We start from the raw sequence: 115,343 nt of genomic DNA, 5'->3' as shown, positions 1-115,343 counted from the left end.
CGCCCCCGCCGGAACCGAGGCGTCGCAGGTCATGCCAGTGGTTTCGACCAATATTGGTGGGCGCGGCACAGGCCGAAGTGCTGGCAGGAGCCGCCTTCCACCGTCCATAGTGGGGAGCCGCCGCTTCCGGACGAACGGGGGGTCTCCCACCCATGACCAGAGCTTCAGAGCCGTCCCGCAGAGCCCTGCTGGCCGTGGCGGTCGCCGCGGCGGCGATCGGTACCGCGGGCACCGCGGCCGCGGCCACGTCGGCCGGCGCGGCGCACGGGTACGCGGGTCCGGGCCTTGTGGACAACCGGGCCTGGACCTCGTACGCCGACTGGCGGACCGGCACCGCGAAGGGCACGCGGGCCCTCGACGCCGCCCGTCCGGGCCTGGTGATCGCGACCCCGGCCGGCACCGCGGACTACACCGACCCGCACACCGGAAAGACCGCGACCTGGGAGTACGCGACCTGGACCTCCCCGGTCCACCGGCTCGCCGTCCCCGCCACCGAGGTCATCGCCTCCTGGAACGCGCACACCCCGGCGGGCACCTGGCTCCAGGTCGAGCTCACGGGCACGTACTCCGACGGCAAGGCCACCCCCTGGTATGTGATGGGCCGCTGGGCGGCCGGCGACCAGGACATCAAGCGGACCTCCGTGGACAACCAGAAGGACGGCAAGAGCAGTATCTCGACGGACACCTTCGCGATCGACGACGCGGCCTCGGGCCCGCGCCTCGTCTCGTACCGGCTCCGTCTGACCCTGTACCGCACCCCGGGCTCAGGGCTCACGCCCACCGTGTGGCGGCTCGGCGCGATGGGCTCCGACATCCCCGACCGCTTCACCGTCCCGGCCTCCACCCCCGGGCTCGCGAAGGAGTTGACGGTCCCGCGCTACTCCCAGGAGATCCACGCGGGCCAGTACCCCGAGTACGACAACGGCGGCGAGGCCTGGTGCAGCCCCACCTCCTCGCAGATGATCATCGAGTACTGGGGGCGCAGGCCCACGGCCGAGCAACTCGCCTGGGTCGACCCGGCCTTCGCCGACCCGCAGGTCTGCCACGCGGCCCGCTTCACCTACGACTACCAGTACGGCGGCTGCGGCAACTGGCCCTTCAACGCGGCGTACGCGGCGACGTACAAGGACCTCCAGGGGGTGGTCACCCGCCTCCGCTCGCTCACCGACCTGGAGACGCTGATCGCCGCCGGCATCCCGGCCATAACGTCCCAGTCGTTCCTGAAGTCCGAGCTGACGGGGGCGGGGTACGGGACCTCGGGCCACCTCATGACCGTCATCGGATTCACCGCGGGCGGCGATGTGATCGCCAACGACCCCGCCTCGCCGGGCGACGACACGGTGCGCCGGGTCTACAAGCGGCGCGAGTGGGAAAATATCTGGCTCCGTACCAAGAGGTACAACGCCTCCGGGAACGTCGTCTCCGGTACGGGCGGGGTCTGCTACCTGTACTTCCCGGCGAATCCGTCGGCGGGGCAGCGCGAGGCGCTCAAGGCGGTCGGAGTCCGTTGAGCGAGGGGGCGACCCCCGTGGTGCCGCCCCTCACTCGGTCTTGGGCTCTCAGCCTTGGGCCCCTCAACCCTGAGGTCCTCAGCCTCGGGCCCTCAGCCCTGGACCGGGTTGACCACCCAGTCCGGGTGATGGGGCATCGGCGGGGTCTTGGCGCCGTAGAGCCACGGGTGCAGGAAACCGTCGAGGTCCTGGCCCGCGACCTTGGACGCCAGGTCGACGTAGTCCTGGGTACTGGCGATCTTTCCGCGGTACTCGGTGACCCAGGCCCGCTCGATCCTCCCGAACGTCTCCTGGCCGACCTTCTCGCGCAACGCGTACAGGACGAGCGTCGAGCCGTCGTACCGCATCCGCTTGAAGAGGTTCGGTTCGGTCGGTTCGGCGGGGGCGCCGTAGTCGTGGCGCCACTGGTCGTGGCTCGCGTACGCCGTCTTCATCGTGGCCTCGAAGCTGTCGCCGCCGTGCGCCTGCGAGTACAGCCGCTCGTAGAAGCGGGCGTGGCCCTCGCTCAGCCACAGGTCGGACCAGCTCTTGATGCCGACGCTGTCGCCGGTCCACTGGTGGGTGAGCTCGTGCACCAGGTTGCGCTCGGCGCCGACCCGGTCGCCGAGCAGGTCGGCCTTCGGGATCAGGGAGAGCGTCTGTGTCTCCAGGGCCACGCCCAGGTCGGTGTCGCCGACGAGGAGGCCGTAGCGGTTGAAGGGGTAGGGTCCGAGCCGCTCCTCCAGCCACGCGATGTGGTCGGCCGTGAGCTTGCGGTACTGCTCGGTCGAGGCGACCAGGTCGTCCGGGACCACATCGCGGATCGGCAGCCCGTGCGGACCGGTGCTGTCGACGAAGGTGAACCTGCCGATCGCCAGCTGGGCGAGCTGGGTGGCGACGGGCTGTTCGGAGTCGTACGTCCACTTCACGCGCCCGTCCGCCTGCTCGGCGCGGCCGGTGAGTGCGCCGCCCGCGACGGCCGTGAGGCCCGGCGGAGTGGTGATGCGGAAGGTGATCGGGGCGCGCTGACTCGGGTGGTCGTTGGACGGGAAGATCATCTTGGCACCGTTGGGCTGCGGGTACAGCACCGTGCCGTCGGGCGTGGGGATCCAGCCGTAGTCCTCGATGGCGTCGTCGCGGTGCCGTGTCTGGGTCGGGTCGGCGGTGTAGGTGACCTTGACCGTGAAGGGCTTGCCCTTGGCGAGCGGCTTCGCCGGGGTGATCACCAGCTCGTCGCCGTCGCGCACGGCCGTGGCGGTCGTCCCGTCCACGGTCACCGTGTGCAGGGTGTTGCCCGCGAAGTCCAGGTCGAAGCGGGACAGGGCCTGGGTGGCGGTCGCCTTGACCGTCGTGGCGGCCTCGAAGGGCGTCCTGGGTGCCTGCCAGTCGAAGTCGAGGAGGTAGCGGTTCACCTGGTAGCCGCCGTTGCCGTCGAGCGGGAAGATCGGGTCGCCGAGGCCCGGCGCGCCCGGGGAGGGCGCGGCGGACGGGGACGTGGGGGCGGACGGGGAGCCGGCGGCTTGCGAGACCGGCCCCGTCAAGGCGGCTGCCACCGTGATCGCCGCCGCCAGAGCGAGGCGGGCTCTGCGGCGAGGCGTCCGGAACGTGCTCATCGAGGACCTTTCGGTTGGCTGACCACTGTCCTGTGAGGAGACCCACACCCCCGACGCATCGTTGCCGAAAGGCGAGGTATTCGAAGGTGGTCGAAGTGTCCGGCGTGTCCTGTCGAGGTCTTCGAGGTGTCCGGGGTGACCCAGGTCTCTACCGCTGAAACCCGTTCCGGTGGCAAGGTGGTCGGGTCGGTGGGGAGCCGGCGTGAGGCGGGGGATGTCACCGCACCACTACGTCAGCGAGAGACCATGACCGCGAGCTCCGCCACCGCCACCCGACTCCGCGCCCGCACCGGCGGTCCCAAGGACGACGGCCCCAAGATCCTCGAACACGTCGCGGGCTGGACCTTCGTCGTGGTCCTCGCGATGCTCGTCACCCAGCTCGGCCTGCTGTGAACCGGACCGGCGGCCCCGCTGTGAACTGAACCGGCGGACGCCACGGCACGCTGAGCCCGCACGACAGTTTCCCCCAAGACCGCGCCCGGTCGATCAGAGTCGAACGAGTGGGTGGTACCGGTCTGCCATACTGCCAACGTCCCGCTGGCAGTCGGAGACTAGGGCTGGAATTGAATCATAGTCAACAGCGCGCCGTCGACCGCCCCCGGGCGCGCGGCACCGATCGCTCACTCGCGCGCCGCGCCGAACTCATCGCCATCGGGCGGAAGTTGTTCGCCGACACGTCCTACGACGCGCTGTCGATGGATGACATCGCACGCCAGGCACATGTCGCCAAAGGGCTGATCTACTACTACTTCAAGTCCAAGCGCGGCTATTACCTCGCGATCGTCGAGGACTCGGTCGCGGACCTGATCTCCCGGGCGGCGAGCGGCCTCGAACTGCCCCCGGTCGAGCGGGTGCACCGCACCATCGACGGCTATCTGCGCTACGCCGAGCACAACCAGGCCGCGTACCGCACGATCATCACCGGCGGAGTCGGCTTCGACACCGACGTGCAGAGCATTCGCGAGGGCGTGCGCGAGGTCATCGTCGAGACCATCGCCGAAGGGGCTTACGGCAGCCGCAAGATAGCGCCGCTGCCCCGTATGGCGCTGCTCGGCTGGCTCTACAGCGTCGAGGGCGCGACCCTCGACTGGATCGGCAACCCGGCCCTGCCGCGCGACACGGTCCGCGAGCTGCTGGTGAAGATGCTGGGCGGCGCGATGCGCGCGGTCGAGGAACTCGACCCCACCTACCGGGCCCCGCGGCCCGCCCGCCGGGAGACCTGAGCGAGGGGCGGGGGCAACCGAACCCCCGCCCCGACTCAGGTACGACACCGGCTAGTTGATCGCCTTGATCAGCTCCCCGTTCGAGGTGTCACCGCTGAGTTCCCAGAAGAAGGTGCCGCCCAGGCCCTGCTGGTTCTTGTAGGCCATCTTCCCCGCGATGGTCGACGGGGTGTCGTAACTCCACCAGTTCGTACCGCACTTGGCGTACGCCGTGCCGCCGACCGTGCCCGTCGCCGGGCACTTCGTCTTCAGTACCTTGTAGTCGTCGATGCCCTGCTCGTACGTTCCCGCCGCCGGTCCGGTGGCCGTGCCGCCGGGGGTCGCCTGAGTGACGCCGGTCCAGCCGCGCCCGTAGAACCCGATGCCCAGCAGCAGCTTCGAGGCCGGGATGCCCAGGCCCTTGAGCTTCGCGATCGTGGCGGAGGTGTGGTATTCCGCCTTGGGGATACCGCTGTACGAGTTCAGTGGGGAGTGCGGAGCCGTGGGGCCGGCCGCGTCCCAGGCACCGAAGAAGTCGTACGTCATCGGGTTGTACCAGTCGACGTACTGCGCCGCGCCCGCGTAGTCCGCCGCGTCGATCTTGCCGCCCGCGGTGGCGTCCGCCGTGATCGCCGCGGTGACCAGGTTGCCGGAGCCGAACTTCGCGCGCAGCGCCGCCATCACGTTCTTGAAGGCCGCCCTGCCGCTGGTGTCGCAGGTGTTGCCGCAGGCGTTCGGGTACTCCCAGTCGATGTCGATGCCGTCGAAGACGTCCGCCCACTTGGAGTTCTCGACCAGGTCGTAGCAGGACTGCGCGAACGCGGCCGGGTTCCTGGCGGCCTCACCGAAACCGCTCGACCAGGTCCAACCGCCGAAGGACCAGAGGACCTTGAGGTTCGGGTGCTTCTTCTTCAGCTTGCGCAACTGGTTGAAGTTGCCGCGCAGGGGCTGGTCCCAGGTGTCGGCGACCCCGTCCACCGACTGGTCGGCGGTGTACGCCTTGTCGGTCGCCGCGTAGGCGTCGCCCATGGCGCACTTGCCGCCGGTGACATTGCCGAAGGCGTAGTTGATGTGGGTGAGCTTGGCGGCCGAGCCGGACGTCTCGACGTTCTTGACGTGGTAGTTCCGGTCGTAGACGCCCCATTCGGTGAAGTAGCCGACGACCTTGGAACCGGCGGCCTGCTGGGCCGAGGGGGTCGCGGTGGTCGCGGTGGCCGTGCCCGCGCCGGCGAGCAGCGTGGTGCCGAGGGCGGCGCAACAGGCGGCGGACAGGAGCGCTCGGAAGCGGGAGCGGGGGCGGTGCGGTCGGAGCATCGGTTCTCCTCGTGGGGGAGGGGAGTGTGGGGGAGGCATGCTGGGACCTGCGTGTGTTGTTTGGCATGAACGCGGTGAGGCGTTGACGGAACAGTAGGAGGACTAGACCAGTGCGTCAATGGTTCGGACCAATTGGGCGGAGTGGTCGGATCGGTTCCCCTTACTTTTGGTCAGCGGTCGTCAACCGGTGACTCGATGCCCCGGAACGGGCATACTCACAGCGCCACAGCCGCTGATCAGGCCGTTCTCCACCCAGGAACGACAGCATCGGCTGGGCAGTGAGACCCGGCGACGCCGCCCCACCCCTGGCGCGCGTGCGCCGATGCGCCCGACAGGGAGGAGAGCGTCGCCATGCCCGACCGCGCCCCGAAGCCGGTGGACCGTCAACTGCCCACGGACGAGGCCCGGGATCTGATCTCGCTCGTCCGTGACATCGCGCAGCGCGAGATAGCCCCGAAGGCGGCCGAGGAGGAGGACGCCGGACGCTTCCCGCGCGAGATCTTCGGCCTGCTCTCCGATTCCGGACTGCTCGGACTGCCGTACGACTCCGAGTACGGCGGCGGCGACCAGCCGTACGAGGTCTACCTCCAGGTCCTCGAAGAGCTCGCCCTGGCCCGTCTCACCGTCGGCCTCGGCGTCAGCGTGCACACCCTCTCCTGCCATGCCCTGGCGAACTACGGCACCAAGGAACAGCGGGCCGAGTACCTGCCCGCGATGCTCGGCGGCGGCCTCCTGGGCGCCTACTGCCTCTCGGAGCCGTCCTCCGGCTCGGACGCCGCGTCCCTGCGGACGAAGGCCGTCCGGGAGGGCGGGGGAGAAGCCGGGAGCGGGGGAGAGTGGTCGATCACGGGCACCAAGGCCTGGATCACCCACGGCGGCGTCGCCGACTTCTACACCGTGCTCGCCCGCAGCGGCGGCGCGGGCCCGCGCGGCATCACCGCGTTCCTGGTGCCCGGCCACGCCGAGGGGCTGAGCGCGGCCCCGCCCGAGAGGAAGATGGGCATGAAGGGCTCGCCCACCGCGCAGATCCACTTCGACGGTGTACGGGTGTCCGACGGCCGGCGCATCGGCGACGAGGGGCAGGGCTTCGCGATCGCCCTCGCCGCGCTCGACTCCGGCCGGCTCGGCATCGCGGCCTGCGCCATCGGCGTCGCCCAGGCGGCTCTGGACGAGGCCGTCGCGTACGCGACCGGGCGCGAGCAGTTCGGCCGGCCGATCTCCGACTTCCAGGGCCTGCGCTTCATGCTCGCGGACATGGCGACGCAGATCGAGGCGGGCCGGGCGCTCTACCTGGCCGCGGCACGGCTGCGCGACGCGGGGCGGCCCTTCGCCAAACAGGCCGCCATGGCGAAGCTGCTGTGCACGGACACGGCGATGAAGGTCACCACGGACGCCGTCCAGGTGCTCGGCGGGTACGGCTACACCGCGGACTTCCCGGTCGAGCGCTATCTGCGCGAGGCCAAGGTCCTCCAGATCGTCGAGGGCACCAATCAGATCCAGCGGATGGTCATCGCCCGTCACCTCGCGGGGCCGGAGTCACACTGAACTGCCCGTAGCCGTACAGGACCGGCGGCGCCACCAGCCGGACCCACTCCGGGTCGTGGCGCCCCGGCAGCGTACGGCCGCGCTCGGCCCAGGCGCGGATCAGCGCGCGGTAGATGGGGGGATCCTGGGGCGGCGGCGCGGCGGCCGCCGGCCGAACCGATTCTGCCGGAGCCGGGACGAAGATCCGGCGAGGCCGCTCGGTCGCCGCATAGGTGGGGGTCATACCGGGGCAACGCGCGGGCGAGTGCGCAGGTCACCCGCCCGCGTAATCGAGCGTGGGTTCGCGGCCGGCCCTTACGGGGGGCGCCCCGACGCGCAGGCGTCTGGCCCCGGGCCGCCATCTGACGTACCGTCAACTGGCGCCGCCGGGGGCCGCACCCCTCCGGGGGACGTCAACAGCCGTGCCCCCAGGGAGGCTTGCCGTGCCCGACGACCGCCCCGTTGCCCTCGACGAGTACCCCGTGCACCAGGTGCCCCTGTCCATGAAGCACCTCGCGACCGGGGACCGGAACGCGTACGACCGCTGCATCTTCCACGTTTTCGACCACCAGGGCCGGGCGCTGCTGATCCTGGGTCTCGGCGTCTATCCGAACGTCGGGGTCGTCGACGCCTACGCCACCCTGCGACTCGGCGACCGCCTGCACGCCGTGCGCGCCTCGGACGCGCTCGGGGACGACCGGATGCGCCTCGCCGTCGGCCCGCTGCGCATCCTCGTCGAGCGCCCCCTGAGAACGTTCGTGCTGAGCTGCGCGGCCGATCCCGCCGACCCGGAGGGACTGTCGTACGAGATCACCTGGACGGCGGACTTCCCGGCCCTGTGGGAGCCGCACCACCTCCAGCGGCGCGGCGGCCGGCTCACGCTGGAGGGCAAACGCTTCGTGCAGGCGGGGCACTGCGAGGGCTGGATCCGGATCGGCGGCGAGGAGATACGTCTGGAGCGCGGCCGCTGGACCGGCACCCGCGACCGCAGCTGGGGCGTGCGCCCGATCCCGGGGGAGGAGGGCGGCCGGCTCGCGCAGGAGAACCCGACGGAGGGCTTCCACTGGCTGTGGTGCCCTGTCCGGTTCGAGGACCGGTTCCTGATGGTCGTCGTCCAGGAGGACGCCGACGGCTACCGGACGCTGAACGACGCGACCCTCGTACGCAACGCGGAGCGCGACCTGCAACTCGGCTGGCCCCAGACCGACATCACCTACCGCCCCGGCAGCCGCCACCCCACGTCCGCCGTCATCCACCTCACCCGCCCGGGCGACCGCAAGCCCATGGAGCTGGACGTGGAGGTGCTCACCTCCTCCCCGCTCGCCGTCGGCGCCGGCTATCCGCCCGCCGACGACTGGCAGCACGGCACCTGGGTCGGGCGCGACTGGACCGACCGCCGCGCCTACGACCTCTCCGACCCGTCCGCGCACCCCCGTGCCGCGTACGGGGTGATCGACCACGCGGCCCGTTGCACGCTGGACGGGCAGGTCGGCCACGGGATCTTCGAACACGGCTCGTTCGGCCGCCACGATCCGAGCGGGTTCGCCGGCTTCGACTCGGTCGCGCCCTGAGGGGGGACGAGATGGCCACGGCACCGCGCCCGCGCACGACCACCCGCGACCCGGAGGAACTGGGCCGCCGGCTGACCACCTGGCTCACCGCCCGCCTCCCGGGCGCCAAGGCGGCCAACGTCACCGTCCCCGAGTCCAACGGCATGTCCAGCGAGACCCTGCTCTTCGACATCGAGCACCCTGAACCGCCGCTGACCGCCTGCGCGTTGAGGCTGGCGGCGGACCCGGCGGCGTACACCGTCTTCCCCGTCTACGACATGCCCCGCCAGTACCGCACGATGAGACTGGTCGCCGAGCGCACCGACATCCCCGTGCCGCGGGTGCTGTGGCTGGAGGAGGACCCCGCCCCGCTGGGCGCGCCGTTCTTCGTCATGGAACGGGTCGAGGGCCGCGTGCCACCGGACGTCATGCCCTACACGTACGAGGGGAACTGGCTGCACGCGGCGAGCGACCAGGAACGCGAACGGCTGGAGGCGGCCTCGGTGGGTCTCCTCGCCCGGCTGCACGACCAAGTCCCGCTGCCGGAAGCCGACTTCCTGACCCTCCCGGGTGAAGGCAGCCCCCTCCGTCGTCACGTCGAGGCCCAACGCTCCTACTACGCGTGGGTGATTGACGGGCTGTCACGCTCACCGTTGATAGAGAGCGCGTTCGACCGGCTCGACGAGCTGTGGCCGAGTGACGAGGGCGAGGCGGTGCTCAGCTGGGGCGACGCGCGCATCGGGAACGTCGTCTACGACGGGTTCGCCCCCGCGGCCGTCCTCGACTGGGAGATGGCGGCCCTCGCCCCACGCGAGGTCGACCTCGGCTGGACCGTCTACCTGCACCGCTTCTTCCAGGACCTGACGGCGAGCTTCGGCCAGCGTGGACTGCCCGACTTCTTGCGCCGTGACCGCGTCGAGCGGCGCTATGCCGAACTCACCGGCCACACACCCCGGGACATGGACTTCCACACACTCTACGCGGCACTGCGGCACGCGATCGTCATGCTGCGCGTCGCCTACCGTCAGGTGCACTTCGGCGAGGTCGCCGTACCGCCGGACCCGGACACACTGATCCTGCACCACGGCAGCCTGCGAGCCATGGTGCAGGGCAGTTACTGGGAGGGACCGGCTGCCGGTCGCTGAACGCGAGGGCCGGTCAGGCGGCCTGGCCGCCCATCTCGGGGACCCGCATCGGGCGCGAGGCCGGGCCGCCGACGTGCGAGAACGGCTGCGTCCGCCAGTCGAGCCCCTGAGGGAGCGTCAACAGGAGGGCGGTGTCCTGCTCCTGAGGCTCCACCGACTCGTCGGCGGGCCGGGCGTCGCCCGCCGCACGGCCCGTGCCGGCGCAGACCGTCAGCCCGAACGGGTTCCACGGCGAGGCGCACAGCGCGTGCTCGGGCAGGCTCTCCTCGTCCGCCAGGAGCGCGATGGGCTGGGCGCAGTCCGGGCAGATCACCCGGTACATCTCGAAGGTGTCGTAGGCGTCGAACTCCTCACCGTCGACGGCGTCGGGTTCGACGCCCTCCGGCTCGGGTTCGACGACCAGCTTGGGCCGCCTGGATGCGGGACGACCAGGGCGCTTAAGACTCTGCATGGGATTCTCCCCCTCGGGTGGGCCGACAAGGCGCTGCGGCCTCGACCACAGCAAGCATTTCCCGTCCCGTCTCTGCGGTAATCACGAGAACATCACGGACCCGGTTGCGGCGCTGTGTCGTTCGTCACATGCCGCCCGCAGGTGCCCGGCGCGGTGGCTTTGTCCACCAGGCGGTTCACAGCCAGCACTCTGCCACATCACAAAGCGGGTATGACCTGCGCCGCTGAGGTATCCGACGAGATCAAGGGCCCTGTAGGTTCTTGCGTCATGGAGGAGCTGGACCGACAGATCGTGCAGCTGCTCGTCGCAGACGGGCGGATGAGTTACACCGACCTGGGCAAGGCCACGGGCCTGTCCACGTCCGCCGTGCACCAGCGGGTGCGCCGGCTCGAACAACGCGGTGTCATCCGCGGCTATGCCGCGGTCGTGGACCCCGAGGCCGTCGGGCTGCCCATGACCGCCTTCATCTCGGTGAAACCGTTCGACCCGAGCGCCCCCGACGACATCGCGGAACGCCTGGCCGACGTGCCCGAGATCGAGGCCTGCCACAGCGTCGCGGGCGACGAGAACTACATCCTGAAGGTGCGGGTCTCGACCCCGCACGAACTGGAGGAGCTCCTCGCCCGCCTGCGCACCCTGGCAGGCGTGTCGACCCGCACGACCGTGGTGCTGTCGACGCCGTACGAGGCGCGCCCGCCCCGCATCTGACCCACCCGGGGACCGACCGGACACCGCCAGGCGCGAGACTGTTCCCCATGAGTGAGAGCACCGCCACGTCGGACACCGTGCTGTTGCGCGGTGGAGAAGTCCACAGTCCCGCCGATCCCTTCGCCACCGCGATGGTCGTCGAACGCGGACAGATCGCCTGGGTCGGTTCGGAGGGCGCGGCCGACGCCTTCGCCGACGGGGTCGCCGAGGTCGTGGACCTGGAAGGCGCACTGGTCACCCCGGCGTTCACCGACGCCCACGTCCACACCACCTCCACCGGGCTCGCGCTCACCGGCCTCGACCTGTCCGACGCGCCCTCCCTGGACGCCGCCCTCGCCCTCGTACGCGAGTTCGCCGCCGCCCGCCCCGCCGACCGGGTGCTGCTCGGCCACGGCTGGGACGCGGCCCGCTGGCCCGGCGGCCGCCCCCCGACGCGCGCCGAACTCGACGAGGCGGCCGGCGGACGCCCGCTCTACCTCTCCCGCATCGACGTGCACTCCGCCGTGGTCACCACCGCGCTCCTGGACCTGGTCCCGGGGGTCACCGCGCGAGCGGGGTACGCCGCCGACGGCCCCCTGACCCGGGACGCCCACCACGCCGTGCGCGCCGCCGCGCTCGGCGCCGTCACCCCGGCCCAGCGCACCGAGGCCCAGCGCGCCGCGCTCGCCCACGCCGCCTCGCTCGGCATCGGATCCGTCCACGAGTGCGCGGGCCCGGAGATCTCCTCCGAGGACGACTTCACCGGACTGCTGCGCCTCGCCGCCGAGGAAGCCGGCCCCCGGGTCGTCGGCTACTGGGCCGAACAGGATGTCGACAAGGCCCGGGCGCTGGGGGCGATCGGCGCCGCGGGCGACCTCTTCGTCGACGGGTCCCTGGGTTCGTACACCGCCTGCCTGCACCAGCCCTACGCCGACGCCGACCACACCGGCACCGCCTACCTGGACGCCGCCGCCGTCGGCGCGCACGTGGTCGCCTGCACCGAGGCGGGCCTCCAGGCGGGCTTCCACGCCATCGGGGACGCCGCCGTGACCGCCGTGGTCGAGGGAGTCCGGGCAGCCGCCGAGAAGCTCGGCCTGGCCCGTGTGCGCGCCGCCCGGCACCGCGTCGAGCACGCCGAGATGCTCACCCCGGAGACCATCGCCGGCTTCGCCGAGCTCGGCCTCACCGCCTCCGTGCAGCCCGCCTTCGACGCGCTGTGGGGCGGAGAGGACGGCATGTACGCCCAGCGCCTGGGCTCCGAGCGGGCCCGCGCCCTCAACCCGTTCGCGGCCCTGCTGCGCACCGGCGTGCCGCTGGCCTTCGGTTCCGACAGCCCTGTCACCCCCCTCGACCCGTGGGGCACCGTGCGTGCCGCCGCGTTCCACCGCACGCCGGAGCACCGGGTCTCCGTGCGCGCGGCGTTCACGGCGCATACGCGCGGCGGGTGGCGGGCCGTAGGACGGGACGACGCGGGAGTCCTGGTGCCGGGCGCGCCCGCCGACTACGCCGTGTGGCGCACCGAGGAACTGGTCGTGCAGGCCCCCGACGACCGCGTCTCACGCTGGTCGACCGACCCTCGTTCGGGTACTCCTGGACTGCCCGATCTGAGCCCCGGCGGCGACCTGCCGGTGTGCCTGCGGACGGTCGTCGGCGGGCGGACGGTCTTTGTACGGCCGGGCGAGTGATCTCCGGGGGTGGCGCCGCGCCGATCGTCCGCCGCCGCCCCGTCGCGCGACCTGCGCATCCTCCGCATTGACCAGGCAATTGAGGGAAAACCAGCAGGTCAGACGAGTGTTGACAGCTGGCCTCGGGGGGCCGATAGGTTCGGCCGGGTCCACCACCGGACGTCCGACCGGAGAACTTCCACGCAGTCGCCGGAGCGCCGCTGGGTCAGGGGTGGTGTGCCGCACCGGCGCACCACCACTGGGAGCCAGGCTCAGCGCCAGTGCGACGGCGAGGGAACGTTCATGCCTGTCGGAAGGGTGTGACCCGGGTGGGGCCCGGACGTCCAGTAGACAACGGCTTTCGGTCGACCCGCAGCCAGCGGGTCCCAGGTCGGCCCGAAGGGCGCCGGGCCCCGATCCGCAGTACGGTGCTCCGGCGCGGCGGGCTCTCTCTTACCCGGCTCTTGCCGAATCGACACCCCCGTACTAACGCGCCGACGCGTCAGTGCAGGCTGCGGCCACTATGGTGGACCCCTGCGTACGGACTTGAAGGGGCAGTAGTGAACGACGGCGACGGGACCCTCGCGGCAGGAGCCAAGGGGAGGCAGTTCGGCCCGCTCGGCACGGCCTTGGTGATCATCCCGACCTATAACGAGGCGGAGAACATCAAGAAGATCGTCGGCCGGGTACGAGCCTCGGTGCCCGATGCACACGTTCTCGTGGCTGACGACAACAGCCCGGACGGCACGGGCAAGCTCGCCGACGAGCTGGCCGCCGAGGACGACCATGTCCAGGTGCTGCACCGCAAGGGCAAGGAAGGCCTGGGCGCGGCGTATCTCGCGGGCTTCGCCTGGGGCCTGGAGCACGGCTACGGCGTCCTCGTGGAGATGGACGCGGACGGCTCGCACCAGCCCGAGGAACTGCCCCGGCTGCTGACCGCGCTCAAGGGCGCCGACCTCGTGCTGGGGTCGCGCTGGGTGCCGGGCGGGCGGGTCGTGAACTGGCCCAAGTCCCGCGAGTTCATCTCGCGCGGCGGCAGCATGTACTCCCGCCTCATGCTCGACGTGCCGATCCGGGACGTCACCGGAGGCTTCCGTGCCTTCCGCCGCGAGACCCTCGAAGGTCTCGGACTCGGTGAAGTCGCGTCCCAGGGGTACTGCTTTCAGGTGGATCTGGCCCGGCGTGCGGTCAAGTCCGGTTTCCACGTCGTCGAGGTGCCCATCACCTTCGTCGAGCGCGAGCTCGGTGACTCCAAGATGAGCCGCGACATTCTCGTGGAGGCGCTGTGGCGGGTCACCACGTGGGGCGTGCGGGAGCGGGTCGGCCGGATCACCGGCCGGAAGCACAGGTCGTAGGAGCGCTTGCGAAGTGGGGGGCGGGCCCGGGTGGGGCCGCCCCCCCACTCCCGCTTCGCCCTCACTTCACTCCACAGCTACGGCTGATCATCCGCTTATCCCATACTGAGCTGTGCCCAGGCACACTGGGTGCATGACGACTGGCGCACCGACCCCTGCATACCCCGCGCGGCCGCGCCGATCCCGGCTGCGCACCTACCTGCCGCTCGGCATCGCCGTCTGGCTGGTGCTGGAGATCTGGCTCCTGACCGTGGTCGCGGGCGCGGCGAGCGGGTTCGCGGTCTTCCTGCTGCTGGTCGCCGGTTTCGTCCTCGGTTCCGTGGTCATCAAGCGGGCCGGCCGCCGTGCCTTCCGCAACCTGACCGAGACGCTGCAACAGCAGCAGAGCGGGGTGCCCCCCACGAGCGGGGGTGGCGAAGGCAACGGGCTGATGATGCTCGGCGGTCTGCTCCTGATGATCCCCGGGCTCATCTCCGACGCGCTGGGCCTGCTCCTGCTGATCCCGCCCGTCCAGAAGGCCCTGAGCCGTTACGCCGAGCGCGCCATCGACCGCAAGATCCGCGAGGCCGCGCCGGGCAGCGTCGGCGACGCCTTCCAGCAGGCCCGTATCCATCGCCCCGACGGCAAGGTCGTCCAGGGCGAGGTCATCAGGGAAGAGAACCCGACGACGGACCCGGGCCCGCGTCCGCCACTGAACCGCTGACCGAGGCTTTCCCGACGGAGGCCCGTGGGTTTTCACCTGCGGGCCGGTGGGGGCCGGTCGCGCGGTTCCCCGCGCCCCTGAGGGGCGCGCACAACGCACAGAGCCGCGGGCCCCGTACGACTTGCGTACGGCGCCCGCGGCTGCGTGCGTGGTATGCCGCCCAACCCCCGGAGGGGTTACGCGGACTTGCGGCTGTCCCGCGGATGCACCGCGATGTTCATCGCGCCGGAGCGCAGAACGGCCAGGCGCTCCTCGAGGACCTCTTCGAGCTCCTCTCGGGTGCGCCGCTCCATCAGCATGTCCCAATGCGTACGCGCGGGCTTGGCCTTCTTTTCCTCAGGGCCGTCGCCGTCCACCAGGAGTGCCTGGGCCCCGCAGACCTTGCACTCCCACTCCGGCGGAATCTCCGCCTCGACCGAGAAGGGCATCTCAAACCGGTGCCCCTTCTCGCATGCGTACTCCACGGCCTGGCGCGGGGCCAGGTCGATGCCGCGGTCCGTCTCGTAGCTGGTCACCACGAGGCGCGTGCCGCGAAGAGCTCGCTCACTCATGAATCGTGCCTCCCGGGCTTGTCGCCCACAGGACAGGTGTCGCTGTCGTCGTCATCCGGTCAACGTCCGGTCGGCGGTAAAGATTCCCGTTCCGGGTCATGCGTCGCCGTCGTAGCCGCCCCTTGTTGTACCCACCGGCGCCCGGTTTGTCACATCTGGCAGCAGATGTCACCCAACGCTTCAGTATCTTTGACGCGCAGTAACGGTACGCCTGGCAGGCCAAACGCGTACACTACCGGCCTTTGGCCTCAGGTGCTAAATCCTGTCCGGTACGGGATTACCCGCGTCGCGCACGGCCTGCCGCACCGGAACCCTCGCGAGCAGCACGAATCCGATGACGAAGAAGGCCACGAGCGAGATGATCGCGTCCCGATAACTTCCCGTCAGCTGGTAGGTCAAACCGAACAGAAGCGGGCCGAGCCAGCTCATCCCCCGGTCGCTCATCTCGTACGCGGAGAAGTACTCGGCCTCCTTCCCGCTCGGCACCAGGTGGGAGAACAGTGAGCGAGAGAGCGCCTGGCTGCCGCCCAGGACCAGGCCGATCCCGGCGGCCAGGACGAAGAACCAGACGGGGGCGCCCGCCGGCAGGAAGTACCCGGCGCCGAGCGTCACGGTCCAGGCGACGAGCGAGCCGAGGATCGTGCGCTTCGCGCCGTACGTCCGTGCGAGCCGTCCCATCCCCAGGGCGCCCCCGACCGCGAGCACCTGTACCAGCAGCACGGCGACGATCAGGGTCGACTGGCTCAGCCCCAGCTCCTCCGATCCGTACACCGACGCCTGCGAGATGACCGTCTGGATTCCGTCGTTGTAGACGAGGTAGGCGAACAGGAAGGCGAGGGTGAGCGGTGTGCCCCGCATGTCCCGCACGGTGGCCGCCAGCTGCCGCCATCCGTGCCCCGGCGCCTGCCCCGCGGACGCCGTGGGCCGGTCCCGCAGCCGCTTCAGCGGTACGAGGGTGAAGGCGCCCCACCAGATGCCCGCCGAGGCCAGACAGATACGGACGGCCGTCGACTCGGAGAGCCCGAAGGAGTCGTGGGCCGAGTACAGGACCAGGTTCACGACCAGCATCAGCGAACCCGCCGCGTAGCCGAAGGCCCAGCCGCGGGACGAGACCGCGTCACGCTCCTCGGGCGGGGCGATCTGCGGCAGGTAGGAGTTGTACAGGACCATCGACACGGCCACCGAGGCGTTGGCGACGATCAGCAGCAGACCGCCGAGCAGATAGCGGTCGCCGTCCAGGAAGAACATGCCCGTGGTGGCCGTGGCGCCGAGATAGGCGCAGAGCGCGAGCAGGGGCTTCTTGCGGCCGGTGCGGTCGGCGGCGGCGCCCGCCATCGGCATCACGAAGATCGACACAATGACGGACGCCGAGACGGTGTAGGCGAAGAAGGAGCCGGCGCGGACCGGGATGCCCAGCGGATGGACGAAGCCGTCCGCGTCCGCCGCGTGCTTGGCGACGGAGGTGAGATAGGGGCCCAGGAACACGGTGAGCACGCTCGTCGAGTAGACGGAGCACGCCCAGTCGTAGAAGTACCAGCCGCGCTGCTCGCGCCGCCGTTCGGTGACCTCGTCGGTCGCCTGTGCCCGCACGGTCTCGGTGCCCACCCGTGCCCCTCGCTTCCCGCTGAACGGACCGCGCGAGAGGGCTCAGACCCAGGTGCCCCGGTCCTCCAGGACCCTGCGCAGCGTGTCGATGTGATCGGTCATGATGCCATCGACGCCCAGGTCCAGGAGCCGGTGCATCCGATCGGGTTCGTTGACCGTCCACACGTGGACCTGCAGGCCGCGCGCGTGGGCGGCGCGCACGAAGCGCCGGTCGACCACCGGCACGCCCGACTGGGACTCGGGCACCTGGGCGGCGATCGCCGAGTCGCGCAGCGCGGCCGGGATGCCGTACGAGCGCAGCCGCAGCCCCACGACACCCTTGGTGCCGTACGAGGTCGCCAGCCGAGGTCCGGCCAGACGCTGGGCGCGGAAGACCCGCGCCTCGGAGAACGAGCCGACGCAGACGCGGTCCCAGGCGTCGAGGCTGCCGATGAGGTTCAGCAGGGGGTGGAGGGCGGGTTCGGCCTTGACGTCGACGTTCCAGCGGACGTCGGGGAAGGTTTCGAGGAGCTCCTCGAAGAGGGGGACCGGTTCCTTGCCCGCCACGCGCGCGTGGCGCACGTCCTCCCAGGGCAGGTCCGCGATCCGCCCCGCGCCGTCCGTCACCCGGTCCAGGGTCGCGTCGTGGAAGGCCACGAGCCTGCCGTCCGACGTCGCGTGCACATCCGTCTCGATGTAGCGGTAGCCCGCTTCCACCGCGCGGCGGAACTGGGCGACGGTGTTCTCCAGACCGTCCGCCGCGCCGCCCCGGTGGGCGAAGGGGATCGGGCCGGGGTGGTCGAGGTACGGGTGGCGTATGCGCGGGCTCACCCTGGAAGTATCGCTCGCTCCGGTTGACCGGCGGCAACGACGGTGCTGCCGCCCGGTGCCGGGCGGACGGCGAACACGCGCAGGAAGAGCTGGGCGAGCGGTCCGATCGCGACGGCGTACAGCACCGTGCCGACGCCGACCGTGCCACCGAGCGCGAATCCGGTCGCGACGACCGCCACCTCCAGGACCGTGCGCACCAGGCGGACCGAGCGTCCCGTACGCCGGTGCAGGCCCGTCATCAGACCGTCCCGGGGACCCGGACCGAAGCTGGCCGAGATGTAGAGGCCCGTCGCCACGCCGTTCAGCACGATGCCCGCCACGAGCAGCGGAATCCGTACGGCCAAGGAGTGGGTGTCCGGCACCAGGGCGAGGGTGCCGTCCATGGCGATACCGACCACGAACACGTTGGAGACCGTGCCGAGGCCCGGGCGCTGGCGCAGCGGGATCCACAGGAGCAGCACCGCCGCGCCCACGAAGATCGACACCACGCCGATCGTCAGACCGGTCAGTTCGGCGAGCCCCTGGTGCAGCACGTTCCAGGGCTCCAGACCGAGGCCCGACTCCACGAGCAGGGCCGAACTCGCGCCGTACAGAGCGAGGCCCGCGTACAGCTGGACGAGGCGACGAGGAAGCCGTCGCCCGGATCCCCTGCGTTCCCGGTGCGGGGAGTCGGCGCGCGTGGACAAGAGGTACCCCCTGTGGTGATGACCCGTGATGGTCCGTGATGAACCGCGGTGGTGATGGTGGCCTGGCTCGTGACATTCTGTGGCCTGAAGGAAGGCGCCATCCAAGGCCAATCCGAGGAAGGTGGACTGGGAATCATGACGCAGTGGACTTCGGCGATGGGGGCCGCGCAGCTCGCCCGGCTGCTCAACTCCCAGCAGGAGCGCCCCGCGGGGCCCGGCACGCGCCGCCCGCCCGCCTATCGCGCGCTCGCCGACGGCATCCGGCTGCTCGTCCTCGAAGGCCGGGTTCCGGTCGCCGCGCGGCTGCCCGCCGAGCGGGAGCTCGCGCTGTCCCTCTCCGTCAGCCGTACGACGGTCGCGGCGGCCTACGAGGCGCTGCGCGGCGAAGGATTCCTGGAGTCCCGCAGGGGAGCGGGCAGTTGGACCGCCGTCCCCGCCGGGAACCCGCTGCCCGCGCGCGGCCTCGAACCGCTGCCGCCCGAGGCCCTCGGTTCCATGATCGACCTCGGCTGCGCGTCGCTCCCCGCGCCGGAGCCCTGGCTCACCCGTGCCGTGCAGGGTGCCCTGGAGGAGCTGCCACCGTACGCGCACACGCACGGCGACTATCCGGCGGGGCTGCCCGCGCTGCGCGCGATGATCGCCGAGGGGTACACCGCGCGCGGTATTCCGACCATGCCCGAGCAGATCATGGTGACGACCGGCGCGATGGGCGCGATCGACGCCATCTGTCATCTCTTCGCCGGGCGCGGTGAACGCATCGCCGTCGAGTCCCCCTCCTACGCCAACATCCTCCAGCTGATGAGGGTGGCGGGCGCCCGGCTCGTCCCCGTCGCCATGGCCGAGGGGCTCGCCGGCTGGGACGTGGAGCGTTGGCGCCAGGTCCTGCGCGACGCCGCGCCCCGGCTCGCGTACGTCGTCGCCGACTTCCACAATCCGACGGGAGCCCTCGCGGACGAGGACCAGCGGCGCCGCCTGGTGGACGCGGCGCGGTCGGCGGGGACCGTACTGGTGGTCGACGAAACGATGAGCGAGCTGTATTTGGAGGAGGGGCTGTCGATGCCCCGGCCCGTGTGCGGCTTCGACCCCTCCGGGTCCACGGTCATCACCGTGGGGTCGGCCAGCAAGGCGTTCTGGGCGGGGATGCGGATCGGCTGGGTCCGTGCGGCTCCCGATGTCATCCGCAGTCTCGTCTCCGCGCGCGCGTACGCCGACCTCGGAACGCCCGTGCTGGAGCAACTGGCCGTGAACTGGCTCTTCAGCACCGGGGGATGGGAGCGGGCCGTGGAGATCCGGCGTGCGCAGGCCCGGGAGAACCGGGACGCGCTCGTCGTCGCCGTGCGCCGTGCGCTGCCCGACTGGGAGTTCACTGTGCCGCGGGGCGGGCTGACGCTGTGGGTGCGCACCGGCGGGCTGTCCGGCTCGCGGATCGCCGAGGCGGGCGAACGGGTGGGGGTACGGGTGCCCTCCGGGCCGCGGTTCGGGGTCGACGGCGCCTTCGAAGGGTATGTGCGGCTGCCGTTCACCGTGGGGGGTGCGGTGGCCGAGGAGGCGGCGGTCCGGTTGGCCGCGGCGGCGCACCTGGTGAGAACGGGCGCGACCGGGGGCAACGAAGCGCCCCGCACGTTCGTGGCCTAGCAGCCGACCGGCCCCGGGTGGGTTCGGCGGCCGAGGGGCGGTGGGGGCCGGGGGCGGGCCCCGCCCAGGGGCGCGGGGAACTGCGCGACCAGCCCCCACTCACCCACGGCCGAACTCCACGACCGGGGAGTCCGCTCAGCCCTCCGCCACCGCGGCCTCCGCGGGGATCGGCTCCGCCTCTGCCGGAGTCGTGCGCTCCGGCAGCAGGTCGAGGACGGCGCGACGATGGGTCTCGCTGGTGGCGTCGTCGTAGGGGTCCGGCGTGGCCGGAACCTGCAGGCGCAGGACGGGACCCGCGCCCAGCCGGGCGTACCCGCGGCCGGGCGGCACCTCCCGCGTAGGAGTGGTGTGCGGCGGCGCGCCGAGGACGGCTTCCAGCTGGACCGGAGAGGCCGGACCGAGGACCACGCGCGCGCGGGTGTGCTGCTGCACGGCCTCACTGAGCGCCTCGAGGTCCTCGAACTGCTCGGCGATGACGACCGTGACGCCCGCCGCGCGCCCGTGCCGGAGCGGGACCTGAAGGAGTGCCTGGGGATCGTTGCGGCCGTCGGCGGCGGCGAAGTGTCCGAGCGCGCTCGGCCGGTCGAGGAGGATCCACAGAGGGTTCTTGGTGTCGTCGGGGGCGGGGTGCCCCGCCTGCCGCGCACGGTTGGCGGAGATCAGCCGCCGCTCCGTCTCGTTCGCGGCCCACTCCAGACTCGCGAGCGCCCCGGCGAGGCCGGACTCGACGGCGAGGACGCCGGCCCGGCCGGTCAGGCACGCGTACTCGCCGGTGCCGCCGCCCTCGACGATGACGACATCGCCGTACTGAAGGGCCTGGAGCGCGATGGAGCGCACGAGTGTGGTCGTGCCGCTGCCGGGATGACCGGCGATCAGCAGATGCGGTTCGGTGGAGCGGATCCCGGTGCGCCAGACGACCGGGGGGACGTCTCGCTGTTCCTCCCCGTAGGTGAGGGGGAGGGTGCGCTGGACGTCGGCCGGGTCGGTGAAGCCGAGGACCGTCTCGCCGGGTGAGGTGACGAATCGCTGGGCGGCGATGTCGGTGGGAAGCGGCGGGAGGACGGTGACGGTGAGCTCGTTGCCCTCCTCGTCCCAGTCGAAGTGGTACTCGCGACCGCGGCCCGACTTGGCGTGCAGAAGCTGCTCGATCCGGGCCCGGGACTCCGCCTCGCCGTCCGTGAAGTACGCCGGGTAGCGGATGAGCAGCCGGGACACGCGCCCGTCGTCGTCGAAGTCGTGCGTGGGGAAGGCCTTCTCCCAGTCGCCGCCGTGGGCGTACAGAGGGGCCGGATCCTCGGCCACGGAGAAGTACGGGACCAGGGCGTCGTACAACGACCGGAGTCGTTGGATCTGCGCCTCGTCGGGGCCCGTGGGCTCCGAGGAGGCCTGCTGACGGCCCGTCCATGCTGCCGCCGCCATCAGGGTGATGGCGGCGAGCAGCGGTCCGTACGGCACCAGCGCCACGACCAGGATCACCGAGGCCACCAGGAACAGCAGCGGCCCGCGCCGGTCCTTGGGGGTGGCGGCCCACTTGCGCCCGCCGGCGGCTGCCAGCCGACGCAGTCCACGGGTGACCGTGATCAGTGGATGGAGGACGTCGGTGGCGCTGTCGGCCGCCGTTCGGGCCAGCTCCCGGCTTCGGGCGATCTGTGCGCTGCCGTTGCTGAGGATGCGGGGGAGAGGGCGCCGGGCCACTGCTGTCTCCTGAAGGTGCGTGCGATGGGCAGGGACGTCAGAACTTGATCCCGCCGAGGAGGCTCGCCAGGCTCTCCCCGCCTGCCTTGATGCTCGGCGCGATGGCCGTGCTGGCGAGGTAGAAACCGAAGAGCGAGGACACCATGGCATGCGACGCCTTGAGCCCGTCCTTGCGGAAGAAGAGAAAGACGATGATGCCGAGCAGGACGACGCCTGAGATGGACAGAATCATTTGTGCTCTCCTGGTTCGTGGGGACAGTCACCATGAGTACTTCCAGGATCACAGGATGTATCCATACGATAAAAGGTGCAACTGAGTGAAATTCGGCTGATTTCATCCAGTCGGAGGAGTCGTTCCGGGCCCCCTGTACAGGTCTGTTGCCGCCTGTCGGCTCTTGGGTGGCTTGTGGTGATCTTTGCCTCGGTGGGCGCCGGTCATGTGCCGCCGGAGCCAGTACGCTGGCGAATCACCCGTACGGCCGCACACTTCGCTGTCGTACGGACCTGCGCATGACAGTCCACCGCTGTCGTACGCTCCCGCAGTCCCCCATGACGTAGCTGTCGTTGTCCTTGTGAGAGGTGGTCCGGCCGATGAGTGAAGCCCCCGACCCCGAGGTCGTGGAGCTGGCGACCAAGATCTTCGATCTGGCGCGCCGAGGGGAGACCGAGGCGCTCGTGGCGTACGTCGACGCGGGTGTTCCGGCCAACCTCACCAACGACCGTGGTGACTCGCTGGTGATGCTCGCCGCCTACCACGGCCACGCCGAGGCGGTGCGCGCCCTGCTGGAGCGCGGCGCCGAGGCCGACCGCATCAACGACCGCGGCCAGACCCCCCTCGCGGGGGCCGTCTTCAAGGGCGAGGCGGCGGTCATCCGCGTGCTTCTGGACGGCGGCGCCGACCCGGCCGCGGGCACCCCCTCGGCCGTCGACATCGCCCGGATGTTCGGCAAGACGGAACTGCTCGAATTGTTCGGCGTGCGCTGATCCGTCCGCGCTGACCAGGTACAACACCGAAAACGGGGGAGGCGGTACGGGGCCGCCGGAAATACGGTCGCGGCAAGAAGAACTGCCGAGTCATCATGACGTCGTGATTCACGGACGCGATGGCTGGGCAGGTGTTGCCGCACCGCGCGGGCCGTGACGCGGCCCGTATGGGCCACCGACGAGAGGCAGAGGAAGATGGTCTACAGCAAGCAAGAAACGGCGGGCGCTCCGACGTGTTGTCACGCGGCCAGGTAATGCAGGATCCCGGTTGCGTCGACGCTTGATGTGAGGCTGTTTCCCATGTTCGATCCGGTCATAGCGCCCAGCGGTACGCTGCTCGGCCTGCTTCAGAGGGGCCGCGGCGACGGCACGCTGCACGCGCTCACCGCACCGCGAGCCGAAGCGCTCGCGGCACTGAACCACTGTGTGCTGCGCGATCCCCGCCACGACTGGCAGGTGGAGAACCGCTCCCTGTACTACGCCCGTCTCTACCTCGATCTGAGCGGTGAGCTCGACGAGATCGAGCGGCACCTCTTCGACGCCGAGGACATCCTCGACGACTGCGAGTCACGCACGGGGCTCGCCCTCGCGGTCCTCGGCCACCTCGCCTCGTACGGCAGGCGGGACGCCCTGGAACTGCTCCGCAGGTACGCCGCCTCGGGCACCAACTGGGCCTGGGCCCTGGACGAGCTGGCCCTGCGCGACGACGACGCGGGACTGCGCGCCCTCGCCGTGCCCGTCCTCGCCCGCTTCCCGGCCGATCCGGAGGGCGAGGCCGCACTCGTCGCCCAGGTGCGCGACGCCTTCGAGCCCCGGCCCTGGCGGCTGTGGGCGGACGACTCCCGCGAATCCATCGCCACGCGTGTGCGGGCCGCCCAGGAACAGGGCTCCTTCGACCGATGGCAGCGGCAACTGCGCCCCACCGGACCACGTCCGGGGTGGAGCGTGCGGGCCGTGTTCGAGTGGGCCCAGCAGGGTCTCGACCGCGGAGCCGCACTCCATGTGCCGGCCGCGCGCTGCCTCACGGCCGTCGCGGGACCCGAGGACCGGCCCGAGATCCTCCAGGCCGCCCGGGACGGCGGCGACGGAGCGCGCTGTACCGCCCTGCGCTACCTCGCCGACAGCAACGATCCGGACGCTCTCGACCTGATCGAGGCCGCCGCGACCGGTGGCACGGCGACCGTCGGGGAGGCCGCCGTCGACGCGTTCGAACGTATGCGCAGTGTCGCCGCCGTCGAGCGGGCCCGACGGTGGGCCGAGCGGCCCGACGCCCTCGGCGCCGCCGCGGGACGGATGCTCGCCTGCCGGGGCGGCACCAAGGACAGCGAACTGGTGCTGGGCGCCCTGCGCGAGGCCGTACGCGGCGAAGGCCCCGACGCACCCACACTCTGGACCCTCGTCGACGGAGCCGGACGCCTCGGCATCGTCTGCGCCGCACCCGTACTGCGCCATGTCTACCGGGAGACGGCGTCGTCCCATCTGCGCGGGCGAGCCGCCCGCGCCCTCGCCGCCACCGACCCCTCCTTCCCCGCCGGCTTCGCCGTCGAGTGCCTGTGGGACTGCGAGGAGTCGACCCGCGAGGTGGCCGCTCGACACGCCGAAACCGGTGACGCGCGCGTCGTCGATCAGTTGCGGCGGCTGGCGTCGGATCCGGCCGAGGAAGCGGAAGTACAGACAGCCGTACGCAGCCGGATCGGGCCCGACGCACCCGCCGTATGAACACGAAGTGACTCGCGGGTCAGGAGGGCGTGGCCGCGGGCTGACCTGGAAAAGCGTGCAGTACAACGCTCACGGGGCGTTCCCCGGCAGGAAAGATCGACGTTGACGCGGCCACGTCCAGCACGGCGACAACACGGGTATGCGTGTCGTCATCGTGACCGAATCCTTTCCCCCCGATGTGAACGGCGTGGCCCACTGCGCGCTCCAGACCGCCCGGCACCTCGTCGATCGCGGTCACGCTCCCCTCGTCGTCGCCCCGGCCACCGCGGCCGGGCACGGGCCCGACGCCCTCGCGCCGTGCCCCGTCGTCCGTGTCCCCTCCCTACCGCTCCCCGGCTACCCCCAGGTCCGCGTCGCTCTCCCCAGCCGACGCGTCGCCGCCGCGATCACCGAACACCGCGCCGACATCGTCCACCTGGCCAGTCCCTTCATCCTCGGCGTCCGCGGCATGGCGGCCGCCGCCCGGCTCGGCGTCCCCGCCGTCGCCGTCTACCAGACCGACCTCGCCGGTTACGCCCGTACGTACGTGGGCGCGGGCGAAGCCACCGCCTGGCGGCGCATCCGCTCCGTCCACGCCGCCGCCGACCGGACGCTCGCCCCGTCCAGCGCGGCCCTGCACGACCTGGAGGCACACGGTGTGCCCCGGGTGCGGCTGTGGCCGCGCGGTGTGGACACCGTCCGCTTCCGCCCCGAGCACCGGGACGAGGCACTCAGGCGCGAACTGGCGCCGAACGGTGAGCTGATCGTCGGCTACGTCGGCCGGCTCGCCCCCGAGAAGCAGGTCGAACTGCTCGCCGGAGCCTGCGGTCTGGAAGGCGTACGCGTCGTGATCGTGGGCGACGGGCCCAGCGAGACGAGCCTGCGCGAGGCGCTTCCCGGCGCGGTCTTCCTCGGGCGTCGCACCGGCGACGAACTCGCCCGGATCTTCGCCTCCCTGGACGTCTTCGCGCACACCGGCCCCTTCGAGACCTTCTGTCAGACCGTCCAGGAGGCCATGGCCAGCGGCGTGCCGGTCGTCGCACCCGCCGCGGGCGGACCGCTCGACCTGGTCGCACACGGCCGTACGGGGCTGCTGGTGCCGCCCCGCGACGAGGCCGCCGTGCGCGACGCGGTGGGGGCGCTGGCCGCCGATCCGGCGCTGCGAGCGGCCTACGGCGCCGCCGGGCGGGCCACCGTCGAGGGCCGCACCTGGGCGGCCGTCGGCGACCAGCTCATCGACCACTACGCCGACGTGCTCACCGCGCGGACGGTGGTGGCGGCATGAGCCTGCGCATCGTACGGCTGGCCAACTTCGTCGCCCCCGCGTCGGGCGGTCTGCGCACCGCCCTGCGGGAGCTCGGCAGTGGCTACCTGGCCGCCGGACACGAGCCCGTGCTCGTCGTCCCCGGCGAGCGTGCCACCGACCGCGAGACCGAGCAGGGGCGGGTCATCACGCTGCCCGGTCCGCTGCTGCCCGGAACCGGCGGCTATCGCGTCCTCACGGACAAGCGGCGGGTCGCCCGCCTCCTGGAGTCGCTCGCGCCCGACCGCCTCGAAGTCTCCGACCGGACCACCCTGCGCTGGACCGGGGTCTGGGCGCGGCGCGCCCGGGTGCCCGCGGTCATGGTCTCCCACGAGACCGCCGACGGCGTGCTGCGGACCTGGGGGCTCTCCGAGGGAATGGCCCGCAGGGCCGCCGACGCCCTCAACATCCGTACGGCCCACACCTACGCGCGGGTCGTGTGCACGACGGAGTTCGCGGAGCGCGAGTTCGTCCGCATCGGGGCCCGCAATGTCGTACGGGCCCCGCTGGGCGTCGACCTGGTCGGCCGGCACCCCGGGCTGCGCGATCGCGAGGTGCGCGAGCGGTACGCGCGCGCGGACGAGGTGCTGCTCGTGATGTGCTCCCGGCTGTCCGTCGAGAAGCGGCCCGGTACGGCGCTCGACGCGCTGGAGGCGCTGCTGCGGCGCGGCGAGCGTGCCGTTCTCGTCGTCGCCGGGGACGGGCCGCTGCGGGCCCGGCTCGAACAGCGGGCCCGGGAGCGGCGGCTGCCCGTCACCTTCCTCGGGCATGTCGCCGACCGCGCGCTGCTCGGCGCGTTGCAGGCCTCCGCCGACGTGTGCATGGCTCCGGGGCCCGCCGAGACGTTCGGGCTGGCCGCCCTGGAGGCGATGGCCTGCGGTACGCCCGTGGTGGCCAGCGCGGTGTCGGCGCTGCCGGAGGTGGTCGGGTCCGCCGGAGCCACCGCCGCGGACAGCGGGGACTCCTTCGCGGACGCGATACGCCTGCTCCTGGGGCGTCCCGAGGCCGCGCGCAGGGAAGCCGCACGCGCGCGTGCGGAGTGTTTCGGCTGGGACACCGCCGTGGAGGCGTTCCTCGCCGCGCACGACGCGGTGGTCGAGTCCCGGCCCCGCCTCCAGGAGGGCGTCGGATGAGACCCCTTCGGTTCGTCGCCCTCGGGGACTCGCTGACCGAGGGCGTGGGCGACCCCGTCGGCGAGGGCTGGCGGGGCTGGGCCGCGCTGCTCGTCGACGGGCTGTCCGACGGCCCGGACACGTCCGTGGAGTTCACCAACCTCGCGGTGAGCGGGGCCCAGACGCGCGACGTCCTGGAACGGCAGACCCCGGCGGCGCTGGCCCTGGGTCCGGACGTGGTGTCCGTCGTGATCGGTGTGAACGACACCCTTCGCTGCACCTTCGACATCCACGCCGTGGCCGCGCGGCTCGACCAGGTGTACGCGGCGTTCCGGGCCCAGGGCGCCGTCCTGCTGACCGCCTGCCTGCCGGATCCCGGCGCGATGCTCGGGCTGCCGGGGGTGCTGGCCAGGCCCCTCGCCCGGCGGCAGCGGGCCGTCAACACGGTCGTGCACGCCCTGTCCGAGCGCCATGGAGCCGTGCATCTGCACGCGGCGGAGGGCGCCTGGCTCATGGACCGCGCGATGTGGAGCGCGGACCGGCTGCACCCGGGGGAGCGGGGGCACCGGCAACTCGCCCTGCGCTTCCACGCGCTGCTCGAACAGGAGGGCGTCGCCACCGGGGCCACCCCCTCGGCCGAGCCCGAGTTCCCCGCGCCCACCCGGTCGGCCAGCCTGTGGTGGCTGGCCACCGCGGGGACGGGGTGGGTGGCCCGGCGGTGCACCGACCTGCTGCCGCAACTGCTCACCCTGGCCGCCGCCGAGGTGCGACACCGGGCGCGCGGCACCAGCGCCCGGCTCGACCTCAGCGCCTCGCACGCCGTGGCGTCCGCGCTGGCCGCCCTGTCGGTGGCGGAACAGCCGGACGCGGCATGACGGTTCGAGGCGGTGGGCGGGAGTTCGTCAGCGGCGGCGTACGACCATGAAGCGCACCGGCGTGCCCGGGACCGCCTGAGCGGCCGCGGGGAGGTCGGCGCCACGGACCACCGCGATCACCGGGTACCCCCCGGTGGTCGGATGGTCGGCGAGGAAGACGACCGGTCTGCCGTCGGGCGGCACCTGCACGGCGCCCAGCACCATGCCCTCACTGGGGAGTTCGCCGGAAACGGCCCTCTCCAGTGAGGGCCCTTCCGTACGCAGCCCTATGCGGTTGCTCGCGGAGGACACCCGGTAGGTGCCCGTCACCAGGGTCCGCAGGGCCGAGGCCGTGAACCAGTCGTCGCGCGGGCCCGGTGTCACCCGCAGGACCAGCTCCGAGGGCGGCCCCGGATGCGGAACCACGTCCACACGCGTGTGCATGCCGTCGGGGCGCCCGAGAGGCAGCACCGTGCCGTCCGTGAGCGGCGGCGGACCGAGTCCCGAAAGGAGGTCCGTGGAGCGGCTGCCGAGGACCGGATCCACGGCCACTCCGCCGGCGACGGCCACGTAACTGCGTACCCCCGCGCGGGCCGGGCCGATGTCCAGCAGCGTTCCGGCGGGGACGCGCACGGGCGCTCCCCAGGGCGCCGGACTGCCGCCCACCGTGACCGGGCAGGGCGCGCCGGTGACGGCCACGGTGACCACCGAACGCGGACGCAGGGCGCATCCGTTGAGCGTCGTCTCCAGTACGGCCGCCTCGACGGGGTTGCCGACGAGCCGGTTGGCCAGCGCCGCGGCGGGCGCGTCCAGCGCGCCGGAGCGGGGTACGCCGAGGTGGGCGTGGCCGGGGCGGCCCCGGTCCTGGACGGTGGTCAGGGCCCCGGCGCGCACGACGGCGAGGGCCCGGTCGGTCATGAGCACCCCACCGGTACGAACCGGACGCGCGTCCCAGGGGCGAGCAGCGCGGCCGGCACGCGCGCGTGGTCCCACAGCACCGCGTCCGTCGTGCCGATCAGCTGCCAGCCGCCGGGCGAGGAGCGTGGGTAGACGCCCGTGTACGGGCCCGCGAGCGCCACGGAGCCCGCCGGAACCGCCGTCCGCGGAGTCGCCCGGCGCGGCACGTCGTACCGGGCCGGCAGCCCCGTGAGATAGCCGAAGCCGGGCGCGAACCCGCAGAAGGCGACACGGAACGCCGCCGCCGCGTGGATCGCGGGCACCTCGTGCTCGGGCACCCCCCACAGAGCCGCGACATCCGCCAGATCGGGACCGTCGTACCGTACGGGGATCTCGATCGCCTCCTCCGCGCGCGCGGTGTGCGGTGGGATCTCCCACCCGGGGAGTTGCTCCGCCAGCCGCCGGGGGTCCTGCAGACCGTCCAGGAGGACCGTGCGGGCGGCGGGGACGATCTCCGTGGCCGAGAGCGAGCCCTCGGCGCGGCGGCGCAGCAGTTCGGCGTGCAGGGCCTGGGCGGCCGCGACCGAGGAGACCTCGACGAGCAGCGCGTGGTCACCGACCGGCAGCGCCCTTGTGCGGTCGGCGGCCGGTGACGACTGCGTGCCGTCCACGGCCGGTGACGACTGCGTGCCGCCGGCGGTCGGAACGGCCTTCATACGAAGGCCTTCACGGCGACGCCCGAGGACTCCAGACGCGCGCGGACCCGACGTGCCAGGTCCACCGCGCCCGGGGTGTCGCCGTGCAGGCACAACGAGCGGGCCCGGACCGGGATGCGCGTCCCGGAGTGCGACGTGACCATGCCGAAGCGGGCCAGGCCCAGCGAGCGCTCGACGACCGCCTCGGCGTCCGTGATCACCGCGTCGGCCTGGGTGCGGGGCACCAGCGTGCCCTGCTCGGTGTAGGCGCGGTCCGCGAACGCCTCCGTGGCGGTGGGCAGTCCGGCCCGCTCGGCCAGCTTCAGGAACCGGGAGGACGGGAGACCGAGGACGGGCAGCGCGGCGTCCGCGAGCAGCACGCCCTCGACGACCGCCGCCGCCTGCTCCTCGTCGTGCACGACGCGGTTGTAGAGCGCGCCGTGCGGTTTCACGTACGACACGCACGCCCCGGCCGCGCGTGCGAAGACCTCCAAGGCGCCGATCTGGTAGGCCACTTCGGCCGCCAGCTCGTCGGGCGGCACGTCCATCGCGCGCCGCCCGAAGCCCGCCAGGTCGCGGTAGGAGACCTGGGCGCCGATCCGTACACCCCGCTCGGCCGCCAGTTCGCACACCCGCCGCATGGTGGCCGCGTCCCCGGCGTGGAAGCCGCAGGCCACATTGGCGCTGGTGACGACGGACAGCAGTTGTTCGTCGTCGGTCAGCCGCCAGCGGCCGAAGCCCTCGCCGAGGTCGGCGTTGAGGTCGATCGGGGTCATGAGGTGCGGTTTCTCCTTTGTAGGTCGTTTCAGGTCCGTAGGTCGTTTCAGGCCACGCGGTACTGCTCGTCGCGGGCGTCGGTGAGGAACATCTGGCCCGGTGCGTGAGTGATGGCGAAGGGCGGGCGGGACGCCATCACGGCCGCCTGGGGTGTCACCCCGCAGGCCCAGAACACCGGGATGTCGTCCGGCTCGGCGTCCACCGCGTCGCCGAAGTCGGGGCGTGAGAGATCCTCGATGCCCAGCCCCGACGGCTCGCCGCAGTGCACCGGGCTGCCGTGCACGGCGGGCAGCAGGCTGCTCTCCCTGATCGCCGCGGCCACATGCTCGGGAGGGACCGGGCGCATCGACACCACCATCGGTCCGTGCAGCCGCCCGGCGGGGCGGCACTCGCGCTCCGTCACATACATGGAGACGTTGCGGCCCTGCTCGATGTGGCGCATCGGGACGCCCGCCTCGGTCAGCGCCCACTCGAAGGTGAAGCTGCATCCGATGAGGAACGACACCAGGTCGTCGCGCCAGCGGTCGACCACGTCCGTGGGCTCGTCGGCCAACTCGCCGTGCTCCCACACCCGGTAGCGCGGCAGGTCCGTGCGCAGATCCGCGTCCTGGGCGAGCGGGGTGGTCCAGGAGCCGGCGTCCGTGACGTCGAGGACCGGGCAGGACTTCGGGTTGCGCGTGCAGAACAGCAGCATGTCGTACGCCCAGTCGGCGGGCACCGAGATCAGGTTCGCCTGGGTGTGGCCGGTGGCGACTCCCGCGGTGGGACCGGACACCCCCGAACGGAACCGGGCGCGCGCCTCCTTGGGGGTCCACCGGTGCGCACGGCCGTCGAGGGGGAGGAGGCTCGAAGGGCGTTCCTGGAGGGTGTGCTTCACAGCAGTTCCTTCCCACGCGTCTCGGGGAGTCCGATCAGTGCCAGGGCGGCGAGGGCGTAGCCGATCGCGCCGAAGACCAGGGCGCCGCCCACACCCCAGCTGTCGGCCAGGAAGCCGACGGTGGTGGGGAAGGCGGCCCCCACGGCGCGCCCGGTGTTGTACGTGAAGCCCTGCCCCGTGCCGCGCACCGCCGACGGGTACAGCTCGCTGAGGAAGGAGCCGAACCCACTGAAGATCGCCGACATGCAGAAGCCGAGCGGGAAACCGAGCACAAGGAGAAGCGTGTTGGCGCCGCTCGGGATGTTGGCGTAGGTGAGGATGCAGGCCGCGGAGAGGATCGCGAAGAGCAGGATGTTCCGTTTGCGGCCCAGTTTGTCGGTGAGGTAGCCGCCGGTGAGGTAGCCGATGAAGGCCCCGGAGATCAGGAACGTGAGGTAGCTGCCGGTGCCGACGACGGACAGGCCGCGCTCGGTCTTCAGATACGTGGGCACCCAGGTGGCCAGCGTGTAGTAGCCGCCCTGGACGCCGGTGGAGAGCAGGACCGCGAAGAAGGTGGTGCGCAGCAGGCCGGGGCCGTCGGTCGAGGCGGGCTTGAAGATGGCGACGAACGAGCCCTTCTCGGCGCTCTTCTCGCGCACGGCGGCCGCCTCCGGGGCGTCCTGCACCCGGCGCCGCACCCACACGACGAGCAGTGCGGGCAGCGCGCCGGTCCAGAACATCACGCGCCAGGCGAGGTCGTCGCCGAGGAACTGGAAGACCAGGGTGCAGACGACCACCGCCAGCCCCCAGCCGACGGCCCAGGAGCTCTGGATCGCGCCGAGTGTGCGTCCCCGGTGCCTGGCGCTCGAGTACTCGGCTACGAGGATGGCGCCGACCGCCCACTCGCCGCCGAAACCGAGGCCCTGAAGGGCACGGAAGACCAGCAGCGTCTCGTAGTTGGGCGCGAATCCGCAGGCCACCGTGAACACCGCGTACGTGATCACGGTGATCATCAGTGCCTTGACACGTCCGATCCGGTCCGCGACCACACCCGCGATCGCGCCGCCGACCGCCGAGACGACCAGCGTCACGGTGGTGAACAGACCGGTCTGGCCGCTGTCCAGGCCGAAGTACGCCGCCAGCGCGACCATGCTCAGCGGCAGCGTGAAGTAGTCGTACGAGTCCAGGGCATAGCCGCCGAACGCGCCGGCGAACGCCCGGCGGCCCTGCGGGCCGAGGGCGCGCAGCCAGGCCAACGCGCCGTCGTCCGAGGTGAGTTCATCCGTTCCGGGGTGTGTGCCGGTGGTCAGGGCCTGTGGTGGAGGGGTCGTGCTCATGGGCACCTCGCAGTGGGAGGACGGAGGGTGCTTGAGGACTGAGCCGTGCCGTGCGGAAGCCGTCGGCGCTCGGGTGAGCGGGTGAGCGGGTGAGCGGGTGGCGCCGTGCGTAGTAAGGTAGAGGATCGTTGAACGATCCCTCAATACCCGTGTTGTTTCGTTCTTATTTCTGCGGTTGAATTCCGGGCATGGCAGAGCTGACGGGACTGGCCGACGATCGCGCCCTGCTGGGCCGCACCAGCACCGCCGAGCGGGTCTCGGACATCCTCAGGAGCCGTATCGCCGAGGGGTACTTCCCACCCGGAACACGACTGTCCGAGGACAGCATCGGCGGGGCGCTCGGCGTCTCCCGCAACACACTGCGCGAGGCGTTCCGGCTGCTCACGCACGAACGACTCCTGGTGCACGAGCTCAACCGCGGGGTCTTCGTACGGGTGCTGACCATCGAGGACGTCGAGGACATCTACCGCACCCGCACCCTCGTGGAGTGCGCCGTGGTCCGTGGCCTCGGCGAGCCGCCGTACGCGGTGGACGACCTCGCCCAGGCCGTCGCCGACGGGCAGCGGGCGGCCCGCGAAGGTGACTGGAAAGGTGTCGGTACGGCCAACATCCACTTCCACCGGGAGTTGGTGGCGCTCGCCGGGAGCGACCGCACCGACGAACTGATGCGCAGCGTCTTCGCCGAACTGCGCCTCGCCTTCCACGTGGTGGCCGATCCGCGGCGACTCCACGAGCCGTACCTCGCGCGCAACCACGAGATCCTCAAGACGCTCCGGGCGGGCGACCGCGACGGGGCCGAGCGACTGCTCGCGGTCTATCTCGACGACTCCCTCACCGGGGTCGTGGAGGCCTATGCGCGGCGGGTCGCCGACGCGGCGCAGGGGATCGGCTGAGCCGGGTCGCGGTTCTCGGGGACGGCCGCGGCGACGGTTCGCTCCGCTGCTCTCACCGCCGCTCTCGACACTGCTCTCGCGAGGCGCTGCGTGGGTCAGGTGTGACGTGCTGCGTGGAGCCGGTGTGACGGCGGTCGCTTCTGCGTCGTTTCGACCGTTGTCAGACCGAGGACCTAGTCTGTGCACCGTGACTTCGCCTGCATCGACGGACAGCGTTCCGCCCCAGCTCAGCGCGGGGCCGCGCCCCGCTCCGGGCCCGGCCGCCGACGAGGGCCTGGCGCGGCGGCTGCGCGCGCTCGCGTGCACCGCGCCGCTGCACGACCTCGATGTGCGCAAGGCGAATCTCGCGGGCGAGTACACGGTGTACGGGATGGCCGAGGTGGCCCTCGCCGCCATCGACCTCGTCACACTGAACATGGACTTCGACACGGGCGCCGACCACGACCAGATAGTGGCCCGGCTCATCCCGCGCATCGCCGCGCAGGCCCCCCAGCGCCCCGTCGCCGAGCACGAGCGCGTGGCCAGGTGGGTCCTGGAGAACCTGATCAACGTCGGCAGCGTCGACCGCGGCTTCCGGGCCGTGTACGGCACCTTCGCCCCCGACGGCTCCTATGTGCGCCGCGACTACGACTTCAAGCTGATCGAGGAGGTGCCCGGGTACGGGGGGACCGTCTACCTCCGTACGACGGACGAGGCGGTCAACGTCCTCGTCGGCGCCCTCGACACCGACGTCACCAGCGCGCAGATCGCCGCCGAGGTCAAGCTCGAGGTGCTGATCAGCCGCGGCCGCCTCGCCGACGCCCAGCTCGCCGCCGAGCAGGCCCGGTACCGGACCGTGCAGTACTCGGAGACGCTCCGCAGGGCGCTCGACGCGACCCGGCGCAATGTGCGGGCCGTCGACTGGCTCCAGGCCGTGCCCGACATGATCGCCGAGGCGCTCGACCACGTCGCCGACCGGTACCGCCACGAGAACGCGATCCTCACCAACATCCGCAAGGCCCGCGACGAGTCCGAGGACCCCGAGCAGAAGCGCCGCGCCGCCGAGCTCGTCGACATCGTCAAGGACTGCATCCGCCGCCACACGCAGTTGCAGTCCCGGCTCCTGGAGGCCGGGCCCCTGTTCCGCGCCGAGCAGGACCGGCAGGCCTTCGCCACACCCATGACGACCTCGGGGATCGACCTCTACGGCCACCTCGTCGCGCCCGTGCTGCCGCTGCCCGTCGCACAGGCTCGGCGCGTGACGGACGCGTTCTTCGCGCGCGGGACGGGGCTGCGTACGCCGGTGGCCGTACGGGTGGGGGATCTTGTCGAGCTCCTGCTGACACCACCCCTGGAGCGGGAGCACCTCGGTGCGGAGATGCCCGAGCCGGACCTGATCGCCACGCCGGACGACAGTCGGTTCAGTGAGGAGCAGCTCGCCTCCGCGATGGAGCTGCTGGATCTGCCGGCGGACGCGCCGCGCCGGTTGTCCGGGCTGCTGGCCGAAGCGCGCCGCCGGGATCCCGAACTGCCCTACCTCGTCGCCCTGCTGGCCGTTCACGCGGCCAGTCCGCCGGTCGGTACCGCGTATCGACAGGGTGAGGAGAAGCTGTTGTTCGCCGTGGACGACGGGGTCGAGCTCGATGATCCCGAGTTCGGCGGAGCCGATCTCATAGTGGGGATGGCTTTGCTGGACGCGGCGGGGATGGCGGCGGATCGGTCGTGAATCCCAGCCTCGTAACTCTGTACAAGGAGCCTCTGTCGTGACCGAGCAGCACGTCGAGTGGAGTGAGCCGGATGCCGTCGCCGCGCCGGCGAACGCTCCCGTCACACCCGCCGACGCCGCCGACGCGGCGCGGCTCGTCGCCTTCGGGCTCCAGCCCAAACTGCAGCCCGCGCGGGACCAGGAGTACGCGGAGCTGTTGCGGCGGTACCGCGAGGACCCGGCGTTCGCCCGGCTCGCCGACGCCGTGGCCGCCGGGCTCGGGCTGGTCGTGCTGGAGGTGTCCCCGCGCGCGGGGATGGCCGTGACGGCCGCCGAGGACTCGGTGTTCGCCGTCCGGATGGGCGACTACGCCCGTCGTACCTCGGCCGACTCCGCGGACCGCTTCCTGCACGGCCTCGCCCACCTCGCCGTCGCCGCGATGGCCTTCCCACGCCCCGAGGACCTCGCGGACGACGGGTACATCGGGCGGGTCTCGGTCAACGGCGTCGACGCGTTCGTACGACAGGCCTGCCGCCGTCTGGAGGAGCGGGCCGAGGAGCAGGGCGAGAACACCGATCCGGCGACCGAGGCGCCCGGCCTCGAGGCGGCCTGGCGGATCTGGGCGCGGCGCAGCTCCACCGGCGCCACCAAGGACGCGCGAAGACTGTCCGGTTCGACCACCGGCATCATCGGCAAGGCCGTCGCCTTCCTCACCGACTCCGGATTCCTCCAGCGGACCGGGGACGACTCCGGGGGGACGTACCGGACGACGGCCCGCTATCAGCTCCAGGTGCGGGACATGGCGGGCAGCGCCGCGATGGCCGAGCTCCTTGAACTGGGCGTCGTGCCGGTGACCGACGGCACCCCGACGCTGCTGCCCGCCGAGCACACCGACGACCTGGAGCTGGTGGCCGACGCGGGCCTGCCGTTCCACTCCTGAACCCACCTGCGTATCCCTCCTGCGTATCTCCCCTACGTATCCGAAGACTTACTACGAGAGTCCGCCGCCATGTACGAGCTGTCCCGGGTCCGCCTCTACTCCATCGGGCCTGCTGGCGCGCGCTATGCCGACACCGTCCTTGACCTGAGGGGTGTCGGCGAGCCCGTGCCCGACCCCGCCCCCACCCAGGCGGAGTTCTTCGAGGAGGAGCCCGTCGGGCCGCCGCGCCGGCCCGCGCCCGCGGGCGTGCTCTTCCTGGAGAACGGCGGCGGCAAGTCGGTACTGCTCAAGCTGATCTTCTCGGTGATGCTGCCGGGCCACCGCAACACCCTGGGCGGCGCCAGCTCCGGTGTGCTGCGCAAGTTCCTGCTCGCCGACGACTGCGGTCATGTCGCGCTGGAGTGGCAGCACACGCTGACCGGCGAGTGCGTCGTGGTCGGCAAGGCCAGCGAGTGGCGGGGACGGCAGGTCTCCAACGACCCGCGGAAGTTCGCCGAGGCCTGGTACTCCTTCCGGCCCGGGCCCGGCCTGAGCCTGGACAACCTGCCCGTCGCCGAGGCGACCGCCGTCCGGCCGCCCGTCGAGGGCGCGTCCGGCGCACAGGGACGGCGGCGCACCATGAAGGGCTTCCGCGACGCCCTCACCGAGGCCGGAAAGGCGTATCCGCACCTCGAAGTGCACTGGGAAGAGATCCACGACCGCTGGAACGAGCATCTGACGGACCTCGGCCTCGACCCCGAACTCTTCCGCTACCAGCGGGAGATGAATGCCGACGAGGGTGAGGCCGCCGGTCTCTTCGCCGTCAAGAAGGACTCCGACTTCACCGACCTCCTGCTGCGCGCGGTCACCGACACCCGGGACACCGACGGGCTCGCCGACCTGGTCGGCGGCTTCGGCAACAAGCTGGGGCGGCGCGCCGAGCTGATCGCCGAGCGGGACTTCACGGCGGGGTCCGTGGATCTGCTCGGCCGGATCGTCGAGGCCGCCGAGGCACGGGCACGCGCCCGAGACATCCACGCGGGCGCCGAGCGGCGTACCCGCACCCTGGCCCGGCGACTGTCCGCGCGAGGCGTGCGGGAGCGGGTCCGCGCCGGTGAGCTCGCACAGCGCGTGACCGCCGCCGCGTACGCCGTCACGCACGCCGAGGGCGCACGCGAGCGCAGTGCCCTCATCGCCGCCGAACTCGCCTACCGGCACGCCTCGTTGGCGCTCGCCGGGGCCGAGAAGTTGGCGGCCGCCCAGAAGCGCGAACTCGCCGACGCGCGCACCCTGCACTCCTCCTGGCAGGCCGCCGAGCTCGTACTGCGGCACCGTGCCGCCGCCGACCGCTCCGCGCGCGTGGCCGCCGCGATCCTCGAGGCCGAGCGGGACGCCGCGCCCGCGCTCGCCGCCCGCGCCAAGGCCGCCGTCGACCTCGTCCGCGCGCTGCACCGCGCTGCCGATGGCGCCGAGGCGCTCGCCAACGAGGAGGAGGAGCGCTCCGCCGGACTCCAGGAGGTCGGCGAGACCGCGTACGCCGACTCGACCGCCGCGGCCACCGCCGCGCAGCGCGCCCGCAGCGAGGTCGGGCATCTGCGCCAGCGCCTGAGCGAGGTCGAGCAGGAGACCACGGAGGCGGTCCGCGCCGGCTGGCTCGACGACAGCGCCCCCGACGCCGACCCGGCCCGCGCCGCCCTCGCCGCCAGCGACGCCGAGAAGACGGCCGTCGCGGCGTGGGACACCGCGCGGGAGGCCTCGCGGCGGGCCTCGGAGCACGGCCGCGAGGCGGCGTCCGCCGAGTCCCGCGCCGAACTGACGGCCGCCCGCGCGGCGGACGCGGCGACGGCGGCCGAGCGCGCGTACGACGGCGAGCACCGTACGGCCGAGGCGCTGGCGGGGGAGGAGCGGCTCGCGGAGCTGCTCAGCCTGCCGGGTGCCGCCGGAACGCGGCACGGCGGGGTACCGGTGCCCCGGGCGCCCGGGGACGCCGCTGCCTCGACCGGCCACGGCAAGGGCGGCGACACCGGCCGAGGCGCCCGCGGCACCTCCGCCGACGTCTGGGCGGAGACCGAAGGCGCCCTCACGCCCGAGGAGTTGGACCAGTACGCCGACGAACTGCGCGAGCTGCTCGACAGCGGAGTCGCCTCCGCCGAGCGCCAGCTCTTCGAGCTGCGCACCGCGGCCGCCGACGACGCCCGGATCCTCGGCGCCCTCGGCGACGGCGGACTCCTGCCGCCCGGCCCCGACGTGCTGGCCACGGTCGAGTACCTCGGTGAGCACGGCATCCCCGCCCTGCCCGGCTGGCGCTATCTCGCGCAGGCCGTCGACCCCGTCGACCACGCGCGCGTGCTGGCCGCCAGGCCCGAGCTCGTCGACGGCGTGATCATCACCGACCCGGACACCCACGCGCGGGCCCGTGAGGCGCTCGGCGAAGCGGCGCTGCTGCCGCGCTCCGCCGTCGCCGTCGGCACGGCCGCCGCGCTGCTCGCCCCGACCCCGGCCACCGACGCGGGCGACGGCGGCGTCTTCCTCGTACCGCCGAACCCGGCCATGCACGACGAGCAGGCCGCCGACGAGGAACGGCAGGCGCTGCGCACCCGGGCGACCGAGCGGGACGAGGAGATCCGCGTCCTGGCGGCCCGGCTCGGCAAGGACCGGGAGCTCGCGGCACGGCTCGCCTCCTGGCGCACCGGCTGCCCCACCGGGCGGCTCGTCGAACTGGCCGCGGCGGCCCGGGACGCGCGCGCCTTCGCCGAGGAGGCCGAAGCCGAGCTCGCCGAGGCGCGCACCGTGCGGGCCGAGGCGGACGAGGCGGCGGCCGAGGCGGCCCTCGTGCGCGACGAGCGCCAGGACGCCGCCCAGCGCGCCCGGCGCGCGGCCGACGCGCTCGCCGGACTCGCCTTCCGCCTGCGCGAGCGCGCCGGCTGGCAGGTCAAGGTGCGCGAACTCGCCGACGAGGCCACCGAGTCGGAGGCCCGCGCCCAGGTCTGCCTGGAGCGCGCCCGCGCCGCCGACGAGGACCGCCGCGCCGCCCAGCGCGCCGCCGACGACGCCCGCCGCACGGCCCGCGCGCTGCGCGCCGAGCGCGCCGAGATCGCCGGCGCCCCCGACGACGTACCGCAGGACGCGTCGGAGACGGCGAAGTCCTCGCTGCCCGCCCTGCGTGAGGCCTACCGGGCCGCGTCACAGCTGTACGAGAAGGTCGGCGTCGGCGCCGATCTGCGCGCCGAGCAGGCCCGCGCCGAGAGCGACGAGACCGCGGCCCTGGCAGAGCTGGACCGGCTCAGCAACAAGGTGCGCACGCGCGCCGCACAGCTCCTTCAGGCGCCGGACGGTTCCGACGGGCCGTCCCGGCAGGCCGCGGCCGCCCGTGCCGAGGAGCTCGTCCAGCTCCTGGAGACCCGCATGTCCACCGCGAGCGAGCAGCTCGGGCGGCTGCGCGGCGAGGCCGAGCGGCACGCGCCCGAGGACGGCGAGGCCCACACCGAGCTGTCGCAGGAACTGGTCCCGCGCGACGCCGAGCACGCGCAGTCGCTGCTGCGCACGGCCACCGGTGAACTCGCCTCCCGCGCCGAGGCGCTCAGCCAGGCACGCGAGGCGCACGCCGAGCTGCTCGACGCGCACCGCGCCGCCGAGGACGCGGCCGGTGGCTTCGACGAGACGGCCGCCCTGCTCAGGGATCTGCTGCGGGAGCACTCCGACGAGGAGCAGGAGGAGCCCGAGCCCTACCCCGGCACCCTCGAGGAGGCCCGGCACTCCGCCGCCGAGGCCCGTCGCTCCCTGCGCGGCTGCGCCGCCGACCTCTCCGCGGCCGAGGGCGCCGTGCGCGAGGCGAGCGACATCCTCGTACGGCATGCCAACTCCAACCGGTACGAGCAGGTACGCACCCCCGCCCGGCAGCAGATCCGTGAGCTGCCCGCGTCCGTGCTGCCGGAACACGCCCAGAAGTGGGCGGACGCCTTCGCGCCCCGACTGCGGGTGCTGACGGATGAGTTGGCGCAGCTGGAGCGCAACCGGGACTCGATCGTGGACCGGCTGCGGGGGCTGGTGGAGTCGTCGCTCGCCACCCTGCGGTCCGCGCAGCGGCTGTCCCGACTGCCGGAGGGGCTCGGCGAGTGGTCCGGGCAGGAGTTCCTGCGCATCCGCTTCGAGGAGCCCGATCAGGCCACGCTCGCCGAGCGGCTCGGCGAGGTCGTCGACGAGGCCACCCGCGCGGCGGTCAAGAAGAACTCCGACATGCGGCGCGACGGCATGTCACTGCTGCTGCGCGGAGTCAGCGCCGCCCTCGAACCGAAGGGCGTCGCCGTCGAGATCCTCAAGCCGGACGCCGTACTGCGTGCCGAGCGCGTCCCCGTCGGGCAGATGGGCGACGTCTTCTCCGGCGGTCAGCTGCTGACCGCGGCCATCGCGCTGTACTGCACGATGGCCGCGCTGCGCAGCAACGACCGGGGCCGTGACAAGCACCGGCACGCCGGCACGCTCTTCCTCGACAACCCCATCGGACGCGCCAACGCGACCTACCTGCTGGAGCTGCAGAGGGCCGTCTCGGACGCGCTCGGCGTCCAGCTCCTCTACACCACCGGCCTGTTCGACACGACCGCGCTCGCCGAGTTCCCCCTCGTCATCCGCCTGCGCAACGACGCCGACCTGCGCGCCGGGCTGAAGTACATCAGCGTGGAGGAACACCTCCGGCCGGGGCTCCCACAGCAGGCCCCGGCCGGGGAAGGTGAGTCGGTGCACAGCGAGATCACGGCGACGAGAATGTTCAAGAGGCCTTCACCTCAAGAGGCCTAGCGATCCTCCTTCGAAAGGTCCGCGCACTTCTCGCCGATCATCATGGTCGTGATGCAGGGGTTGACGGAGATGAGATCCGGCATCACCGAACCGTCCGCGACCCGCGGCCCCTCGACCCCCTTGACCCGCAGCCGCGCGTCGAGCGGGGCCGAGGAGTCGCTGAGGAACAGCCGCCGAGCACCTTGGCGCGGGCATGCCGCATGAAACTGTTGCCGCTGACCTGCGGTTCGACCGGGTAGTCCCAGTCGTATCCGGACTCCAGCAGTCCCATCCAGCGTTCCAGCTTCAGGATGTCGTCGTCGCCGACATCGCTGGGGCCCGCCTCGAGGACGCACACGGTGACGGACGGATCCTCGGAGAGCCGGGCCGCGACCACGTTGCCCGCGGTAGCGCGGCGGCCGCACCACAGCCGTGCTGTCCATCGACCGCGCCCGACCATTCATGAAGGCACGCCGTGAACTGGCGTGCAGCGAGGACCCGGTGGAGCCGGCGGGAGCAGCCGTGGCGAGCTGACGGCCCGTGGCGGACCCACGGCCGGGGGGACGTGGACCCAACAGGTCCACGGGCCCACGGGTCGGTGGAGTCCGCCCCTTGGCCGTGCCGTGGGCAGCCGTGAGCCGGGCTCAGCCGCGAGCCGGGCTCAGCCGCGAGTCGAACCGTACTCAGTCGTGAGCCGTACTCGTCGTGAGCCGTACTCAGGGGTGCGACAACTGCCCGGTGCCGCCCTGCCGCCGTATTCGCTCCTGAGCGCGCTCCGTCGCGCGTGCCTGCCGTCGGCCCCGGCGCCGCTCGCGCCTCAGGGTCCTTGCGGTGCTGCTCGGTTCGGACACCACGCCGTTGCGCTGGTTCCACACCTGGCGGGTGATCCAGACGTCGAGGGCGGCCCAGGTGGCCACCACCGTGCTGGCCACGCTGCTCAGGACCATCGGGAAGGCGAGCCAGGACTCCGCCAGCGTGGACAGGAAGGCGATCACGGCCTGGATCAGGGTCACCGCGATGATCAGCACCGCACGCACGGCCGACGTGCGCACCGGATCGGGCAGCCGTCGCCGACGCGCGGGCTCCTCGATCCACAACGGCCGGTAGTACGCCTGCTCTTCGTATCCGTTCATGTGACCGACAGTTGCCCGCGCCTGCCCGTCGACATGCCTGCGACCGGCAGCGGTACCCTCCCCGACCGCCTGCTCATGCCCTCCGGTGGCCGTGCCCCGCCCACCCACCGGCTCGGGGCCGCCCGCGGCCACGGCCTGCGCGTTCAGGTGCTCGCTTCCTATCCCGGCGGCACCCGCCCGGTCGTTCTTCCGGTCGCGTCCCTCCAGGGCCACGCTCTGCCGGCTCACCCGATCGCGCCCGTCCGTGACAACGCCTTGTCCGCCCACTTCGACGCGTCCGTGCGCCGAGTCCGTCGGTATGTCGCGATCCGGTGTTCGTGTGGCCGACCGCGCCGCCACAGGCACCGCAGTACCCACCCCTGGTGTCCCGCCCCGCTCCGCCGTGCCCATCAACTTGTCACTCCCCACCGCCCAGCAGACCCTCGCACGGGTGTCATACGACACCTGCTCCCCAGTGGCTGCCCGGCTTGCGCTGTTTTACGCCGCCTGGACGCGGCATGCGGCCCCTGTGGCCGATTCCGCCCGCATTTCCCGTAGAGAAGGACGAACAATGTGCCCGGAAGATTCCCAACAAGCGAAAAATTCCGGCCAACTGACCAAGTTCACTGGCCCGATGAGCTCCGGCTCGCCATGCCGGATTCGGGGCGGCAATCTCCCCCAATGAACGGACAACTGCCCATCTCCGGTTCCCTCGAGCGCCCGGGTTCCACCCTCTTCACGCCGGGCGGCCGCCCGGACACGTCTTCGAGTTACCTGTGGGTCAGTAGTAGGCTCACGCCGTTTGTTGACGCACAGGTGTGCCCCCGGGCCGGAGGGGGTCGAGCTGGGGGAGGCCATGCGCTTTCGCGGGAAGTCCATCCGCCGGAAGATCGTGGCGCTGCTGCTCGTGCCACTCGTCTCCCTGACGGGGATCTGGGCCTTCGCGACGGTACTCACCGGCCGCGCGGCCAACCAGCTGTTCAACGTGTCGGACGTCGTCGAGAGGATCGGCTACCCCGCCGAGGACACCATCAGTGTTCTCCAGCAGGAACGCCGCCAGACACTCGTCTACCTCGCCGATCCCCGCGCCTCCGACGCGCTGGCGGCGCTGAAGCGCAGTCGCACCGCGACCGACCGGGCCGTGGCGAAGGTCCGCAAGAACGCCAAGGACGAAGACGTACGGGAAGAGATGAACGGGGGCACCTCACAGCGCCTCACCACCATCCTGGACGCCCTCGACGGCATCGACTCGCTGCGCCGCAGTGTCGAGGAGGGCACCGTCAACCGGGCCCAGGCCCTCGACCTCTACAACCGTCTGGTCGACCCCTGTTACACACTGATGGCCAACCTCCACGTCGTGGACAACGTGGAGATGGACAAGCAGGGCCGCGCCCTCGTCAACGTCGCGAACGCCCGCGAACTGCTCTCCCGCGAGGACGCCCTCCTCGGTTCCGCGCTGGTCGCGGGCCGCGTCACCCGCGACGACATCCGCGACATCTCCGATCTCGTCGCGCAGCGCACCCTGCTGTACGACATCAGCCTGCCGCTGCTGCCCTCCTCGGAACGCGGCCGCTTCGAGCGCTACTGGTCGAACGCCGACACGGCGCCCCTGCGTGTGGCGGAGCAGGCTGTCGTCACCTCACCGCCCGGGTCCCCGCACGGTGTCACCGCGCAGAGCTGGGACCGGGCGGCCGGACACGTGCTCGGCGAACTCGCCGACCTCGACGACAAGGCCGGCGACCGCTACCAGGACCGTGTCCGCCCCGTGGCCACGGGCGTCATCGTCAAGGCGGTCATCGCGGGTGTCCTCGGGCTCATCGCCCTGCTGGCCTCGCTCATCATGTCCGTACGCATCGGCCGGGGCCTCATCCGCGACCTGCGACGGCTGCGCCTGGACGCCCACGAGGCGTCAGGCGTCCGACTCCCCAGCGTCATGCGCCGCCTCTCCGGGGGCGAACAGGTCGACGTCGAGACCGAAGTGCCCCGCCTGGAGTACGACAAGAACGAGATCGGCGAGGTCGGCCAGGCCCTCAACACCCTCCAGCGCGCGGCCGTCGAGGCCGCCGTCAAACAGTCCGAACTGCGGGACGGCGTCTCCGAGGTCTTCGTCAACCTCGCCCGCCGCAGCCAGGTCCTGCTGCACAAGCAGCTCACCCTCCTCGACACCATGGAACGCAGGACCGAGGACACCGACGAACTCGCCGACCTGTTCCGTCTCGACCACCTGACCACCCGTATGCGCCGGCATGCCGAGGGCCTGGTCATCCTGTCCGGCGCGGCCCCGTCCCGGCAGTGGCGCAAGCCCGTCCAGCTCATGGACATCGTCCGGGCCGCCGTCGCCGAGGTCGAGGACTACGAGCGCATCGAGGTACGCCGACTTCCCCGCGTCGCCGTCACGGGGCCCGCGGTCGCCGACCTCACGCACCTGGTCGCCGAACTCCTGGAGAACGCCACGGTGTTCTCGCCCCCGCACACGGCCGTGCAGGTCGTCGGCGAACGGGTCGCCAACGGTTTCACCCTGGAGATCCACGACCGCGGTCTGGGCATGGCGGCCGAAGCGCTCCTCGACGCCAACCTACGACTCGCCGAGACCCCCGAGTTCGAACTGTCCGACACCGACCGGCTCGGTCTCTTCGTGGTCAGCCGGCTCGCGCAGCGGCAGAACGTCCGTGTCTCCCTCCAGCCTTCCCCGTACGGCGGCACCACCGCCGTGGTGTTCATCCCCGACGCGCTGCTCACGGACGATGTCCCGGACACCAACGGCATCGGCTTCCGTCTCGACCGAGCGCTGCCCTCGAAGGAGGGCAAGATCGAGGAGGACCGCAAGACCGCGCTCTCCGACGTACCGGTGCGCCTCCCCGGCCTGCCCGCCGCGATCCTGGACGGGCCGGTCGAACTGGAGGCGCCGGTCGATCTGGACGTGCTCGGAGGTTTCCCGGGCGCCCTCGACGACGAGGACGCCGAGCAGGGCGGTCTGTTCCGGCCGCGCCGCTCGATAGCGGGTGTCCCGGTCGAGCAGCACCGGCCCCACCAGCAGCCCCGCGCGGGCGGCGCGGAGACGGCCCGCTCCGGCGACGACGACCACGCGGGGGGCCCGGTCCCCCTGCCGCGCCGCAGAACTCCCAAGCTGGTCAGCTCGCACGGTCGTCCCGTGACCCGGACGAGGCCCCGGCGCGGCGAGGCGGGCGAGGGGCCCGCCGAGGCGCTGAAGCCGGTGGAGAGCCTCGAACCGGCCCTCGAGCCGGTGGAGAGGCAAGGCATCGCGGAGAGGGCGAGCGCACAGTCGTCGACCGCCCGGCGTGCTGACCGCACCGAGACCTCCGGGCGCCGCTACGGCGAACGCCCCGAGACTCCGGGCCTTCGCTCCGAGGCGTCCGGCCTCCGCGAGGCCCCCGCTCTCCCCCGGCGCACTCGCTCCGCCGGCTCGCCGTCGGACAGGGCCGGGACCACCCCGGGCTCCGCCGCCACGACACAAGGGGCAGAATCGGGTGCGAGCCCGCTGCCCCGCCGCGTCCGACAGGCCAATCTGGCCCCCCAGTTGAAGGACGGACCCGAACGGCGCGCCGAGCGCGACAAGACCCGCACCCCGAAGGGGGCGGAACTCGCCGATCGCGACGCCGACGAGGTACGCAGCCGGATGGCCTCGCTCCAGCGGGGCTGGCAGCGGGGCCGCGAGGAGAACGCCGCGGGCGACGGGGCCCAGGGCGGCACAGCACCAGGAACGACGAAGGGGGACGGTCGATGACCGCACCGAAGGCCACAGGGCCCACCGCGACCAGCAAGACGTCGGGAGAGCTGAACTGGCTGCTCGACGACCTGGTGGACCGAGTGGCCAGCATCAGCAAGGCGATCGTGCTCTCCGGCGACGGCCTTGCCACCGGGGCCTCCAAGGATCTGACTCGGGAGGACAGCGAGCACCTGGCCGCCGTCGCCTCCGGCTTCCACAGCCTCGCCAAGGGCGTCGGCCGCCACTTCGAGGCGGGCGGTGTCCGGCAGACCGTGGTCGAGCTCGAGGAGGCCTTCCTCTTCGTCACGGCCGCCGGGGACGGCAGCTGTCTCGCCGTCCTTTCGGACGCCGACTCCGATGTCGGGCAGGTCGCCTACGAAATGACGCTCCTGGTGAAGCGGGTCGGCGCACATCTGGCCGCCGCTCCGCGCACCGATCTGCCCTCGGGCGGGTAGTGGGATGGCATGAGCGGAGACGGTCAGGGAAAACGCCACTGGTTCGACGACGACGCCGGACCGGTGGTCCGCCCTTATGCCATGACACGCGGGCGCACCACCAGTCCGGCCCAGCATCGCCTCGACCTGATCGCGGTGGTCGTCACGGAGCCCCACGCGGACGACCCCGAAGCCGATCATTCGCTGTCCCCGGAACACGTGGACATAGTCGAGCTCTGCCGCGACACCCCCCAGTCGGTCGCCGAGCTCGCCGCCGAGCTCGACCTGCCCATCGGAGTGGTCCGGGTTCTCATCGGGGACCTCGTGACCGAGGAAATGGTCCATGTGACACGTCCCGTACCCCCTGCCGAGCTGCCGGACGAGAGTATTCTGCGCGACGTGATCAGCGGCCTCCGGGCGCTCTGAGCTGGGCGGAAGCGGGGAGCAGACGTGACAGGCTGGCAGTTCTGGGTCGACCGAGGCGGCACCTTCACCGACATCGTCGCGCGACGCCCGGACGGCCGCCTGCTCACGCACAAACTGCTGTCCGAGAACCGGGCGAGGTACGCCGACGCGGCGGTGGCGGGTGTCCGTGAACTCCTCGGCAGGGGTCAGGACGCCCAGGGCGCGCGGATCGACGCCGTCCGCATGGGGACCACCGTCGCCACCAACGCCCTCCTGGAACGCAAGGGAGAGCGCACCCTCCTCGTCGTCACCCGAGGCTTCCGCGACGCCCTGCGCATCGCCTACCAGAACCGCCCCCACATCTTCGCCCGCGCGATCGAACTGCCCGAGCTGCTCTACGAACGCGTGGTCGAGGTCGACGAGCGGATCGCCGCCGACGGCACGGTCCTGCGCGCCCCCGACCTGGACGCCCTTGCCGGGCCCCTTCAGGAGGCCTACGACTCCGGGATCCGGGCCGTCGCCGTCGTCTGCATGCACAGTCACCTCCACCCCGCCCACGAAGAGGCCGTCGGCGAACTGGCGGCACGCATCGGCTTCCCGCAGATCTCGCTCTCCAGCGAGGTCAGCCCGCTGATGAAGCTCGTCCCGCGCGGTGACACGGCCGTCGTCGACGCCTACCTGTCGCCCGTGCTGCGCCGCTACGTCCAGCACGTCGCCGACGAGCTCCAGGGCGTGCGACTGATGTTCATGCAGTCCAACGGAGGCCTCGCCGAAGCGGGTCAGTTCCGCGGCAAGGACGCCATCCTGTCCGGCCCGGCGGGCGGCATCGTCGGCATGGCCCGGATGTCGCAGCTCGCCGGCTTCGACCGTGTCATCGGCTTCGACATGGGGGGCACCTCCACGGACGTCTCGCACTTCGCGGGCGAGTACGAGCGGGTCTTCACCACCCGGATCGCCGGAGTCCGGCTGCGGGCGCCCATGCTGGACATCCACACCGTCGCCGCGGGCGGCGGCTCGGTGCTCCACTTCGACGGCTCCCGCTACCGGGTGGGCCCCGACTCGGCCGGTGCCGACCCAGGTCCCGCCTGCTACCGCGGTGGCGGCCCGCTCACCGTCACGGACGCCAACGTCGCACTCGGCCGCATCCAAGCCACGCACTTCCCTGATGTGTTCGGCCCCGACGGAGACCAGCCCCTCGACGACACCCTCGTCCGCGACCGGTTCGCCGCCCTCGCGCGCGAGATCCGTGAGAAGACCGGCGACGACCGCACCCCGGAGCAGGTGGCGGAGGGTTACCTGCAGATCGCCGTGGCCAACATCGCCAACGCGGTCAAACGGATCTCGGTCCAGAAGGGCCACGACGTCACCCGGTACGCGCTCACCACCTTCGGCGGCGCGGGCGGCCAGCACGCGTGCATGGTCGCCGACTCGCTCGGCATCCGCACCGTCCTCGTCCCGCCCATGGCCGGCGTCCTGTCCGCCCTCGGCATCGGACTCGCCGACACGACGGCCATGCGCGAGCAGTCCGTGGAGGCACCCCTTGAGACCTCCGCGATGCCCGGCATCCTCAAGACCGCCGACGACCTGGAGGGCGCCGCCCGCACCGAACTCCTCGCCGAGGACGTGCCCGAGGACCGCATCCGTGTCACCCGCCGCGCCCAACTCCGCTACGACGGAACGGACACGGCGCTCACCGTCGAGCTCACCGAGCCCGACACCATGACCCACGCCTTCGAAGAACGCCATCGCGCCACCTACTCCTTCACCCTCGACCGTCCGGTCGTCGTGGAAGCCCTCTCCGTAGAGGCCACCGGACTCACCGAACCCCCCGATCTCTCCGCCCTCGCGACCTCTTCGTCCGCCCGAGGCGCGGCGCAGACGGTCAGCCTCCACACGGGCGGCGCCTGGCGCGACGTACCCCTGAACCGCCGCGAGGAACTGCCCCCCGGTGAAACGGTCACCGGCCCCGCGATCATCACCGAGGCCGGCGCGACGACCGTCGTCGACGACGGCTGGCGGGCCGCGACGACCGACGACGGGCATCTGGTCATGGAACGCGTGGCGGTTACGCAGAGTTCCGATCTGGGCACAGAAGCGGACCCGGTTCTCCTCGAGGTCTTCAACAACCTCTTCATGTCCATCGCCGAGCAGATGGGCGCCCGCCTGGAGTCCACGGCCCAGTCGGTCAACATCAAGGAACGCCTGGACTTCTCCTGCGCGCTCTTCGACCCGGACGGCAGCCTTGTCGCCAACGCCCCTCACATCCCTGTCCACTTGGGCTCGATGGGCACGAGCGTGCAAGAGGTCATCCGGCGACGCGGCGACAGCATGCGCCCGGGTGACACGTACGCGGTCAACGACCCGTACCACGGAGGCACCCACCTCCCCGACGTCACCGTGATCACCCCGGTCTTCGACACGGAGGGTGAGCGCATCCTGTTCTACGTCGCCTCGCGCGGACACCACGCCGAGATCGGTGGCATCGCCCCGGGCTCCATGCCCGCGAACAGCCGCAGCATCGAGGAAGAGGGCATCCTCTTCGACAACTGGCTGCTCGCCGAGAACGGCCGCTTCCGCGAGGCCGAGACGCTTCGCCTGCTCACCGAGGCGCCCTACCCCTCGCGCAATCCGAAGACCAACCTCGCCGACCTGCGTGCCCAGATCGCCGCCAACCAGAAGGGCGTCGACGAAGTCGCCCGCATGATCGAGAACTTCGGCCTCGACGTCGTCCAGGCCTATATGCGGCACGTGCAGGACAACGCGGAGGAAGCCGTACGCCGCGTCATCGACGCCCTGGAAGACGGTGAGTTCGCCTACGAGACCGACTCCGGGGCGGTCATCCGCGTCCGGGTCTGCGTAGACCGCGAAAATCGTTCCGCCACTGTCGACTTCACGGGCACGTCCCCGCAGCTCAGCACCAACTTCAACGCACCCTTCGCGGTGGTCAACGCCGCCGTCCTGTACGTCTTCCGCACGCTGGTCGCCGACGACATCCCGCTCAACGACGGCTGTCTGCGTCCGCTCGACATCGTCGTGCCGCGTGGCTCGATGCTCGCTCCCGAGGCCCCCGCCGCGGTGGTCGCGGGCAATGTGGAGACCTCTCAGGCGATCACCGGCGCGCTGTACGGAGCCCTGCGTGTGCAGGCCGAAGGGTCCGGAACGATGAACAACGTCACCTTCGGCAACGAGCGCTACCAGTACTACGAGACCGTGGCCTCCGGATCCGGCGCTGGCGACGGCTTCCCCGGCGCCTCCGTCGTGCAGACCCACATGACCAACTCGCGGCTCACCGACCCCGAGATCCTGGAGTGGCGACTGCCGGTCCAGCTCGAGGAGTTCGCGGTCCGGCCGGGCAGCGGCGGAGCCGGGCGCTGGAGCGGCGGGGACGGAGCCGTGCGCCGTATCCGGTTCCAGCAGCCCATGACAGTCTCCACACTGTCCCAGCACCGCAGGGTCCCGCCCTACGGCATGGCCGGCGGCGAGCCCGGGGCGCTCGGCGCCAACCGGGTGGAGCGCGCGGACGGCACGGTCACGGAACTTGGCGCAAGTGATACGGCCGAAGTCGGCCCCGGCGACGTACTTGTCATCGAGACCCCCGGCGGCGGGGGCTACGGCCCACCGTCCCACGACCCCCATCAAGCAGGAGAAGAGATCGATGATCTTCGGGCGTTCTGAGCGCGGCAAGCCCCCGGTCGAGCCCGTCACGCTCAAGATCCTGGTGGCCGGTGGCTTCGGGGTGGGCAAGACGACCCTGGTCGGCGCGGTCAGCGAGATCAAACCGCTGCGCACCGAGGAGGTGCTCACCGAGGCGGGCCGCCCGGTCGACGACACCAGCGGCGTGGAGGGCAAGCACACCACCACCGTCGCCATGGACTTCGGCCGCATCACGCTCCGCGAGGACCTGGTGCTCTACCTCTTCGGGACGCCCGGACAGGACCGCTTCTGGTTCCTGTGGGACGAGCTCGCCTCCGGCTCCCTGGGCGCCGTCGTGCTCGCCGACACGCGCCGCCTGGAGGACTGCTTCGCCGCCGTCGACTACTTCGAGCGGCGCTCCATACCGTTCGTGATGGGCGTCAACTGCTTCGAAGGATCGGCCCGGTACCCGGTCGACGAGGTCCGCCAGGCACTCGACCTCGACGACGACGTTCCGGTCGTCCTGTGCGACGCGAGAGACCGGGAGTCGGCCAAGGAGGTCCTCATCGAGGTCGTCCAGCACGCGATGGCGTACGGAGCCGACCGACGCGAACCGGTCACCACCTGACCCGTACACACGGTCCGAACCGCGCATACGGCCCGTACCCCCGCCGACCGGGGTACGGGCCGTCGTCCCGCACACGCGTGTGGCTCACGCGAGACGCACGCGCGCGTGGACCCCTGTCTCAGCTGACGTCGTCCTCGTGCCAGCCGAAGCTCTTCTCCACCGCCTTGCGCCAGTTGTGGTACTCACGGTCACGCACGGAGGCCTCCATGGAGGGTGTCCACTCGACGTCCTTCTGCCAGTGCGACTTCAGCTCGTCGAGGTCGTTCCACACACCGGTCGCGAGGCCGGCCGCGTAGGCCGCGCCCAGACAGGTCGTCTCGGACACCCGGGGACGGATCACCGGCACGCCCAGGACATCCGCCTGGTGCTGCATCAGCAGATTGTTCTTGGTCATGCCGCCGTCCACCTTCAGGGTGGTGATCTGCACGCCGGAGTCCTGGAACATGGCGTCGACGACCTCACGGGTCTGCCAACTCGTCGCCTCCAGGACCGCGCGGGCGAGGTGTGCCTTGGTGACGTACCGGGTGAGGCCGGTGACGACACCGCGCGCGTCGGAGCGCCAGTAGGGGGCGAACAGGCCCGAGAACGCGGGCACGATGTACGCGCCGCCGTTGTCGTCGACGCTCGCGGCCAGCGTCTCGATCTCGTCGGCGTTGCGGATGATGCCGAGCTGGTCGCGGAACCACTGCACCAGGGCGCCGGTGATCGCGATCGACCCTTCGAGGCAGTAGACGGGCGCCTCGCCGCCGATCTTGTAGCCCATGGTCGTCAGCAGCCCGTTCTTCGAGGGGACGGGCCGGTTGCCGGTGTTGAGCAGCAGGAAGCTGCCGGTGCCGTACGTGTTCTTGGCGGTGCCCACGTCGTAGCAGGCCTGCCCGAAGACGGCCGCCTGCTGGTCACCGAGGGCCGAGGCAACGGGGACACCCGCGAGCTGGCCCACGGCGGTGCCGTACACCTCGGCCGACGACCTGATCTCGGGCAGCACCGCCTCGGGGACGTTCATCGCCGCGAGGATCGACTGGTCCCACTGAAGGGTCTCCAGGTTCATCAGCATGGTGCGCCCGGCGTTGGTGACGTCGGTGACGTGCCGACCGCCGTCGGTGCCGCCGGTCAGATTCCAGATCAGCCAGGAGTCGATGGTGCCGAAGGCGATCTCGCCGCGCTCGGCACGCGCGCGCAGCCCCGGCACGTTGTCGAGCAGCCAGGCCGCCTTGGGGCCGGAGAAGTAGCTGGCCAGCGGCAGGCCGGTCTGTTCGCGGAAGCGGTCCTGGCCGTCCGTGCCGCCCAGCTGGGTGCAGAGCGCCGAGGTCCGGGTGTCCTGCCACACGATCGCGTTGTGCACGGGCTTGCCGGTGGCCCGGTCCCACAGGACCGTCGTCTCGCGCTGGTTGGTGATGCCGAGCGCGCTCAGCTGGTCGGCGCGCAGCCCCGCCTTGGCGATCGCTCCCGCGACGACCGCCTGCACCTTGGACCAGATCTCGGTGGCGTCGTGTTCCACCCAGCCCGGTTTGGGGAAGATCTGGCGGTGCTCGCGCTGGTCGACGGCGACGATCGCGCCGCTCCGGTCGAAGATGATGCAGCGGCTGGAGGTGGTGCCCTGGTCGATTGCGGCGACGTATTTCTCGGCGTTCTCCGTCATGACGTCCCCTTACGTCTTCTTCGTCAGAAGGCTGCGTTGGAAGTCTGCGTTCTCGTCAGAAGGCTGCGTTGTAGATCGCGGCCCCGATGGCGGCACCGGCGATCGGGCCGACCACCGGGATCCAGGAGTAACTCCACTCCGAGGTGCCCTTGTTGGGAATCGGCAGCAATGCGTGGGTCAGGCGCGGTCCCAGGTCGCGGGCCGGGTTGATGGCGTACCCGGTGGGGCCGCCCAGCGAGAGTCCGATACCGACCACGAGGAACGCGATGAGCTGGACGGGCAGTCCCGCGTCGCCGATCCCGGCCACGTGTTTGTGGCCGCCGACCATGGCCAGAATGGGCAGCATCAGGCCGACGGTGGCGATGGTCTCGGTGATGAGATTCTGCACGGGATGGTTGATCTCCGGCCGGGTCGAGAAGATGCCCAGCGTCTCGATGGCCTTGTCCTCGTCGGCGTTGAGGTTGAACTGGCCGAGGTAGAGCAGCCAGCAGAGCACGGCGCCGACTATGGCGCCCGCGAACTGGCCCAGAATGTAGAAGGGCACGTCCTCCCACTTCGTCGAGCCCTCGATGGCGAAACCGATGGTCACGGCCGGATTGATCTGACCGCCGGACAGCGGCGCCGCGGTGTAGGCCCCGGCGAGCACGCCGAAACCCCATCCGAACGCGATGACGACCCAGCCGGCGCCCTGCGCCTTGGACTTGTTGAGGGTGACCGCGGCGCAGACCCCCGCGCCGAACAGAATCAGAATCGCAGTGCCGATCAACTCGCCGACAAAAATGTCGCCGTTGCTCATGGCGGCTCCTAGGCCTCGCCCGGAGCGGTCCGCTCCGGGCCACCGTGCGGGGTGCGTTTCCCATGGCTACTTCAGCCGAAGGCAGGGAGGTCCCGCGCCCCGCCCGGCGTCCGTGACGAGCGTGCCGTCGCAGCGGAATCGCCCGTGGGGGACGGCCTTGGAAACAGGTCGGGAACCCGAGCGGTGCGGTGCCTGAAGACGCCCGAATGCGGCGATGCCGACTGACATCCGGAAGTGTTCACCGGCGCCCAGAGGGCGTCAAGGTCGCCGACGGCAACGGTTGAAGGCCGTGAACGGGCCAAGATCGGGACACGGTACGGGCCCGACCGGGACGCGGTCTCGGGCAGGCCGTCCCTTCGCCCTCACCCGCCACAGGGGTCCCGGGCGGCACGGCCGTTGCTCAGAACCCTCCCGGTCCGTCGCTCAACCGGCCTGTGCCCGCTCCGCCCCCGAACCACGCAGGACCTCATGTCCCGGCAGTCCCGCCCGCCCCAGCACCCAACTCGCCCCGCTCAGAGCCTTGGCGGCCTGCTTGAGCGGTGCCAGACACGCCGCCGCCTGTCGGTGGTCGGTCACGCTGCCCGGCGCGCACAGGACCGTGGCCAGCGACAAGGTGACGGGACGTCCGCCCGCCGACCAGGGCGCGTCGAGTACCGTGCCGGCCAGCGGGCCGAGAGTCTCCGGATCCGCGAGGACCAGGAAGTCGTCGCCGCCGATGTGCCCCACCCGGGTCGTCCCGGAAGCCGCGTGCTGCAGCGTCCGACCGACCGCCCGGATCAGCTCGTCGCCAGCGGCGAAGCCCGCTCCGTCGTTGACCTGCTTGAAGTGGTCGACATCGAGCCAAGTGAGGGCGAACGTCAGGCCGTCGGCGATCCGCCGGTCAACCTCGCCGGTGATCGCGTCCGAACCGGGCAGCCTGGTCAGCGGGTTGAGCCCGGCCGCCTCCTCGACCCGGCTCTCGGAGAGCGCTCGTACGAGATCGGCCAGACGTACGACCCCCACGCACCTCCCGTAGTGATCGACGACCGCGACATCGTCCGACGTACGGTCCCGCTCGCCGTCCGCCACCACGTCGAGGACCTCCCACGCGGTCGCGTCGACGCCGACCGTACGCGGCGGATCCCCGAGCTTGGCGGCCGGCCGGTCGGCGTACAGGGCATGCCCGTACGGCCCCGACATCGACAGCAGGAACCGTGACCGGTGCACCGAGCGGACCGGGATCCCGGAGGGATCCACGAGCAGCACACCGGAAACGTCGGGCGAGCCGGTGAGCAGTGCCCGCACCTGCCCCGCGGACGCCGTCGCGGGCAGCAGCGCGGCGGGCCGCACGAACTGCCGCACCGACGGTCCCGACCGGGGGGCCGCCGCGACGCCGGGGGAGAGGGCCGGAACGTATACGTCCGCGACGGGCAACCGTGCGGGCGGCGCGAACAGCTCGCCCTGCGCCAACTGCGCCCCCGCCGACACCGCGGCCGCGCACTGCAGCTCCGTTTCGACGCCCTCCACGGACAGCAGTGCGCCCAACTGCTCGCACAGCGTCCGCATCGCCCTGACCGCCGCCGGCCGCGTCAGCAGGGACGCATCGAGCTTCACCAGCTCGGGCGCGAGGTCCGTGAGCAGCCGCAGGGGTGCGTCGCCGTCGCCCACCCCGTCCGCACAGATCCGGAAGCCCTCGCCGCGCACCGTGGACACCGCCTCCAGCAGGGCCTGGTGCGGCACGTGCGTGTACGGCGGACCGATGTCGATCGTCACCTCCCACGGCAGCCGACCGGCCTCGCGCACGGCGTCGCGCAGCGCCGCGAGCCGTCCGAGATCGGCCAGTGTCCCGGCGAAGACATTCACGTGCAGTGGCAGCATCGTCTCCCTGCGGGCCGCTGCGCGGATCGCCAACGCCGCCAGCCGCCCGTCGAGTTCGGGGTCGCGGCGGGCCTGTGCCAGGATGTCACCCGATTCGGGACGGGCGAGTATCTCCAGCGCCGCAACCCCTCCGGTCGTCAGGTTGACGACCGGCTGGAAGGCGAAGCGGACAGTATCCGTCCAGGAAGGCACGGGAGCATACTGGCCCCGCCCGCGCACGCCCGGGCGCGATTCACGAGGTGTTCACGCAGCATTCCGGGGTCGTCACTCCGAGTGCGGACAGCCGCGGGGCGAGCCTCCGCGGACGGCGGTCGTCGCGGCTCACGCCGCCCCTGGGCGCGGTGCAGTGGGCCGGCCGCAGGCTTCAACGGACGGCGACGACCGACGAACCGTGTCCGAACAGCCCCTGGTTCGCCGTGATTCCGACACGCGCGCTCGAGACCTGCCGGTCGCCCGCGTCCCCGCGCAGCTGCCATGTCAGCTCGCACACCTGGGCTATGGCCTGCGCCGGAACGGCCTCTCCGAAGGAGGCCAGTCCGCCGCTGACATTCACCGGTATGCGCCCGCCCAGCGATGTGGCACCCTCCCGCAGCAGCTTCGCGGCCTCCCCCTCCCCGCACAGCCCCAGGTCCTCGTACCACTGCAATTCCAGGGCCGTGGACAGGTCGTACACCTCGGCGAGCGAGAGGTCCTCGGGGCCGATGCCCGCCTCCTCGTACGCCGCCCGCGCGATGGAGGCCCGGAAGGTGCCGGCCGCGGGTTCCACGGCGGCGGCGGAGTCCGTGGCGATGTCCGGGAGGTCGAGCACGGTGTTGGGGTAGCGCGGTGTCACCGTCGACACCGCGCGGATCCGCACGGGGTCCGCCGCCCCGTGCCGTCGCGCGAAGTCCATGCTCGACAGCACGAGGGCGGCGCCCCCGTCGGACGTCGCGCAGATGTCGAGCAGCCGCAACGGGTCGGCGACGACGGCGGAGCCCGCCACCTCTTCGGCCGTGACCCTCTTGCGGTACCGCGCGTTCGGGTTCAGCGCCCCCAGGGCGGCGTTCTTCACCTTGACCTGTGCGAAGTCCTCCAGTGTGTCCCCGTGCACGGCCATCCGCCGCCGTGCGTACAGTCCGAAGTACGTCGGATTCGTCGCTCCGAGGACCCGGAACCGCAGCCAGTCGGGATCGTCCGGCCTGTCCCCGCCCGCCGGACGGAAGAATCCCTTGGGCGCCGCGTCGGCGCCGACGACGAGGACCACGTCCGCGAGGCCCGAAAGGATCTGTGCCCGCGCCGCGTTGATGGCCTGCGCCCCCGACGCGCACGCGGCGTACACACTCGTGACCCGCGCTCCCTGCCAGCCCAGGGCCTTCGCGAACGTCGCTCCCGCCACGTACCCCGGATAGCCGGCGCGCACGGTGTCGGCGCCCACGACCGAGCCGACGTCCCGCCAGTCGACCCCCGCGTCGGCCAGCGCCGCACGCGCCGCCACGACCCCGTACTCGACGAATCCGCGCCCCCACTTGCCCCACGGATGCATGCCCGCGCCGAGCACCGCCACCTCACCGCTCATGCCGTCACCCCCGTACGCCACTTGCCCTTCATGCCGTCACCCCTGTCGGCCGCCAGTGCCACGTCGTCCAGGTCGTCTCCTCGTCCTCGTTCAGCACTCCGGGGACGACCTCCACCTCCATGCCCACCGCCAGGTCGGAGACGGTGATCCCGGGAACCGTCTGACCGAGTACGACGAGTCGCTCGGATTCCAGCTCCACAGCGATCAACGCATAGGGTTCCCATGAGAGTTCCGGATCGGTCACATACGGTGACGGAGGCCGGTGCCGGCTGTCGGTGTACGACCAGACGCGACCGCGCCGGGACAGCGGAACCTCGGTCAGCTCACCGCCCCGGCATCCCGGATTCCGGCAGAAGGCGTCCTCGCGGGGGAAGAAGACCGAGGCGCACGCGGAGCAGCGGGTGCCGAGGAGACGGAAGTCGTCCCCGTCCCCGGCGAACCATCCGGCGACCACAGGTGTACGTGTACGCGACAAGACCCCTCCATGACGCTGGATCTGACGGAACGTCAGAAGTGTGCCACGGGCATCGGGAAATGGGCAGCGCGACGGAGAGAACCGTGGAGGCCTCCCGGGCGTCGGAGTATCGGGAGGTGCGGCCGGGGCCCACGGGGGTGGTTCCGGCCGTGTCTCCCGGTGCGGCTCCGGGGCCCGTTGGGCGACCCGCCGATTCCCTCACTCGATGGTGCCCGACCGCATGTGATCCCTTCCCCGACGGATCCCGCACCTGATAGATGCAGGGGGCATGACACGACTCTCCACCGCCGTACGCGGTCTGGTGACCACGCTCGCCGCCTTACTGGCCGTGACCGCCGCCTCCGCCACCGCCCGGGCGACGCCCGAGCCGAAGGCTCCCGAGGACTTCGTGGCCCTGCGATCCGTGGACCCGACGATCATCCAGGAGATGCGCTACTTCACGCCGCACAACTTCGTGGGCGAACGCGTCGACGGCTACCGGCAGCCGATCTGCATCCTCACCCGACCCGCCGCGGACGCCCTCCACAAGGCCCAGGTGACACTGCTGCACGAGGGCTACACCCTCAAGGTGTACGACTGCTATCGGCCGCAACGCGCCGTCGACCACTTCGTTCGCTGGGCCGAGGACCTCGACGACCAGGCGATGAAGTCCGAGTTCTATCCGCAGGTCGACAAGACCCGTCTGTTCGAGGACGGTTACATCGCCGAGAAGTCCGGACACAGCCGCGGTTCGACGATGGACCTCACGATCGTGCGGCTGCCGGCGAAGCCGACCCGCCCGTACGTCCCCGGAGAACCTCTCGTGCCCTGCTACGCGCCCCAGGACGAGCGCTTCCCGGACAACTCCGTGGACATGGGTACCGGCTTCGACTGCTTCGACACCCTCGCGCACACGCTGGACCCACGCGTCCAGGGCGTGCAGCGAGCCAACCGGCTGCTCCTGAAGAGCACCCTCGAAGACCTCGGATTCGTCAACCTCGCCGAGGAGTGGTGGCACTACACGTACAAGCCCGAGCCCTACCCCGACACGTACTTCGACTTCCCCGTGTCCAAGAAGTCACTGACTTCGTCCCGCTGAGCCGGGCCGGTCCGCCCCGTGACAGCGGGGCGGACCGCATCACGAGACGCGCTTCGACAGGCGCCCGGACCCGCATCCGGTGAGGCACCCGAAGACGAGCGAGAAGTGATCCGCTACAGTCCGCGGCGTGTCCGCAACCCCGCACCCACCCGCCGACTTCGCGCCGGACTCGCACTGTTCGAGCTGCGGAGCACCCTACGGAGAAGCCAACTCCGGCTGGCCCCGCACCTGCGCCGTCTGCGGCGGCGTGGCCTACCGCAATCCGCTGCCGGTAGCGGTGGCCCTGCAGCCCGTGTACGACGACAGGGGCACCGCCCTGGTCGTCATCACCCGGACCATCGCCCCCGCGCGCGGAGGCATCGCGCTGCCCGGAGGGTTCATCGACCACCGGGAGGACTGGCGGCACGCCGTCGCCCGGGAACTCAAGGAGGAGACGGGAATCGACGTGGCGAGCCGCGAGGTGCGGCTCGCCGACGCGATGAGCTCTCCCGCCGGGCACCTGCTGCTCTTCGGGCTCCTACCGGAGCGCCCGGCCGCCGAACTGCCGCCGTCCGCCGCCACGGACGAGACCGAGGGCTGGCACCTGCTGCGCCGGCCCACCGAGCTCGCCTTCCCGCTGCACACCTTGGCGGCGCGCGCGTGGTTCGAGGGACGGTACGTCTGAGGGGGTCCCACGGGGTTCTCGGAGGCCGTCACCGCGCCCCGAGGCCCCGCACCCGGACCGGATACTCCGGCGTGCCCGCTCCGCCCTCTCCGTCCCGCCGCACGACCACGTGCTGCCCCTCCCAGCGCGTCACGTAGCGTTCGAGCTCGGGCTCGTCCCAGCCGTCGCCGCGGTCGGGCACGGCGAGCCCGCCCCCGACCCGCCCGCGCGCCGGAGCCCACGCCTCCAGCTCCAGGCCGCCGTCGTCGCCCCGGACGGGCACGACGGCACCCGCGCGCGCCAGCACCGGAATCCGCGACAAGGGGGCATCGAGCAACACCTGGGCCGGCCCCTCGTGCACCTCCTCGGTGACCGTGTCGTACCAACGCCCCCGGGGCAGCTGCACCGCACGACGGTCGGCCCCATGGTCCAGCACCGGTGCCACGAGAAGGCAGTCACCCAGCATGAAGGCGTCCTCGCAGTCCCTGAGCGCCCGGTCCTCAGGCGCCGCCCACCACAGGGGCCGCACATAAGGTGCGCCCGTGCGGCGCGCCAGCAGCGCCAGCGTCATGAAGTACGGGAGCAGCCGCCGCCGCTCGACGAGAGCCGCGCGCGCGTGCTCCAGTACGTCGTCACCGAACTCCCATGGCTCCCGGCGACCCGCCCGCAGACTCGCGTGCGTACGGAACAGCGGCAGATACGCGCCGAGCTGGAACCACCGCAGGTACAGCTCGGGAGACGGGCTGCCGTCGAAACCGCCCACGTCGGGACCCGAGTACGGAACCCCGCACAGCCCGAGCCCCATCACCAGTGACAGCGAGGCCCGCAGCCCGGGCCAGCCCGTGGCCACGTCTCCGGACCAGGTCCCTCCGTAGCGCTGCATTCCGGCCCACCCGGAGCGCGAGAAGAGGAACGGCCGCTCCTGGGGATCCCGTTCGCGCAGGCCCTCGTACGCGGCTCGGGCCATGCCCAGGGCGTACACGTTGTGCGCCTCGCGATGGTCACCGCCGCGTCCCTCCAGGGAGTGGCGAGCCGACCTCGGCAGCGTCGACTCCCCGAACGCCGTGAACGACGTCGGCTCGTTCATGTCGTGCCAGAATCCCGCGAACCCCTGCGCCAGCCGTTCCTCGTAGAGGCCGCCCCACCACTCCCGCACACGCGCGTGCGTGAAGTCCGGATAGACCGACTCCCCGGGCCATGCGACCCCACGCACGAGCCGGCCCGAACCGTCCCGCACGAAGGCGTCCTCGGCGAGACCGCTGTCGTACACCGCGTTGCCCGGCTCGGCCTTGACCGCCGGGTCGACGATCGACACCAGGCGGATGCCGTCGCGGCGCAGCTCCTCGGCGAGCACCGGCAGCTTCGGGAAGCGCTCCCGGTCCACCGTGAACACCTGGTGGGCGTCATAGTGATCGATGTCCAGGTGGACCGCGTCGAGGGGCAGACCGCGCTCCTGATAGCCCGCGACGATCCGCCGCACCTCCTGCTCGCTGCCGAAGCCCCAGCGCGCGTGATGGTGGCCCAGAGCCCACGCGGGCGGCAGCGCGGGCGCCCCGGTGAGCGAGGCCCAGGCGTGCAGCACGCGCGCGGGGGTGCCCACCATCAACCAGCAGCGCAGCGGGCCACCGTCCATCCGCAACTCGCACGATCCCGCCCGGTCGTGTCCGGACCCCGCGCCCTCCTCTCCCTCGCGCAGGTTCACCGTGCCGTCCCAGGAGGTGTCGTGGAACACGAGATGCGTGCCCGCGTCGGAGACCACCATCTGCACGGGCATCGTGATGTACAGCGGATCGTCGCCCGGCGCGAAGGCGTGCCCGGGATCCGTGTTCCACAGCCGGTACGTCCCGTCACGCAGCCTGGGACCGGCCGCGCGCCCGCCCAGGCCGAAGAACCGAGCGTCGGCGGCCACTTCCGAGCGCTGCATCCACCGCGCGCCGCCCCCCTCGACCGGCTCCCACCAACGGGGCGGCAGATCACGGCGCAGGATCACACCACCCGGGGTTCGCACCTCGACGGCGCCGTGCCGCGAGACGACGACCGTCACCCGTTCGGCCACCACCCGCCAGCCGCCGTCCTTGTCGGGCTCCAGGACGGCCCGCGGATCCGGCTCCGGACCATGGCCGGCGAGCGCGTACGACGGCTCAGGACCGGCCCCGTCCCAGCCCCAGAACACCGCCCCGCTCACCGCGACCGTGATCCGCAATTCGGACCGTGTGAACCTGATGACCCCACCCCCGGGCCCCGGCTCCGCCGCCTGCACCGGGCCGGGCACCCGCGCGCGCTCGGCCCCCCGCCGCGGCAGCCCAGTGGCGTCGGCACGCCTCCTTCGCCATGCGGCCCGCACGGTACGCAAGCCCTGGGCCGCCCCCGTCGAACCGACCGTCTTCACCGAACGCACCAGGTCACGACCGTCCATGCTGCTCACCCTGCCATTGCCTGCGCCAAATGAGTGAGTCGTTCAACTTCCGTTCACCCGCGACGGGGGCACATCTTCACGCGGACGACCATCTGCGGCGCACCCTGGTGCGGAAGTCGATCACATGGCATCGTCCGTGTCAGCCGCGTGCGCGCACACCCCAGCTCGTGCGCGACCGACGCACACAGTCCGGGAGCCGATTCATGTCCACCGCGAACCCCTCAGCGCTCTGGCAGCCCGACCCAGGGCGAGTCACCCAGGCGCAGGTCACCAAGTTCCAGGCCTGGGCGGCCGAGCACCACGGAGCCCCGTCCGACGGTGGCTACCCGGCACTGCACAGCTGGTCGGTACGGGAACTGGGCACGTTCTGGAAGGCCGTCACCGAGTGGTTCGACGTACGGTTTTCGACCCCCTACGCGCGCGTGCTCGGTGACCGCTCGATGCCCGGCGCCGAATGGTTCCCCGGGGCGACCCTGAACTACGCCGAGCACGCCCTGCGCGCGGCCGAGACCCGCACGGACGAACCAGCGCTCCTGTACGTCGACGAGACCCACGAGCCGACCCCGGTGAGCTGGTCCGAGCTGCGCCGTCAGGTCGGCTCCCTGGCCGCCGAGCTGCGCGCCCTCGGGGTACGCCCGGGGGACCGCGTCAGCGGCTATCTCCCGAACATTCCGCAGGCCGTGGCCGCCCTCCTCGCCACGGCCGCCGTAGGGGCCGTGTGGACGTCCTGCGCCCCCGATTTCGGCGCGCGCAGCGTCCTCGACCGCTTCCAGCAGGTCGAACCCGTCGTGCTCTTCACGGTCGACGGCTACCGCTACGGCGGCAAGGAGCACGACCGCCGTGACGTGGTCGCGGAGCTGCGCCGCGAACTGCCGACCCTGCGCGCCGTCGTCCACATCCCACTGCTCGGCACCGAAGCCCCCGAAGGCGCCCTGGACTGGTCCGAGCTGACCTCTGCGGACGTGCCGCCCGTCTTCGAAGAGGTCCCTTTCGACCACCCTTTGTGGGTGCTCTACTCCTCCGGCACGACCGGCCTCCCCAAGGCCATCGTCCAGTCCCAGGGCGGCATCCTGGTCGAGCACCTCAAGCAACTGGGCCTGCACTGCGACCTCGGCCCCGAGGACCGCTTCTTCTGGTACACGTCCACCGGCTGGATGATGTGGAACTTCCTCGTTTCCGGCCTGCTCACGGGCACCACGATCGTCCTCTACGACGGCAGCCCCGGATACCCGGACACGGGTGCCCAGTGGCGGATCGCCGAGCGCACGGGAGCGACCCTCTTCGGCACCTCCGCCGCGTATGTGATGGCGTGCCGCAAGGCGGGCGTCCACCCGTCCCAGGACTTCGACCTCACGCGTGTGCGGTGCGTCGCGACGACCGGCTCGCCCCTGCCGCCCGACGGCTTCCGCTGGCTGCACGATGAGGTCCGCGACGATCTGTGGATCGCCTCCGTCAGCGGTGGCACGGACGTGTGCTCCTGCTTCGCGGGAGCGGTGCCGACGCTCCCGGTGTACATCGGGGAACTCCAGGCCCCCGGTCTCGGCACCGACCTCCAGTCCTGGGACCCCGCCGGCAAGCCCCTGATCGACGAAGTCGGTGAGCTGGTGGTCACCAACCCGATGCCGTCCATGCCCATCCGCTTCTGGAACGATCCCGACGGCAGCCGCTACCACGACAGCTACTTCGACACCTATCCCGGAGTGTGGCGCCACGGTGACTGGATCACCGTCACCTCGCGCGGTTCCGTCGTCATCCACGGCCGCTCGGACTCGACGCTCAACCGCCAGGGCGTGCGCATGGGGTCGGCCGACATCTACGAAGCCGTCGAACGCCTCCCCGAGATCAAGGAGTCGCTCGTCATCGGTGTCGAACAGCCCGACGGCGGCTACTGGATGCCCCTCTTCGTCCACCTCGCCCCCGGCGCCGCGCTCGACGAGGCCCTCCTGAACCGCATCAAGCAGACCATCCGCGAACAGCTCTCCCCGCGCCACGTCCCCGACGAGGTCATCGAGGTGCCCGGCGTCCCGCACACCCTCACGGGCAAACGTATCGAGGTTCCGGTCAAGCGCCTTCTCCAGGGAGCCCCTTTGGAGAAGGCGGTCAACGTCGGCTCCGTGGACAACGTCGAGTTGCTGCACTTCTACGAAGAGCTGGCCCGCAAGCGCGGCTGATCAACCTCCGTAGGTGGCCTCGGACTCGTCGAGCACGACAGCGAAGTCCGAGGCCAGGCGCACCGCGTCGGAGGGTTCGAGTTCCGCGACCGAGATCCGTACACCGGGCGCGGAAGCGAGCCTGAACCGCGCACCCGCAGCGACCCACCATCCGTAGGACCGCAGCCCGTTGACGACGGCCGACTCGTCGCGCACCGGTACCCAGACATTCAATCCGCTCACGGAATGGGACGGGATCCCCTGTTCCGCGAGTTGGTGTCGCAGTGCGTTGCGCCGCAGCGCGTACGTGTCCTGTGCGCGGGCGACCAACGCGCGGGTGTCGTCGTCCGTCATCAGCTCGTACACCGTCTCCTGGAGCAGGTGACTGACCCAGCCGGAGGTGAGCAGCATCCGGCCGTCGTGCCGGGCCAGCGTGATCGGATCGCAGGCCGCAGCCGCCCACCGCAGGTCCGTCCCGAGGAACTTGCTCACGGTCCGCACGTGCACCCAGCGCTCAAGGCCGCCCGCGGCCAGCGCATGAAGAGGCGCATCGGCGACGGCGGACGCATGGTCGTTCTCCACCACGAGCACATCGGGCTCTTCCTGGAGTACGGCGACCAGAGAGTCCCGGCGCTCCGCCGAGAAGCAACCGCCGTACGGATTCTGCGCCCGTGGACTGCACACCACCGCTCGTACGCCGGCCCGTAGCGCGTCGCCCAGGGCCTCGGGTCGCATCCCCTGGTCGTCGACGGCCACCGGGACCGTACGCAGCCCCAGCGCCGTGACCAGGTCCAGCAGATGGTGATAGCCGGGGTCTTCCATCGCGACGGTGTCACCGGGACGCAACTCCACCGACAGCAGCCGCCCGATCAGATCGAGCGCGCCGTGCGCGAAGGTCACGTGTTCCGTCGGCACCCCGTCCGGTCGCAGCCAGTCGCGCACGGCGTCCTCCAACCGCGCCAGACGCGGCATGCTGCGGTGGGACCGCGCGCCGGGGGAGAGCCGCGAGGGCGGCACCAGGTGCGGAAGCAGCCGAGGGTCGGGATGGCCACCCGCCAGGTCCCGCAGCCCGTCCGGCACCTTCGGTGGCCGCCGCGACGCCACCGAGGGAGCCGCGGCGACCACGGTCCCGCCTCGCCCGCGCGTCACGACGATCCCGCGCCGCCGCAGTTCCTTGTACGCCGTCGCGACCGTCCCCGGGCTCACCCCGAGCTCGTCGGCAAGCCTGCGCACCGGAGGCAGCGCCGCTCCCGGCCCCAACGCGCCTTCGGCCACGCCTCGTTCGACGGACGAGGCAATTCCCTTGGCCGTCGCGCCACTGATCCCATATTGTGTTGCCACGTTACCAAGTATGTATCAATACATAAGTCCAAGCAAGGGGGGACGGTGGGACCGATCAGCCGCGCAGCCGCATGGTCGACACGCATTCCAGGAGGCCCCGACGGTCGAAGAATGCTCTGGATCGCCCTCGTCGACCGGACCGGCAGCGGCCTGTGGGCAGCCGTGTCGGTCCTGTACTTCACCTACGTCACCGGCCTGTCCGTGGCCCAGGTCGGCACCCTCGCGGCGGTCTCGGGGGCCATCGGCATCGCCGGCGCACCGCTCGGCGGCCGCATCGCCGACCGCCTGCCCCTCACCCGCGTCCTGATCTCCCTGCAGATGCTGCGGGCCCTGGCCTCCCTCGCCCTGCTCACCACCGACAACTACGCCCTGCTGCTGGCCTTCTCGGCCGCCGGCAGTTTCGGCGACCGGGCCGCCAACGTCCTCACCAAGCTGTACGCCACCCGCGTCTCCGGACCCGACCGCGTCCACTACCAGGCCGTCACCAGAACCGTCGCCAACGCCGGATGGGCCCTGGGCGGCCTCACCGCCGCGGCCGCTCTCACGATCGGGACGACCACCGCCTACCAGTGGCTCCTGACAGGAGACGCGCTGTCGTTCGTCGCCGCCGCGCTCCTCACCGCGCGCTGCGCCGAACCGCCGTCCCCCGCACGCACGATCGCCACGTCCAAGGACCCCGCCCCCACCACCAGGCCGGCCAACCCCTGGCGCGACCGCGGCTATCTCGCGTACGTCGCCACCGAGACCGTCCTCTTCCTCGACGACGCCGTGTTCAAGGTCGGCCTGCCGCTCTGGATCGCCCACTCCGACCAAGCCCCTCACGGCCTCGCCCCATTGCTCATGGTTCTCAACAACCTGATGGTCGTGGCCCTTCAGGTCCCCCTGGCCCGCTTCGGCGCCACGACGGCCGCCGCGCGCTCCCTGCTCCTCCCCCTCTCCGCCGCCTTCGCTCTCGGTGGCGTCGCCATGGCGCTCTCGGCCACGGGCGGAGCCTTCACCGCCACGCTGTTCCTCACGACCTCGGCCGTCGCCTTCACCGTGGCGGAGATGCTGCACGCCACCGTCTCCTGGGAACTCTCCGTCGCCCTCGCGCCCGGGACGGCCCAGGGCGCCTACCTGGGCGTCCATGGACTGGCGCAGTCCGTCCAGCGCAGCATCGGACCACTCGCCGTCACCGCGGCCATCGCGACCGGCCCCCTCGGCTGGACGGCTTTCGGCGCGACCATCGCCGTGACCTGCGTGTTTCAGCACCACCTGGTGCGCGACCAGCTCTCCCGCACCGCGTTGTCAGTGCCGCCGGTTACTGTGAGTGAGCATTGATCGACTGCGCACAGGGGGAAACATGGCGCACACCGAGCACCAGACCATGCGACGCGTCCTGCGCCGTGAAATCGCCGGCACCATCGGTCTGCTGACCGACGAGCACGACTTCACGGCGATGCGGCGCTACCGCACCTTCACGTTCAACGACCACACGACCTACCTCCAGCAGGTGGAATCCCTGCTCAGGACCCTGGCAGCCCAAGGCAGCCACACCACGGTCGCGCTCTTCGACCCCGAGGAGTACGCGGAGTTCTGCGCCCACAACGGCCTGGAACCCGACACCGCCGCCAGCCGCACACGTTTCACCGCCGAACTCGCCGCCACCGGCCCCACCGTCGCGTACGAGGGGCAGCCCCTCGCCGAACTCGTCCCCGACCTCGTCGACGAAGCCGTCCGCAAGGCGACCTGGGAGTACGCGACCACGCTTCTGGCCCGCATCGGCAACTGCGCGTCCTGCGGAGAGGACATCGGACGCGCGTCCTTCGCCCGCGCCTCCCACCTGCTCACCCGCGTCCTCGACACCGCGAGCCCCGGCGAGCGCCAACTCGTGTGCAGCGTCTCCGCGGCACCAGAAACACTCGTCGCGGTGCTGCGGGCGGACGACGACGCCGAGGGCACCACCCGCCTCGACGAGGCGGAAGCCCTCGAGTTCACCACCGTCCTGGCCCTGGGCCTCGCCACCGGCAGCGCCGGAGGACTCGTCATGCGCACCACCGCCCCCGACACGACCGACCGCGTCTACGGATGGCGACTGCGCGGAGAAGGCCTGCAACCCCTCACCGCAGGCGAGGTCTTCGACGCCTACTGCACCGATGTCACATCCGGAGACCTCGTCTCCCCGGAGTCAGGCGTCGACTACTGCGTACCTCCCGACCTCGGCGGCGGAGAGGAGGCGACAGGCCACACGCACTGAACGCGAAGGGGCGCCCCACCCGCAGGTGGAGCGCCCCTGAGCGACCTTCGCGCGACGAACGGTCCCGGCTACTCGCCGGAGAGCACCGCCTGGGCCGCCGTGCGCGCCTCGTCGGCCGTGTCCGTGGCACGTGCCGCCGCGGCGGCACGCTCGCACTGCGCCAGCGTGTACTTGGCGAGCGTCGCCCGGACATAGGGAATGGACGCGGCACCCATCGACAGGGAGGTGACCCCCAGACCGGTCAGCACACACGCGAGCAGCGGATCGGATGCGGCCTCACCGCAGACACCACAGCTCTTGCCCTCGGCCTTCGCCGCCTCGGCGGACACGGCGACCAGGTCGAGCAGCGCGGGCTGCCACGGGTCCTGCAGGCGGGACACCGCGCCCACCTGCCGGTCGGCGGCGAAGGTGTACTGCGCGAGGTCATTGGTCCCCAGCGACAGGAACTCGACCTCCTGGAGGATCGAGCGAGCCCGCAGCGCGGCCGACGGAATCTCCACCATCGCGCCGAACTTCGCCTTCAGCCCGGCGGCACGGCACGCGTCCGCGAACGCCTTGGCGTCGATGCGGTCGGCGACCATCGGTGCCATGACCTCGAGGTAGACCGGCAGCCCCTCCGCGGCCTTCGCGAGCGCCGTCAGCTGCGTTCGCAGGACATCGGGGTGGTCGAGCAGGGTGCGCAGACCCCGTACACCCAGGGCCGGGTTCGGCTCGTCGGCCGGAGTGAGGAACTCCAGCGGCTTGTCCGCGCCCGCGTCCAACACCCGCACCACGACACGCCCCTCGGGGAACGCCTCCAGCACCTGCCGGTACGCCTCGACCTGCTTCTCCTCGGACGGCGCCCGCTTGCTGTCGTCCAGGAAGAGGAACTCGGTGCGGAACAGACCGACACCCTCGGCCCCGGCCTCGACGGCGGCCGGCACATCGGCGGGACCGCCGACATTCGCCAGCAGCGGCACCTTGTGTCCGTCGGAGGTGGCACCCGGTCCGGTCGAGGCCGACAGCGACGCCTTGCGCTCGGCCGCCGCGGCCTCCAGCTGCGCCCGCTTCTCGGCGCTCGGCTCCACGAAGATCTCACCGGTGCTGCCGTCCACGGCGATCACCGTGCCTTCGGCGAGCTCTCCGGCGCCGGGGAGCGCGACGACGGCGGGCACTCCGAGCGCCCGAGCCAGGATCGCGCTGTGGCTGGTCGGCCCGCCCTCCTCGGTGACGAAGCCGAGGACGAGGGTGGGGTCGAGCAGCGCGGTGTCCGCGGGCGCAAGGTCACGAGCAATAAGGACGTACGGCTCGTCGCTGTCGGGGACACCCGGCATGGGCACCCCGAGCAGCCGGGCGACGATACGGTTCCGCACATCGTCGAGGTCGGCCACTCGACCGGCGAGGTACTCGCCAGCACCCGCCAGCAGCGCGCGATAGGAGGCGAACGCGTCATAGACGGCACGCTCGGCCGTGCTGCCGACCGCGATACGCCGATCCACGTCCGCCATCAGCTCGGGGTCCTGGGCCATCATGGCCTGCGCCTCGAGCACCGCCTGGGCTTCGCCCCCCGCCAGATTGCCGCGCGCCATCAGATCGGCCGCCACAGCCTCGACGGCCTTACGGGCGCGCCCCTGTTCGCGCTCCGCGTCCTCCGCCGGGATCTGCTTGGCAGGCGGCTCAAGCACCGCCGTTCCCATGTGCCGAACCTCGCCGATCGCCACACCGTGGCTCACGCCGACGCCTCGCAGCGTTGTCTCCATCTCACCCGTCTCCGGTAGTGCGGCGCGTCCCGCCGCCGCGGTGGTTTTCGAACCTGCCGTCTATGACGGCAGCGCTGTTGATGTCACTGCCAGCTGAAAAGGGCGTCGCCGGCCTTCACATCGCCGTCCTCGCGGAGATCACCGAGGGAGTCGGCTGTTGCCTCGAGTGCCACGATCGGGCAGATCGGGGACTTGCCGGCCACCTCGACGGCAGCCGGGTTCCAGCGCACGACGGCCTGACCGCGCGTCACGGTGTCACCCTTGTTCACGAGGAGCTCGAAGCCCTCGCCATTGAGCTGCACTGTGTCGATGCCCAGGTGCGTGAGCACGCCATGGCCCTCTGCGTCGACGACGACAAAGGCATGAGGGTGAAGCGAGACGATCACCCCGTCCACGGGGGCGACAGCCTCCCCGGGCTCACGCACGGGGTCGATCGCCGTGCCGGGGCCTACCATCGCTCCGGAGAAGACGGGATCCGGTACCGCGGCGAGTCCGATGGTGCGTCCTGCAAGAGGGGACGTCACGATGGTCATGGGAAGCCTCCCAGGGGTGGAGATTCATATGGGCCGTCACTGCCTGTACCGGACGGCGCACTGTTGAGCAGGGTATGTCATACGAACTGCCGGTTCCGCATGAGAGGTCCCGGTTGGCGGCCCTAGAACACCGCGCAAACGATTTGCGCGCGCTCCAAACCCCCATGTAGAGTCGTACTCCTGCTTGAGGCCGAGCGACGCGACCAAGCGTCCTTGCCTGGCAGCACCCAACTTGTCAGATCCTATCTCGGGGTCTGGTTCTGCATGTCCGCAGAGCCGTGGTCAGAGAGACGGAAAATCGCTGATAGTGTTTGGACCGCCGGAAAGGGAAACGCGAAAGCGGAAACCTGGAAAGCACCGAGGAAATCGGATCGGGAAACGGTCTGATAGAGTCGGAAACGCAAGAACAAAGCAGGACAGCAGGACCGAAGGGAAGCGCCCGGAGGAAAGCCCGAGAGGGTGAGTACAAAGGAAGCGTCCGTTCCTTGAGAACTCAACAGCGTGCCAAAAATCAACGCCAGATATGTTGATACCCCGTCTCCGGCCGATCGGTCGGGGCGAGGTTCCTTTGAAAAAGTCCTGCCGGGCATGGTCTCGGTGGGCGCACAGCGAGGACGCTGTGAACCGAGGGGATTATTCCTCCCTTCGGTTCCGCTCTCGTGGTGTCGTCCCGATTACGGGAAAACATTCACGGAGAGTTTGATCCTGGCTCAGGACGAACGCTGGCGGCGTGCTTAACACATGCAAGTCGAACGATGAAGCCCTTCGGGGTGGATTAGTGGCGAACGGGTGAGTAACACGTGGGCAATCTGCCCTTCACTCTGGGACAAGCCCTGGAAACGGGGTCTAATACCGGATAACACCTGCCCGGGCATCCGGGTGGGTTAAAAGCTCCGGCGGTGAAGGATGAGCCCGCGGCCTATCAGCTTGTTGGTGAGGTAGTGGCTCACCAAGGCGACGACGGGTAGCCGGCCTGAGAGGGCGACCGGCCACACTGGGACTGAGACACGGCCCAGACTCCTACGGGAGGCAGCAGTGGGGAATATTGCACAATGGGCGAAAGCCTGATGCAGCGACGCCGCGTGAGGGATGACGGCCTTCGGGTTGTAAACCTCTTTCAGCAGGGAAGAAGCGAAAGTGACGGTACCTGCAGAAGAAGCGCCGGCTAACTACGTGCCAGCAGCCGCGGTAATACGTAGGGCGCAAGCGTTGTCCGGAATTATTGGGCGTAAAGAGCTCGTAGGCGGCTTGTCACGTCGGGTGTGAAAGCCCGGGGCTTAACCCCGGGTCTGCATTCGATACGGGCTAGCTAGAGTGTGGTAGGGGAGATCGGAATTCCTGGTGTAGCGGTGAAATGCGCAGATATCAGGAGGAACACCGGTGGCGAAGGCGGATCTCTGGGCCATTACTGACGCTGAGGAGCGAAAGCGTGGGGAGCGAACAGGATTAGATACCCTGGTAGTCCACGCCGTAAACGGTGGGAACTAGGTGTTGGCGACATTCCACGTCGTCGGTGCCGCAGCTAACGCATTAAGTTCCCCGCCTGGGGAGTACGGCCGCAAGGCTAAAACTCAAAGGAATTGACGGGGGCCCGCACAAGCAGCGGAGCATGTGGCTTAATTCGACGCAACGCGAAGAACCTTACCAAGGCTTGACATACACCGGAAAGCATTAGAGATAGTGCCCCCCTTGTGGTCGGTGTACAGGTGGTGCATGGCTGTCGTCAGCTCGTGTCGTGAGATGTTGGGTTAAGTCCCGCAACGAGCGCAACCCTTGTTCTGTGTTGCCAGCATGCCCTTCGGGGTGATGGGGACTCACAGGAGACTGCCGGGGTCAACTCGGAGGAAGGTGGGGACGACGTCAAGTCATCATGCCCCTTATGTCTTGGGCTGCACACGTGCTACAATGGCAGGTACAATGAGCTGCGAAGCCGTGAGGCGGAGCGAATCTCAAAAAGCCTGTCTCAGTTCGGATTGGGGTCTGCAACTCGACCCCATGAAGTCGGAGTTGCTAGTAATCGCAGATCAGCATTGCTGCGGTGAATACGTTCCCGGGCCTTGTACACACCGCCCGTCACGTCACGAAAGTCGGTAACACCCGAAGCCGGTGGCCCAACCCCTTGTGGGAGGGAGCTGTCGAAGGTGGGACTGGCGATTGGGACGAAGTCGTAACAAGGTAGCCGTACCGGAAGGTGCGGCTGGATCACCTCCTTTCTAAGGAGCATCTAGGCTGCCGGGCTTGCCCGGTGGTCCAGGGCCATTACGTCGGCACACGTTCGACGGTGGTTGCTCATGGGTGGAACGTTGATTATTCGGCGCACTTGACTGTCTTCTCCTTCCAGTACTGCTCTTCGGGGCGTGGAACGAATGAGGGAAGCGGCGAGGGTGCCGGGCACGCTGTTGGGTGTCTGAGGGTATGGCCGATTGGCTGCCTTCAGTGCCGGCCCCAGTGCACTCGAACCGGAAGGTTCGGGGTGATGGGTGGTTGGTCGTTGTTTGAGAACTGCACAGTGGACGCGAGCATCTGTGGCCAAGTTTTTAAGGGCGCACGGTGGATGCCTTGGCACCAGGAACCGATGAAGGACGTGGGAGGCCACGATAGTCCCCGGGGAGTCGTCAACCAGGCTTTGATCCGGGGGTTTCCGAATGGGGAAACCCGGCAGTCGTCATGGGCTGTCACCCATACCTGAACACATAGGGTATGTGGAGGGAACGCGGGGAAGTGAAACATCTCAGTACCCGCAGGAAGAGAAAACAACCGTGATTCCGGGAGTAGTGGCGAGCGAAACTGGATGAGGCCAAACCATATGCGTGTGAGACCCGGCAGGGGTTGCGTATGTGGGGTTGTGGGATTTCTCTTTCACGGTCTGCCGGCCGTGAGACGAGTCAGAAACCGTTGATGTAGGCGAAGGACATGCGAAAGGTCCGGCGTAGAGGGTAAGACCCCCGTAGTCGAAACGTCAACGGCTCGTTTGAGAAACACCCAAGTAGCACGGGGCCCGAGAAATCCCGTGTGAATCTGGCGGGACCACCCGCTAAGCCTAAATATTCCCTGGTGACCGATAGCGGATAGTACCGTGAGGGAATGGTGAAAAGTACCGCGGGAGCGGAGTGAAATAGTACCTGAAACCGTGTGCCTACAAGCCGTGGGAGCGTCGGGCAAGCACTTGTGCTTGCCTCGTGACTGCGTGCCTTTTGAAGAATGAGCCTGCGAGTTTGCGGTGTGTTGCGAGGTTAACCCGTGTGGGGAAGCCGTAGCGAAAGCGAGTCCGAATAGGGCGATTTAGTAGCGCGCTCAAGACCCGAAGCGGAGTGATCTAGCCATGGGCAGGTTGAAGCGGCTGTAAGAGGTCGTGGAGGACCGAACCCACCAGGGTTGAAAACCTGGGGGATGACCTGTGGTTAGGGGTGAAAGGCCAATCAAACTCCGTGATAGCTGGTTCTCCCCGAAATGCATTTAGGTGCAGCGTCGTGTGTTTCTTGCCGGAGGTAGAGCACTGGATAGGCGATGGGCCCTACCGGGTTACTGACCTTAGCCAAACTCCGAATGCCGGTAAGTGAGAGCGCGGCAGTGAGACTGTGGGGGATAAGCTCCATGGTCGAGAGGGAAACAGCCCAGAGCATCGACTAAGGCCCCTAAGCGTACGCTAAGTGGGAAAGGATGTGGAGTCGCAGAGACAACCAGGAGGTTGGCTTAGAAGCAGCCACCCTTGAAAGAGTGCGTAATAGCTCACTGGTCTAGTGATTCCGCGCCGACAATGTAGCGGGGCTCAAGCGTACCGCCGAAGTCGTGTCATTGCAGCAATACGCCCAACGGCGGCTGTGATGGGTAGGGGAGCGTCGTGTGCCGGGTGAAGCCGCGCCGGAAGGCAGTGGTGGACGGTTCACGAGTGAGAATGCAGGCATGAGTAGCGATACACACGTGAGAAACGTGTGCGCCGATTGACTAAGGGTTCCTGGGTCAAGCTGATCTGCCCAGGGTAAGTCGGGACCTAAGGCGAGGCCGACAGGCGTAGTCGATGGATAACCGGTTGATATTCCGGTACCCGCTGTGAAGCGTCAAACATTGAACCAGGCGATGCTAAGTCCGTGAAGCCGCCCCGGAGCCTTCGGGCAAAGGGGAGTGGTGGAGCCGACGGACCAGACCTGCAGTAGGTGAGTGATGGGGTGACGCAGGAAGGTAGTCCATCCCGGGCGGTGGTTGTCCCGGGGTAAGGGTGTAGGACGTCAGGTAGGTAAATCCGCCTGGCACATAGTCTGAGACCTGATGCCGAGCCGATTGTGGTGAAGTGGATGATCCTATGCTGTCGAGAAAAGCCTCTAGCGAGTTTCATGGCGGCCCGTACCCTAAACCGACTCAGGTGGTCAGGTAGAGAATACCGAGGCGTTCGGGTGAACTATGGTTAAGGAACTCGGCAAAATGCCCCCGTAACTTCGGGAGAAGGGGGGCCATCACCGGTGATGAGTCTTGCACTCTGAGCTGGGGGTGGCCGCAGAGACCAGCGAGAAGCGACTGTTTACTAAAAACACAGGTCCGTGCGAAGCCGTAAGGCGATGTATACGGACTGACGCCTGCCCGGTGCTGGAACGTTAAGGGGACCGGTTAGTCACTCTTCGGGGTGGCGAAGCTGAGAACTTAAGCGCCAGTAAACGGCGGTGGTAACTATAACCATCCTAAGGTAGCGAAATTCCTTGTCGGGTAAGTTCCGACCTGCACGAATGGCGTAACGACTTCTCGACTGTCTCAACCATAGGCCCGGTGAAATTGCACTACGAGTAAAGATGCTCGTTTCGCGCAGCAGGACGGAAAGACCCCGGGACCTTTACTACAGTTTGATATTGGTGTTCGGTTCGGCTTGTGTAGGATAGGTGGGAGACTTTGAAGCGGCAGCGCCAGCTGTTGTGGAGTCGTCGTTGAAATACCACTCTGGTCGTGCTGGATGTCTAACCTGGGTCCGTGATCCGGATCAGGGACAGTGTCTGATGGGTAGTTTAACTGGGGCGGTTGCCTCCTAAAGAGTAACGGAGGCGCCCAAAGGTTCCCTCAGCCTGGTTGGTAATCAGGTGTTGAGTGTAAGTGCACAAGGGAGCTTGACTGTGAGACCGACGGGTCGAGCAGGGACGAAAGTCGGGACTAGTGATCCGGCGGTGGCTTGTGGAAGCGCCGTCGCTCAACGGATAAAAGGTACCCCGGGGATAACAGGCTGATCTTCCCCAAGAGTCCATATCGACGGGATGGTTTGGCACCTCGATGTCGGCTCGTCGCATCCTGGGGCTGGAGTCGGTCCCAAGGGTTGGGCTGTTCGCCCATTAAAGCGGTACGCGAGCTGGGTTTAGAACGTCGTGAGACAGTTCGGTCCCTATCCGCTGCGCGCGTAGGAATATTGAGAAGGGCTGTCCCTAGTACGAGAGGACCGGGACGGACGAACCTCTGGTGTGCCAGTTGTCCTGCCAAGGGCATGGCTGGTTGGCTACGTTCGGGAGGGATAACCGCTGAAAGCATCTAAGTGGGAAGCCTGCTTCGAGATGAGTATTCCCACCCCCTTTGAGGGGTTAAGGCTCCCAGTAGACGACTGGGTTGATAGGCCGGATCTGGAAGGCGGGTAACCGCTGGAGGTGACCGGTACTAATAGGCCGAGGGCTTGTCCTCAGTTGCTCGCGTCCACTGTGTTGGTTCTGAAACCACGAACAACCCCATGCCCAGGGCCACTGGGTGTGGTGCGGTAGTTACCGTTTCATAGTGTTTCGGTGGTCATAGCGTGAGGGAAACGCCCGGTTACATTCCGAACCCGGAAGCTAAGCCTCACAGCGCCGATGGTACTGCAGGGGGGACCCTGTGGGAGAGTAGGACGCCGCCGAACAAATTGTAGGGAGAACCCCCGTACCGGGAAATCGGTACGGGGGTTTTCTGCGTTCTGGGTCAGGTCTGTTTTCGCGGTGGCTCCGCCACCCCTCCGCACCTCGACGCGAGCGCTGCGGGTAAGGTCAGGGGGCATCGTTGGCTCGTTCCCCACAGGAGGCCCCCGGGTGGAGGTCCAGGAGACCCGCGTCCAGACGGACCGGGTCCTCACCATCCCGAACATCCTCAGCATGGCGCGCCTCGTCGGCGTACCCGTCTTCCTGTGGCTGATCCTCCGGCCCGAGTTCGGCGGTCCCAAGAGTGACGGCTGGGCACTGCTCGTGCTCATGCTGAGCGGCGTCAGCGACTATCTCGACGGGAAGCTCGCGCGGCGCTGGAATCAAATCAGCAGCCTCGGCCGGCTGCTCGATCCCGCGGCGGACCGGCTCTACATTCTGTCCACTCTTGTGGGGCTCACCTGGCGGGAGATTCTGCCGCTGTGGTTGACGGCTGTGCTTCTGGCGCGTGAGTTGGTTCTGCTGGTGGTCGTGGCAGTCCTCCGACGTCACGGCTATCCGCCGCTGCAGGTGAACTTCCTCGGGAAGGCGGCCACCTTCAACCTGATGTACGCCTTCCCTCTGTTGCTGCTCAGCGACGGAAGCGGATGGCTCGCGTCACTCGCCGCGATTTTCGGATGGGCGTTCGCCGGGTGGGGTACAACCCTCTATTGGTGGGCAGGAGTCCTCTACGTGGTCCAGGTCCGCCGGCTTCTCAGGGCGGACGCCATGGCCGATTGAGCTCGGCCCGATAGGGCAGCTGAAGTGCCCGGATGGCCCGCACTCGAAAACTGCGGGACAATCAGGATGGGTGAAGTCGGCTAGACCGTCGTCTCTTCAAGGAGGACGCTTCCGACATGAAGGCCGTCGTGATGGCCGGAGGCGAAGGCACACGCCTTCGTCCTATGACCTCAAGCATGCCCAAGCCGCTCCTGCCGGTGGTGAACCGCCCGATCATGGAGCACGTGCTGCGGCTGCTCAAAAGGCATGGGCTCAACGAGACCGTCGTTACTGTCCAGTTCTTGGCCTCTCTGGTCAAGAACTACTTCGGTGACGGCGAGGAGCTCGGTATGGAGCTCACCTATGCCAATGAGGAGAAGCCACTCGGTACTGCCGGGAGCGTCAAGAACGCCGAGGAGGCGTTGAAGGACGACACTTTCCTGGTGATCTCCGGTGACGCCCTGACCGACTTCGATCTCACTGACCTCATCAATTTCCACAAGGAAAAGGGTGCGATGGTCACCGTCTGTCTGACGCGTGTGCCGAACCCCCTTGAATTCGGCATCACCATCGTGGACGAAGAGGGCAAGGTCGAGCGCTTCCTGGAGAAGCCCACCTGGGGCCAGGTCTTCTCCGACACCGTCAACACGGGTATCTACGTGATGGAGCCCGAAGTCTTCGACTACGTCGAGGCCGATGTCTCGGTCGACTGGTCGGGCGATGTCTTCCCTCAGCTGATGAAGGAGGGCAAGCCGGTCTTCGGCTATATCGCCGAGGGCTACTGGGAGGACGTCGGCACCCACGAGAGCTATGTGAAAGCGCAGGCCGACGTCCTCGAGGGCAAGGTCGACGTCGAGATCGACGGTTTCGAGATCTCCCCGGGCGTATGGGTCGCCGAAGGCGCCGAAGTGCACCCCGACGCCGTACTGCGGGGCCCGCTCTACATCGGCGACTACGCCAAGGTCGAAGCGGACGCCGAAATCCGTGAGCACACCGTCGTCGGCTCCAACGTCGTCGTCAAGAGCGGAGCCTTTCTGCACCGGGCCGTGGTCCACGACAACGTGTACATCGGCCAGCACAGCAATTTGCGGGGCTGCGTGATCGGGAAGAACACCGACATCATGCGGGCCGCGAGGATCGAGGACGGCGCTGTCATCGGCGACGAATGCCTCGTCGGTGAAGAATCGATCATCCAGGGAAACGTACGCGTCTATCCGTTCAAGACCATCGAGGCCGGCGCCTTCGTCAACACCTCGGTGATCTGGGAGTCGCGCGGTCAGGCGCATCTTTTCGGCGCCCGCGGTGTCACCGGAATCCTGAACGTGGAGATCACTCCGGAGCTCGCCGTGCGCCTCGCGGGGGCGTACGCGACGACGCTCAAGAAGGGCTCCACCGTCACCACGGCCCGCGACCACTCCCGAGGCGCCCGTGCGCTGAAGCGAGCGGTCATCTCGGCGCTGCAGGCCAGCGCCATCGACGTACGCGACCTGGAGAACGTACCGCTGCCAGTGGCTCGTCAGCAGACCGCCAGGGGCAGTGCCGGCGGGATCATGATCCGCACGACGCCCGGGGTACCGGACTCCGTCGACATCATGTTCTTCGACGGACAGGGTGCCGACTTGTCTCAAGGGGGGCAGCGCAAGCTGGACCGGGTGTTCGCGCGGCAGGAGTACCGGCGTGCGTTCCCGGGGGAGATCGGGGATCTGCACTTCCCGGCCAGCGTCTTCGACTCGTACACCGGATCACTGCTCAGGAATGTCGACACCACCGGTATCACCGAATCCGGTCTGAAGGTGGTCGTGGACGCCTCGAACGGCAGTGCGGGGCTGGTGTTGCCCAGTCTGTTGGGCAAGCTCGGTGTGGACTCCCTGACCATCAATCCCGGTCTCGACGAATCCAGGCCCACGGAGACGGCGGACACACGGCGGGCCGGTCTGGTGCGGCTGGGCGAGATCGTCGCGTCCGCGCGGGCCGCGTTCGGGGTGCGTTTCGACCCGGTGGGTGAGCGGCTCTCGCTCGTCGACGAGAAGGGACGGATCGTCGAGGACGACCGGGCCCTGCTCGTCATGCTCGACCTGGTGGCCGCGGAGCGGCGCAGTGGGCGGGTGGCGCTGCCGGTGACCACCACGCGGATTGCCGAGCAGGTGGCGGCGTACCACGGGACGCAGGTGGAGTGGACGACGACGTCTCCGGACGATCTGACGAGGGTCGGACGCGAGGAGTCGACGATCTTCGGCGGTGACGGGCGCGGTGGATTCATCATTCCGGAGTTCAGCAGCGTCTTCGACGGCGCGGCGGCTTTCGTACGACTGATCGGGCTGGTGGCGCGGACGCAGCTCACGCTGAGCCAGATCGACGCGCGGATTCCGCGGGCGCATGTTCTCAAGCGCGACCTGGCCACTCCTTGGGCCGTCAAGGGCCTGGTGATGCGCCGGGTCGTGGAGGCGGCCGGGGACCGGTTCGTGGACACGACCGACGGCGTACGGGTCGTGGAGACGGACGGGCGCTGGGTGATGGTGCTTCCCGACCCCGCCGAGGCGGTGACGCATCTGTGGGCGGAGGGGCCCGACGACGCGTCCGCGGAGGCCCTGCTCGACGAGTGGGCTGCCGTCGTGGACAGCGCGGGTCGCTGAAACGGACAGCACACGCGCGTGCCGGACAAGTGCCCTCAAAGGGGCCTGTCCGGCACGCCGGTGGGGCCATTCGGAGGTAGCGCCCGCGACGTGCGACGATGTGCGGCATGCCGCAGCAGCCCCCCATTCGGAGCACACCTCCGCGCCCCCCGCGCCCGGACGCCTCCATGTCGCTGCTCACCAACGTCATGGATCACAGCCTCGACGACGGATACGCCGAGGCCGCCGCCCGTAGGCAGACCGAGGGTGCCGGCGGCATGCCGAAAACGGTGCGGGCGAAGCTGGGCCTCGCGGCCGGTCTCGTCCTCGCGGCCCTGGTGGTGACCGTGGGTGCGGCGAACGCGCGGATCGCGGCACCGGTCGTCGCCAAGGAGCGCCAGGAACTCATCGACCGCGTCGAGCGAGAGACCGCGGCCGCGGACAAGCTCGAAAGCAGCGTCGACACCCTGCGCGACGATGTGAGCGCCCGGCAGAACGAGGCGTTGAAGAAACAGGGGGGCAGCGGCCAGGCCGATCTGGTGGGCGTCCTGTCGGGTGCCGTCGCCGTCCACGGGCCCGGGGTGAAGCTCGTCGTGGACGACGCCAAGGAAGCCACCGAGGGCGGCAACGGCAATCCTCGGGAGACCAGCGGGTTCTCCGACACCGGGCGCGTCCGCGACCGTGACATGCAGCGGGTCGTCAACGGGCTCTGGGAGTCCGGCGCGGAGGCCGTCTCGATCAACGGACAGCGGCTGACGGCACTGTCGGCGATCAGGGCGGCGGGTGACGCGATACTGGTCGACAACAAGCCGCTGGTGCCGCCCTACACGGTGCTGGCGGTGGGGGACGGCGAACGGCTCAGCACCAGGTTTCAGAACGGTGCCGACGGCCTGTATCTGCACGCCCTGCAGGAGAACTACGGCATCCGGACCGCCATTTCCGTCGAGAAGGACGTCCAGTTGTCCGCCGCACCGAGTGTGATCGTACGTACAGCACAGCCGAGCACAGAGAAGGGCACATCGTGATCGCCGTACTGGGCCTCGTCGTGGGAGTCGTGGCTGGATTGTTGGTCCGGCCCGAGGTTCCGGCGGTCGTCGAGCCTTACCTTCCGATCGCCGTCGTGGCGGCGCTGGACGCCGTCTTCGGAGGGCTGCGGGCGATGCTCGACGGCATCTTCGACGACAAGGTCTTCGTGGTCTCCTTCCTGTCGAACGTGGTCGTGGCCGCACTGATCGTCTTCCTGGGCGACAAGTTGGGCGTGGGCGCCCAACTCTCCACCGGCGTCGTGGTCGTCCTCGGCATCCGCATCTTCTCCAACGCCGCGGCGATCCGCCGGCACGTCTTCCGGGCGTGAGGCAGATGAGCAACGAGGGCGAGACACCCGAGAACCGGCTGCGCAGGGAGCTTCCCGAAGAGGTCCCGGCCGCGGCTCCCGAGAGTTCGGGGCCCGAGCAGCGTGACGAGAAGGACGAGCCGTCGCTGACCGGCCGGCAGCGGCTGGTGAAGGGGGTGTGGCCGCCGCGGGTCACGCGTGCGCAACTCATCGTCGCCCTGCTTCTGTTCGGCCTCGGCTTCGGTCTGGCCGTCCAGGTGGCCTCCAACAGCGACAGCGGCAGCGCCCTGCGCGGTGCGCGTCAGGAAGATCTCGTACGCATCCTCGATGAACTCGACAACCGTACGCAGCGTCTAGAAGACGAGAAGCAGGGTCTCGAAGATCAGCGCACCGAGCTGGAGAACAGCTCGAACCAGGCCGCGGAGGCCCGCAAGCAGACCGCCGAGAAGGAGAAGCAACTCGGCATTCTGGCGGGCACGGTGGCGGCGCAGGGACCCGGCATCACGCTGACGATCAACGACACGAAGGGGACGGTCAAGGCCGACATGCTGCTTGACGCGATCCAGGAGCTGCGCGCCGCCGGTGCGGAGGCGATCCAGGTGAACGGTGTGCGGGTCGTCGCCAGCACCTATCTGGCCGACTCCGGCACGGGCGTGAGCGTCGACGGGAACAAGATCACCCAGCCCTATCGTTTCAAGGTCATCGGTAAACCGCAGGACCTTGAGCCGGCGCTCAACATCCCCGGAGGTGTGGTGCAGACTCTCGAGAAGGAGCAGGCCACCGTCACGGTGGAGCGTGCGACGAAGATCATTGTGGACGCCTTGCGGGCTGCGAAGCAGCCTGACTACGCTCGGTCGTCCTCGCAGTGAACCGGGGGTGCATGGGCGTCGTCCGGCGCGGGCATGAGGTTGCGGGGGGTCGGCGCACCGAATGGGTGGTGCGTGGTGGAAACTGTCTGGTGGATACGGACGTTGTGAGGATGTCCGGGTCGACCGGTGTGTTCAATCAGTGTTCGTCCTGCCCCACGGGCGGGTCTGTTTCAGTCAAGGGGAATCGCCCGTGAAGTTGTTTGCGAAGTTGTTCGGCAAGAGCGCACGAGGAGAGGGCAGCGACAACGCGACTGCCCGACACCGTGCACCACGCCATGGAGACGCGGAGGGCCAGAGCAGCGACCGCCCGCTGTTCCGGGACCAGGTTGGTGACATTCCCGGTGGTCAGGGCGCGCCGTCTGTTGACCCTGCCCAGTCCGGACGCATAGGTTTCGGGGAACCGTCAGCCTCAAGTGCGGGTGGAGGGTTCGCCTCCGATCCGTACGCGTCCCATGCCCCTGGGGGGCAGCCGCGGCAGGAGGATCCGTCCATGTCGGCCCTGGTGTGTACGAGGTGCGGTAACCGCAACGCGGAGAACAGCCGCTTCTGCTCCAACTGCGGTGCGCCGCTGCGACCCGGTGCGGTCCCGGAGCGTCCGTCCGAGACCACGTCCACGATCTCCATCTCGGGCCTCGAGGCCTACGATGCCGAGGTCACCGGCCAGACGCAGATGCCGACGCTCTCTCCGGAGGCGCAGGCGGCCGTCGACGCGCTGCCGCTCGGCTCGGCGCTCCTGGTGGTGCGCCGTGGTCCGAACTCGGGCAGTCGCTTCTTGCTGGACAGTGACCTGACCACGGCCGGGCGTCATCCGCAGAGCGACATCTTCCTGGACGACGTGACCGTGTCCCGTCGGCATGTGGAGTTCCGTCGCGCCGCGGACGGCTCGTTCACGGTCGCCGACGTGGGCAGCCTGAACGGTACGTACGTCAACAGGGAGCGCATCGACTCGGTCCCGCTGTCGAACGGTGACGAGGTGCAGATCGGCAAGTACCGGCTGGTCTTCTACGCGAGCCAGCGAGGCATCTGACCCTCCCCCGGACTCCGTCCGGGGGGACCCTCAGGAAGGTCCATGCTTCGATCACCGAGCGGCGGTGCCGGGAGCGGTACCGCCGCAGCGGACAGTGGGCTGATGAGCATCGGCTCGGTGCTGAACACGCTGCGCGACGAGTTCCCCGAAGTCACGATCTCCAAGATCCGGTTCCTGGAGTCGGAGGGGCTCATCGAGCCGCAGCGGACTCCCTCGGGGTATCGCAAGTTCAGCCAGGCCGACGTCGAGCGTCTTGGGCACGTACTGCGGATGCAGCGGGACCACTATCTGCCGTTGAAGGTGATCCGCGAGCATCTGGAGGCTCTGGAGCGCGGGGAGCCGGTGCGGCTGCCGTCCGTGGGGCGGCAGCGCGACGCCGGCGACGGGGAGCCGTTCGGTGGGCTCGGTGACCTCTTCGGGGAGGTCGAGGCACCCACAGCGGCTCGGGTGGGCCGTGCGGAGCTGCTGGCCGCCGCCGAGATCGGTGAGCAGGAGCTTCAGGAGTGGGAGTCATACGGACTCCTCGCCCCGCTTCCGGACGGGGCATATGACGCTGAGGCGGTCACGGTCGCCGCGCTCGTCGTCGAGCTCGGGCGGTTCGGGATCGAGCCACGCCATTTGCGCGCGATGAAGGCCGCGGCCGAACGTGACGCGGGGCTCGTGGACCAGGTGGTGGCCCCTTTGCGGCGCCACCGCAATCCGCAGACCAGGGCGCACGCCGAGGCCCGTACGAAGGAGCTGGCGGGCCTCACGGTGAAGCTGCACGCGGCGCTGGTGCAGACCGCGCTGGGCGTCCGGCTGCCCTGACCCGAAGTACCCCCCGAAGTACCCGGTGGGCGTCCGGATCGGCCCCCCGTTCTGTGCCCGACTACCCAAACATCCCGGGCACGGCCTAGGGTTGCTGTGTGAACGAGCTCGATGTCGTAGGTGTCCGGGTCGAAATGCCCTCCAACCAACCGATCGTGCTCCTGCGTGAAGTGGGAGGCGACCGTTACCTCCCCATCTGGATCGGACCGGGGGAGGCGACGGCGATCGCCTTCGCCCAGCAGGGCATGGCCCCCGCGCGACCGCTGACCCACGACCTGTTCAAGGACGTGCTGGAAGCCGTCGGCCAGGAGCTCACCGAGGTGCGCATCACTGATCTGCGCGAGGGGGTCTTCTACGCGGAGCTGGTGTTCGCCAGCGGGGTCGAGGTCAGTGCCCGTCCGTCCGACGCCATAGCGCTGGCGCTGCGTACCGGAACGCCGATCTACGGCAGTGACGGTGTGCTCGACGACGCCGGCATCGCGATCCCGGACGAGCAGGAGGACGAGGTGGAGAAGTTCCGCGAGTTCCTCGACCAGATCTCGCCCGAGGACTTCGGGACCAACAGCCAGTGAGGGGACCGATCGCCCGCGGGTGGGCGGTCGGACGCCCGGGCTCGGGAGTCGGCCGTGGCGCCCACCCCTGGCAGGCCGAAGGATCGAGTAAGCCGCTGGATCGCAGGTCGCCGGGGCGGCAATTGCCCGTGGCCCGTGTGGCGCGCTGCGGCCCGCTCCGAGAGCATTCGGCTAGCCTTTCCCCGCGGTGGGACACGGGAAACCACTCCTAGGGTGATTATCACTCGGCGTGCCGAGTGTGGCGATCGTTGACGCACCCCCGGTGACTGCCTACCGTCGAGAGGGCAGGTCAAGGACGGAGGTCGGCGTGAGAAGCAGCGGCGACGGTACGGCTGGGGGTGCCCCCGGACGAAGTCTGGGGGAGAGCGGCCCGTACCCGCTTCACGGCAGCGCGGCCGATCACGTTCCGCAGCGGCCGACAGCGGTGTCCGGTGAGTCCGGTGAGGGTGGGGCGGCTGCCGAGGAGATCGGCTACCGCGGTCCTACGGCGTGTGCCGCCGCGGGCATCACCTACCGACAGCTGGACTACTGGGCGAGGACAGGTCTGGTCGAACCGAGCGTGCGGCCCGCCTACGGGTCGGGGACCCAGCGGCTCTACAGCTTCCGGGATGTCGTCGTCCTGAAGATCGTGAAGCGGTTCCTCGACACGGGAGTGTCGTTGCAGAACATCCGCACCACGGTCCAGCACCTCAGGGAACGCGGCTTCCGGGACCTGGAGCGGATGACGCTGATGAGCGACGGCGCGACCGTCTACGAATGCTCCTCGCCCGACGAGGTCCACGCTCTGTTGCAGGGCGGTCAGGGCGTCTTCGGGATCGCCGTGGGCGTGGTGTGGCGGGACGTCGAGAGCGCGCTCTCGCAGTTGCACGGGGAGCGTGTGGACACGGGCGAGACGCTCGTCGGGCACAACCCGACGGACGAGCTGGCGCGCCGGCGCAATCGGGCCGTCTGAGGTCCGCGGAGGCATTGTCAGTGGCGTAGGGCAGCATCGGACATGTGAGAACCGCGCCCACGATCCTGCATCTCGACATGGATGCCTTCTTCGCCTCGGCGGAGCAGGCAGCCAAGCCGAGCCTGCGCGGGAAGGCCGTCGTCGTGGGCGGGCTCGGACCTCGCGGAGTCGTCGCGACCGCCTCGTACGAGGCACGGGTCTTCGGGGTGCACTCGGCGATGCCCATGGCCCAGGCACGGCGGCTGGCGCCGAACGCCGCGTATCTCGTGCCCCGCTTCACGCTCTACCGGGAGGTCAGCGAGCAGGTGATGGGGCTGCTGGGGGCGCTGTCGCCGCTGGTGGAGCCGCTGAGCCTGGACGAGGCGTTCGTCGATCTGGAGGCGGGGGCGGCGGCCTGGGACGAGGCTTCCGCGCGGCTGGCCGGGGCGAAGCTGCGCGCGGACATCCGGGCCGTCACGGGGCTGACGGGTTCGGTGGGGCTCGCCGCGTCCAAGATGCTCGCCAAGATCGCTTCGGAGCAGGCGAAGCCCGACGGTCTCGTGGTCATAGAACCCGGGACGGAGCGCGCGCTGCTGGGGCCGATGTCGGTGCGGACGCTGCCGGGCGTCGGGCCCGCCACCGGGGACCATCTGCGCCGGGCCGGGATCACCACGGTCGACGAGATCGCCGAGGCGGGCGAGGACGAACTCGTACGGCTGGTGGGGAAGGCACACGGGCACGCGCTGTACGCGATGGCGCTGGCGCACGACGAGCGGCCCGTGGTGGCCGAGCGGGAGACGAAGTCCGTGTCGGTGGAGGACACGTACGACGTGGACATCCACGACCGGATGCGCGTCGGCCTGGAGGTGCAGCGGCTCGCCGACCGGTGTGTGCGGCGGTTGCGGGATGCGGGGCTGTCCGGGCGGACCATCGTGCTGAAGGTGCGGAGGTACGACTTCTCGACACTGACCCGGTCCGAGACGCTGCGGGGGCCGACGGACGACCCTGGCGTCGTACGGGAGGCTGCCGCGCGGCTTCTGGAGGCGGTGGACACGACCGGGGGCGTGCGGTTGCTGGGGGTCGGCGTCTCGGGGCTCGCCGACTACACGCAGGAGGACCTGTTCGCCCAGGCCCAGGCTCAGGCGCTGGCGGAGGCCGAGGCCGCCGCGGGGGAGTCGGCGGTGCTGGAGCATCCGGACGAGCAGGGGGCGGAGGAAGTGGCCGCCGAGCAGGCGCCGCCTGCCGAGCGGCGGTGGCCTGCGGGGCATGACGTGCGGCATGTGGAGTACGGGCACGGATGGGTGCAGGGGAGCGGGCTCGGGAGGGTGACCGTGCGGTTCGAGACGCCTTACTCCGAGCCGGGGCGTGTGCGGACGTTTCGTACGGATGATGTGGCGTTGGAGTTGGCTGATCCGTTGCCGTTGGTGAGGGGGGCCGTGTGCGATCGCCGTGGGGGGTGAAGTCGGCTTTGCGCTGCGGGCGGTGTGTGGCTGGTCGCGCAGTTCCCCGCGCCCCTGAAGGGGCGCGTCGGCTGGGCCCCATCCAGAGAAGTCAACCCTCGTCCGTGCCTGCCAGGCGGCCGAAGTCGCGGTCCGGGGGCGGGGGCGGGGGTGTCACGTCCAGGCCGTAGTGGTGGTAGAGCTGGAGTTCCTGTTCGGGGGAGAGGTGGCGGCCCACGCCGAAGTCGGGGGCGTCCTTGATCAGGGCGTGGTCGAAGGGGACACGCAGCGTGCCCTCGACGACTTCGCTGGGCTCCAGGGGGACGAAGGCGTCCCTGCTGAACAGGCCTGTCCGTATGGCGGCCCACTCCGGGACGCCGGTCGCGTCGTCGAGATAGACCTCGTCGACCGTGCCGATCTTGGCGCCGTTGCGGTCGAGCGCCTTGCGGCCGATCAGGTTGCGCGGATCGATGTCGGTCTGCACGGTCCCTCCACTCGCTAGCAACTCATCCGTAAGCACTACAAAAGAGCACATTCGTGAAGGTGGCCACTCGAAAGCTCGTGCGTTGTCCTCGCTGGTAGGCTGGCAAGCGGCTGCTGACCCCGTGCGGGAGAGTCCTCCAGACATCATCGGAGGCGCCGAAGGAGCAAATCCTCCCCGGAATCTCTCAGGCACACGTACCGCACGGACGAGGTCACTCTGGAAAGCAGGGCGGGTGTCGAAGGCCTCCGCCCTCACCGACGGTGAAAGCCGGGTCGCAGCGAGCGGGCGGGCCGGTGAAGCTCTCAGGTTGAGATGACAGAGGGGGAGGCCGTCGGGGTACCCGCGCCGTGGTGCCCCTCGAAGGTCGTGTCAGACCAGGAGGCCTCCGCAATGACCGCCCATCGCATTCCGCTCTCCGAGCTCGAACAGGGAATCCCCTTCGAGCAGCGCCACATCGGGCCCGACCCCGAGGCGCGGGCCAAGATGCTCGCGCAGGTCGGGTACGGCTCGCTCGACGAGCTGACGGCCGCCGCTGTGCCGGACGTCATCAAGAACGCCGAGGCGCTGGAGCTGCCGGGCGCGCGCACCGAGGCCGAGGTACTGGCCGAGCTGCGCTCCCTCGCGGACCGCAACCAGGTGCTCGACTCGATGATCGGCCTCGGCTACTACGGCACGTTCACGCCGCCGGTGATCCTGCGCAACGTCATGGAGAACCCGGCCTGGTACACCGCGTACACGCCGTACCAGCCGGAGATCTCCCAGGGGCGGCTCGAAGCGCTGCTGAACTTCCAGACCGTCGTCGCCGAGCTGACCGGGCTGCCCACCTCCGGCGCCTCGCTGCTCGACGAGGGCACCGCCGCCGCCGAGGCGATGGCGCTGTCCCGGCGCATGGGCAAGAACAAGAAGGGCCTCTTCCTGGTCGACGCGGACACCCTGCCGCAGACCGTCGCCGTCATCGAGACCCGCGCGGAGCCGACCGGCGTCGAGATCGTCGTCGCCGACCTGAGCGAGGGCATCCCGGCCGAGATCGCCGGGCGTGAGATCAACGGTGTACTGATCCAGTACCCGGGCGCCTCCGGTGCCGTGCGCGACCTGAAGCCCGTCATCGAGCAGGCGCACGAGCTCGGCGCGGTCGTCACGGTCGCCGCCGACCTGCTCGCCCTCACGCTGCTCGCCCCGCCCGGTGAGCTCGGCGCCGACATCGCGATCGGTACGACCCAGCGCTTCGGCGTGCCGATGGGCTTCGGCGGTCCGCACGCCGGATACATGGCGGTGCGTGAGACGTTCGCGCGCAGCCTGCCCGGCCGGCTGGTGGGCGTCTCCGTGGACGCCGACGGACACAAGGCGTACCGGCTCGCCCTGCAGACGCGGGAGCAGCACATCCGCCGTGAGAAGGCGACCAGCAACATCTGTACGGCGCAGGTGTTGCTCGCGGTGATGGCCGGCATGTACGCCGTCTACCACGGCCCCGAGGGCCTGCGGACCATCGCGCGGCGTACGCACCGGTACGCCACGATCCTCGCCGCGGGCCTGACGGCCGGCGGGGTCGAGGTCGTGCACGGCGCCTACTTCGACACGCTGACCGCGCGGGTGCCGGGCCGGGCCGCCGAGGTCGTGGCGGGCGCGCGCAACGGAGGCGTCAACCTCCACCTCGTCGACGCCGACCACGTGTCGATCGCCTGCGACGAGACCACCGCCCGCAAGCAGGTGGGCGCCGTCTGGACCGCGTTCGGCGTCGACGGTGACATCGAGGCCCTGGACGCCGTCGCCGAGGACACGCTGCCCGCGGCGCTGCTGCGCACCGACGACTACCTCACGCACCCGGTCTTCCACCAGTACCGCTCCGAGACCGCGATGCTGCGCTACCTGCGCAAGCTGTCCGACCGTGACTACGCGCTCGACCGCGGCATGATCCCGCTGGGCTCCTGCACCATGAAGCTCAACGCGACCACCGAGATGGAGCCGGTCACCTGGCCCGAGTTCGGCCAGCTGCACCCCTTCGTGCCCGCCGAGCAGGCGCAGGGCTATCTCACCCTCATCCAGGAGCTGGAGGAGCGGCTCGCCGAGGTCACCGGGTACGACAAGGTGTCGCTCCAGCCGAACGCGGGCTCCCAGGGCGAGCTGGCCGGGCTGCTGGCCGTCCGCGGCTACCACCGGGCCAACGGCGATGACCAGCGCACGGTCTGCCTGATCCCGTCCTCCGCGCACGGCACGAACGCCGCGAGTGCCGTGATGGCCGGCATGAAGGTCGTCGTCGTGAAGACCGCCGAGGACGGCGAGATCGACGTCGAGGACCTGCGCGCGAAGATCGAGCAGCACCGCGACCAGCTCGCGGTGCTGATGATCACGTACCCCTCGACGCACGGTGTGTTCGAGGAGCATGTCGCCGACATCTGCGCGCAGGTGCACGAGGCCGGCGGGCAGGTGTACGTCGACGGCGCCAACCTCAATGCGCTGGTGGGCCTCGCCAAGCCGGGCCACTTCGGCGGTGACGTCTCCCACCTGAACCTGCACAAGACGTTCTGCATCCCGCACGGCGGCGGCGGTCCGGGCGTGGGCCCGGTCGGCGTACGCGCGCACCTGGCGCCGTACCTGCCGAACCACCCGCTGCAGCCCGCGGCCGGCCCCGAGACCGGCGTGGGACCGATCTCCGCCGCTCCCTGGGGCTCGGCGGGCATACTGCCCATCTCCTGGGCGTACGTCCGTCTCATGGGCGGCGAGGGACTCAAGCGGGCCACGCAGGTGGCGGTGCTGTCCGCGAACTACATCGCCAAGCGCCTGGAGCCGCACTTCCCGGTGCTCTACACCGGTCCCGGCGGGCTCGTCGCGCACGAGTGCATCATCGATCTGCGTCCGCTGACCAAGGCGACCGGCGTCAGTGTCGACGACATCGCCAAGCGGCTCATCGACTACGGCTTCCACGCGCCGACGATGTCCTTCCCGGTGGCCGGCACGCTGATGATCGAGCCCACCGAGTCCGAGGACCTGATCGAGCTCGACCGTTTCTGCGACGCGATGATCGCCATTCGCGCGGAGGTCGACAAGGTCGGTTCGGGCGTCTGGGCGGCCGAGGACAACCCGCTGCGCAACGCGCCGCACACCGCTGCCGCGCTCGGCGGCGAGTGGGAGCACGCGTACACCCGCGAGGAGGCCGTCTTCCCGGCCGGTGTCTCGGCCGCGGACAAGTACTGGCCGCCGGTGCGCCGCATCGACCAGGCGTACGGCGACCGGAACCTGGTCTGTTCCTGCCCGCCGCTGGACGCTTACGAAGAGTAGTCATCCTCGGATACGCGTCGGGGCCGGTTCGGAGATCACGTCTCCGGGCCGGCCCCTCTCCATGTCAGGGTGGCGGTCACCGCCACCCGGTTGTGCGGCTCAGGCGGCCGTCATCACGTGCTCGCTGCCCTGGGGGCGGTGCGGGGCGATGATCTGGCCGTCGGGCAGGAGCTCACCGGTGTCCTCGAAGAGCAGAACGCCGTTGCACAGCAGGCTCCATCCCTGCTCCGGGTGGTGCGCCACGAGGCGGGCGGACTCCCGGTCGGCTGATTCGGCTGTCGGACACGGTGGCTGGTGCTGGCACATGGATGGGATCTTTCGCTGGGATGAGAGTTGAGTGGTGGCTGTGGTGTCTTTCCCGCGGCTTGAAGTGTTCATGGCCGCCCCCCGGTGGCGTGTGTGTGGAACCCAGTGTTGCCCTACGGGCGTCAATCCGCAGGGATTTCGCAGCAGCGCTCCTCACAGGTTGGAGACGCGTCACCCGTGCGGACGGTTCAGTCCAACTACACGGTCCCTTCGGGGGGTTCGTGGTGGCCGGATGGGGCTAGTCCGGTCGGGGTGGAGGGGGCGTTCTCCCTCGTACGAGCGCTGTGGGGCCCGAACGAGCGGACGGGTTCGGGCGTCAACGTGCCCCGCGACCGGGACAACGGTAGCGGGGCACGGGGTGATGCGCTTGGTGTGCTTCTCCGGGTGCGCGATTACGCGGGCGAGCTGAGCAGTGGGGCGGGAGAGAGGCGGTGCGTGAGGACCGGGAGGAGTTCGGCGACGCGGTGCGGGCGATGCGCGGCGATACCGGGTGGCGCGGGCGCCAGCGGCACCAGGAGATCGGTGGCGGCCGGGTGCCCGGTGGCGCCGTCCGCGGCGCAGTCGCCGTGCAGCCAGAGGGTGAGCATGTAGAGCTCGGGAACGGACAACAGCCGCGGCTGGTACGGCTGGCCCATGTTCTCGGCGTGACGCAGGGCGCGCTCGGTGGAGGCGATGTAGGGGCCTTCGAAGAAGTGCGAGAAGGCCCAGCCGTCGGGAGTGAGCATGGTGTCGGCCGCGGCCACCGACCGCTCGCCGCAGCGGATCAGGAAACGCCATCCGGCGAGCCGGGTGGTGGAGGCGCCGGCCGGTGTGATGCGGTCCAGAACGTGTACGGGCAAAGGGAGTTCGGGGGTGACGGGTCCCTGGGCCATGCGTAGGGACGGGGTGCGGGCCTCGCGGACTGCGGTGGGGGAACCGAGTGCCGTGAGGACGGTGCGCAGGGCGGGCGAGGGAGCCGGGGGGACATGCAGCGGCATGGTGGGTCGCCTCTCATTCGACAGGCACAGTGGCGCGAGGGCGGGGGCGGACGGCGCTGTCAGCTCTCGGGTCGGAGGGGCGAGGGGTCTGGATCTGCCGACAGGATGTCGCCTGCCGCACGTCACCTCGACGACAGGACCTAGGACCGCGAGCGCCAACTCTCCGCCTCGTTTGCGGAGTTTATACGACACGTGTTCAGATGGTGTTTCGTCTAGCCGTCCTGAATATGAAGAGCAAGGCGATATTCGGTCGACGAAACGAGACGTTCATCCCGATTCTGCGTCGGGGCCCGTCGGTGACCTCGGTTTGCTTTGTCGGAGCGGTCGGCCGATTCTCGTCGGCGTTTTTCACGAGATCGTGTCAGGCTGAAACCGTGCTCTGGTTCATGCCCCGTGAATGTGCCTCCGGACAACGGGTACCAGGGTAGCGGTCGACGAGGCCGTGCAGGGCGTTATCGATCGTGTTGCCTGGGCATCATCCTCCGGGACGGCAGGGGCCGGAGGATCGGCCTGCCCATTCGAGGAGGGACGCTTCGATGGGAGAGAAGGTCGTGGCAGGGTCGTACGACCTGTCCGATCGCCAGCACTACCGAGGCAAGCTCCGGCAGTGTCTGACGGGGCTGGCGCGGCTGCTGGAGGAGAAGCGGTTCGATCGCCCGAAGAATCTCATGGGGCTGGAGATCGAACTGAATCTCGCCGGGCCCGACGGCATGCCCAGGATGATGAATGCGCAAGTACTCGAAAGGATTGCGAGCCGGGACTTTCAAACAGAACTTGCCATGTTCAACCTGGAAGTCAACATAGCCCCACATCGATTGGACGGACGGGTATTCGACCGGCTCGCCGAGGAGCTGCACACCTCGCTCGCATATGCCCATCGAAAGGCCGGCGAACTCGACGCGGGAATCATGATGATCGGGATTCTGCCGACGCTCGACCGTGACGACCTGGTCTCCTCGAACCTGTCGGACGTCGATCGCTACACCTTGCTCAACGATCAGATCGTGGCCGCCCGTGGCGAGGACTTCGTGCTCGACATCGACGGGGTGGAGCGCCTCGTCTGCACGTCGAAGTCCATCGCGCCCGAGGCCGCCTGCACCTCCGTGCAGTTGCACCTCCAGGTCACCCCGGCGCGCTTCGCGGACGTGTGGAACGCGGCGCAGGCCGTTGCCGCCGTGCAGGTCGCGATCGGTGCCAACTCGCCCTTCCTGTTCGGCCGTGAGCTGTGGCGCGAGTCGCGGCCGCCGCTGTTCCAGCAGTCCACCGACACCCGGCCGCCCGAGCTCCAGGCGCAGGGGGTGCGTCCGCGCACCTGGTTCGGCGAGCGGTGGATCTCCTCGGCGTACGACCTCTTCGAGGAGAACCTGCGCTTCTTCCCGCCTCTGCTGCCCATCAGCGACGACGAGGACCCGCTCGCGGTCCTCGACGCCGGAGGCATTCCCAGGCTCGCCGAACTCGTGCTGCACAACGGCACGGTCTACCGCTGGAACCGGCCCGTGTACGACGTCGCCGACGGAGTCCCGCACCTGCGCGTCGAGAACCGGGTGCTGCCCGCCGGTCCCACCGTCACCGATGTCGTCGCCAACGCGGCGTTCTACTACGGGGTCGTGCGGGCGCTCGCCGAGGAGGCGCGGCCCGTGTGGACACGGCTGCCGTTCGAGTCGGCAGCGGCCAACTTCGACGCGGCCTGCCGCCATGGCATCGACGCGCGACTGGAGTGGCCGCGGCGGGGACGGTACGGGGGTACCACCGCGCAGGTCGAGGCCGTGCACCTGGTGCGTGACGAACTGCTGCCGCTCGCCGCGGCGGGGCTGGACGCGTGGGGCGTCGAGCCGGCCGACCGGGACTACTACCTGGGGGTGATCGAGGACCGGTGCCGACTGCGTGCCAACGGGGCGACCTGGCAGGCGGCCACGTTCCACCAGGCGCTGGAGAAGGGCCTCGCGAGGGATGCCGCGCTGGCCGCGACGACTCGGCGCTACGGCGAGCTGATGCACCTAGGTGAGCCCGTGCACACCTGGCCGGTGGGACTGCCGGAGCCGGTACCGCTGGGCTGATCGGGGCGGTCTGCCTGCGGCGGTGTCTCTGGGGTGGGCTGCTCGTGGTGGGTGTTCAGGGGAGGAGTGTGCCCCGAGTGGTTGTCCCTGGCCGGGCCACTGGTGACACGGTCGCCGGCCGGGTGGCCCGCGTGGGTGTGGCTGGGGCGGATGGCCTGTGCGGGGGTTCCTGGACCGGGTTGGTCCGCGGGATTGTCCCTGGACCGGGTTGGTCCGCGGGACTGTCCCCGGGCCGGGTGGGCTGTGGTGGTTGGCCCGGGTGGGGCCGCCCGCGCCGGTGCGCCGGGTCCAGCGGGGTGTGGCGGTGCGCCCTGGGCGGGGTGGCCCGCGTCGCTGCCCCGGGCGGGCTGTGGGGGGGTGGCTTTTTTTGGGGGTGTCAGCCTTGGTTCTGGCTGCCCGCCGCCACGATCGCCCTGAGGATCACCGAGTGGATCTGCGTGGGGTCGTTGACCTGCTGGCCGGAGCCGCCGGTCGCCTTGGCGATCTCCTGGACCTCCGCCTTGTCGGCGTCCGGGCCCACGGCGATGGCGATGAGCGGCACCGGGTGCTGTGGGTCGGTGAGCTTCTGCAGTTGGGTGACGAGGGCGGAGCGCGAGATGCTCCCCGGGTCCTGGTTGACGCCGTCGGTCAGCAGCACCAGCGCGTTGAACTTCCCCTTGACGTAGGAGGAGGTGGCCGCCTTGTACGCGGCGAGCGTGGTGTCGTACAGGCCCGTCGCGCCGTTCGGGACGGGAGACAGGGAGCTGAACGCCGCCGACAGCCTGTCCCGCTGGGTGCCGTTGCCCTTGCGGTCGCCCAGGCGTTCCGTGGGCACGAGCACCCGGTAGTCGCGGTCGCCGTCCAGGCGGGTGGAGAACTTCCACAGCCCGATCTCGTCCTCCGAGGTGAAGGTCGCGAGGGCCTGCAGCAGAGATGCCCTGGTGACGTCCATGCGGGACTGGCCGGTGCCCGGCACCGGCTGCGCCATGGACGCGGAGGCGTCGACGACCGTGGTGATCCGGGCGCTCTGCACCGTGATCGTCCACGTGCCGAGTGCCTCGTCGACCGCCTTCGCCGGGGTGGGATCGAGCGCGGCGCGCGCGAACGGCTGCGGGGCTCGCCCCCCGGCCTTGGTGACCAGCGCGGGCGAGACCTTCTCGTCGTCCGTGCGGAACCCGTACCGCTCCAGGATCCGCCGCCCGTCCGACTCGTCGAGCAGTGTCATGAACCGAAGGGCGGCACGGCTCGTGTCGGTGCTCAGCCGTGACTCGTCGACCAGGGTGAACGGGTAGTCGAGCCGCGGTGACCCGTCCTTGGGATAGAAGAGGTCGAGTCGGGCGCCGCCGCCGGCCGAGGAGTTGTACGCGAACGCCGACTGCTCGGAGAGGATCAGCGCCTGGTTGCGTTGCGGATTGCCCTGCTCGGTGCCGGAGGTGTCGCGCGGGAGGGTGTCCAGGACCTGGCTGTCGCTGTCGGACGTGCGCTGGGAGAGTGTCTTCGCCATGGCGGCCACCTGGGTGTCACCTCCCTTGATGGTGGCCGCGGCGGTATTGAGCTGGGTCAGCGCGAGCAGGCCGGCCGCGCTGCGCACCGGGTCGGCCGCACCGAGCCTCAGCCGGTCGTCCCGCAGCGCGGCGCCCGCCAACTCGGTCCAGGTGTACGTCTTCTCGGGCCACCCCAGCGACTTCGCGGCCGACGGGACCATCGCGACGCCGACCGGCGAGGACGCGACGCTGCCCGCCGCGGTCACCCGCGTCGCGTTGCTCTCACCACTGACCCGGGTCACCCACAGGGCGGAGTCCGGCACCCACGCCTGGACGTCGGACTTGTTGCCCGACCTCAGTGCGTCCGCGACCTTGTACGACTCGCGCGCCGTCACGGTCACGGCGATGCAGTGACCGTCGGAGGTGATGTTGTGGGCGCGGGCGTGTGCGGCGACGGCCCTGAGGGCGGGCGCCATGTCAGGGGACGCGGCGATCTTGAGCGGTACGGCGTTGTCCCGGCAGGACGAGCCGAAGGAGAGCAGACCACCGCGGACCGCGACCGCCGTGCCCGCGGCGACCGTGAGCACCAACACCGTCGCGATGGCCACCGTACGGCGGCGTGCGCGTGGACGGGGGTCGGCCGCGCCCGCCCCGTACGCATCGGGCAAGCTGTGACGTCCCATGACGGTGGTGCCCTCCCTGGATGAGCCGGAGTCGCGAGAAAGCCGTAGAAACGGCCGTGAGGCAGAAGGCGACGGGGAGGTACGCCCGTACGGCGTCCGTCCACCCGACGGCCTGTCGCGCACGATCTTCGCAACTTCTTTCGAGACCCTAGCGGGGCGAAGATGGGGATGCGGCGGGATTACTCAACTGGAGGCGGGAGTGCAGGTGGAGGCGGGGTCGGTGGCCGATTCTTTTCCCGAGGAGCGGCTGACGCGACGGATTTTCCGGGACGAAACACTGCTGGTCCTGGGCCTGTCGCTCGGGGCGAGCGGAGTGTCCGCGCTGATCAGCTTTGTCGGGTCGGTCACCAAACCGGGGGGTCTCAAGGACCAGGCGGCCACCCTCAACGCCTCGGCCGCGCCGGGTCGCCCCTGGCTTGATCTGGCCTGGCAGTTGTTCGGCATCGCGTCGGCCCTGGTCCCGGTCGCGCTCGTCGCGCACTTCCTGATGAGGGAGGGCACGGGACTGCGTGTGATCGGGTTCGACCGTACGCGGCCCTGGCCCGACCTCGGGCGGGGGGCCGCGATCGCGGCGGTGATCGGTAGCACGGGCATCGCCTTCTACCTGGCGGCCCGGGGGTTCGGCGCCAACCTGACCGTGGTGCCGGAAGCGCTGCCCGACGTGTGGTGGAAGTACCCGGTCCTGATCCTGTCGGCCGTGCAGAACGCCGTACTGGAGGAGGTCATCGTTGTCGGGTACCTGCTGCGCCGGCTCGGGCAGCTGGGCTGGACGCCGGGGACCGCGCTGGTGGCGAGCGCGGTGCTGCGCGGCTCCTACCACCTCTATCAGGGCATCGGCGGCTTCATCGGGAACATGGCGATGGGCGTGGTCTTCGTCTACCTGTACCGGCGGTGGGGCCGGGTCGGACCGCTCGTGGTGGCGCACTCGCTGCTCGACATAGGGGCGTTCGTGGGATACGCGCTGCTGGCGGGGAAGGTGGGCTGGCTTCCTACCGCCTGAGCGGCGGTGTGAGCGGGTCCGAAAGCATGAACGGGTCCGAAAGGGGCGTGCGGCAGTGTCGTACGCCCCTTTTTCGTACGGCTTTTCCGTGCGTCGCTACGCGAGGAGCTCGCCCTCGATCACCGTGACCGCGTGGCCGGTGAGCAGCGTGCGGTCGCCGCGCAGCTCGGTGCGGACGAGGCCGGAGCGCGGGGAGGCCTGCAGGCCGGTGAGGACGGGGCGGCCCAGGCGCTCGGACCAGTAGGGCGCGAGGGCGGTGTGGGCGCTGCCGGTGACCGGGTCCTCGTCGATGCCGACGTTCGGGAAGAAGCAGCGCGAGAGGAAGTCGTAGCCCTGGGAGGGGTCTTCGGCGCGGGCGGTGGCGATGATGCCCCGCTCCGAGTACCGGGCGAGGGCCTTGTGATCGGGGGTGAGTCCCCGGACCGTCTTCTCGTCGGCGACCTCGATCAGCAGGTCGCCGGTGTTCGGGCCGGTGTCGAAGGTCGTGAGCGGCTCGGCGCCCAGGGCCTCGGCGACGCCGTCCGGGACCTCGACCGGGGTGAGCGGAGCGGTGGGGAAGTCCAGCGTCAGGGAACCGTCCTCGTGGGGCGTGGCGATGAGTACGCCGCTGAGCGTGGCGAACCGCACCGGTCCCGTGTGGGCGCCCGTGGTGCGCAGGACGTGTGCGGTGGCGAGGGTCGCGTGCCCGCACATCGCGACCTCGGTGACGGGGGTGAACCAGCGCAGCGCCCAGTCGGCGTCGCCACCCTCGGGGAGGCGGTGCGCGAAGGCCGTCTCCGCGTGGTTGACCTCCAGGGCGACGCTCTGGAGCCGGCTTTCCTCGGGGAAGGTGTCGTGGTCGAGAAGGAGGACCCCGGCCGGGTTGCCCGTGAAGGGACGGTCGGTGAAGGCGTCGACGATTCGAATCCGCATGCCCCGACGCTAGCGGCCCGCGTGGGCCGCGGGACAAGGCCAATTCCGTGGATCTGGACCGGTTGTGGCCGTCCAGCCCCCTGACCTGCCCAGACCTCGAGGGTTGTCAGGCGAGCTATTCCGATATATCGTTGACGCATCGCGACCGATCAACGAACGAATGGAGTGATGGCGATGCGTCCCCAAGGACAGGAATTTGGATTCGAACGTGGACATGGCCGACACGGTGGGCCCGGTCCGCGTGACCGGGGCCGTTTCGAAGGGCGGCGCGGGGCTTTCGGGCCCTTCGGGCCGGGTGGTCCGGGCGGTGGCCCCGGCGGCCCCGGGTTCGGCTTCGGGCCGGGCCCCTGGGGTGGCCGGCGCGGCGGCCGGGGCGGTCCGGGCGGCAGGGCTCGGCGCGGTGACGTACGCGCGTCGATCCTGGCCCTTCTCAAGGACCGGCCCATGCACGGCTACGAGATGATCCAGGAGATCGCCGAGCGCAGCGGCGGGGCATGGAAGCCCAGCCCGGGTTCGGTCTACCCGACCCTCCAGTTGCTGGAGGACGAAGGCCTCATCGCCAGCGCGGCGGAGGGCGGCAAGAAGCTGTTCTCGCTCACCGACGAAGGCCGCGAAGCGGCCGAGGCGGGCCCCGAGGCGCCGTGGGAAGAGGCCGGGCGCGGGGTCGACTGGGAGACGCTGCACGAGATCCGGCAGGCCGGCTTCGGTCTCATGGAGGCCTTCGGTCAGGTCTGGAAGACCGGCAGCAAGGACCAGCGCGACAAGGCGCTGGCGGTCATCAACGAAGCCCGCAAGAAGCTGTACCTGATCCTCGCCGACGAGGACTGACGGGCATGCTGTGGTATCTGACGGCGCCCCGTGGAAGTGTTTCCGCGGGGCGCCTGTCCATGTACGGGGGCTGGGTGCGGGCCTCGGGTCAGGAGCGGGACTCAGGTCACCAGTCCGGCCAGCTTCCGCAGCGACTCGTTGAGGGCGGCCGTCGCCGAGTCCTTGAGCTTGCCCGCCATCAGCGAGACGGCCGCGCCGGTGAACTCCCCGTCGATCCGCACCGAGGTGGCGTCGCCGTCGGGGGTCAGGGTGTAGCGGGTGGCGACGGTCACCGCCATCGGACCCTTCCCGCGGATGGCCAGGGTGCGGGCGGGCTCCAGTTCCTCGATGGTCCACTCGACCTCGGCCGGGAACCCCATGAGCTTCATGTTCTCCTGGAAGGTGCCGCCGACCTCGAGTGAGGCGGGGCCACCCTTGGGGAAGTTGGTGTGGGTCGAGTTCCACTCGCCGTACGAGGAGAAGTCCGTGAGCTGCGCCCAGACCTTCTCGGCAGGCGCCTCGATGCGTGCTTCCGCGCTGACTTCGGCCATGCGACCACCCCTTCGTGTCAGGCGCTGCGCCCGGCGCAGCTACGGTGTCGCGGAACGTAGCCGCAGCCCTCGGAACATTCAATACTGATGAACCGTCAGGAATTGTGAACTCGGCCCACCTGGCGCATCACCGCCGCGTCGAACAGGTCCCACGCGTGCGCTCCATGCCACTGAAAGGCGACGGCCGAAACAGCGTGGTTGCGCGCGGGGCGTGAGGCAAGGCGGCGCGCGCCCTGAGGGAGAACCTGAGGGAGAAACGGTGCGAAGTCATCCGTAAGGAGGAGAACGTGCCCGCGGAAGCCCACCCTGTGTGGGACGTGAAGATGCTGCCCACCGAGGATGACCCGGGTCGCCGGGACTGATGGGGTAGGGGTTGTGCCACCGCGTATCCCCCAGCAACCTGCCGCCGAGAGCGGCTCCCACCGCACGGAACTCGATGCCAGGCTCGGTGCCGAGCTGGCGTCGGTGGTCTCCGGCGCACGCAGGCGGGCGCTGCGGGACGGCGACCGACAGATCGACACCGCCCATCTGCTGCACTCGCTGCTGGAGGCCGACCCCCAGGTGCGCGCCGTCTTCGACGGCGCCCCGCAGGTCGCCCGGCTGCTCGGCTATCTCGTGCAGCGCAGCATCGGCTACGGACTGCGCTGGCAGAGCGGCGTCGAGGACTCGGGGGCGGTTCCGGTCGTCGCCGGGGCGGGCTGGTCGCGGGTCGTGGCCGAGGCGGGCTGGTCACCGGTGGCGGCCGGAGCCATGGAGAGCGCGTGCGGGCGTGCCGAACGTCGGGGCGACGAACGGGCCCGCTGTCTCGATCTGCTCGCCTCGATCGTCACCGATCCGCAGTCGCGGGCCGTCGAGGTCCTGCGGCGGGCCGGCGTGGACGCCCAGACGCTGCTTCTGCGCATCGAGAACGCCTTCGACGTCGAGGACGAGTTCGCGTGCGAGTTCCGCCTCGACGTCGAGACGTACGTCGGCGGTGGCGACCGGGGCTGCCGGTCCAATCGCTGAGACAGGTGTCATTGGGGGTGACGCTCATGTCGTTGCCTGTCATCATGTGCCGGTGCATACCTCTCAGGGCAGTCAGGACAACCGTGGGAAGGGCGTCGGGCTGGGCCTCGCGCTCGCGTCGGCGGTCGCCTTCGGCGGATCGGGTGTCGCGGCGAAGCCGCTGATCGAGGCGGGGCTCGACCCGCTTCACGTGGTGTGGCTGCGGGTCGCGGGCGCCGCCCTGGTGATGCTGCCGCTGGCCGTGCGCCATCGCGCTCTCGTACGGCGGCGCCCCGCCCTGCTCGTCGGGTTCGGACTGCTCGCCGTGGCGGGCGTCCAGGCCTGCTACTTCGCCGCGATCTCCCGTATCCCCGTCGGTGTCGCACTGCTCGTCGAGTACCTCGCGCCGGCACTCGTGCTCGGCTGGGTGCGGTTCGTGCAGCGCCGGCCCGTGACACGCGCCGCGGCGCTCGGGGTCGTCCTCGCGGTCGGCGGGCTCGCCTGTGTCGTCCAGGTGTGGTCCGGACTGAGCTTCGACGTCGTCGGGCTGCTGCTCGCGCTGGGCGCCGCCTGCTGCCAGGTCGGCTACTTCGTCCTGTCCGACCAGGGCAGCGACGCGGGCGAGGAGGCACCGGACCCCCTCGGCGTCATCGCGTACGGCCTGCTCGTCGGCACCCTCGTGCTGACGGTCGTCGCACGTCCCTGGACCATGGACTGGTCGCTGCTCGGGGGCAGCGCGGACATGAACGGCACCTCCGTCGCCGCCTCCCTGCTGCTCGGCTGGATCGTGCTGATCGCGACCGTCGTCGCCTACGTCACCGGAGTGCTCTCCGTGCGCAGGCTCTCCCCGCAGGTCGCGGGCGTCGTGGCCTGCCTGGAGGCGGTCATCGCGACCGTGCTCGCCTGGGTCCTGCTCGGCGAACATCTCTCGGCGCCGCAGATCGTCGGCGGTGCGGTGGTGCTGGTCGGCGCGTTCATCGCACAGTCGTCGGCGCCCTCGAAGCCCTCGGACGGGCCGGTCGCGAGCGGCGGGAGCGGCGCCGAAAGGGAGTTGTCGGCCCACGGGACCGCCGTCTAAGGTGCTGATCATGCCTTCGACGCTCGTTCTGCCGCCTCCGGCCGCCTGAGGCGGGCCCTCCGGAGTTCCCACCCGGCGCGGTGCCGGGTGGCACGGCGCTGCCCGCAGAAGAAGTCCGAGGACCTTCCCGTACGCCCCTGCCCACGCGGCACGGGCTGCGACGTGGTCCTTCCCGAACTTCTGCGCGGCTGCCTCGTGCGCGGCCGCGCGTATCCGCGGAGAGAAACACGTGTCGCAAGCTGCTTCAGGCCTGCCCCTCGGGCGAGGCCTCCTCTATCTGATCGTCGCCGGTGCCGCCTGGGGCACCGCGGGCGCGGCCGCGTCACTGGTCTACCGGGCCAGTGACATGGGGCCGATCGCCCTCTCCTTCTGGCGCTGCGCGGGCGGACTCGTGCTGCTGCTCGCCGTGCGTCTGCCGCGGCACCGGCGCCGACGCCGACGGGTCGTGCCGGCGGCCCGGGAGCCGCTCGGCCGCAAGGCCCTGCGCATCGGTGTCACGGGCCTTGGTCTTGCCGTCTTCCAGACCGCCTACTTCGCCGCGGTCGAGGCCACCGGACTCGCGGTGGCGACCGTCGTCACCCTCGGCGCCGGACCCGTGCTCATCGCCCTCGGCGCCCGTCTGACCCTGGGGGAGCGGCTCGGGCGCGGCGGGAGCGCCGCCGTCGCCGGGGCGCTCGGCGGGCTCGGGGTGCTGGCGCTGGGCGGCGGGGGTGCCACGGTGCGGCCCTGGGGTGTCGTGCTCGCGGTCGTGTCCGCGGCCGGATACTCCACGATGACGCTGCTCACCCGGTGGTGGGGACGAGACGCCCGCGTCGACGGCTCCGTTACGACGGTGTGGACGTTCGCCGTCACCACCGTCTGCCTGCTGCCGCTCGGCCTGGCCGAGGGGCTGGTCCCGCACACCGCCCGACCGGCCCACGTTCTGGTCCTGCTGCTCTACATCGCCGCCGTCCCCACGGCGCTGGCCTACGCCCTGTTCTTCGCGGGCGCCGCCGTGGTCCGGTCCGCGACCGTCTCCGTGATCATGCTCCTGGAGCCGGTGAGCGCGGCCGTGCTGGCCGTCGGTCTGCTCGGTGAACGACTGACCATGACGACGCTCGCGGGCACCCTGTTGATGCTGGGTTCGGTCGCGGGGCTCGCGGTGGCCGAGGCGCGGAGCATCCGGGGCGACATCCACAGGGTGCCCGAGGAGGAACGGGCGCTGGTCTGAGGGCCGCGGCGGTTATGAGGCATGAGGCCGAGGCGCCGGGGGGTGACCCCGCCCGGTGCCTCGGCCGGCTCGGTGTCACAGGGTCGCGAGATAGTCGGGGAGCTCGATGCCGGGGGCCAGGTCGTCGGCGGGGATCGGGGTGCCGTGTCCCTTGGTGAGGGGGACGACCCCGGTCCAGTGGGGGAGGGCGAGGTCCTCCGCGTCGTCGTTCGGGCCGCCGGTGCGCAGCTTCGCGGAGACCTCGTTCAGGTCGAGGCGGATCACGGCGGTGGCGGCGAGCTCCTTGGCGTTCGCGGGGCGCGAGTCGTACGAACGGCCCGGGACGACCTGGTCGACCAGCGCGTCCAGGGCCTCCCGCTTCTCGTCCGGATCCGTCACCTGGTGGGCGATGCCGTGCACCACCACGGAGCGGTAGTTCATCGAGTGGTGGAAGGCGGAGCGGGCCAGGACCAGACCGTCGACATGGGTCACGGTCAGGCAGACGGGCAGTCCGGGGTCGGCCTGACCGGTCATCCGCAGCGGGCGCGAACCCGTCGAGCCGTGTACGTAGAGGCGCTCGCCGACCCGGCCGTAGAGGGTGGGGAGCACGACCGGGGCGCCGTCCCGGACGAAGCCGAGGTGGCAGACGTACCCCTCGTCGAGTATCGCGTGGACCAGCTCGTGGTCGTAGGCGGCACGCTCCTTGGAACGGGTGGGGACGGTGCGATCGGTCGGGGTGTAGGCGGCGGGCCGCGTCGTCCCGGGCTGAGTGCTCGTCTCCGACATTGCGCTCTCCATTGCACTAGTGCATAATCTTATTTGTGCTAGAAGAGTATCGGATCGAAGGGCGTCGCGCAGCGGACATTTCCGCGAGCGTCGAGCGTGCGGTGGGCAGCGGCGACCTCGAACCGGGGCAACTGCTGCCACCGATGCGGGAGTTGGCGGAGCGGCTCGGGGTGAATCCCAACACCGTCGCCGCCGCCTATCGCACCCTGCGTGAACGCGGGGTGATCGAGACCGCGGGGCGGCGGGGCAGCCGGATCCGCTCGAAGCCCGCCACGACGGGACGCGACTACATCCGGGTCGAGGTGCCGGAGGGCGTGCGGAACGTGGCCGACGGCAACCCCGACCCGGCACTGCTGCCCGCCCTCGCCGAGGCGTTCGCTGCGGCGGCGGGACGGTCGGACGGGGATCCCGTGATGTACGGGGAGGCCGCCGTCGAGGCGGAGCTGGAGCGGCTCGCGCGCGCCGACCTCGACGCGGACGGCGTGCCCGACGGGCCCGTCGTCGTCACCTCCGGATCGCTCGACGCCATCGAGCGCGTGCTCGCGGCGCATCTCAAGCCCGGGGACGCCGTCGCCGTCGAGGATCCCGGCTGGGGCAGCGTGTTCGACCTCGCCCCGGCGCTCGGGCTGCGCACGGTCCCGGTGCGCGTCGACGACGAGGGCCCGGTCCCCGACGACGTACGCCGTGCCCTGGAGGCCGGTGCCCGCGCGCTGATCGTCACGGACCGGGCGCAGAACCCGACCGGCGCCGTGGTGGGCGCCGCACGCGCGCGTGCCCTGCGTTCCGTGCTGAAGGAGCATCCTGACGTCCTGCTCGTCGAGGACGACCACGGGCATCGGATCGTCGACCTGCCGCTGCACCCCCTGGCCGGGGTGACCCGCGACTGGGCCTTCGTACGCTCCGTCGCCAAGGCCTACGGCCCCGACCTGCGCCTCGCCGTTCTCACCGGGGACCCCGTCACCATGGACCGGGTGCACGGGCGGCAGCGGCTGGGGCCCGGCTGGGTGAGCCATCTGCTGCAACGGGCGGTCGTGCACCTGTGGGCGAACGGCGCGGTGGACGTCACGGCCGTGGCGGCGGCGTACGGGCGGCGCCGGGACGCGCTGATCGACGCCCTGAAACAGCGCGGCATCGAGGCGTACGGGCGCAGCGGGATGAACGTGTGGATCCCCGTCCCGGACGAGACGGGAGCGGTCGCGCGGTTGCTGCACGCCGGCTGGGCGGTCGCGCCCGGGGCGCGCTTCCGGATGAGCGCGCCTCCCGGGATACGGATCACCGTCTCGGCCCTGACGCCGGACGACATCGAGCCGCTGGCGGACGCGGTCGCCTCCGCCGTCGGACCGGCGCCCGTGCGTGGTTACGTGTGAGTCGGTCCGTGCGCGCTTGTGCGCGGTTGCGGGTGGTCGGGCCGTGCGTGGTTACGTGCGGTTATGTGTGCGTCGGTCCGTACGCTCCGAGGGCGCGGTCAGTGGCGCGGCCGGGCCTGGGTGAGCGCGGCGCCGGCGAGGACGATCACCGCGCCGACCGGTGTGGACCAGCTCAGCGACTCGCCGAGGATCGCGACGCCCGCGGCGGTGGCGATCACCGGGATGAAGTAGGTGACCATCTGGGCCGTCGTCGGGCCGACCTCGGCGACGATGCCGTACTGGACGAGCATGGCCAGGCCCGTGCCGAGGGCCCCCAGAGCGGCGATCGCGAGCAGCGGGACGACCGGGAAGTGGCTCGGCAACGTGGTGAACAGGGGGGTGACGAGGGCCAGTTGGGCAGTGGCGAGCAGCAGTTGGGCGCCGGTCATCGACAGATGCGACTGGCCGGTGCCGGCCAGGGTGCGGCGGACGTAGATCCAGCCGATCGGGTAGCTCAGCGAGGCCAGCAGGGCCATCAGTGTGCCCGTGGCGTCCAGGCCGTGGAAGCCCTGCCAGACGCCGAGGACCGTCAGGACGCCGAGAAAGCCGATGCCGAGACCGGCGACCCTGCGCCGGGTCGGACGGTCCTCGGAGAGGGCGACCAGGGACAGGGCCATGCCCCACAGGGGTGAGGTCGCGTTGCAGATGCCCGCGAGCGTGGACGGGATCGTCAGCTCGGAGTAGGCGAAGAGCGAGAACGGCAATGCGTTGAGCAGGAAGGCCGCGACCGTGAGATGACCCCAGGTGCGGGCCCCGCGCGGCAGCCGCTCCCGCTTCACCGCCATCGCCGCCGCGAGCACCGCCGTCCCGAACAGCAGCCGTCCGAAGGTGACTTGGAACGGCGCGTAGCCCTCCGTGCCGACCTTGATGAGCAGGAAGCTGAAACCCCAGATCAGCGAGAGGGCGCCGAAGCGGATCCGCCAGTCGAGGGCGGTGCGACGGCGGGGGGTCGTGGCGGTGGGGGTGTCGGTTCGGGGAGTGGTCACGGCGCTCATGGACGTAACGATGAGGCAGACGATCACGTAGCACAAGCGAGATTTTTCGAGCGGTATCTCGTAGCATTGCTTACATGTTGAATCTGGAGCGTCTGCGCACCCTCGACGCGCTCGCCCGGCACGGCTCGGTGAGCGGCGCGGCCGAGGGGTTGCACGTCACGACGTCGGCCGTCTCCCAGCAGATGTCCAAGCTGGAGCGCGAGGTGGGGCAGCAGCTGCTCGCCAAGAACGGGCGCGGGGTGCGTCTCACGGATGCCGGGCGGCTGCTCGCCGAGCATGCCGCGCGCATCCTGTCGCAGGTCGAGCTCGCCCAGGCCGACCTGGAGGCCCAGCGCGGTCAGGTCGTCGGTGAGCTGCGGCTCTCCGCCTTTCCGACCGCCGCGCGCGGGCTGTTCCCCACCGCGCTCGCCGCGCTGCGCGCCGATCACCCCGGGCTGCGGGTGCGCTCCAGCGAGCTGGAGCCCGAGGCCGGGGTCGCCGGAGTGATCCGGGGCGACCTCGATCTGGCGGTGGTGCTCGACTGGTACAACAAGCCGATGCCGCTGCCCGACGGCCTGGTCAAGGCCCCGATCCTCGACGACCCGGCCGACGTGGCGATGCCGGTCGGCCACCGGCTCGCGGACCGCGCGGAGGTCGACCTCGGCGACTTCGCCGACGACGAGTGGATCACCTGGGGCGAGGGCGAGTTCTGCCACGAGTGGCTGATGTTCACGTTGCGCTCCCGGGGCGTCGAGCCGCACATCGGCCATCGCGCCGCCGAGACGCACACCCAGCTCGGCCTGGTCGCCGCGGGGCTCGGTGTCTGCATCGCGCCGCTGCTCGGGCGCCATCCGATGCCGGAGGGAGTCGTCACGGTGCCGCTGCGGCAGGCCGTCCGGCGGCATGTCTACGTGATCTGGCGCGCGGACGCCGACCGCCGCCCGTCGATCAGAGCGGCGGTCGCGGCGCTGCGGGCGGCGGGGGAGAGCATCGGCTGAGCGGTGACCTGAGCGGTCGGGGGCGGACGCTGCGCGACCGGTCGCCGTGGTGGTTCGCGGACGTCCCGCGACGGGGAGGGCCTCCGGACGTCGTGCGGTGGGGAGAGCATGCGGACGTCGTGCGGTCGGGGGAGCTCGCGGACGTCCCACGCCGCCGCCTCACCGCGCGGAAGGTGCGCGATATTGCCGGCTCGCCCCGGGCCTAGAGCGGCGGCAGCTTGCGGAAGTCCCAGGAGGCTATGGCTGTCGGCGTCAGCCGGGCCCACGCGTGGCGGCCGTCGTGCGGCATTTCCTCCAGGCCGAAGTTCTTGCGGGCGAACAAGGTCTCGGGGACGTCGAGCTCGGCGCACAGCTCCCCGGTGCGGGGGACCTCGCCCACGAACTCCACCGCGCCGGACAGCTCGACGCCGCGCAGCTCCCCGTACTCCTCGCCGGTGTCGATCACCACCGCGACCCGTGGGTCGCGGCTCAGCTCCGTCCAGCGCTTGCTGCGTACCACGGAGTACAGCCACAACGAGGTGCCGTCCCAGACGAACCACAGCGCGCTCACGTGCGGGGCGCCGTCCTTCGACACCGTGGCGACGCGGCAGGTGCGCTGGGTGGTGAGGAACTCGTCCAGCTCGCCGGGGGTCATCATGATCTTCCGACCCCTGCGCTGAGTGACGGTCATGCGGTCACCTCTTCTTTCATGTCGACCTGATGCGTCGATCTGCTGTGTCGACAGAGATCCTCTGACAGTGCGTCAGAAAAGCATGGGCCGTCTTCCGTCCTCGCGCAATGCTCGTTACGCTCGCCCGCCCGACCCTCGACGACAAGGGGAGTCATGCCGTCGCGTGAACAGCTCAGCACACTCCTCGCCCCGGACGGGACCGTTCTGCTCACCGTGGAATGCCAGCAGGGTGTCGTCGGCCCGGACAGCGCACTGCCCGAACTCGCCAAGGAGGCCCGGTCGTCGGGGGCACTCGCGAACATCGCCCGGCTGGTGGCCGGCGCCCACCGCGGCGGCGTCCAGGTGATCCACGCGATCGCCGAGCGACGGCCCGACGGGCGGGGCGCCAACCACAACGCCCGCCTGTTCCGCGCGGCCGAACGGCTGCCCGTGCAACAGCTGTCGGGCACCACCGCGGTCCGCGTCGCGCCGCCGATCGAGGTCGCCGAGGAGGACTTCGTCGTACGTCGCCTGCACGGCCTGTCCCCGCTCGCGGGCACCGACGTCGACGCGCTGCTGCGCAACCTGGGCTGTCGCACCCTCGTCGTGACCGGAGTCTCCGCCAACGTGGCCGTCCCCAACACCGTGTTCGACGCCGTGAACCGCGGCTACAACGCCGTGGTGCCCGCGGACGCGATCGCGGGGGTGCCCTCCGACTACACCCCCGCGCTGATCCGCAACACGCTCGCCCTGGTCGCCACGATCACGGCGACCGACGACGTGCTGGCCTGCTTCGAGGGGCCGCGCCGTTGAGGCGCGGCCCCGACCGCGTCACGCGAGCTTGATCGAGTCCCCGTCCACGGTGATGTTGGCGGCGGCCAGCGGCTGCGTCGCGGGCCCCTTCTTCACGCTGCCGTCGGTCGCGGAGAACTGGCTGTTGTGGCACGGGCAGGTGATCACGTTGTTGGCGATGCCCTTCACCGCACAGCCCTGGTGGGTGCACTTGGAGGAGAAGGCCTTGTAGGTGCCCGCGGTCGGCTGGGTGACGACGACGCCCTGGGACGCGAAGACCTTGCCGCCGCCCTCCGGGATGTCGGTGGTCTTGGCGAGGACCGTGCCGCCCGCGTTGCCCGCCGCGGCGTTGTCGCCCCCGCCCGTACCCCCGCTGCTCGCGCTCGCGCCGGACCCCGAGTTGGAGCTGGTGGAGTCGGAGGACTTGTTGTCCGACCCGCACGCGGTCAGCGCGACGGCGAGTCCCGCCGTACCGACCGCCGCCACGACGGTGCGGCGGGCCGGGGCCGGAACGGGGTGAAGCGATTCGCTGGTCATGCTGACATTCCCTTCAACGGACGTGATGGTGATCCGTACAGAGGTACGGTCCGCCCGTCTGCCCTGTTCAGGAGCTGAGGACTTCTTGACCGAATCGACAGCGGTTCGACAGCCGCGCCGATCTGCGACGATCTCGGGACGTACGTCCTGAAGTTGTCCATGGGACGGCTCTGACCTGCGCCGACCCTGAGAAGGGCTTCGACCGTCCCGGTTGCGCCTGGCCCGAGCCGGACCCGATCAGGCCGCCTTCTACACCTCAGGACGAGCGAGCAACGAGGCCGCTCTCGTCTACCAGTTCTTCGTCCGGATGCTCGGCACCAACAACCTGCCGGACTGCTCCAACATGTGCCACGAGTCGAGCGGAGCGGCTCTGACGGAGCCCATCGCTGGAGGAGGCCAAGCGGCGGGGCGGCCGCGTCATCGCGGTCGACCCCCTGCCCGAGGCCGGGCTGCTCCGGTTCAAGAAGAGATACGGGCCGCGTTCGGCCATGTCCTGGCCGCCGAGAAGATCGTCGTCTGCTGGACGATGGGGCTCACCCAGCACCGTCACTCGGTGCCCACCATCCGGGACGTCGTGAACTTCCTTCCGCTCCGCGGCAACATCGGCCGTCCGGGCGCGGGCCTCTGCCCGGTACGCGGTCACTCCAACGTGCAGGGCGACCGGACGATGGGCATCCACGAGAAGCCCGACGGCGCGTTCCTGGACGCACTCGGCGCCGAGTTCGCGTTCACGCCCCCGCGCCACCACCGCCACGACGCGGTGGAGAGCATCCGTGCCATGCGCGACGGCCAGGTACGGGTCTTCGTCGCGCTGGGCGGCAATTTCGTTGCCGCGGCCCCCGGCACCGACCTGACCGAACAGGCGCTCAGGCGCCGTCGCAGCTGAAGCCCGCCTCCGAGCACCTGCTCAGCGAGGTGGCGGTCATCTGCCGTATGGCACGGGCGGCCCTCGGGGAAGCGGGCTCCCAGGTGCCGTGGCAGAACTTCGAGTCGGACTACGACCGCATCCGTGACCGCATCGAACGCGTGATCCCCGGTTGTACAACACCACCATCTACGGCCTGGACGATCGTTGCCGCGGCATCCACCAGGGGCGACGCGTCCTCTTCCTGCATCCCGACGACCTCACCGACCGAGGCCCGACCGACGGGGACCTCGTCGACATCGTGAGCGAGTACGGGGACGGCGTGGAGCGCAGGGCACCGGCCTTTCGGGCGGTTTCGTACCCGACGCCCCGGGGGTGCTGCGCCGCCTATTTCCCTGAGACCAACGTCCTGGTGCCTCTCGACTCCACGGCGGACATCAGCAACACGCCCACGTCGAAGTCCATCGTCGTCCGGCTGGAACCGGCCTGACGTACAGGGCGGTGTGACCGATGAGCGGAAGAGCGGACGCTCCACCCGTGGGCGATGTACGCGGTCGTGGGCCTGCCATCGCCTACAGCACCTTCCGGCGCGGACGCCGACAGCTGATCAGCGCCGTGTTCACCCCGCTGATCGGCGAGAAGCGGGCGAACGGCCGGGGCGGCCCGGTCATCGACATCCTCCCGTCGGGCTCCTTGACCCCCGGTCGGCACTCCACGATGCTGTGTTGCGGCACATGAGATGTGTGCCGTAATGAGCAACGTTTGAACTCAAGTCTCGACCAGCCGAGGAGTGGCCATGACGCACCAGGTCCGTGCTGTTGTCGCGCGGGGCAAGGGCGCCCCCGTCAGCCTGGAGACAATCGTCGTGCCCGACCCGGGACCGGGTGAGGCTCTGGTGAAGATCGAGGCCTGCGGGGTCTGTCACACCGATCTGCACTATCGCGAGGGCGGCATCAACGACGACTTCCCCTTCCTGCTGGGCCATGAGGCCGCGGGTGTCGTGGAGGCGGTAGGGGAGGGTGTCACCGATGTCGCCCCCGGCGACTTCGTCATCCTCAACTGGCGTGCGGTGTGCGGGCAGTGCCGGGCGTGCCTGCGCGGACGGCCGTGGTACTGCTTCAACACCCACAACGCGAAGCAGAAGATGACCCTGCTCGACGGCACCGAGCTGTCCCCGGCGCTCGGCATCGGCGCGTTCGCGGAGAAGACGCTGGTGGCGGCGGGGCAGTGCACGAAGGTCGACCCGGCCGCGTCGGCGGCCGCCGTCGGTCTGCTGGGGTGCGGCGTGATGGCCGGCATCGGTGCGGCCATCAACACCGGCAACGTCGGCCGCGGAGACACGGTCGCGGTCATCGGCTGCGGTGGCGTCGGGGACGCGGCGGTCGTCGGGTCGAACCTGGCGGGCGCGGCGAGCATCATCGCCGTCGACATCGACGACCACAAACTGGAGATGGCCAAGAAGCTGGGCGCGACCCACACGGTCAACTCCAGGAACGCCGACGTGGTCGAGGCGATCCGCGAGCTGACCGGCGGCTTCGGCGCCGACGTCGTGATCGAGGCGGTCGGTCGCCCGGAGACGTACAAGCAGGCTTTTTACGCCCGCGACCTGGCCGGCACGGTCGTCCTCGTGGGCGTGCCCACCCCGGAGATGAAGCTGGAACTGCCGCTGCTGGACGTCTTCGGACGCGGCGGCGCGCTCAAGTCGTCCTGGTACGGCGACTGCCTGCCCTCCCGCGACTTCCCGATGCTCGTCGACCTCTATCAGCAGGGCCGACTGGACCTGGACGCGTTCGTCACGGAGACCATCGCGCTGGACGAGGTCGAGAAGGCGTTCGAACGGATGCATGGCGGCGACGTGCTGCGCTCGGTGGTGGTCCTCTGATGGCCGCCCGCATCGAACACCTCGTCACCTCGGGAACGTTCTCCCTGGACGGCGGCACCTGGGACGTCGACAACAACGTGTGGATCGTCGGCGACGACCACGAGGTGATCGTCATCGACGCCGCGCACGACGCCGAGGCCATCGCCGCCGCCGTCGGTGGGCGCACCCTGCGGGCGATCGTGTGCACCCACGCCCACAACGACCACATCGACGCCGCGCCCGCACTCGCCGAGCGCGCCGGCGCCCCGATCCTGCTCCACCCGGACGACCTGCCGCTGTGGAAGCAGACCCACCCCGACAAGGCACCGGACGCCGAACTGACCGACGGCCAGGGCCTCACGGTGGCTGGCATCGAGCTGACCGTGCTGCACACGCCTGGCCATGCGCCCGGCGCGGTCTGCCTGTACGCACCGGCCCTGACGGCCCTCTTCAGCGGCGACACCCTGTTCGCCGGTGGACCGGGGGCGACGGGACGGTCGTACAGCCACTTCCCGACCATCATCGAGTCGATCCGGGACCGGCTGCTGACGCTGCCGGGCGACACCGTCGTGCACACCGGACACGGGGGGACGACCACCGTCGCCGCCGAGGCCCCACACCTCCAGGAGTGGATCGGCCGCGGTTTCTGACGCCCACTCGCGCCCCTCACCCGCCCGCCCTCGGCTCACGTCCGTCGTGAGCCGATGCGGCGGGCTGTTGTTGTTCTATGTGAATTGAGTTTCGTGCTCCGCAACGCGATAAACGGCTCGGAGTGCCCTCTGGATGCCTTGACAAGGGTTCTGGCCGACCTCAAACTGATGTTGCGCTTACCGCAATCCGTTTCGCTATACGCACCGAGGTGTCATGATGATTCCCGCGTGCCGTCTCGCGGATCTCCCGCGAGGAGAGGCCCACCGGCTCGACACAGATCCTCCGGTCTCGGTGTTCCACACCGACGACGGCGAACTCTTCGCCATCGACGACACCTGCACCCATCAGGACGCCTCGCTCGCCGACGGCTGGCTGGAGGGCTGCGAGGTGGAATGCCCGCTGCATGCTTCGAAGTTCGACCTGAGGACCGGCGCGGTCGACTCTCCGCCGGCCAAGCTCCCGGTCCGCACGCACGAGGTCGTCGTCGAGGACGGTGTGATCCACGTCCGGCTGTCCGCGGATGCCCCCAACCTGCCGCCCTGCGTCGCAGCCCGGCTCGCCGGGGGTTCCGCGTGAGGACCGTCGCCGTGGTCGGCGCCTCGCTGGCCGGTCTGTCGGCGGCGCGCTCGCTGCGGAAGCAGGGCTATGACGGGCGGCTGGTCGTCATCGGTGACGAACTCCACCGCCCGTACGACAGGCCCCCGCTGTCCAAGGAGTTCCTGGCCGGCACCCTCGGCGAGGCGGATCTCTCGCTGGAGACGGACGACGAGGACCTGCGGGCGGAGTGGCTGCTCGGCGCTCGTGCCGCCGGACTCGACCGCACCGAGCGCGCCGTCCAGCTCGCCGACGGGCGCGAGGTCCGCGCCGACGGCATCGTCATCGCGACCGGCGCCGTGGCGCGTACTCTGCCGGGGTCCGAAGGCCTGGCCGGAGTGCACACCCTGCGCACCCTGGACGACGCCCGCGCCCTGCGGGACGAACTGGCCGGGGGCGGACGGCTGGTGGTGATCGGCGGCGGCTTCATCGGTGCCGAGGTCGCCTCCACCGCATACGCCCTCGGGCTGGACGTGACGGTCGTCGAGGCGGCCCCGACGCCGTTGGCGGGACCGCTCGGCGCGAGAATGGGCGACGTCGTCTCCGCCCTCCATGTGGACCACGGCGTAAGGCTGTTGTGCGGCGTGGGGGTCAAGGGGCTGAGCGGGGAGCGGCGGGTGGACGCCGTCCTGCTCGAGGACGGCCGCAGCATCCCCGGCGACATCGTCGTCGTCGGTGTGGGCGCACGCCCGTGCGTCGAGTGGCTGGAAGGCTCCGGTGTCGAACTCGACAACGGCGTCAAGTGCGGCGCCGACGGCCGCACCAGCCTGGCCGGCGTGGTCGCGGTCGGCGACTGCGCCAACTGGTACGACCCCCGCGCGGGTGCCCACCGCCGCGTCGAACACTGGACCGGGGCGCGCGAGCGTCCCGACGCCGCGATCGCCACACTGCTGGCGGGCGGCGCGGTGGAACCGGGTGTGCCCCGGCCGCCGTACTTCTGGTCCGACCAGTACGGCGTGAAGATCCAGTTCGCCGGTCACGCGGCAGCCGCCGACAGTGTGACCATCGAGGCGGGCGCCGCGGACGACCGCGACGTCCTGGCCGTCTACCGGCGTGCCGGAGTTCCGGTCGCCGTGCTCGGGATGAACCAGCCTCGGCTGTTCACCCGCTGGCGCAAGCAGCTCGCCGCCACGAGCTCTTGACACGGCCTCTGCGTCATTTCATGCTGCGGTTGCACATGGCACGCAGCGTTGCTCCATGCACAACGCCGTCCGGAGTCGTTCTTCCCGGCGCGTGAATGGCCCCTCCACGACGTTTCCCGAGGAGTGCACCGTGACCTCGACCAGCCTGCCGGACAGTCTGATCGCCACCCTCCCCGGCTCCTCCTACACGGATCCGGGGATCTTCGCCCAAGAGCAGGAGCGCATCTTCGAAACGATGTGGTTCTGCGCCGTGCGTTCCTCGGACCTGGCCAAGCCCGGTGCCTTCCGGACCGTAGAGGTGGGCCGCGAGAGCATCCTGATCACGCGTGCGCGGGACAACTCCGTACGCGCCTTCTTCAACGTCTGCCGGCACCGCGGTGCCAAGCTCTGCACCGAGGAGGCCGGCGAGGTCAAGCGTGCCTTCCAGTGTCCGTACCACGCCTGGACGTACGACCTGAACGGCAAGCTCGTCGCGGCGCCCAACCTCACGAAGATGCCCGACGTCGGCCGCACCGAGTTCGGCCTGGTGGGCGTGGCCACCCGCGAATGGCTCGGCTACGTCTGGGTCTGCCTGGCGGAGAACCCGCCCTCCTTCGAGGACGACGTCCTCGGCGAGGTCGTCGGCCGGCTCGGCGACGTGGAGTCGATCGAGCACTACGACATCGACAACCTCTCGGTCGGCAAGCGGATCGTCTACGACGTCAAGGCGAACTGGAAGCTCATCATCGAGAACTTCATGGAGTGCTACCACTGCGCCACGATCCACCCCGAACTCACCGAGGTGCTCCCCGAGTTCGCCGACGGCTACGCGGCCCAGTACTACGTCGGCCACGGCGCCGAGTTCGGTGAGGAGGTCCAGGGCTTCACCGTCGACGGCTCCGAGGGGTTGGACCGCATACCCGGCGTGTCCGACGACCAGGACCGCCGCTACTACGCGATCACCATCAAACCGCAGGTCTTCATCAACCTCGTCCCCGATCACGTGATCTTCCACCGGATGTACCCGGTGGCCGTCGACCGCACGATCGTGGAGTGCGACTGGCTCTATCTTCCGCACGTCGTCGAGAGCGGCAAGGACGTCAGCCGGTCCGTGGAACTCTTCGACCGGGTCAACCGCCAGGACTTCGACGCGTGCGAGCGCACGCAGCCCGGGATGAGCTCCCGGATGTACGCCAAGGGCGGGGTGCTGGTGCCCAGCGAACACCACATCGGTGCCTTCCACGACTGGGTGAACGAGCGCCTCGGAACTCCCCGGCCGTAGGTGGGCGGGTCAGCCCAGGTAGCCCATGCGATGGCTGATCTCCTCCGCGCCCTTGACCAGCACCGGCGCGAGTTCGTGCATGCGCTCCTCGGTGAACCGGTACGAGGGCCCGGAGGCGCTGAGTGCCGCGATGACCTCTCCGTTCCGGTCGCGGACCGGCGCGGCCATGGCGTGGAGCCCCAGCTCCAGCTCCTCCACGGTCCAGGCGTAGCCGCGCTCCCGGGCCTCGGCGAGATTCTTCTCGAGCTTCGTCTTCGAGGTCAGCGTGTGCGGGGTCACCTTCTTCAGGCCGGCCTCCGACAGCAGCGCGGCGCGCTCCTTGGCGGGCATGTGGGCCAGCAGGACCTTGCCGCTGGAGGTGGCGTGCAACGGGGTCAGCTCGCCGACCCAGTTGTGCGCGGTGACGGCGCCGGGGCCGCGCACCTCGTAGAGGTTGATCGCGTAGTGCTCCTGCATGACGGCGATGTTGACGGTCTCGCCGATCTCCTCGGCGAGGCGCTCACAGACCGGGCGGCCCTGCTGGGTGATGTCGATGCGTCCCGTGACCGCGCCGGCCAGGCGTACGATGCCGAAACCGAGGCGGTACTTGCCGCGCTCGCCCGCCTGCTCCACCAGACCGCGCGCCTCCAGGGCGCCGAGCAGCCGGAACGCGGTCGACTTGTGAACATCGATCTCGGCGGCCACCTCGCTGACGCCGGCCTCGCCGCGCTGGGCCAGGATCTCCAGCACGCTGATGGCGCGGTCGACGGACTGCACCCCGCCGGACTGCGAACCTGTCGTTTCAGTATCTGGACTGTAGTTGCTCATAGCGAAACTATACGCGCAGTAAACAACGCCGGCGCAAGTAACGGCGCCGAAACGTAGACCGTGCAAGTTGCGTGGCACGCAACCTAGTGCGTATAGCGATACCCGTACTAGCATGCCACGCGTATCTACGGCGCGAGCGAGACGAGGCACCATGGCTCCCCTGCAATACGACTTCGTCATCGTCGGTGGTGGATCCGCCGGCAGTGCACTGGCGAACCGGCTCTCCGCCGACCCGGGCAACCAGGTGCTGGTCCTGGAGGCCGGCCGGCCCGACTACCCGTGGGACGTCTTCATCCACATGCCCGCGGCGCTGACCTACCCGATCGGCAGCCGGTTCTACGACTGGAAGTACGAGTCCGAACCAGAGCCCCACATGGGCGATCGGCGCATCTACCACGCGCGTGGCAAGGTGCTGGGCGGTTCCAGCAGCATCAACGGCATGATCTTCCAGCGCGGCAACCCCATGGACTACGAGCGCTGGGCCGCCGACGCCGGTATGGAGACCTGGGACTACGCGCACTGTCTGCCGTACTTCAAGCGGATGGAGAACTGTCTCGCGGCCGACCCCGACGACGAGTTCCGCGGCCACGACGGCCCGCTCGTCCTCGAACGCGGCCCCGCCTCCAACCCGCTGTTCACCGCCTTCCTCGAGGCCGTCCAGGAGGCGGGTTACCCCCGCACCGACGACGTCAACGGGTACCAGCAGGAGGGCTTCGCCCCCTTCGACCGCAACGTCAGCCGCGGCCGCCGGCTGTCGGCCTCGAAGGCGTACCTCAAGCCCGTGAAGAAGCGGCCCAACCTCACCATCACCACCCGCGCCCTGGTCACCCGCGTCCTCTTCGAGGGCAAGAAGGCCGTCGGTGTCGAGTACCGGCGCCGCGGCAAGGTCCAGCAGGTGCGCGCCCGCGAGGTCATCCTCTGCGGCGGCGCGATCAACTCCCCTCAGCTGCTCCAGCTCTCCGGCGTCGGCAACGCCGAGGAACTGAGCGCGCTCGGCATCGACGTCGTCCACGACCTTCCGGGCGTCGGCGAGAACATGCAGGACCACCTGGAGGTGTACATCCAGTACGCCTGCAAGCAGCCCGTCTCCATGCAGCCGTACATGGCGAAGTGGCGCGCGCCCTTCATCGGCCTGCAATGGCTCTTCCGCAAGGGCCCCGCCTCGACCAACCACTTCGAGGCCGGCGGCT

93 protein-coding genes, 3 rRNA genes, 3 pseudogenes and 1 riboswitch (2 of these 100 only partly in view) are annotated in these 115,343 nt (G+C 70.3%); of the genes and pseudogenes, 61 read left to right on the top strand and 38 right to left on the bottom strand.

From position 1 onward, the window contains the following. Window positions 1–33 carry the 5' end (the start) of a uridine kinase gene (locus FNV62_RS12230; RefSeq protein WP_225900246.1) on the bottom strand. Its footprint begins 711 nt before the window's first position, so only the first 33 of its 744 coding nucleotides appear in the window; it begins with the start codon at window positions 31–33; its stop codon lies beyond the left edge, outside the window. Between the two features lie 119 nt (window positions 34–152). Between FNV62_RS12230 and FNV62_RS12225 the strand changes: the two genes are divergently transcribed. Then, window positions 153–1,511, top strand: a complete 1,359-nt coding sequence (locus FNV62_RS12225) for a peptidase C39 family protein (protein ID WP_144315220.1) — start codon at window positions 153–155, stop codon at window positions 1,509–1,511. A gap of 92 nt (window positions 1,512–1,603) precedes the next feature. Here FNV62_RS12225 and FNV62_RS12220 read toward each other — a convergent pair whose 3' ends face one another. Continuing rightward, complete coding sequence (locus tag FNV62_RS12220) at window positions 1,604–3,103, bottom strand: M1 family metallopeptidase (protein WP_143607591.1); 1,500 nt, start codon at window positions 3,101–3,103, stop codon at window positions 1,604–1,606. A gap of 246 nt (window positions 3,104–3,349) precedes the next feature. Here FNV62_RS12220 and FNV62_RS12215 point away from each other — a divergent pair, with 246 nt between their 5' ends. Further along, on the top strand, window positions 3,350–3,496 hold the full coding sequence (locus tag FNV62_RS12215; RefSeq protein ID WP_107096575.1) for an SCO1431 family membrane protein: 147 nt from the start codon (window positions 3,350–3,352) through the stop codon (window positions 3,494–3,496). 170 nt (window positions 3,497–3,666) lie between these two features. Then, window positions 3,667–4,326 (top strand): TetR/AcrR family transcriptional regulator, encoded by a 660-nt coding sequence (locus FNV62_RS12210; protein WP_143601047.1) that lies wholly within the window; start codon window positions 3,667–3,669, stop codon window positions 4,324–4,326. A 51-nt stretch (window positions 4,327–4,377) separates the two neighbouring features. On the opposite strand, the gene FNV62_RS12205 is transcribed toward FNV62_RS12210, so the two are convergent. Next, a complete protein-coding gene (locus tag FNV62_RS12205; RefSeq protein WP_144315219.1) occupies window positions 4,378–5,619 on the bottom strand; it encodes a glycoside hydrolase family 18 protein in 1,242 nt (413 codons plus the stop codon). 351 nt (window positions 5,620–5,970) lie between these two features. Between FNV62_RS12205 and FNV62_RS12200 the strand changes: the two genes are divergently transcribed. From FNV62_RS12200 to FNV62_RS12190, 3 genes are all read left to right on the top strand, one after another. Further along, window positions 5,971–7,164: an acyl-CoA dehydrogenase family protein gene (locus FNV62_RS12200; protein WP_143607589.1), complete on the top strand. Its 1,194-nt coding sequence runs from the start codon at window positions 5,971–5,973 to the stop codon at window positions 7,162–7,164. 422 nt (window positions 7,165–7,586) lie between these two features. After that, window positions 7,587–8,714, top strand: coding sequence for a hypothetical protein (locus FNV62_RS12195; protein ID WP_097283872.1), 1,128 nt, complete (start codon window positions 7,587–7,589; stop codon window positions 8,712–8,714). Between the two features lie 11 nt (window positions 8,715–8,725). After that, window positions 8,726–9,838, top strand: a complete 1,113-nt coding sequence (locus FNV62_RS12190) for a phosphotransferase family protein (protein ID WP_144315218.1) — start codon at window positions 8,726–8,728, stop codon at window positions 9,836–9,838. Between the two features lie 13 nt (window positions 9,839–9,851). Here FNV62_RS12190 and FNV62_RS12185 read toward each other — a convergent pair whose 3' ends face one another. Beyond that, entirely contained in the window at window positions 9,852–10,289 is a 438-nt protein-coding gene (locus FNV62_RS12185; protein WP_060897780.1) for a hypothetical protein, read from the bottom strand. 267 nt (window positions 10,290–10,556) lie between these two features. Between FNV62_RS12185 and FNV62_RS12180 the strand changes: the two genes are divergently transcribed. From FNV62_RS12180 to fxsA, 4 genes are all read left to right on the top strand, one after another. Further along, window positions 10,557–10,997, top strand: a complete 441-nt coding sequence (locus FNV62_RS12180; RefSeq protein ID WP_028803629.1) for an Lrp/AsnC family transcriptional regulator — start codon at window positions 10,557–10,559, stop codon at window positions 10,995–10,997. A 47-nt stretch (window positions 10,998–11,044) separates the two neighbouring features. Then, window positions 11,045–12,661 carry an amidohydrolase gene (locus FNV62_RS12175; RefSeq protein WP_144315217.1) on the top strand — a complete coding sequence of 539 codons (1,617 nt, stop codon included), beginning with the start codon at window positions 11,045–11,047 and terminating at the stop codon, window positions 12,659–12,661. A 539-nt stretch (window positions 12,662–13,200) separates the two neighbouring features. Beyond that, window positions 13,201–13,995, top strand: coding sequence for a polyprenol monophosphomannose synthase (locus FNV62_RS12170; protein WP_054236256.1), 795 nt, complete (start codon window positions 13,201–13,203; stop codon window positions 13,993–13,995). Window positions 13,996–14,128: 133 nt separating this feature from the next. Further along, window positions 14,129–14,698, top strand: coding sequence for an FxsA family membrane protein (gene fxsA, locus FNV62_RS12165; protein WP_060902405.1), 570 nt, complete (start codon window positions 14,129–14,131; stop codon window positions 14,696–14,698). Between the two features lie 176 nt (window positions 14,699–14,874). Here the strand turns inward: fxsA and FNV62_RS12160 are convergent, their stop codons facing one another. The 4 genes from FNV62_RS12160 to FNV62_RS12145 form a co-directional block, all read right to left on the bottom strand. After that, complete coding sequence (locus FNV62_RS12160; RefSeq protein ID WP_003977404.1) at window positions 14,875–15,249, bottom strand: RNA polymerase-binding protein RbpA; 375 nt, start codon at window positions 15,247–15,249, stop codon at window positions 14,875–14,877. Window positions 15,250–15,504: 255 nt separating this feature from the next. Beyond that, entirely contained in the window at window positions 15,505–16,854 is a 1,350-nt protein-coding gene (locus FNV62_RS12155; protein WP_144315216.1) for an MFS transporter, read from the bottom strand. Between the two features lie 42 nt (window positions 16,855–16,896). Beyond that, a complete protein-coding gene (locus tag FNV62_RS12150; RefSeq protein ID WP_054236253.1) occupies window positions 16,897–17,664 on the bottom strand; it encodes a glycerophosphodiester phosphodiesterase in 768 nt (255 codons plus the stop codon). Beyond that, entirely contained in the window at window positions 17,661–18,350 is a 690-nt protein-coding gene (locus FNV62_RS12145) for a YczE/YyaS/YitT family protein (RefSeq protein WP_097283868.1), read from the bottom strand. Before FNV62_RS12145 ends, FNV62_RS12150 begins: the two co-directional genes overlap by 4 nt. Before the next feature lie 135 nt (window positions 18,351–18,485). On the opposite strand from FNV62_RS12145, the gene FNV62_RS12140 reads away from it, so the two are divergent. Then, on the top strand, window positions 18,486–19,985 hold the full coding sequence (locus tag FNV62_RS12140) for a PLP-dependent aminotransferase family protein (protein WP_054236276.1): 1,500 nt from the start codon (window positions 18,486–18,488) through the stop codon (window positions 19,983–19,985). Window positions 19,986–20,120: 135 nt separating this feature from the next. Here the strand turns inward: FNV62_RS12140 and FNV62_RS12135 are convergent, their stop codons facing one another. Together FNV62_RS12135 and FNV62_RS12130 are read right to left on the bottom strand one after the other, a co-directional pair. After that, complete coding sequence (locus tag FNV62_RS12135) at window positions 20,121–21,680, bottom strand: hypothetical protein (RefSeq protein ID WP_097283867.1); 1,560 nt, start codon at window positions 21,678–21,680, stop codon at window positions 20,121–20,123. 37 nt (window positions 21,681–21,717) lie between these two features. Further along, window positions 21,718–21,912: a hypothetical protein gene (locus FNV62_RS12130; protein ID WP_054236250.1), complete on the bottom strand. Its 195-nt coding sequence runs from the start codon at window positions 21,910–21,912 to the stop codon at window positions 21,718–21,720. A gap of 359 nt (window positions 21,913–22,271) precedes the next feature. Between FNV62_RS12130 and FNV62_RS12125 the strand changes: the two genes are divergently transcribed. The 5 genes from FNV62_RS12125 (at window position 22,272) to FNV62_RS12105 (ending at window position 27,652) form a co-directional block, all read left to right on the top strand. After that, window positions 22,272–22,664, top strand: coding sequence for an ankyrin repeat domain-containing protein (locus FNV62_RS12125; protein ID WP_144315215.1), 393 nt, complete (start codon window positions 22,272–22,274; stop codon window positions 22,662–22,664). A 300-nt stretch (window positions 22,665–22,964) separates the two neighbouring features. After that, the gene (locus FNV62_RS12120) at window positions 22,965–24,383 is read left to right on the top strand and encodes a HEAT repeat domain-containing protein (RefSeq protein WP_060902410.1); all 1,419 of its coding nucleotides are present in this window, start codon (window positions 22,965–22,967) and stop codon (window positions 24,381–24,383) included. Window positions 24,384–24,522: 139 nt separating this feature from the next. Further along, complete coding sequence (locus FNV62_RS12115) at window positions 24,523–25,647, top strand: glycosyltransferase family 4 protein (protein WP_054236247.1); 1,125 nt, start codon at window positions 24,523–24,525, stop codon at window positions 25,645–25,647. After that, window positions 25,644–26,798 (top strand): glycosyltransferase, encoded by a 1,155-nt coding sequence (locus FNV62_RS12110; RefSeq protein WP_054236246.1) that lies wholly within the window; start codon window positions 25,644–25,646, stop codon window positions 26,796–26,798. The genes FNV62_RS12115 and FNV62_RS12110 overlap by 4 nt, the downstream gene beginning before the upstream one ends. Next, window positions 26,795–27,652, top strand: a complete 858-nt coding sequence (locus tag FNV62_RS12105; protein WP_144315214.1) for an SGNH/GDSL hydrolase family protein — start codon at window positions 26,795–26,797, stop codon at window positions 27,650–27,652. Before FNV62_RS12110 ends, FNV62_RS12105 begins: the two co-directional genes overlap by 4 nt. A 27-nt stretch (window positions 27,653–27,679) precedes the next feature. Here FNV62_RS12105 and FNV62_RS12100 read toward each other — a convergent pair whose 3' ends face one another. The 5 genes from FNV62_RS12100 to FNV62_RS12080 are packed head-to-tail and all read right to left on the bottom strand — an operon-like array spanning window position 27,680 to window position 32,193. Continuing rightward, window positions 27,680–28,549, bottom strand: a complete 870-nt coding sequence (locus FNV62_RS12100) for a biotin-dependent carboxyltransferase family protein (RefSeq protein WP_144315213.1) — start codon at window positions 28,547–28,549, stop codon at window positions 27,680–27,682. Further along, the gene (locus FNV62_RS12095) at window positions 28,546–29,244 is read right to left on the bottom strand and encodes a 5-oxoprolinase subunit B family protein (RefSeq protein ID WP_143601036.1); all 699 of its coding nucleotides are present in this window, start codon (window positions 29,242–29,244) and stop codon (window positions 28,546–28,548) included. Before FNV62_RS12095 ends, FNV62_RS12100 begins: the two co-directional genes overlap by 4 nt. Then, on the bottom strand, window positions 29,241–29,999 hold the full coding sequence (locus FNV62_RS12090; protein ID WP_054236243.1) for a LamB/YcsF family protein: 759 nt from the start codon (window positions 29,997–29,999) through the stop codon (window positions 29,241–29,243). The genes FNV62_RS12095 and FNV62_RS12090 overlap by 4 nt, the downstream gene beginning before the upstream one ends. Before the next feature lie 47 nt (window positions 30,000–30,046). Next, complete coding sequence (locus FNV62_RS12085; RefSeq protein ID WP_097283862.1) at window positions 30,047–30,877, bottom strand: putative hydro-lyase; 831 nt, start codon at window positions 30,875–30,877, stop codon at window positions 30,047–30,049. Continuing rightward, window positions 30,874–32,193, bottom strand: coding sequence for an MFS transporter (locus FNV62_RS12080; protein ID WP_144315212.1), 1,320 nt, complete (start codon window positions 32,191–32,193; stop codon window positions 30,874–30,876). The genes FNV62_RS12085 and FNV62_RS12080 overlap by 4 nt, the downstream gene beginning before the upstream one ends. A gap of 188 nt (window positions 32,194–32,381) precedes the next feature. Between FNV62_RS12080 and FNV62_RS12075 the strand changes: the two genes are divergently transcribed. The 4 genes from FNV62_RS12075 to FNV62_RS12060 all read left to right on the top strand — a co-directional run bounded on the left by FNV62_RS12075 (window position 32,382) and on the right by FNV62_RS12060 (window position 40,483). After that, window positions 32,382–33,086 (top strand): GntR family transcriptional regulator, encoded by a 705-nt coding sequence (locus FNV62_RS12075; protein ID WP_054236240.1) that lies wholly within the window; start codon window positions 32,382–32,384, stop codon window positions 33,084–33,086. 187 nt (window positions 33,087–33,273) lie between these two features. Next, complete coding sequence (locus FNV62_RS12070) at window positions 33,274–34,791, top strand: hypothetical protein (protein ID WP_060902416.1); 1,518 nt, start codon at window positions 33,274–33,276, stop codon at window positions 34,789–34,791. Window positions 34,792–34,828: 37 nt separating this feature from the next. Beyond that, entirely contained in the window at window positions 34,829–35,710 is an 882-nt protein-coding gene (locus tag FNV62_RS12065) for a hypothetical protein (protein ID WP_067366242.1), read from the top strand. A 69-nt stretch (window positions 35,711–35,779) separates the two neighbouring features. Further along, the gene (locus tag FNV62_RS12060; RefSeq protein WP_144315211.1) at window positions 35,780–40,483 is read left to right on the top strand and encodes a hypothetical protein; all 4,704 of its coding nucleotides are present in this window, start codon (window positions 35,780–35,782) and stop codon (window positions 40,481–40,483) included. Here the strand turns inward: FNV62_RS12060 and FNV62_RS57990 are convergent. From FNV62_RS57990 to FNV62_RS55635, 3 genes and pseudogenes are all read right to left on the bottom strand, one after another. Continuing rightward, a complete protein-coding gene (locus FNV62_RS57990) occupies window positions 40,480–40,614 on the bottom strand; it encodes a GMC oxidoreductase (protein WP_413083916.1) in 135 nt (44 codons plus the stop codon). The genes FNV62_RS12060 and FNV62_RS57990 overlap by 4 nt on opposite strands. Before the next feature lie 29 nt (window positions 40,615–40,643). Then, window positions 40,644–40,922 (bottom strand): annotated as a pseudogene (locus tag FNV62_RS12050) (hypothetical protein); the annotation flags it as partial. Between the two features lie 256 nt (window positions 40,923–41,178). Then, entirely contained in the window at window positions 41,179–41,823 is a 645-nt protein-coding gene (locus tag FNV62_RS55635) for a hypothetical protein (protein ID WP_225900245.1), read from the bottom strand. 607 nt (window positions 41,824–42,430) lie between these two features. Between FNV62_RS55635 and FNV62_RS12040 the strand changes: the two genes are divergently transcribed. From FNV62_RS12040 to FNV62_RS12020, 5 genes are read left to right on the top strand one after another with little or no spacing between them, the layout of a single operon-like run. Continuing rightward, window positions 42,431–45,319, top strand: a complete 2,889-nt coding sequence (locus tag FNV62_RS12040; protein WP_144315210.1) for a nitrate- and nitrite sensing domain-containing protein — start codon at window positions 42,431–42,433, stop codon at window positions 45,317–45,319. Continuing rightward, a complete protein-coding gene (locus FNV62_RS12035; protein WP_054237190.1) occupies window positions 45,316–45,756 on the top strand; it encodes a roadblock/LC7 domain-containing protein in 441 nt (146 codons plus the stop codon). Before FNV62_RS12040 ends, FNV62_RS12035 begins: the two co-directional genes overlap by 4 nt. Window positions 45,757–45,765: 9 nt before the next feature. Then, complete coding sequence (locus tag FNV62_RS12030; RefSeq protein ID WP_054237191.1) at window positions 45,766–46,161, top strand: DUF742 domain-containing protein; 396 nt, start codon at window positions 45,766–45,768, stop codon at window positions 46,159–46,161. 24 nt (window positions 46,162–46,185) lie between these two features. After that, window positions 46,186–49,815: a hydantoinase B/oxoprolinase family protein gene (locus tag FNV62_RS12025; RefSeq protein ID WP_144315209.1), complete on the top strand. Its 3,630-nt coding sequence runs from the start codon at window positions 46,186–46,188 to the stop codon at window positions 49,813–49,815. After that, on the top strand, window positions 49,796–50,401 hold the full coding sequence (locus FNV62_RS12020) for a GTP-binding protein (protein WP_054237193.1): 606 nt from the start codon (window positions 49,796–49,798) through the stop codon (window positions 50,399–50,401). Before FNV62_RS12025 ends, FNV62_RS12020 begins: the two co-directional genes overlap by 20 nt. A gap of 118 nt (window positions 50,402–50,519) precedes the next feature. Here the strand turns inward: FNV62_RS12020 and glpK are convergent, their stop codons facing one another. From glpK to FNV62_RS11995, 5 genes are all read right to left on the bottom strand, one after another. Then, on the bottom strand, window positions 50,520–52,040 hold the full coding sequence (gene glpK, locus FNV62_RS12015) for a glycerol kinase GlpK (protein ID WP_060895765.1): 1,521 nt from the start codon (window positions 52,038–52,040) through the stop codon (window positions 50,520–50,522). A 55-nt stretch (window positions 52,041–52,095) separates the two neighbouring features. Then, window positions 52,096–52,836: an MIP/aquaporin family protein gene (locus FNV62_RS12010; RefSeq protein ID WP_097283856.1), complete on the bottom strand. Its 741-nt coding sequence runs from the start codon at window positions 52,834–52,836 to the stop codon at window positions 52,096–52,098. 423 nt (window positions 52,837–53,259) lie between these two features. Then, complete coding sequence (locus tag FNV62_RS12005; protein WP_143601028.1) at window positions 53,260–54,885, bottom strand: GGDEF domain-containing protein; 1,626 nt, start codon at window positions 54,883–54,885, stop codon at window positions 53,260–53,262. Between the two features lie 172 nt (window positions 54,886–55,057). Then, the gene (locus tag FNV62_RS12000; protein ID WP_097288839.1) at window positions 55,058–56,248 is read right to left on the bottom strand and encodes a lipid-transfer protein; all 1,191 of its coding nucleotides are present in this window, start codon (window positions 56,246–56,248) and stop codon (window positions 55,058–55,060) included. 28 nt (window positions 56,249–56,276) lie between these two features. Further along, complete coding sequence (locus FNV62_RS11995; RefSeq protein ID WP_144316460.1) at window positions 56,277–56,702, bottom strand: Zn-ribbon domain-containing OB-fold protein; 426 nt, start codon at window positions 56,700–56,702, stop codon at window positions 56,277–56,279. 289 nt (window positions 56,703–56,991) lie between these two features. Here FNV62_RS11995 and FNV62_RS11990 point away from each other — a divergent pair, with 289 nt between their 5' ends. Both FNV62_RS11990 and FNV62_RS11985 read left to right on the top strand, forming a co-directional pair. Continuing rightward, window positions 56,992–57,801 (top strand): M15 family metallopeptidase, encoded by an 810-nt coding sequence (locus FNV62_RS11990; protein ID WP_143612844.1) that lies wholly within the window; start codon window positions 56,992–56,994, stop codon window positions 57,799–57,801. Between the two features lie 127 nt (window positions 57,802–57,928). Further along, the gene (locus FNV62_RS11985) at window positions 57,929–58,465 is read left to right on the top strand and encodes an NUDIX domain-containing protein (RefSeq protein WP_097283853.1); all 537 of its coding nucleotides are present in this window, start codon (window positions 57,929–57,931) and stop codon (window positions 58,463–58,465) included. Window positions 58,466–58,493: 28 nt separating this feature from the next. On the opposite strand, the gene FNV62_RS11980 is transcribed toward FNV62_RS11985, so the two are convergent. Then, entirely contained in the window at window positions 58,494–60,860 is a 2,367-nt protein-coding gene (locus FNV62_RS11980) for a glycoside hydrolase family 31 protein (protein WP_143654689.1), read from the bottom strand. Window positions 60,861–61,063: 203 nt separating this feature from the next. Here FNV62_RS11980 and FNV62_RS11975 point away from each other — a divergent pair, with 203 nt between their 5' ends. Further along, on the top strand, window positions 61,064–63,031 hold the full coding sequence (locus tag FNV62_RS11975) for an acetoacetate--CoA ligase (RefSeq protein ID WP_143607571.1): 1,968 nt from the start codon (window positions 61,064–61,066) through the stop codon (window positions 63,029–63,031). Here the strand turns inward: FNV62_RS11975 and FNV62_RS11970 are convergent, their stop codons facing one another. After that, window positions 63,032–64,351, bottom strand: coding sequence for an aminotransferase class I/II-fold pyridoxal phosphate-dependent enzyme (locus tag FNV62_RS11970; protein ID WP_144315208.1), 1,320 nt, complete (start codon window positions 64,349–64,351; stop codon window positions 63,032–63,034). A 111-nt stretch (window positions 64,352–64,462) separates the two neighbouring features. Between FNV62_RS11970 and FNV62_RS11965 the strand changes: the two genes are divergently transcribed. Together FNV62_RS11965 and FNV62_RS11960 are read left to right on the top strand one after the other, a co-directional pair. Then, complete coding sequence (locus tag FNV62_RS11965) at window positions 64,463–65,671, top strand: MFS transporter (RefSeq protein WP_144315207.1); 1,209 nt, start codon at window positions 64,463–64,465, stop codon at window positions 65,669–65,671. 22 nt (window positions 65,672–65,693) lie between these two features. Then, window positions 65,694–66,587 carry a hypothetical protein gene (locus FNV62_RS11960; RefSeq protein ID WP_060902419.1) on the top strand — a complete coding sequence of 298 codons (894 nt, stop codon included), beginning with the start codon at window positions 65,694–65,696 and terminating at the stop codon, window positions 66,585–66,587. Between the two features lie 68 nt (window positions 66,588–66,655). Here the strand turns inward: FNV62_RS11960 and ptsP are convergent, their stop codons facing one another. Together ptsP and FNV62_RS11950 are read right to left on the bottom strand one after the other, a co-directional pair. Continuing rightward, the gene (gene ptsP, locus FNV62_RS11955) at window positions 66,656–68,326 is read right to left on the bottom strand and encodes a phosphoenolpyruvate--protein phosphotransferase (RefSeq protein ID WP_144315206.1); all 1,671 of its coding nucleotides are present in this window, start codon (window positions 68,324–68,326) and stop codon (window positions 66,656–66,658) included. 83 nt (window positions 68,327–68,409) lie between these two features. Then, on the bottom strand, window positions 68,410–68,859 hold the full coding sequence (locus FNV62_RS11950; protein ID WP_060902420.1) for a PTS glucose transporter subunit IIA: 450 nt from the start codon (window positions 68,857–68,859) through the stop codon (window positions 68,410–68,412). A 687-nt stretch (window positions 68,860–69,546) separates the two neighbouring features. Between FNV62_RS11950 and FNV62_RS11945 the strand changes: the two genes are divergently transcribed. The 13 genes from FNV62_RS11945 to FNV62_RS11885 all read left to right on the top strand — a co-directional run bounded on the left by FNV62_RS11945 (window position 69,547) and on the right by FNV62_RS11885 (window position 85,084). Further along, window positions 69,547–71,072, top strand: a 16S ribosomal RNA gene (locus FNV62_RS11945). Window positions 71,073–71,386: 314 nt separating this feature from the next. Then, a 23S ribosomal RNA gene (locus FNV62_RS11940) occupies window positions 71,387–74,508 on the top strand. 94 nt (window positions 74,509–74,602) lie between these two features. After that, window positions 74,603–74,719: ribosomal RNA gene (gene rrf, locus FNV62_RS11935) — 5S ribosomal RNA — on the top strand. Together the 16S, 23S and 5S rRNA genes form the textbook arrangement of a ribosomal RNA operon. A gap of 166 nt (window positions 74,720–74,885) precedes the next feature. Next, entirely contained in the window at window positions 74,886–75,494 is a 609-nt protein-coding gene (locus tag FNV62_RS11930) for a CDP-alcohol phosphatidyltransferase family protein (RefSeq protein WP_054229135.1), read from the top strand. A 116-nt stretch (window positions 75,495–75,610) separates the two neighbouring features. After that, window positions 75,611–78,106 carry a mannose-1-phosphate guanyltransferase gene (locus tag FNV62_RS11925; protein WP_054229134.1) on the top strand — a complete coding sequence of 832 codons (2,496 nt, stop codon included), beginning with the start codon at window positions 75,611–75,613 and terminating at the stop codon, window positions 78,104–78,106. Between the two features lie 107 nt (window positions 78,107–78,213). Beyond that, window positions 78,214–79,110: a DUF881 domain-containing protein gene (locus tag FNV62_RS11920; RefSeq protein ID WP_225900244.1), complete on the top strand. Its 897-nt coding sequence runs from the start codon at window positions 78,214–78,216 to the stop codon at window positions 79,108–79,110. Further along, a complete protein-coding gene (locus FNV62_RS11915) occupies window positions 79,107–79,439 on the top strand; it encodes a small basic family protein (RefSeq protein ID WP_003988855.1) in 333 nt (110 codons plus the stop codon). The genes FNV62_RS11920 and FNV62_RS11915 overlap by 4 nt, the downstream gene beginning before the upstream one ends. Window positions 79,440–79,444: 5 nt before the next feature. Continuing rightward, window positions 79,445–80,287, top strand: coding sequence for a DUF881 domain-containing protein (locus FNV62_RS11910; protein WP_143601020.1), 843 nt, complete (start codon window positions 79,445–79,447; stop codon window positions 80,285–80,287). 61 nt (window positions 80,288–80,348) lie between these two features. Continuing rightward, on the top strand, window positions 80,349–81,314 hold the full coding sequence (locus tag FNV62_RS11905) for an FHA domain-containing protein (RefSeq protein ID WP_144315205.1): 966 nt from the start codon (window positions 80,349–80,351) through the stop codon (window positions 81,312–81,314). 42 nt (window positions 81,315–81,356) lie between these two features. After that, window positions 81,357–82,121, top strand: coding sequence for a MerR family transcriptional regulator (locus tag FNV62_RS11900; protein WP_143601019.1), 765 nt, complete (start codon window positions 81,357–81,359; stop codon window positions 82,119–82,121). Between the two features lie 98 nt (window positions 82,122–82,219). Further along, on the top strand, window positions 82,220–82,693 hold the full coding sequence (locus FNV62_RS11895; protein WP_006123076.1) for a bifunctional nuclease family protein: 474 nt from the start codon (window positions 82,220–82,222) through the stop codon (window positions 82,691–82,693). A 307-nt stretch (window positions 82,694–83,000) separates the two neighbouring features. Continuing rightward, entirely contained in the window at window positions 83,001–83,645 is a 645-nt protein-coding gene (locus FNV62_RS11890; protein ID WP_079090415.1) for a MerR family transcriptional regulator, read from the top strand. Window positions 83,646–83,689: 44 nt separating this feature from the next. Further along, window positions 83,690–85,084, top strand: coding sequence for a DNA polymerase IV (locus tag FNV62_RS11885; protein ID WP_097283845.1), 1,395 nt, complete (start codon window positions 83,690–83,692; stop codon window positions 85,082–85,084). A gap of 91 nt (window positions 85,085–85,175) precedes the next feature. On the opposite strand, the gene FNV62_RS11880 is transcribed toward FNV62_RS11885, so the two are convergent. Then, window positions 85,176–85,547, bottom strand: coding sequence for a PRC-barrel domain-containing protein (locus FNV62_RS11880; RefSeq protein ID WP_205523147.1), 372 nt, complete (start codon window positions 85,545–85,547; stop codon window positions 85,176–85,178). A gap of 114 nt (window positions 85,548–85,661) precedes the next feature. Then, window positions 85,662–85,757, top strand: a riboswitch (glycine riboswitch). A 180-nt stretch (window positions 85,758–85,937) separates the two neighbouring features. On the opposite strand from FNV62_RS11880, the gene gcvP reads away from it, so the two are divergent. Beyond that, the gene (gene gcvP / locus FNV62_RS11875; protein ID WP_097283844.1) at window positions 85,938–88,823 is read left to right on the top strand and encodes an aminomethyl-transferring glycine dehydrogenase; all 2,886 of its coding nucleotides are present in this window, start codon (window positions 85,938–85,940) and stop codon (window positions 88,821–88,823) included. Window positions 88,824–88,922: 99 nt separating this feature from the next. Here gcvP and FNV62_RS11870 read toward each other — a convergent pair whose 3' ends face one another. Next, complete coding sequence (locus tag FNV62_RS11870) at window positions 88,923–89,129, bottom strand: DUF5999 family protein (protein WP_054229126.1); 207 nt, start codon at window positions 89,127–89,129, stop codon at window positions 88,923–88,925. A gap of 392 nt (window positions 89,130–89,521) precedes the next feature. Further along, window positions 89,522–90,106, bottom strand: coding sequence for a hypothetical protein (locus FNV62_RS11865; protein WP_097283843.1), 585 nt, complete (start codon window positions 90,104–90,106; stop codon window positions 89,522–89,524). Between the two features lie 536 nt (window positions 90,107–90,642). Between FNV62_RS11865 and FNV62_RS11860 the strand changes: the two genes are divergently transcribed. Beyond that, window positions 90,643–92,163 carry a glutamate-cysteine ligase family protein gene (locus FNV62_RS11860; protein WP_054229124.1) on the top strand — a complete coding sequence of 507 codons (1,521 nt, stop codon included), beginning with the start codon at window positions 90,643–90,645 and terminating at the stop codon, window positions 92,161–92,163. A gap of 376 nt (window positions 92,164–92,539) precedes the next feature. Here FNV62_RS11860 and FNV62_RS11855 read toward each other — a convergent pair whose 3' ends face one another. Continuing rightward, a complete protein-coding gene (locus FNV62_RS11855) occupies window positions 92,540–94,309 on the bottom strand; it encodes a substrate-binding and VWA domain-containing protein (RefSeq protein ID WP_144315203.1) in 1,770 nt (589 codons plus the stop codon). 199 nt (window positions 94,310–94,508) lie between these two features. Here FNV62_RS11855 and FNV62_RS11850 point away from each other — a divergent pair, with 199 nt between their 5' ends. Beyond that, complete coding sequence (locus FNV62_RS11850) at window positions 94,509–95,309, top strand: CPBP family intramembrane glutamic endopeptidase (protein WP_075033608.1); 801 nt, start codon at window positions 94,509–94,511, stop codon at window positions 95,307–95,309. A gap of 96 nt (window positions 95,310–95,405) precedes the next feature. On the opposite strand, the gene FNV62_RS11845 is transcribed toward FNV62_RS11850, so the two are convergent. Next, entirely contained in the window at window positions 95,406–96,221 is an 816-nt protein-coding gene (locus tag FNV62_RS11845) for a PhzF family phenazine biosynthesis protein (RefSeq protein ID WP_144315202.1), read from the bottom strand. Window positions 96,222–96,395: 174 nt separating this feature from the next. Between FNV62_RS11845 and FNV62_RS11840 the strand changes: the two genes are divergently transcribed. Continuing rightward, the gene (locus tag FNV62_RS11840) at window positions 96,396–97,049 is read left to right on the top strand and encodes a PadR family transcriptional regulator (RefSeq protein ID WP_079065537.1); all 654 of its coding nucleotides are present in this window, start codon (window positions 96,396–96,398) and stop codon (window positions 97,047–97,049) included. Window positions 97,050–97,150: 101 nt separating this feature from the next. Here FNV62_RS11840 and FNV62_RS11835 read toward each other — a convergent pair whose 3' ends face one another. Next, a complete protein-coding gene (locus tag FNV62_RS11835; protein WP_054229119.1) occupies window positions 97,151–97,579 on the bottom strand; it encodes an SRPBCC family protein in 429 nt (142 codons plus the stop codon). 375 nt (window positions 97,580–97,954) lie between these two features. Here FNV62_RS11835 and FNV62_RS11830 point away from each other — a divergent pair, with 375 nt between their 5' ends. The 3 genes from FNV62_RS11830 (at window position 97,955) to FNV62_RS11820 (ending at window position 100,851) form a co-directional block, all read left to right on the top strand. Next, complete coding sequence (locus tag FNV62_RS11830; protein WP_225900242.1) at window positions 97,955–98,584, top strand: Clp protease N-terminal domain-containing protein; 630 nt, start codon at window positions 97,955–97,957, stop codon at window positions 98,582–98,584. A 46-nt stretch (window positions 98,585–98,630) separates the two neighbouring features. Beyond that, entirely contained in the window at window positions 98,631–99,641 is a 1,011-nt protein-coding gene (locus FNV62_RS11825; RefSeq protein ID WP_099923875.1) for an EamA family transporter, read from the top strand. A 229-nt stretch (window positions 99,642–99,870) separates the two neighbouring features. Continuing rightward, entirely contained in the window at window positions 99,871–100,851 is a 981-nt protein-coding gene (locus FNV62_RS11820) for a DMT family transporter (RefSeq protein ID WP_144315200.1), read from the top strand. Window positions 100,852–100,926: 75 nt separating this feature from the next. On the opposite strand, the gene FNV62_RS11815 is transcribed toward FNV62_RS11820, so the two are convergent. After that, the gene (locus FNV62_RS11815) at window positions 100,927–101,616 is read right to left on the bottom strand and encodes a pyridoxamine 5'-phosphate oxidase family protein (protein WP_225900241.1); all 690 of its coding nucleotides are present in this window, start codon (window positions 101,614–101,616) and stop codon (window positions 100,927–100,929) included. 35 nt (window positions 101,617–101,651) lie between these two features. On the opposite strand from FNV62_RS11815, the gene FNV62_RS11810 reads away from it, so the two are divergent. Continuing rightward, the gene (locus tag FNV62_RS11810; protein WP_144315199.1) at window positions 101,652–102,983 is read left to right on the top strand and encodes an aminotransferase class I/II-fold pyridoxal phosphate-dependent enzyme; all 1,332 of its coding nucleotides are present in this window, start codon (window positions 101,652–101,654) and stop codon (window positions 102,981–102,983) included. A 98-nt stretch (window positions 102,984–103,081) separates the two neighbouring features. Here FNV62_RS11810 and FNV62_RS11805 read toward each other — a convergent pair whose 3' ends face one another. Next, complete coding sequence (locus tag FNV62_RS11805) at window positions 103,082–104,017, bottom strand: DMT family transporter (RefSeq protein ID WP_179858116.1); 936 nt, start codon at window positions 104,015–104,017, stop codon at window positions 103,082–103,084. 74 nt (window positions 104,018–104,091) lie between these two features. Here FNV62_RS11805 and FNV62_RS11800 point away from each other — a divergent pair, with 74 nt between their 5' ends. After that, window positions 104,092–104,994 carry a LysR family transcriptional regulator gene (locus FNV62_RS11800; protein ID WP_097283832.1) on the top strand — a complete coding sequence of 301 codons (903 nt, stop codon included), beginning with the start codon at window positions 104,092–104,094 and terminating at the stop codon, window positions 104,992–104,994. Between the two features lie 202 nt (window positions 104,995–105,196). Here FNV62_RS11800 and FNV62_RS11795 read toward each other — a convergent pair whose 3' ends face one another. Then, complete coding sequence (locus FNV62_RS11795; RefSeq protein ID WP_060902436.1) at window positions 105,197–105,664, bottom strand: pyridoxamine 5'-phosphate oxidase family protein; 468 nt, start codon at window positions 105,662–105,664, stop codon at window positions 105,197–105,199. A gap of 153 nt (window positions 105,665–105,817) precedes the next feature. Here FNV62_RS11795 and FNV62_RS11790 point away from each other — a divergent pair, with 153 nt between their 5' ends. Then, window positions 105,818–106,456 (top strand): cysteine hydrolase, encoded by a 639-nt coding sequence (locus FNV62_RS11790; RefSeq protein WP_144315198.1) that lies wholly within the window; start codon window positions 105,818–105,820, stop codon window positions 106,454–106,456. A gap of 18 nt (window positions 106,457–106,474) precedes the next feature. On the opposite strand, the gene FNV62_RS11785 is transcribed toward FNV62_RS11790, so the two are convergent. Beyond that, window positions 106,475–106,972 carry a Rieske (2Fe-2S) protein gene (locus tag FNV62_RS11785; protein ID WP_054229109.1) on the bottom strand — a complete coding sequence of 166 codons (498 nt, stop codon included), beginning with the start codon at window positions 106,970–106,972 and terminating at the stop codon, window positions 106,475–106,477. Window positions 106,973–107,192: 220 nt separating this feature from the next. Between FNV62_RS11785 and FNV62_RS57545 the strand changes: the two are divergent. The 7 genes and pseudogenes from FNV62_RS57545 to FNV62_RS11750 all read left to right on the top strand — a co-directional run. Next, a pseudogene (locus tag FNV62_RS57545) lies at window positions 107,193–108,327 on the top strand (molybdopterin dinucleotide binding domain-containing protein); the annotation flags it as partial. 36 nt (window positions 108,328–108,363) lie between these two features. Continuing rightward, window positions 108,364–108,518, top strand: a pseudogene (locus FNV62_RS11775) (BCCT family transporter); the annotation flags it as partial. Window positions 108,519–108,633: 115 nt separating this feature from the next. Next, entirely contained in the window at window positions 108,634–109,719 is a 1,086-nt protein-coding gene (locus FNV62_RS11770; RefSeq protein WP_144315197.1) for an S-(hydroxymethyl)mycothiol dehydrogenase, read from the top strand. Further along, entirely contained in the window at window positions 109,719–110,348 is a 630-nt protein-coding gene (locus FNV62_RS11765; protein ID WP_054229105.1) for an MBL fold metallo-hydrolase, read from the top strand. The genes FNV62_RS11770 and FNV62_RS11765 overlap by 1 nt, the downstream gene beginning before the upstream one ends. A gap of 214 nt (window positions 110,349–110,562) precedes the next feature. Further along, the gene (locus FNV62_RS11760; RefSeq protein ID WP_054229104.1) at window positions 110,563–110,925 is read left to right on the top strand and encodes a bifunctional 3-phenylpropionate/cinnamic acid dioxygenase ferredoxin subunit; all 363 of its coding nucleotides are present in this window, start codon (window positions 110,563–110,565) and stop codon (window positions 110,923–110,925) included. Continuing rightward, window positions 110,922–112,085, top strand: a complete 1,164-nt coding sequence (locus tag FNV62_RS11755) for an NAD(P)/FAD-dependent oxidoreductase (protein WP_144315196.1) — start codon at window positions 110,922–110,924, stop codon at window positions 112,083–112,085. Before FNV62_RS11760 ends, FNV62_RS11755 begins: the two co-directional genes overlap by 4 nt. A 130-nt stretch (window positions 112,086–112,215) precedes the next feature. Then, window positions 112,216–113,346, top strand: coding sequence for an aromatic ring-hydroxylating oxygenase subunit alpha (locus FNV62_RS11750; protein WP_054229102.1), 1,131 nt, complete (start codon window positions 112,216–112,218; stop codon window positions 113,344–113,346). Between the two features lie 9 nt (window positions 113,347–113,355). Here FNV62_RS11750 and FNV62_RS11745 read toward each other — a convergent pair whose 3' ends face one another. Then, on the bottom strand, window positions 113,356–114,153 hold the full coding sequence (locus FNV62_RS11745) for an IclR family transcriptional regulator (protein WP_054229101.1): 798 nt from the start codon (window positions 114,151–114,153) through the stop codon (window positions 113,356–113,358). A gap of 151 nt (window positions 114,154–114,304) precedes the next feature. Between FNV62_RS11745 and betA the strand changes: the two genes are divergently transcribed. Next, window positions 114,305–115,343, top strand: partial view of a choline dehydrogenase gene (betA, locus tag FNV62_RS11740; protein WP_143654677.1) — the 5' portion only. Its footprint extends 629 nt past the window's final position; the window shows 1,039 of its 1,668 coding nt (coding positions 1–1,039); its start codon is at window positions 114,305–114,307; its stop codon lies off the right edge, out of view.

This window comes from Streptomyces sp. RLB3-17 (genome assembly GCF_007113425.2).
GTDB classification, from domain to species: domain Bacteria; phylum Actinomycetota; class Actinomycetes; order Streptomycetales; family Streptomycetaceae; genus Streptomyces; species Streptomyces mirabilis_D.
This window is presented reverse-complemented; position numbering and strand designations above follow the sequence as displayed.

Excerpts from the sequence above, each read along its gene's own strand:
- FNV62_RS12120 (WP_060902410.1), top strand. The coding sequence starts at position 22,965 with ATGTTCGATCCGGTCATAGCGCCCAGCGGTACGCTGCTCGGCCTGCTT.
- fxsA (WP_060902405.1), top strand. The coding sequence starts at position 14,129 with ATGACGACTGGCGCACCGACCCCTGCATACCCCGCGCGGCCGCGCCGA.
- FNV62_RS11840 (WP_079065537.1), top strand. The coding sequence starts at position 96,396 with ATGCGTCCCCAAGGACAGGAATTTGGATTCGAACGTGGACATGGCCGA.
- FNV62_RS12095 (WP_143601036.1), bottom strand. The coding sequence starts at position 29,244 with ATGAAGGCCGTTCCGACCGCCGGCGGCACGCAGTCGTCACCGGCCGTG.
- FNV62_RS12180 (WP_028803629.1), top strand. The coding sequence starts at position 10,557 with ATGGAGGAGCTGGACCGACAGATCGTGCAGCTGCTCGTCGCAGACGGG.
- FNV62_RS12115 (WP_054236247.1), top strand. The coding sequence starts at position 24,523 with ATGCGTGTCGTCATCGTGACCGAATCCTTTCCCCCCGATGTGAACGGC.
- FNV62_RS12020 (WP_054237193.1), top strand. The coding sequence starts at position 49,796 with ATGATCTTCGGGCGTTCTGAGCGCGGCAAGCCCCCGGTCGAGCCCGTC.
- FNV62_RS11860 (WP_054229124.1), top strand. The coding sequence starts at position 90,643 with ATGGGAGAGAAGGTCGTGGCAGGGTCGTACGACCTGTCCGATCGCCAG.
- FNV62_RS12125 (WP_144315215.1), top strand. The coding sequence starts at position 22,272 with ATGAGTGAAGCCCCCGACCCCGAGGTCGTGGAGCTGGCGACCAAGATC.
- FNV62_RS11920 (WP_225900244.1), top strand. The coding sequence starts at position 78,214 with ATGCCGCAGCAGCCCCCCATTCGGAGCACACCTCCGCGCCCCCCGCGC.
- FNV62_RS11965 (WP_144315207.1), top strand. The coding sequence starts at position 64,463 with ATGCTCTGGATCGCCCTCGTCGACCGGACCGGCAGCGGCCTGTGGGCA.
- FNV62_RS12200 (WP_143607589.1), top strand. The coding sequence starts at position 5,971 with ATGCCCGACCGCGCCCCGAAGCCGGTGGACCGTCAACTGCCCACGGAC.
- FNV62_RS11870 (WP_054229126.1), bottom strand. The coding sequence starts at position 89,129 with ATGTGCCAGCACCAGCCACCGTGTCCGACAGCCGAATCAGCCGACCGG.
- gcvP (WP_097283844.1), top strand. The coding sequence starts at position 85,938 with ATGACCGCCCATCGCATTCCGCTCTCCGAGCTCGAACAGGGAATCCCC.
- FNV62_RS12010 (WP_097283856.1), bottom strand. The coding sequence starts at position 52,836 with ATGAGCAACGGCGACATTTTTGTCGGCGAGTTGATCGGCACTGCGATT.
- FNV62_RS12225 (WP_144315220.1), top strand. The coding sequence starts at position 153 with ATGACCAGAGCTTCAGAGCCGTCCCGCAGAGCCCTGCTGGCCGTGGCG.
- FNV62_RS11760 (WP_054229104.1), top strand. The coding sequence starts at position 110,563 with ATGATGATTCCCGCGTGCCGTCTCGCGGATCTCCCGCGAGGAGAGGCC.
- FNV62_RS11975 (WP_143607571.1), top strand. The coding sequence starts at position 61,064 with ATGTCCACCGCGAACCCCTCAGCGCTCTGGCAGCCCGACCCAGGGCGA.
- FNV62_RS11770 (WP_144315197.1), top strand. The coding sequence starts at position 108,634 with ATGACGCACCAGGTCCGTGCTGTTGTCGCGCGGGGCAAGGGCGCCCCC.
- FNV62_RS11910 (WP_143601020.1), top strand. The coding sequence starts at position 79,445 with ATGAGCAACGAGGGCGAGACACCCGAGAACCGGCTGCGCAGGGAGCTT.
- FNV62_RS12060 (WP_144315211.1), top strand. The coding sequence starts at position 35,780 with ATGTACGAGCTGTCCCGGGTCCGCCTCTACTCCATCGGGCCTGCTGGC.
- FNV62_RS11865 (WP_097283843.1), bottom strand. The coding sequence starts at position 90,106 with ATGCCGCTGCATGTCCCCCCGGCTCCCTCGCCCGCCCTGCGCACCGTC.
- FNV62_RS12220 (WP_143607591.1), bottom strand. The coding sequence starts at position 3,103 with ATGAGCACGTTCCGGACGCCTCGCCGCAGAGCCCGCCTCGCTCTGGCG.
- FNV62_RS12185 (WP_060897780.1), bottom strand. The coding sequence starts at position 10,289 with ATGCAGAGTCTTAAGCGCCCTGGTCGTCCCGCATCCAGGCGGCCCAAG.
- FNV62_RS11800 (WP_097283832.1), top strand. The coding sequence starts at position 104,092 with ATGTTGAATCTGGAGCGTCTGCGCACCCTCGACGCGCTCGCCCGGCAC.
- FNV62_RS12105 (WP_144315214.1), top strand. The coding sequence starts at position 26,795 with ATGAGACCCCTTCGGTTCGTCGCCCTCGGGGACTCGCTGACCGAGGGC.
- FNV62_RS11790 (WP_144315198.1), top strand. The coding sequence starts at position 105,818 with ATGCCGTCGCGTGAACAGCTCAGCACACTCCTCGCCCCGGACGGGACC.
- FNV62_RS12215 (WP_107096575.1), top strand. The coding sequence starts at position 3,350 with ATGACCGCGAGCTCCGCCACCGCCACCCGACTCCGCGCCCGCACCGGC.
- FNV62_RS11845 (WP_144315202.1), bottom strand. The coding sequence starts at position 96,221 with ATGCGGATTCGAATCGTCGACGCCTTCACCGACCGTCCCTTCACGGGC.
- FNV62_RS11745 (WP_054229101.1), bottom strand. The coding sequence starts at position 114,153 with ATGAGCAACTACAGTCCAGATACTGAAACGACAGGTTCGCAGTCCGGC.
- FNV62_RS11900 (WP_143601019.1), top strand. The coding sequence starts at position 81,357 with ATGCTTCGATCACCGAGCGGCGGTGCCGGGAGCGGTACCGCCGCAGCG.
- FNV62_RS12110 (WP_054236246.1), top strand. The coding sequence starts at position 25,644 with ATGAGCCTGCGCATCGTACGGCTGGCCAACTTCGTCGCCCCCGCGTCG.
- FNV62_RS11925 (WP_054229134.1), top strand. The coding sequence starts at position 75,611 with ATGAAGGCCGTCGTGATGGCCGGAGGCGAAGGCACACGCCTTCGTCCT.
- FNV62_RS12035 (WP_054237190.1), top strand. The coding sequence starts at position 45,316 with ATGACCGCACCGAAGGCCACAGGGCCCACCGCGACCAGCAAGACGTCG.
- FNV62_RS12090 (WP_054236243.1), bottom strand. The coding sequence starts at position 29,999 with ATGACCCCGATCGACCTCAACGCCGACCTCGGCGAGGGCTTCGGCCGC.
- FNV62_RS11815 (WP_225900241.1), bottom strand. The coding sequence starts at position 101,616 with ATGTCGGAGACGAGCACTCAGCCCGGGACGACGCGGCCCGCCGCCTAC.
- FNV62_RS12130 (WP_054236250.1), bottom strand. The coding sequence starts at position 21,912 with ATGATTCTGTCCATCTCAGGCGTCGTCCTGCTCGGCATCATCGTCTTT.
- FNV62_RS11980 (WP_143654689.1), bottom strand. The coding sequence starts at position 60,860 with ATGGACGGTCGTGACCTGGTGCGTTCGGTGAAGACGGTCGGTTCGACG.
- FNV62_RS11805 (WP_179858116.1), bottom strand. The coding sequence starts at position 104,017 with ATGAGCGCCGTGACCACTCCCCGAACCGACACCCCCACCGCCACGACC.
- FNV62_RS12140 (WP_054236276.1), top strand. The coding sequence starts at position 18,486 with ATGACGCAGTGGACTTCGGCGATGGGGGCCGCGCAGCTCGCCCGGCTG.
- FNV62_RS11990 (WP_143612844.1), top strand. The coding sequence starts at position 56,992 with ATGACACGACTCTCCACCGCCGTACGCGGTCTGGTGACCACGCTCGCC.
- FNV62_RS11905 (WP_144315205.1), top strand. The coding sequence starts at position 80,349 with ATGGGTGGTGCGTGGTGGAAACTGTCTGGTGGATACGGACGTTGTGAG.
- FNV62_RS11855 (WP_144315203.1), bottom strand. The coding sequence starts at position 94,309 with ATGGGACGTCACAGCTTGCCCGATGCGTACGGGGCGGGCGCGGCCGAC.
- FNV62_RS12040 (WP_144315210.1), top strand. The coding sequence starts at position 42,431 with ATGCGCTTTCGCGGGAAGTCCATCCGCCGGAAGATCGTGGCGCTGCTG.
- ptsP (WP_144315206.1), bottom strand. The coding sequence starts at position 68,326 with ATGGAGACAACGCTGCGAGGCGTCGGCGTGAGCCACGGTGTGGCGATC.
- FNV62_RS12030 (WP_054237191.1), top strand. The coding sequence starts at position 45,766 with ATGAGCGGAGACGGTCAGGGAAAACGCCACTGGTTCGACGACGACGCC.
- FNV62_RS12000 (WP_097288839.1), bottom strand. The coding sequence starts at position 56,248 with ATGAGCGGTGAGGTGGCGGTGCTCGGCGCGGGCATGCATCCGTGGGGC.
- FNV62_RS12080 (WP_144315212.1), bottom strand. The coding sequence starts at position 32,193 with ATGAGCACGACCCCTCCACCACAGGCCCTGACCACCGGCACACACCCC.
- FNV62_RS11960 (WP_060902419.1), top strand. The coding sequence starts at position 65,694 with ATGGCGCACACCGAGCACCAGACCATGCGACGCGTCCTGCGCCGTGAA.
- FNV62_RS11765 (WP_054229105.1), top strand. The coding sequence starts at position 109,719 with ATGGCCGCCCGCATCGAACACCTCGTCACCTCGGGAACGTTCTCCCTG.
- FNV62_RS12190 (WP_144315218.1), top strand. The coding sequence starts at position 8,726 with ATGGCCACGGCACCGCGCCCGCGCACGACCACCCGCGACCCGGAGGAA.
- FNV62_RS12100 (WP_144315213.1), bottom strand. The coding sequence starts at position 28,549 with ATGACCGACCGGGCCCTCGCCGTCGTGCGCGCCGGGGCCCTGACCACC.
- FNV62_RS12205 (WP_144315219.1), bottom strand. The coding sequence starts at position 5,619 with ATGCTCCGACCGCACCGCCCCCGCTCCCGCTTCCGAGCGCTCCTGTCC.
- glpK (WP_060895765.1), bottom strand. The coding sequence starts at position 52,040 with ATGACGGAGAACGCCGAGAAATACGTCGCCGCAATCGACCAGGGCACC.
- FNV62_RS12075 (WP_054236240.1), top strand. The coding sequence starts at position 32,382 with ATGGCAGAGCTGACGGGACTGGCCGACGATCGCGCCCTGCTGGGCCGC.
- FNV62_RS12160 (WP_003977404.1), bottom strand. The coding sequence starts at position 15,249 with ATGAGTGAGCGAGCTCTTCGCGGCACGCGCCTCGTGGTGACCAGCTAC.
- FNV62_RS11950 (WP_060902420.1), bottom strand. The coding sequence starts at position 68,859 with ATGACCATCGTGACGTCCCCTCTTGCAGGACGCACCATCGGACTCGCC.
- FNV62_RS11795 (WP_060902436.1), bottom strand. The coding sequence starts at position 105,664 with ATGACCGTCACTCAGCGCAGGGGTCGGAAGATCATGATGACCCCCGGC.
- FNV62_RS11835 (WP_054229119.1), bottom strand. The coding sequence starts at position 97,579 with ATGGCCGAAGTCAGCGCGGAAGCACGCATCGAGGCGCCTGCCGAGAAG.
- FNV62_RS11785 (WP_054229109.1), bottom strand. The coding sequence starts at position 106,972 with ATGACCAGCGAATCGCTTCACCCCGTTCCGGCCCCGGCCCGCCGCACC.
- FNV62_RS12175 (WP_144315217.1), top strand. The coding sequence starts at position 11,045 with ATGAGTGAGAGCACCGCCACGTCGGACACCGTGCTGTTGCGCGGTGGA.